103 protein-coding genes, 4 tRNA genes and 8 pseudogenes (1 of these 115 only partly in view) are annotated in these 112,823 nt (G+C 59.6%); 63 read left to right on the forward strand and 52 right to left on the reverse strand.

Features of this window, described 5'->3' with window-relative positions:
- Nucleotides 1-240 precede the first annotated feature (240 nt).
- The 3 genes from paaY to feaR all read left to right on the forward strand — a co-directional run bounded on the left by paaY (nt 241) and on the right by feaR (nt 2,832).
- The gene (paaY, locus tag ACNYC6_RS23145; protein ID WP_419709323.1) at nt 241-837 is read left to right on the forward strand and encodes a phenylacetic acid degradation protein PaaY; all 597 of its coding nucleotides are present in this window, start codon (nt 241-243) and stop codon (nt 835-837) included.
- A gap of 71 nt (nt 838-908) precedes the next feature.
- On the forward strand, nt 909-1,832 hold the full coding sequence (gene paaX / locus ACNYC6_RS23150) for a phenylacetic acid degradation operon negative regulatory protein PaaX (protein WP_419709324.1): 924 nt from the start codon (nt 909-911) through the stop codon (nt 1,830-1,832).
- 85 nt (nt 1,833-1,917) lie between these two features.
- Entirely contained in the window at nt 1,918-2,832 is a 915-nt protein-coding gene (feaR, locus tag ACNYC6_RS23155) for a transcriptional regulator FeaR (RefSeq protein ID WP_419709325.1), read from the forward strand.
- Between the two features lie 57 nt (nt 2,833-2,889).
- Here feaR and tynA read toward each other — a convergent pair whose 3' ends face one another.
- The 3 genes from tynA to ACNYC6_RS23170 form a co-directional block, all read right to left on the reverse strand.
- Entirely contained in the window at nt 2,890-5,178 is a 2,289-nt protein-coding gene (gene tynA / locus ACNYC6_RS23160) for a primary-amine oxidase (protein ID WP_419709326.1), read from the reverse strand.
- A gap of 143 nt (nt 5,179-5,321) precedes the next feature.
- Nucleotides 5,322-5,990, reverse strand: a complete 669-nt coding sequence (locus ACNYC6_RS23165) for a DUF3313 domain-containing protein (protein ID WP_419709327.1) — start codon at nt 5,988-5,990, stop codon at nt 5,322-5,324.
- A 23-nt stretch (nt 5,991-6,013) separates the two neighbouring features.
- Nucleotides 6,014-6,328 (reverse strand): hypothetical protein, encoded by a 315-nt coding sequence (locus ACNYC6_RS23170; protein WP_419709328.1) that lies wholly within the window; start codon nt 6,326-6,328, stop codon nt 6,014-6,016.
- A gap of 164 nt (nt 6,329-6,492) precedes the next feature.
- On the opposite strand from ACNYC6_RS23170, the gene ACNYC6_RS23175 reads away from it, so the two are divergent.
- From ACNYC6_RS23175 to ACNYC6_RS23195, 5 genes are all read left to right on the forward strand, one after another.
- A complete protein-coding gene (locus ACNYC6_RS23175; RefSeq protein WP_419709329.1) occupies nt 6,493-7,200 on the forward strand; it encodes a response regulator in 708 nt (235 codons plus the stop codon).
- On the forward strand, nt 7,197-8,549 hold the full coding sequence (locus ACNYC6_RS23180; RefSeq protein ID WP_419709330.1) for an ATP-binding protein: 1,353 nt from the start codon (nt 7,197-7,199) through the stop codon (nt 8,547-8,549). Before ACNYC6_RS23175 ends, ACNYC6_RS23180 begins: the two co-directional genes overlap by 4 nt.
- A 98-nt stretch (nt 8,550-8,647) precedes the next feature.
- Nucleotides 8,648-9,148, forward strand: a complete 501-nt coding sequence (locus ACNYC6_RS23185) for a sigma-70 family RNA polymerase sigma factor (RefSeq protein WP_419709331.1) — start codon at nt 8,648-8,650, stop codon at nt 9,146-9,148.
- Nucleotides 9,149-9,188: 40 nt separating this feature from the next.
- A complete protein-coding gene (locus tag ACNYC6_RS23190; protein ID WP_419709332.1) occupies nt 9,189-10,172 on the forward strand; it encodes a FecR family protein in 984 nt (327 codons plus the stop codon).
- Between the two features lie 98 nt (nt 10,173-10,270).
- The gene (locus ACNYC6_RS23195; RefSeq protein WP_419709333.1) at nt 10,271-12,697 is read left to right on the forward strand and encodes a TonB-dependent siderophore receptor; all 2,427 of its coding nucleotides are present in this window, start codon (nt 10,271-10,273) and stop codon (nt 12,695-12,697) included.
- Nucleotides 12,698-12,793: 96 nt separating this feature from the next.
- Here the strand turns inward: ACNYC6_RS23195 and ACNYC6_RS23200 are convergent, their stop codons facing one another.
- Both ACNYC6_RS23200 and ACNYC6_RS23205 read right to left on the reverse strand, forming a co-directional pair.
- Nucleotides 12,794-13,945, reverse strand: coding sequence for an MFS transporter (locus ACNYC6_RS23200; RefSeq protein ID WP_419709334.1), 1,152 nt, complete (start codon nt 13,943-13,945; stop codon nt 12,794-12,796).
- A gap of 109 nt (nt 13,946-14,054) precedes the next feature.
- The gene (locus tag ACNYC6_RS23205) at nt 14,055-15,626 is read right to left on the reverse strand and encodes a glucan 1,4-alpha-maltotetraohydrolase domain-containing protein (protein ID WP_419709335.1); all 1,572 of its coding nucleotides are present in this window, start codon (nt 15,624-15,626) and stop codon (nt 14,055-14,057) included.
- Between the two features lie 205 nt (nt 15,627-15,831).
- On the opposite strand from ACNYC6_RS23205, the gene ACNYC6_RS23210 reads away from it, so the two are divergent.
- Complete coding sequence (locus ACNYC6_RS23210; RefSeq protein ID WP_419709336.1) at nt 15,832-16,824, forward strand: diaminopimelate epimerase; 993 nt, start codon at nt 15,832-15,834, stop codon at nt 16,822-16,824.
- 111 nt (nt 16,825-16,935) lie between these two features.
- Here ACNYC6_RS23210 and codA read toward each other — a convergent pair whose 3' ends face one another.
- The 4 genes from codA to ACNYC6_RS23230 all read right to left on the reverse strand — a co-directional run bounded on the left by codA (nt 16,936) and on the right by ACNYC6_RS23230 (nt 20,827).
- The gene (gene codA, locus ACNYC6_RS23215; protein ID WP_419709337.1) at nt 16,936-18,180 is read right to left on the reverse strand and encodes a cytosine deaminase; all 1,245 of its coding nucleotides are present in this window, start codon (nt 18,178-18,180) and stop codon (nt 16,936-16,938) included.
- Between the two features lie 83 nt (nt 18,181-18,263).
- Nucleotides 18,264-19,094, reverse strand: a complete 831-nt coding sequence (locus ACNYC6_RS23220; protein WP_419709338.1) for an alpha/beta fold hydrolase — start codon at nt 19,092-19,094, stop codon at nt 18,264-18,266.
- Between the two features lie 221 nt (nt 19,095-19,315).
- Nucleotides 19,316-19,672: a 6-carboxytetrahydropterin synthase QueD gene (gene queD, locus ACNYC6_RS23225; protein ID WP_008056290.1), complete on the reverse strand. Its 357-nt coding sequence runs from the start codon at nt 19,670-19,672 to the stop codon at nt 19,316-19,318.
- A 75-nt stretch (nt 19,673-19,747) separates the two neighbouring features.
- Nucleotides 19,748-20,827, reverse strand: coding sequence for a patatin-like phospholipase family protein (locus tag ACNYC6_RS23230; protein WP_419709339.1), 1,080 nt, complete (start codon nt 20,825-20,827; stop codon nt 19,748-19,750).
- Nucleotides 20,828-21,003: 176 nt separating this feature from the next.
- On the opposite strand from ACNYC6_RS23230, the gene ACNYC6_RS23235 reads away from it, so the two are divergent.
- From ACNYC6_RS23235 to ACNYC6_RS23250, 4 genes are all read left to right on the forward strand, one after another.
- Nucleotides 21,004-21,312: a PepSY domain-containing protein gene (locus ACNYC6_RS23235; RefSeq protein WP_419709340.1), complete on the forward strand. Its 309-nt coding sequence runs from the start codon at nt 21,004-21,006 to the stop codon at nt 21,310-21,312.
- A 77-nt stretch (nt 21,313-21,389) separates the two neighbouring features.
- The gene (locus tag ACNYC6_RS23240; RefSeq protein ID WP_416129231.1) at nt 21,390-21,635 is read left to right on the forward strand and encodes a PepSY domain-containing protein; all 246 of its coding nucleotides are present in this window, start codon (nt 21,390-21,392) and stop codon (nt 21,633-21,635) included.
- 3 nt (nt 21,636-21,638) lie between these two features.
- A complete protein-coding gene (locus tag ACNYC6_RS23245; RefSeq protein ID WP_419709341.1) occupies nt 21,639-22,307 on the forward strand; it encodes a response regulator transcription factor in 669 nt (222 codons plus the stop codon).
- Nucleotides 22,304-23,620 (forward strand): sensor histidine kinase, encoded by a 1,317-nt coding sequence (locus ACNYC6_RS23250; RefSeq protein WP_419709342.1) that lies wholly within the window; start codon nt 22,304-22,306, stop codon nt 23,618-23,620. Before ACNYC6_RS23245 ends, ACNYC6_RS23250 begins: the two co-directional genes overlap by 4 nt.
- Before the next feature lie 128 nt (nt 23,621-23,748).
- Here the strand turns inward: ACNYC6_RS23250 and ACNYC6_RS23255 are convergent, their stop codons facing one another.
- From ACNYC6_RS23255 to ACNYC6_RS23265, 3 genes and pseudogenes are all read right to left on the reverse strand, one after another.
- Nucleotides 23,749-25,425, reverse strand: a complete 1,677-nt coding sequence (locus tag ACNYC6_RS23255; RefSeq protein ID WP_419709343.1) for an MFS transporter — start codon at nt 25,423-25,425, stop codon at nt 23,749-23,751.
- A gap of 296 nt (nt 25,426-25,721) precedes the next feature.
- Entirely contained in the window at nt 25,722-26,477 is a 756-nt protein-coding gene (locus ACNYC6_RS23260) for a methyl-accepting chemotaxis protein (protein ID WP_419713002.1), read from the reverse strand.
- Between the two features lie 150 nt (nt 26,478-26,627).
- Nucleotides 26,628-27,869, reverse strand: a pseudogene (locus ACNYC6_RS23265) (chemotaxis protein); the annotation flags it as partial.
- Between the two features lie 217 nt (nt 27,870-28,086).
- Here ACNYC6_RS23265 and ACNYC6_RS23270 point away from each other — a divergent pair.
- The 3 genes and pseudogenes from ACNYC6_RS23270 to ACNYC6_RS23280 form a co-directional block, all read left to right on the forward strand.
- Nucleotides 28,087-29,403 (forward strand): Na+/H+ antiporter family protein, encoded by a 1,317-nt coding sequence (locus ACNYC6_RS23270; protein ID WP_419709344.1) that lies wholly within the window; start codon nt 28,087-28,089, stop codon nt 29,401-29,403.
- Nucleotides 29,404-29,607: 204 nt separating this feature from the next.
- Nucleotides 29,608-30,378: pseudogene (locus tag ACNYC6_RS23275) on the forward strand (cache domain-containing protein); the annotation flags it as partial.
- A 318-nt stretch (nt 30,379-30,696) separates the two neighbouring features.
- Nucleotides 30,697-31,284: pseudogene (locus ACNYC6_RS23280) on the forward strand (methyl-accepting chemotaxis protein); the annotation flags it as partial.
- Nucleotides 31,285-31,390: 106 nt separating this feature from the next.
- On the opposite strand, the gene ACNYC6_RS23285 reads toward ACNYC6_RS23280, so the two are convergent.
- Complete coding sequence (locus tag ACNYC6_RS23285; protein ID WP_419709345.1) at nt 31,391-32,326, reverse strand: LysR family transcriptional regulator; 936 nt, start codon at nt 32,324-32,326, stop codon at nt 31,391-31,393.
- A gap of 143 nt (nt 32,327-32,469) precedes the next feature.
- Between ACNYC6_RS23285 and ACNYC6_RS23290 the strand changes: the two genes are divergently transcribed.
- The 3 genes from ACNYC6_RS23290 to ACNYC6_RS23300 all read left to right on the forward strand — a co-directional run bounded on the left by ACNYC6_RS23290 (nt 32,470) and on the right by ACNYC6_RS23300 (nt 33,828).
- The gene (locus tag ACNYC6_RS23290; RefSeq protein ID WP_419709346.1) at nt 32,470-32,964 is read left to right on the forward strand and encodes a DMT family transporter; all 495 of its coding nucleotides are present in this window, start codon (nt 32,470-32,472) and stop codon (nt 32,962-32,964) included.
- Entirely contained in the window at nt 32,964-33,419 is a 456-nt protein-coding gene (locus ACNYC6_RS23295; RefSeq protein ID WP_419709347.1) for a DMT family transporter, read from the forward strand. Before ACNYC6_RS23290 ends, ACNYC6_RS23295 begins: the two co-directional genes overlap by 1 nt.
- Nucleotides 33,420-33,669: 250 nt before the next feature.
- Complete coding sequence (locus tag ACNYC6_RS23300) at nt 33,670-33,828, forward strand: metallothionein (protein ID WP_419709348.1); 159 nt, start codon at nt 33,670-33,672, stop codon at nt 33,826-33,828.
- 66 nt (nt 33,829-33,894) lie between these two features.
- On the opposite strand, the gene ACNYC6_RS23305 is transcribed toward ACNYC6_RS23300, so the two are convergent.
- A complete protein-coding gene (locus tag ACNYC6_RS23305; RefSeq protein WP_338582022.1) occupies nt 33,895-34,122 on the reverse strand; it encodes a DUF6555 family protein in 228 nt (75 codons plus the stop codon).
- Nucleotides 34,123-34,269: 147 nt separating this feature from the next.
- On the opposite strand from ACNYC6_RS23305, the gene ACNYC6_RS23310 reads away from it, so the two are divergent.
- From ACNYC6_RS23310 to mnmH, 5 genes are all read left to right on the forward strand, one after another.
- Nucleotides 34,270-35,049 (forward strand): AraC family transcriptional regulator, encoded by a 780-nt coding sequence (locus tag ACNYC6_RS23310; protein ID WP_419709349.1) that lies wholly within the window; start codon nt 34,270-34,272, stop codon nt 35,047-35,049.
- 101 nt (nt 35,050-35,150) lie between these two features.
- Complete coding sequence (locus tag ACNYC6_RS23315; protein WP_192304656.1) at nt 35,151-35,324, forward strand: DUF1427 family protein; 174 nt, start codon at nt 35,151-35,153, stop codon at nt 35,322-35,324.
- Between the two features lie 31 nt (nt 35,325-35,355).
- A complete protein-coding gene (locus ACNYC6_RS23320; RefSeq protein ID WP_419709350.1) occupies nt 35,356-36,312 on the forward strand; it encodes a quinone oxidoreductase family protein in 957 nt (318 codons plus the stop codon).
- Between the two features lie 61 nt (nt 36,313-36,373).
- Nucleotides 36,374-37,408, forward strand: a complete 1,035-nt coding sequence (gene selD / locus ACNYC6_RS23325) for a selenide, water dikinase SelD (protein WP_419709351.1) — start codon at nt 36,374-36,376, stop codon at nt 37,406-37,408.
- Nucleotides 37,408-38,511 (forward strand): tRNA 2-selenouridine(34) synthase MnmH, encoded by a 1,104-nt coding sequence (mnmH, locus tag ACNYC6_RS23330; RefSeq protein WP_419709352.1) that lies wholly within the window; start codon nt 37,408-37,410, stop codon nt 38,509-38,511. Before selD ends, mnmH begins: the two co-directional genes overlap by 1 nt.
- 124 nt (nt 38,512-38,635) lie before the next feature.
- Here the strand turns inward: mnmH and ACNYC6_RS23335 are convergent, their stop codons facing one another.
- Nucleotides 38,636-39,310, reverse strand: coding sequence for a histidine phosphatase family protein (locus ACNYC6_RS23335; protein WP_419709353.1), 675 nt, complete (start codon nt 39,308-39,310; stop codon nt 38,636-38,638).
- A gap of 367 nt (nt 39,311-39,677) precedes the next feature.
- Between ACNYC6_RS23335 and ACNYC6_RS23340 the strand changes: the two genes are divergently transcribed.
- Nucleotides 39,678-40,388 carry a glutathione binding-like protein gene (locus ACNYC6_RS23340; protein ID WP_419709354.1) on the forward strand — a complete coding sequence of 237 codons (711 nt, stop codon included), beginning with the start codon at nt 39,678-39,680 and terminating at the stop codon, nt 40,386-40,388.
- 117 nt (nt 40,389-40,505) lie between these two features.
- Here the strand turns inward: ACNYC6_RS23340 and ACNYC6_RS23345 are convergent, their stop codons facing one another.
- Both ACNYC6_RS23345 and ACNYC6_RS23350 read right to left on the reverse strand, forming a co-directional pair.
- Nucleotides 40,506-42,041, reverse strand: a complete 1,536-nt coding sequence (locus tag ACNYC6_RS23345; protein ID WP_419709355.1) for an FAD-dependent monooxygenase — start codon at nt 42,039-42,041, stop codon at nt 40,506-40,508.
- A 102-nt stretch (nt 42,042-42,143) separates the two neighbouring features.
- Nucleotides 42,144-44,348 carry a TonB-dependent receptor gene (locus tag ACNYC6_RS23350; protein ID WP_419709356.1) on the reverse strand — a complete coding sequence of 735 codons (2,205 nt, stop codon included), beginning with the start codon at nt 44,346-44,348 and terminating at the stop codon, nt 42,144-42,146.
- A 274-nt stretch (nt 44,349-44,622) separates the two neighbouring features.
- On the opposite strand from ACNYC6_RS23350, the gene ACNYC6_RS23355 reads away from it, so the two are divergent.
- Complete coding sequence (locus ACNYC6_RS23355; protein ID WP_419709357.1) at nt 44,623-45,708, forward strand: DUF1615 domain-containing protein; 1,086 nt, start codon at nt 44,623-44,625, stop codon at nt 45,706-45,708.
- A 79-nt stretch (nt 45,709-45,787) separates the two neighbouring features.
- Here the strand turns inward: ACNYC6_RS23355 and ACNYC6_RS23360 are convergent, their stop codons facing one another.
- From ACNYC6_RS23360 to ACNYC6_RS23375, 4 genes are all read right to left on the reverse strand, one after another.
- The gene (locus tag ACNYC6_RS23360; protein WP_419709358.1) at nt 45,788-46,189 is read right to left on the reverse strand and encodes a hypothetical protein; all 402 of its coding nucleotides are present in this window, start codon (nt 46,187-46,189) and stop codon (nt 45,788-45,790) included.
- Between the two features lie 145 nt (nt 46,190-46,334).
- Nucleotides 46,335-47,039: an anti-sigma factor gene (locus ACNYC6_RS23365; RefSeq protein ID WP_419709359.1), complete on the reverse strand. Its 705-nt coding sequence runs from the start codon at nt 47,037-47,039 to the stop codon at nt 46,335-46,337.
- Nucleotides 47,036-47,563: a sigma-70 family RNA polymerase sigma factor gene (locus ACNYC6_RS23370; protein WP_419709360.1), complete on the reverse strand. Its 528-nt coding sequence runs from the start codon at nt 47,561-47,563 to the stop codon at nt 47,036-47,038. Before ACNYC6_RS23370 ends, ACNYC6_RS23365 begins: the two co-directional genes overlap by 4 nt.
- A gap of 108 nt (nt 47,564-47,671) precedes the next feature.
- A complete protein-coding gene (locus ACNYC6_RS23375) occupies nt 47,672-48,193 on the reverse strand; it encodes a DUF3455 domain-containing protein (protein WP_419709361.1) in 522 nt (173 codons plus the stop codon).
- Nucleotides 48,194-48,344: 151 nt separating this feature from the next.
- Between ACNYC6_RS23375 and ACNYC6_RS23380 the strand changes: the two genes are divergently transcribed.
- Nucleotides 48,345-48,968, forward strand: coding sequence for a glutathione S-transferase N-terminal domain-containing protein (locus ACNYC6_RS23380; protein WP_419709362.1), 624 nt, complete (start codon nt 48,345-48,347; stop codon nt 48,966-48,968).
- A 67-nt stretch (nt 48,969-49,035) separates the two neighbouring features.
- Here the strand turns inward: ACNYC6_RS23380 and ACNYC6_RS23385 are convergent, their stop codons facing one another.
- Entirely contained in the window at nt 49,036-49,476 is a 441-nt protein-coding gene (locus ACNYC6_RS23385) for a CBS domain-containing protein (protein WP_084323695.1), read from the reverse strand.
- Nucleotides 49,477-49,708: 232 nt separating this feature from the next.
- Here ACNYC6_RS23385 and ACNYC6_RS23390 point away from each other — a divergent pair, with 232 nt between their 5' ends.
- Nucleotides 49,709-52,069 (forward strand): DNA polymerase II, encoded by a 2,361-nt coding sequence (locus tag ACNYC6_RS23390; RefSeq protein WP_419709363.1) that lies wholly within the window; start codon nt 49,709-49,711, stop codon nt 52,067-52,069.
- Here ACNYC6_RS23390 and ACNYC6_RS23395 read toward each other — a convergent pair.
- Nucleotides 52,034-52,504 carry a DUF1810 domain-containing protein gene (locus ACNYC6_RS23395; protein WP_419709364.1) on the reverse strand — a complete coding sequence of 157 codons (471 nt, stop codon included), beginning with the start codon at nt 52,502-52,504 and terminating at the stop codon, nt 52,034-52,036. The genes ACNYC6_RS23390 and ACNYC6_RS23395 overlap by 36 nt on opposite strands.
- A 27-nt stretch (nt 52,505-52,531) precedes the next feature.
- Complete coding sequence (locus tag ACNYC6_RS23400) at nt 52,532-53,353, reverse strand: aldo/keto reductase (protein WP_419709365.1); 822 nt, start codon at nt 53,351-53,353, stop codon at nt 52,532-52,534.
- A gap of 219 nt (nt 53,354-53,572) precedes the next feature.
- On the opposite strand from ACNYC6_RS23400, the gene ACNYC6_RS23405 reads away from it, so the two are divergent.
- The 3 genes from ACNYC6_RS23405 (at nt 53,573) to ACNYC6_RS23415 (ending at nt 56,054) form a co-directional block, all read left to right on the forward strand.
- Entirely contained in the window at nt 53,573-54,310 is a 738-nt protein-coding gene (locus ACNYC6_RS23405) for a hypothetical protein (protein ID WP_338581996.1), read from the forward strand.
- 123 nt (nt 54,311-54,433) lie between these two features.
- Nucleotides 54,434-55,219: a sulfite exporter TauE/SafE family protein gene (locus tag ACNYC6_RS23410; protein ID WP_419709366.1), complete on the forward strand. Its 786-nt coding sequence runs from the start codon at nt 54,434-54,436 to the stop codon at nt 55,217-55,219.
- A gap of 280 nt (nt 55,220-55,499) precedes the next feature.
- Entirely contained in the window at nt 55,500-56,054 is a 555-nt protein-coding gene (locus ACNYC6_RS23415; RefSeq protein WP_419709367.1) for a DUF4174 domain-containing protein, read from the forward strand.
- A 191-nt stretch (nt 56,055-56,245) separates the two neighbouring features.
- Here the strand turns inward: ACNYC6_RS23415 and ACNYC6_RS23420 are convergent, their stop codons facing one another.
- Both ACNYC6_RS23420 and ACNYC6_RS23425 read right to left on the reverse strand, forming a co-directional pair.
- Nucleotides 56,246-56,881, reverse strand: coding sequence for a TIGR02646 family protein (locus tag ACNYC6_RS23420; RefSeq protein WP_419709368.1), 636 nt, complete (start codon nt 56,879-56,881; stop codon nt 56,246-56,248).
- Nucleotides 56,874-58,240 (reverse strand): annotated as a pseudogene (locus ACNYC6_RS23425) (AAA family ATPase). Before ACNYC6_RS23425 ends, ACNYC6_RS23420 begins: the two are co-directional and overlap by 8 nt.
- A gap of 515 nt (nt 58,241-58,755) precedes the next feature.
- On the opposite strand from ACNYC6_RS23425, the gene ACNYC6_RS23430 reads away from it, so the two are divergent.
- Entirely contained in the window at nt 58,756-59,091 is a 336-nt protein-coding gene (locus tag ACNYC6_RS23430; protein WP_419709369.1) for a DUF6124 family protein, read from the forward strand.
- 89 nt (nt 59,092-59,180) lie between these two features.
- Here the strand turns inward: ACNYC6_RS23430 and ampC are convergent, their stop codons facing one another.
- From ampC to ACNYC6_RS23445, 3 genes are all read right to left on the reverse strand, one after another.
- Nucleotides 59,181-60,323: a class C beta-lactamase gene (gene ampC / locus ACNYC6_RS23435; protein WP_419709370.1), complete on the reverse strand. Its 1,143-nt coding sequence runs from the start codon at nt 60,321-60,323 to the stop codon at nt 59,181-59,183.
- Nucleotides 60,324-60,443: 120 nt separating this feature from the next.
- Nucleotides 60,444-61,787: a glucarate dehydratase gene (gene gudD, locus ACNYC6_RS23440; protein ID WP_419709371.1), complete on the reverse strand. Its 1,344-nt coding sequence runs from the start codon at nt 61,785-61,787 to the stop codon at nt 60,444-60,446.
- A gap of 12 nt (nt 61,788-61,799) precedes the next feature.
- Nucleotides 61,800-63,146 carry an MFS transporter gene (locus tag ACNYC6_RS23445; RefSeq protein ID WP_419709372.1) on the reverse strand — a complete coding sequence of 449 codons (1,347 nt, stop codon included), beginning with the start codon at nt 63,144-63,146 and terminating at the stop codon, nt 61,800-61,802.
- A gap of 280 nt (nt 63,147-63,426) precedes the next feature.
- Between ACNYC6_RS23445 and ACNYC6_RS23450 the strand changes: the two genes are divergently transcribed.
- Entirely contained in the window at nt 63,427-64,137 is a 711-nt protein-coding gene (locus tag ACNYC6_RS23450; RefSeq protein ID WP_419709373.1) for a FadR/GntR family transcriptional regulator, read from the forward strand.
- 32 nt (nt 64,138-64,169) lie between these two features.
- Here the strand turns inward: ACNYC6_RS23450 and ACNYC6_RS23455 are convergent, their stop codons facing one another.
- Nucleotides 64,170-65,069: a DMT family transporter gene (locus ACNYC6_RS23455; RefSeq protein WP_419709374.1), complete on the reverse strand. Its 900-nt coding sequence runs from the start codon at nt 65,067-65,069 to the stop codon at nt 64,170-64,172.
- 95 nt (nt 65,070-65,164) lie between these two features.
- Between ACNYC6_RS23455 and ACNYC6_RS23460 the strand changes: the two genes are divergently transcribed.
- Nucleotides 65,165-66,028: a LysR family transcriptional regulator gene (locus tag ACNYC6_RS23460; RefSeq protein ID WP_419709375.1), complete on the forward strand. Its 864-nt coding sequence runs from the start codon at nt 65,165-65,167 to the stop codon at nt 66,026-66,028.
- Nucleotides 66,029-66,048: 20 nt separating this feature from the next.
- On the opposite strand, the pseudogene ACNYC6_RS23465 reads toward ACNYC6_RS23460, so the two are convergent.
- A pseudogene (locus tag ACNYC6_RS23465) lies at nt 66,049-66,216 on the reverse strand (U32 family peptidase C-terminal domain-containing protein); the annotation flags it as partial.
- A gap of 141 nt (nt 66,217-66,357) precedes the next feature.
- Between ACNYC6_RS23465 and ACNYC6_RS23470 the strand changes: the two are divergent.
- Entirely contained in the window at nt 66,358-67,419 is a 1,062-nt protein-coding gene (locus ACNYC6_RS23470) for an AI-2E family transporter (RefSeq protein WP_419709376.1), read from the forward strand.
- On the opposite strand, the gene ACNYC6_RS23475 is transcribed toward ACNYC6_RS23470, so the two are convergent.
- The 3 genes from ACNYC6_RS23475 to ACNYC6_RS23485 all read right to left on the reverse strand — a co-directional run bounded on the left by ACNYC6_RS23475 (nt 67,416) and on the right by ACNYC6_RS23485 (nt 68,510).
- Complete coding sequence (locus ACNYC6_RS23475) at nt 67,416-67,607, reverse strand: hypothetical protein (RefSeq protein ID WP_419713003.1); 192 nt, start codon at nt 67,605-67,607, stop codon at nt 67,416-67,418. The genes ACNYC6_RS23470 and ACNYC6_RS23475 overlap by 4 nt on opposite strands.
- Before the next feature lie 115 nt (nt 67,608-67,722).
- Nucleotides 67,723-67,917, reverse strand: a complete 195-nt coding sequence (locus ACNYC6_RS23480) for a hypothetical protein (RefSeq protein ID WP_034149937.1) — start codon at nt 67,915-67,917, stop codon at nt 67,723-67,725.
- Between the two features lie 227 nt (nt 67,918-68,144).
- A complete protein-coding gene (locus tag ACNYC6_RS23485; protein ID WP_338581984.1) occupies nt 68,145-68,510 on the reverse strand; it encodes a hypothetical protein in 366 nt (121 codons plus the stop codon).
- 245 nt (nt 68,511-68,755) lie between these two features.
- Between ACNYC6_RS23485 and ACNYC6_RS23490 the strand changes: the two genes are divergently transcribed.
- Both ACNYC6_RS23490 and ACNYC6_RS23495 read left to right on the forward strand, forming a co-directional pair.
- Nucleotides 68,756-69,574 (forward strand): shikimate 5-dehydrogenase, encoded by an 819-nt coding sequence (locus tag ACNYC6_RS23490; protein WP_419709377.1) that lies wholly within the window; start codon nt 68,756-68,758, stop codon nt 69,572-69,574.
- 50 nt (nt 69,575-69,624) lie between these two features.
- Nucleotides 69,625-69,801 (forward strand): annotated as a pseudogene (locus ACNYC6_RS23495) (cupin); the annotation flags it as partial.
- 49 nt (nt 69,802-69,850) lie between these two features.
- Here ACNYC6_RS23495 and ACNYC6_RS23500 read toward each other — a convergent pair.
- A complete protein-coding gene (locus tag ACNYC6_RS23500) occupies nt 69,851-70,498 on the reverse strand; it encodes a YceH family protein (RefSeq protein WP_419709378.1) in 648 nt (215 codons plus the stop codon).
- Between the two features lie 469 nt (nt 70,499-70,967).
- Between ACNYC6_RS23500 and ACNYC6_RS23505 the strand changes: the two genes are divergently transcribed.
- Entirely contained in the window at nt 70,968-71,477 is a 510-nt protein-coding gene (locus tag ACNYC6_RS23505) for a DUF1993 domain-containing protein (protein WP_416129287.1), read from the forward strand.
- 106 nt (nt 71,478-71,583) lie between these two features.
- Here the strand turns inward: ACNYC6_RS23505 and sstT are convergent, their stop codons facing one another.
- Nucleotides 71,584-72,816 carry a serine/threonine transporter SstT gene (gene sstT, locus ACNYC6_RS23510; protein WP_419709379.1) on the reverse strand — a complete coding sequence of 411 codons (1,233 nt, stop codon included), beginning with the start codon at nt 72,814-72,816 and terminating at the stop codon, nt 71,584-71,586.
- 333 nt (nt 72,817-73,149) lie between these two features.
- Between sstT and ACNYC6_RS23515 the strand changes: the two genes are divergently transcribed.
- Entirely contained in the window at nt 73,150-74,310 is a 1,161-nt protein-coding gene (locus ACNYC6_RS23515) for an MFS transporter (protein WP_419709380.1), read from the forward strand.
- Here the strand turns inward: ACNYC6_RS23515 and nhaR are convergent.
- Complete coding sequence (nhaR, locus tag ACNYC6_RS23520; RefSeq protein WP_419709381.1) at nt 74,297-75,196, reverse strand: transcriptional activator NhaR; 900 nt, start codon at nt 75,194-75,196, stop codon at nt 74,297-74,299. The two genes, ACNYC6_RS23515 and nhaR, sit on opposite strands and share 14 nt — an antisense overlap.
- A gap of 135 nt (nt 75,197-75,331) precedes the next feature.
- Here nhaR and ACNYC6_RS23525 point away from each other — a divergent pair, with 135 nt between their 5' ends.
- Together ACNYC6_RS23525 and ACNYC6_RS23530 are read left to right on the forward strand one after the other, a co-directional pair.
- Complete coding sequence (locus ACNYC6_RS23525) at nt 75,332-75,574, forward strand: hypothetical protein (protein WP_419709382.1); 243 nt, start codon at nt 75,332-75,334, stop codon at nt 75,572-75,574.
- Between the two features lie 29 nt (nt 75,575-75,603).
- The gene (locus tag ACNYC6_RS23530; RefSeq protein ID WP_419709383.1) at nt 75,604-76,353 is read left to right on the forward strand and encodes a TerC family protein; all 750 of its coding nucleotides are present in this window, start codon (nt 75,604-75,606) and stop codon (nt 76,351-76,353) included.
- Between the two features lie 74 nt (nt 76,354-76,427).
- Here the strand turns inward: ACNYC6_RS23530 and ACNYC6_RS23535 are convergent, their stop codons facing one another.
- The gene (locus tag ACNYC6_RS23535; protein WP_419709384.1) at nt 76,428-76,598 is read right to left on the reverse strand and encodes a hypothetical protein; all 171 of its coding nucleotides are present in this window, start codon (nt 76,596-76,598) and stop codon (nt 76,428-76,430) included.
- Between the two features lie 167 nt (nt 76,599-76,765).
- Here ACNYC6_RS23535 and ACNYC6_RS23540 point away from each other — a divergent pair.
- The 3 genes and pseudogenes from ACNYC6_RS23540 (at nt 76,766) to ACNYC6_RS23550 (ending at nt 78,025) form a co-directional block, all read left to right on the forward strand.
- Nucleotides 76,766-77,493, forward strand: a pseudogene (locus tag ACNYC6_RS23540) (peptidase C39 family protein).
- Nucleotides 77,494-77,585: 92 nt separating this feature from the next.
- On the forward strand, nt 77,586-77,792 hold the full coding sequence (locus tag ACNYC6_RS23545; protein ID WP_015094297.1) for a DUF6021 family protein: 207 nt from the start codon (nt 77,586-77,588) through the stop codon (nt 77,790-77,792).
- 17 nt (nt 77,793-77,809) lie between these two features.
- Complete coding sequence (locus ACNYC6_RS23550; protein ID WP_338581969.1) at nt 77,810-78,025, forward strand: hypothetical protein; 216 nt, start codon at nt 77,810-77,812, stop codon at nt 78,023-78,025.
- A gap of 70 nt (nt 78,026-78,095) precedes the next feature.
- On the opposite strand, the pseudogene ACNYC6_RS23555 reads toward ACNYC6_RS23550, so the two are convergent.
- The 3 genes and pseudogenes from ACNYC6_RS23555 to folD all read right to left on the reverse strand — a co-directional run.
- Nucleotides 78,096-78,191 (reverse strand): annotated as a pseudogene (locus tag ACNYC6_RS23555) (N-acetyltransferase); the annotation flags it as partial.
- Between the two features lie 70 nt (nt 78,192-78,261).
- Nucleotides 78,262-79,200, reverse strand: coding sequence for a D-alanyl-D-alanine endopeptidase (gene pbpG, locus ACNYC6_RS23560; protein WP_419709385.1), 939 nt, complete (start codon nt 79,198-79,200; stop codon nt 78,262-78,264).
- A gap of 239 nt (nt 79,201-79,439) precedes the next feature.
- Nucleotides 79,440-80,294, reverse strand: coding sequence for a bifunctional methylenetetrahydrofolate dehydrogenase/methenyltetrahydrofolate cyclohydrolase FolD (gene folD, locus ACNYC6_RS23565; RefSeq protein WP_056854741.1), 855 nt, complete (start codon nt 80,292-80,294; stop codon nt 79,440-79,442).
- 274 nt (nt 80,295-80,568) lie between these two features.
- Between folD and ACNYC6_RS23570 the strand changes: the two genes are divergently transcribed.
- The 11 genes from ACNYC6_RS23570 to ACNYC6_RS23620 all read left to right on the forward strand — a co-directional run bounded on the left by ACNYC6_RS23570 (nt 80,569) and on the right by ACNYC6_RS23620 (nt 91,002).
- Nucleotides 80,569-80,645 (forward strand) — tRNA-Arg (locus tag ACNYC6_RS23570).
- Between the two features lie 32 nt (nt 80,646-80,677).
- Nucleotides 80,678-80,753 (forward strand) — tRNA-His (locus ACNYC6_RS23575).
- Nucleotides 80,754-80,812: 59 nt separating this feature from the next.
- A tRNA-Leu gene (locus ACNYC6_RS23580) sits at nt 80,813-80,897 on the forward strand.
- Between the two features lie 78 nt (nt 80,898-80,975).
- A tRNA-His gene (locus ACNYC6_RS23585) sits at nt 80,976-81,051 on the forward strand.
- Between the two features lie 386 nt (nt 81,052-81,437).
- Nucleotides 81,438-82,748 carry a trigger factor gene (tig, locus tag ACNYC6_RS23590; RefSeq protein ID WP_419709386.1) on the forward strand — a complete coding sequence of 437 codons (1,311 nt, stop codon included), beginning with the start codon at nt 81,438-81,440 and terminating at the stop codon, nt 82,746-82,748.
- Nucleotides 82,749-82,841: 93 nt separating this feature from the next.
- Nucleotides 82,842-83,477, forward strand: a complete 636-nt coding sequence (gene clpP / locus ACNYC6_RS23595; protein WP_011062274.1) for an ATP-dependent Clp endopeptidase proteolytic subunit ClpP — start codon at nt 82,842-82,844, stop codon at nt 83,475-83,477.
- A gap of 112 nt (nt 83,478-83,589) precedes the next feature.
- Complete coding sequence (gene clpX, locus ACNYC6_RS23600) at nt 83,590-84,873, forward strand: ATP-dependent Clp protease ATP-binding subunit ClpX (RefSeq protein ID WP_149417943.1); 1,284 nt, start codon at nt 83,590-83,592, stop codon at nt 84,871-84,873.
- A 161-nt stretch (nt 84,874-85,034) separates the two neighbouring features.
- Nucleotides 85,035-87,431, forward strand: a complete 2,397-nt coding sequence (gene lon, locus ACNYC6_RS23605; protein WP_056854739.1) for an endopeptidase La — start codon at nt 85,035-85,037, stop codon at nt 87,429-87,431.
- A gap of 150 nt (nt 87,432-87,581) precedes the next feature.
- Nucleotides 87,582-87,854, forward strand: coding sequence for an HU family DNA-binding protein (locus ACNYC6_RS23610; RefSeq protein ID WP_002552737.1), 273 nt, complete (start codon nt 87,582-87,584; stop codon nt 87,852-87,854).
- 232 nt (nt 87,855-88,086) lie between these two features.
- Entirely contained in the window at nt 88,087-89,958 is a 1,872-nt protein-coding gene (locus tag ACNYC6_RS23615; protein WP_419709387.1) for a SurA N-terminal domain-containing protein, read from the forward strand.
- Between the two features lie 201 nt (nt 89,959-90,159).
- On the forward strand, nt 90,160-91,002 hold the full coding sequence (locus ACNYC6_RS23620) for a DUF2242 domain-containing protein (protein ID WP_419709388.1): 843 nt from the start codon (nt 90,160-90,162) through the stop codon (nt 91,000-91,002).
- 294 nt (nt 91,003-91,296) lie between these two features.
- On the opposite strand, the gene ACNYC6_RS23625 is transcribed toward ACNYC6_RS23620, so the two are convergent.
- A complete protein-coding gene (locus tag ACNYC6_RS23625) occupies nt 91,297-92,337 on the reverse strand; it encodes an AraC family transcriptional regulator (protein WP_419709389.1) in 1,041 nt (346 codons plus the stop codon).
- Nucleotides 92,338-92,340: 3 nt separating this feature from the next.
- Nucleotides 92,341-93,471 carry a carbon-nitrogen hydrolase family protein gene (locus tag ACNYC6_RS23630; protein ID WP_419709390.1) on the reverse strand — a complete coding sequence of 377 codons (1,131 nt, stop codon included), beginning with the start codon at nt 93,469-93,471 and terminating at the stop codon, nt 92,341-92,343.
- A gap of 210 nt (nt 93,472-93,681) precedes the next feature.
- On the opposite strand from ACNYC6_RS23630, the gene ACNYC6_RS23635 reads away from it, so the two are divergent.
- Both ACNYC6_RS23635 and ACNYC6_RS23640 read left to right on the forward strand, forming a co-directional pair.
- Nucleotides 93,682-95,721 (forward strand): FAD-dependent oxidoreductase, encoded by a 2,040-nt coding sequence (locus tag ACNYC6_RS23635; protein ID WP_419709391.1) that lies wholly within the window; start codon nt 93,682-93,684, stop codon nt 95,719-95,721.
- A gap of 134 nt (nt 95,722-95,855) precedes the next feature.
- Nucleotides 95,856-96,767: a 1-aminocyclopropane-1-carboxylate deaminase/D-cysteine desulfhydrase gene (locus ACNYC6_RS23640; RefSeq protein ID WP_419709392.1), complete on the forward strand. Its 912-nt coding sequence runs from the start codon at nt 95,856-95,858 to the stop codon at nt 96,765-96,767.
- A 10-nt stretch (nt 96,768-96,777) separates the two neighbouring features.
- Here the strand turns inward: ACNYC6_RS23640 and ACNYC6_RS23645 are convergent, their stop codons facing one another.
- Entirely contained in the window at nt 96,778-97,326 is a 549-nt protein-coding gene (locus ACNYC6_RS23645) for a cytochrome b (RefSeq protein ID WP_419709393.1), read from the reverse strand.
- Between the two features lie 320 nt (nt 97,327-97,646).
- Between ACNYC6_RS23645 and ACNYC6_RS23650 the strand changes: the two genes are divergently transcribed.
- Nucleotides 97,647-98,015 carry a hypothetical protein gene (locus tag ACNYC6_RS23650; protein ID WP_419709394.1) on the forward strand — a complete coding sequence of 123 codons (369 nt, stop codon included), beginning with the start codon at nt 97,647-97,649 and terminating at the stop codon, nt 98,013-98,015.
- Between the two features lie 67 nt (nt 98,016-98,082).
- Here ACNYC6_RS23650 and phnX read toward each other — a convergent pair whose 3' ends face one another.
- Entirely contained in the window at nt 98,083-98,910 is an 828-nt protein-coding gene (phnX, locus tag ACNYC6_RS23655; RefSeq protein ID WP_338581956.1) for a phosphonoacetaldehyde hydrolase, read from the reverse strand.
- Between the two features lie 149 nt (nt 98,911-99,059).
- Nucleotides 99,060-100,169 (reverse strand): 2-aminoethylphosphonate--pyruvate transaminase, encoded by a 1,110-nt coding sequence (locus ACNYC6_RS23660; RefSeq protein ID WP_419709395.1) that lies wholly within the window; start codon nt 100,167-100,169, stop codon nt 99,060-99,062.
- A gap of 109 nt (nt 100,170-100,278) precedes the next feature.
- Between ACNYC6_RS23660 and ACNYC6_RS23665 the strand changes: the two genes are divergently transcribed.
- Complete coding sequence (locus ACNYC6_RS23665; protein WP_419709396.1) at nt 100,279-101,142, forward strand: LysR substrate-binding domain-containing protein; 864 nt, start codon at nt 100,279-100,281, stop codon at nt 101,140-101,142.
- 47 nt (nt 101,143-101,189) lie between these two features.
- Here the strand turns inward: ACNYC6_RS23665 and ACNYC6_RS23670 are convergent, their stop codons facing one another.
- The gene (locus ACNYC6_RS23670; RefSeq protein ID WP_419709397.1) at nt 101,190-102,062 is read right to left on the reverse strand and encodes a LysR family transcriptional regulator; all 873 of its coding nucleotides are present in this window, start codon (nt 102,060-102,062) and stop codon (nt 101,190-101,192) included.
- A 269-nt stretch (nt 102,063-102,331) separates the two neighbouring features.
- Between ACNYC6_RS23670 and ACNYC6_RS23675 the strand changes: the two genes are divergently transcribed.
- The gene (locus ACNYC6_RS23675) at nt 102,332-103,657 is read left to right on the forward strand and encodes an MFS transporter (RefSeq protein ID WP_419709398.1); all 1,326 of its coding nucleotides are present in this window, start codon (nt 102,332-102,334) and stop codon (nt 103,655-103,657) included.
- Nucleotides 103,658-103,727: 70 nt separating this feature from the next.
- Nucleotides 103,728-105,119: an FAD-dependent oxidoreductase gene (locus tag ACNYC6_RS23680; protein ID WP_419709399.1), complete on the forward strand. Its 1,392-nt coding sequence runs from the start codon at nt 103,728-103,730 to the stop codon at nt 105,117-105,119.
- Between the two features lie 3 nt (nt 105,120-105,122).
- On the opposite strand, the gene ACNYC6_RS23685 is transcribed toward ACNYC6_RS23680, so the two are convergent.
- Complete coding sequence (locus ACNYC6_RS23685; RefSeq protein WP_419709400.1) at nt 105,123-106,553, reverse strand: type VI secretion system Vgr family protein; 1,431 nt, start codon at nt 106,551-106,553, stop codon at nt 105,123-105,125.
- Between the two features lie 216 nt (nt 106,554-106,769).
- Between ACNYC6_RS23685 and ACNYC6_RS23690 the strand changes: the two genes are divergently transcribed.
- Entirely contained in the window at nt 106,770-107,474 is a 705-nt protein-coding gene (locus tag ACNYC6_RS23690) for a YebC/PmpR family DNA-binding transcriptional regulator (protein ID WP_419709401.1), read from the forward strand.
- Nucleotides 107,475-107,543: 69 nt separating this feature from the next.
- Here ACNYC6_RS23690 and ACNYC6_RS23695 read toward each other — a convergent pair whose 3' ends face one another.
- The 4 genes from ACNYC6_RS23695 to ACNYC6_RS23710 form a co-directional block, all read right to left on the reverse strand.
- On the reverse strand, nt 107,544-108,869 hold the full coding sequence (locus tag ACNYC6_RS23695) for a leucine-rich repeat-containing protein kinase family protein (RefSeq protein WP_419709402.1): 1,326 nt from the start codon (nt 108,867-108,869) through the stop codon (nt 107,544-107,546).
- Nucleotides 108,870-108,994: 125 nt separating this feature from the next.
- Nucleotides 108,995-110,113 carry a cell division protein ZapE gene (zapE, locus tag ACNYC6_RS23700; protein WP_419709403.1) on the reverse strand — a complete coding sequence of 373 codons (1,119 nt, stop codon included), beginning with the start codon at nt 110,111-110,113 and terminating at the stop codon, nt 108,995-108,997.
- A gap of 321 nt (nt 110,114-110,434) precedes the next feature.
- Nucleotides 110,435-111,187 carry an anti-sigma factor family protein gene (locus tag ACNYC6_RS23705; protein WP_419709404.1) on the reverse strand — a complete coding sequence of 251 codons (753 nt, stop codon included), beginning with the start codon at nt 111,185-111,187 and terminating at the stop codon, nt 110,435-110,437.
- Complete coding sequence (locus tag ACNYC6_RS23710; protein ID WP_419709405.1) at nt 111,184-111,690, reverse strand: sigma-70 family RNA polymerase sigma factor; 507 nt, start codon at nt 111,688-111,690, stop codon at nt 111,184-111,186. Before ACNYC6_RS23710 ends, ACNYC6_RS23705 begins: the two co-directional genes overlap by 4 nt.
- A 158-nt stretch (nt 111,691-111,848) precedes the next feature.
- On the opposite strand from ACNYC6_RS23710, the gene ACNYC6_RS23715 reads away from it, so the two are divergent.
- Nucleotides 111,849-112,823: the 5' portion of a catalase family peroxidase gene (locus tag ACNYC6_RS23715; protein WP_419709406.1), read on the forward strand. The gene runs 111 nt beyond the window's last position; the window shows 975 of its 1,086 coding nt (coding positions 1-975); the start codon lies at nt 111,849-111,851; its stop codon lies beyond the right edge, outside the window.

Consider the following 112,823-nt stretch of genomic DNA (forward strand, 5'->3'; position numbering starts at 1 on the left):
TACTGAAATTGATTTAATGTGTCCTTATTGTCGGTTGGTGGTTGTGGAGTGGTCATTTGAAACGGCAGCTGATAGCGGGTTGTTCCCTTATTTCATTGGGTTTTGTACAAGGTTTTGCGTGATCAGGCAGATCGTCGAAAAGCCGCTTGTCAAGTGATACGCTTTTTTGTCTTTGTTAATGTAAAAGCGATGTGATACAAAATAAGTCATTATCGGCATCGCTTTGTGAAGGAACCTTCCATGACCTGCTACAGCCTCGATGGCCTGACCCCGGTGGTCGACCCGACTGCTTATGTGCATCCGTCCGCCGTGCTGATCGGTGACGTGATCATCGGGCCGCATTGCTACGTCGGGCCGCTGGCCAGCCTGCGCGGGGATTTCGGCCGGATCGTGTTGGAGGAGGGCGCCAACCTGCAGGACACCTGCGTGATGCACGGCTTCCCGGACAGCGACACCGTGGTCGAGCGCAACGGCCACATCGGCCACGGTGCGGTGCTGCACGGTTGCCGCATCGGCGCCGACGCGTTGGTGGGGATGAATGCGGTGGTGATGGACAACGCCCGGATCGGCCCGCGTTCATTTGTTTCGGCGGCGGCGTTCGTCAAGGCGGGTTTCGAGTGCGCCGAGCAGTCGCTGATCATGGGCGCACCGGCCAGTGTCAAGCGCACCCTCAGCGATCAGGAAGTGGCGTGGAAACAGGCGGGGACCCGCGAGTATCAGCAACTGGCCCAGCGTTGCCTGGAACAGATGCAGGTGTGCGAACCGTTGAGCGAACCGGAGCCAGACCGCCCACGGATCAGCGACAGCGGGTTGCGGCCCAAAGGCAGTAACCTGTGAACACTGTCCTTATGTGGGATTAACCCAATGGCTTTCGGTATATTCCTTTTCTTTTTTTGCTCGGTACGCCCATGTCGTCCCTGACACCCCTGAACCACCTGATTAGCCGCTTCCAGGAGCAGACGCCGATTCGCGCCAGTTCCTTGATCATCACTTTGTACGGTGATGCCATCGAACCCCACGGCGGGACGGTATGGCTTGGCAGCCTGATTCAATTGCTCGAACCGATCGGCATCAACGAACGCCTGATCCGCACCTCGATTTTCCGCCTGACCAAAGAAGGCTGGCTGACCGCCGAGAAAGTCGGCCGTCGTAGCTACTACAGCCTGACCGGCACTGGTCGCCGGCGTTTCGACAAGGCCTTCAAGCGGGTCTACAGCACCAGCATGCCGGCCTGGGATGGTTCGTGGTGCCTGGTGATGCTTTCGCAACTGACCCAGGACAAACGCAAACAAGTGCGCGAAGAACTGGAGTGGCAAGGTTTTGGTGCGATTTCGCCAGTGGTCCTGGCCTGCCCGCGCAGCGATCGCACCGACGTCAACGCAACTTTGCTCGACCTCGGCGCCCAGGAAGACACCATCGTCTTCGAAACCACCGCCCAGGACGTACTGGCCTCCAAGGCCCTGCGCCTGCAAGTGCGCGAGAGTTGGAACATCGAGGAACTGGCGAACCATTACAGCGAGTTCATCCAGTTGTTCCGACCGCTCTGGCAGGCGCTTCGCGAGCAGGAAAACCTGCAGCCATCTGACTGCTTCCTGGCACGGATCCTGCTTATTCATGAATACCGCAAACTGCTGCTGCGCGACCCGCAACTGCCGGACGAGTTGTTGCCCGGCGATTGGGAAGGCCGCGCGGCCCGGCAGTTGTGCCGCAATATTTATCGTTTGATCTACGCCAAGGCTGAGGAATGGCTGAACAGTGCCCTGGAAACCGCCGACGGACCGTTGCCGGATGTAGGCGAGAGTTTTTATCGACGGTTTGGCGGGTTGAAGTAACCCGTCGCCGTTCAGGGAGAATCGCTGTTCAGGAGAACCTGTGTTTTGACGTAGACAATAAAAATAAGCCTGCGTGAGGCCAGCCATGATTTCTACAAACGCACAGCGCCAGGATGGGTTCGATCAATGGATTCATCAGATCAACCAGATCTGTGGCGCCTTCAACGCACAACCCCTGGGCGCCGGTTTCTCCGGTCAGATCCGGGAGTACCGCAGCGATGCCCTCAAACTCAGCTTCGTCGATGCCTGCCAGGCGCGGTTGTACCGCACGCCGCATGAAGTCGCGGCGGGCGAGGGCGGCAAATACTTCGCGGTGTTCCAGCTCGATGGCACGGCAGGTATGGCGCAAGGCGACGACAAGGTGCTGTTGTCCGCCGGTGACATCACGCTGATCGATGCTTCGCGGCCCAGCGATTTCACCTACAGCGAAAACTCCCGGCAATTGTCGTTGATCCTGCCGTATCAACTGGTGGAGCACACCCTGCGCTTCAATCAGGTCAAGTGCGGCCACCGGATCGCGGCGACATCGCCCGTCGCCATGCTTTCGCATCGCTTGATCCTCGACGCCACGCGCCAACAGAACCTCAGTCGCCAGGAAAGCGAAGCAACCCTGGAAGCGATAGTCAGCCTGCTGCGTCCGGCGATCAGTCAAACCGACGATTGCGCGGACCCGCACGAGCGCATCTTCCGCAAGACCCTGAGCTTTATCGACGCGAACATCCGCTCCGAGGAACTGTGCCCGGAATGGCTGGCGCGGGAAGTCGGCATGTCCACCCGTGGCCTGTACCGGATGTTTGCCAAGAAGGGCCTGGTGGTGGCGCGCTACATCAAGAACCGGCGGCTGGATTTGTGCGCCGAGTCCCTGCGCCAATCGGGCAAGGAGCAGAAGTTGTCGGTGCTGGGGTATTCGTGGGGGTTTTCCGATTCGAGCTATTTCTCGACGGCGTTCAAGTCACGCTTCGGCATTGCGCCGGGGGAGTATCGCAAGCAACACGCCTGAAGACTGAGTAACCCTGTAGGAGCGAGCAGGCTCGCTCCTACAGGTATTTTGTGTGTGTTACTTCGGTGAATTGAGATTCAACGTCGGCGTTTCATCGAAGAAGTTCCACGGTTTCAACAGCACATGCACCCACTCGGTCGGCATGATCGGCCACTCTTCCGCGCGGGCGATGTGGGTGGTGCCGGTCGTCAGCCAGACCACGTCATCGGTATTCTCGATGGACTGGTTATCCTGAGTGAACTGCCCCAGCCCCGAGTCTTTGTCCGAGCGGTTCGGGTACTTGCCTTCCGGGTATTTTTCTTCCGGGTTGTACTGTGTCACCCACAGCTGTTTGTCCATGAAATTCAGGCGGTGATACAGCCATTCGTCTTTGCCGAAGTTGGCGCCCTTGGCCACCGGGTGTGTGCCGCCGGCATACGGAATCAGCTGATAGGAAACCGGGTTGCCGACCTTGTTTTCCTTGCTGAAGTTGGTCAGCAGGCGCACGGTCGACGGGTCGAATTTCTGCGCCGCTTGTTGTTCGGTGCTGACCACTTTGGTTTCAGTCTGCATGGTGCTGGTGCGGGGGCCGCCACGGTCGTTCGGCAGTACCACCGGGTTCACTTCCACCAGCGAGTTCTGCTCGCCATCCACGTCCATGTCGAGGCGGAAGTTATAGATGTGCTGGTGCGTGGTGCCGACGATGTTGTGGTCGAGCAGGGTGCCGTAGCGCGTGTCTTCCTTGGCGGTGTCCTCGTGCATGGTCTTGGACTTCACGCCCTTGACCGCTTCGATGCCGGTGGCGCCGGCGTCGATGCCGATGGTGCCGTTTTGCTGGAAGACCCAGTCGAAAATGTAGTCGTAGTTGCCGACGGTGCTGATCCAGCGCACCACCAGTTCACGGCGCTCGGTGCTGAGGTTGGGCTGGCCCATTTCCTGGTGTTTGTACTCCGGACCGGCGTAGCGCTCGAACACCGCCATGGCACGCGGAATCGCGGTCGGCGCGCCGGTGTAATCGGCGATGGTCGCGTCTAGCAGCACGGCGTTTTCCGGGGCGTCTTTGCCACGGGCGATCGGCGATGTGAGCGTGCCCATGCCGTAGTCGCCGGAGTCGAGGTAAGCCTTGAAGTACCAGCCGACGTCCGGATCGCCGTAAGGCACGATCATGCCGCCCAGCGAGCCTTCGTACATGATTTTGCGTTTCTTGCCCTTGTCGTCGTAGGTGACAGTGGACAGGATCGGCCCGACCCGCGAATCGAGGCGAACGTGGAAGTCCCAGTTCTGCCAGTGAATGCTGTTGCCGGTGATGGTGTAGTTCTTACCTTCCGGCTCGATGATTTCCAGCGGCTTGACCGTCACGCCCTTGCGCCCGCGCCCGTCATACGGCGTCGGCTTCATCGGCACCGGAATCAGCGCTTCGTCTTCGATCTTGATCAGCTTCTTCTGCTCCAGATCGACGATCGCCACCAGGCCTTCGATCGGATGCGCCCAGTAGTTGCCGTCATCGACATTCAGGTAGCTGACGATTTTCAGCAGGCGTTTGTCCTGAGCCAGTCCGTCCTTGCCGTCGAAATAGCCGACGGTCAGCGGTGTGGCCACGACTTTTTTCACATCGTTGATGCCTCGTTTGGCCAAGGCTTGCGCGTATTCCGGGCTGGTTTCGACGGCAGTTTGCACGGTCGCGAAGTCATCCAGCAGCACCATGCCATGGGCGCCTTGCACCGGTTTCCAGGACGTGAGTTGCTTGCTGTCGAGATCCACCAGCGCCTCGATCACATGCTTGCCGTCCAGCACCACGATGTTCGCCTGGCGCGGCTGGGTGACGTTTTGCCCGGTGTAGACGAAGTTCCACACCTGGTCCTTCGGCGGTTCCTTGACCGAGACTTCGGTGAAGCGGAAGCCTGGTTTGTAATTTTCCGATTTCTTGACGATGTCCACCGCCGCGGTGATTTCGTCAGCGCTCAACGGGTTGAGCGGGTTGGGGCGGGTTTCCACGACAAACGTCGTGTCCAGCCCGGACTGGAACACCTGGTTGATGAAGTCCTTGGACATGTAGGCGGTCTTGTCCTTGAACACCACCGGCACCGTCAACTCCATGCGTTTGCCGTTGAGCATCGCCACTTTGCTGTTCGGCTTGACCTTGAGGTAGACCCCATCCTTGGCGATGGTGAACAGGTTGGCGTAGTCGTCCCACTTGACCGTGGCGCCAAACGCCTCAAGGCCCGCTTGCAGCGGCACCATTTCGGCGTGGCCGCCGTGGGCCTGGGCAGTGCTCGCCCAGAAAGGCAGGCCGAGGGCACTCAGGGAGATAGCCAGGGCGAGCCGGGCGAGCGGTGATCTTTTTGGCGACGCTTTGGCGCTGAACATGGGTGCATTCCTGAAGAAAAGCCGGTGACTGGCATTCTTGCACTTTGCTACAGCCAGTCGATGGTTGCATTTGAATGGCTGCCAGATTGCTTTGGTTGCGTGCCTGAATCAACGTTCCTGCGCGGCTCGATGGCCTACGACACTTATTTGCGCATTGCTACGTACGAATTGCGCAGATCACTGGCCCAGCCATCAAGCACGCTCTTGACGTTTGCCGTGGTGATGACTTGTTTATCGTTTTCCAGCGGTATTCCCGTGCCCTTGCGAACCACTTCGGCGACAACCGTTCGGGTCTCGCCATCGAGAAAGACGACTTCGGTGGCGATCTCGCTGTCCTGATCCCGAATCCCGGTGGCCGTGCTGACACCCGCTGCAACCAGGGTGATCGGCAACCATTCATAATAGCGCAGGCTCTGGGGGCTGGCCGTCACGCCAGTAATTGCCGGCCGGACGATCAGGGTTTTGGGACCTGGGGTCGTCACCACGGTCAAGACCTTGCCCAACTCATGCTTGAGCGCGGCATCGTAGTACCAGGTCGTGTCGGACAGTGTGGTTTGCGGTATGCGCTGCGTCGGCAGCACCTTTGGGAAGAACTGGCTCGGTTCGAAATACACCTGTGTGTAGCGGTCAACCTTGAACGTCGGGCTCACCCAGCTCAGCACGGTTTGACCCGAGGGCGACGGGTGCTCCGTCAAGACGCTGTAGTCCGGCAAAAAACCGGAGTAGGCCTCAGGTGCGACTCTTTTGTTGCTGCATGCCGAGAGGGCTATGGTTGCGGCGGCCAGCAGCGGCAGCGAGAAGTGTTTTCTCATCAGGGATTTCCGGGGTGGATTGATTAAAGAACGCAGGGGCGGCTGTCCGGCAACTCGTCCGGGCATTCGATTCGCAAATCGCCATTGGCCATGATCCACCGGGTGAATTCGGCGATGGGGACGCGGTGGATGTATTCCACCCAGGTACTGGACGTCGGGCTGTAACGCTCGTAGTAGCGGCGCAGCACGATGTGGGTCCGATCATCGGTCAGTCCCAGGCACGACTGCTGGAATAGAATCGGCTCGTTGTGTCCCGGCGCACTGGTGCGTTGGTTGAGGATCACGGTGTGAGCGCTGTCGGCCGCTTCGGTCGGGTAGATGCTGTTCGATCCCTGCATGGAAGACCTCATGAATTGGAATTCGCGCAGGGTGCCGCAGGGGGATTGCGGCCGTATGTCCTATTGATGTCTGGCAGGCAGGAATGTTGCTCGATTGAAATATATGACCCTGGCAACGGAATGGTTTTAGATACGCTCCTTTTTGACCCTTGGACCCCTTGACCGTGAGCAGACTGCTGATCGTCGACGACGATGTGGAAATCCTGGCCTTGCTGAAGCAGTTCTTTGTTCAGCATGCCTACGAGGTGGATCTGGCCACCCATGGCGCTGCCATGTGGGTGGTGATAGAAAACAACCGGCCGGACATCATCATCCTTGACCTGATGCTGCCCGGCGAAGGTGGCCTGAGCCTGTGCCAGAAATTACGCGCTCAAACGTCTATTCCGATTGTCATGTTGACCGCCATGGGTGAGCTGAGCGATCGCATCGTCGGTCTGGAACTGGGCGCCGACGATTACCTGACCAAGCCGTTCGACCCTCGCGAGCTGCTCGCCCGATTGCGCGCCGTGCAGCGTCGCGCCGGCGAGCAAAGCCCGGTTCACGAACCGGTGCGGCCGGTCATCACCTTCGCCAATTGGCACCTGGATATCACTTGTCGAGAATTGCGCTCGCCCCAGGGCGTGATGATTCCGTTGTCCGCCGGCGAGTTCGATTTGCTGCTGGTGTTTCTCGAACATCCACAACGCATTCTCACCCGCGAGCAACTGATCGATCTGGCGCGCGGTCAGGGCCACGACGCCTACGACCGCAGTATCGATGTGCAGGTCAGTCGCCTGCGACGCAAGATCGAGCCGGACAACAAGCGCCCGGACCTCATTCGTACGGTGCGAAACGGCGGGTACATGTTCTCGGCCAAGGTGGCCCGTTCGTGATCCGTCGTTTTGCTCCACTCGATACCCTGCGCAGCCGGATTGCGCTGACCATCGTCGCGGCGATGCTCGCTTCGCTGGCGCTCAATGGCCTATTCGTTCAGGTGGCGGGCACCTGGGGGCGCCCGCCCATTGAGCGCACCGGCCTGCTGGAGCAGATCGCTGCGAATGTCCGGGTGATCGAGGCCGCGCCTGTCGAATTGCGTTCGCAGTTGGCCGTTGCGGCGAGCAATCCGATGCTTGAGGTGATCTGGAACAAACAGCGGGCTGACTTCCATCTGCCCCCGGGCGGGACGCGGGTGACGCCTGAAAATTCGCCGTTGCAGCAATTGCTGGGTGACAGCCCCCGCGACATTGAAGCCTTCAACCCCAACGACTGGCCGGACGACAGCCCTTACGCGCACTACGTCGCACTGGTTCAGTTACGCGATGGCAGCTGGTTATCGTTCACGCCCCCGGAACGAAGCTGGGGGCTGAACTCAAACGTGCGGATCGCGATCATCATCGCCCTGGGGCTGGTGGCTGCCGTGCTGGTCGCCTGGATTGCCACTCGGCAACTGGCCAACCCGCTGCAACGTTTTGCCAGCGCGGCCCGGCGCTTTGGCGGTGACTTGCGCGCGCCGCCGATCAAAGTCGAAGGCCCGCATGAAATACGCCAGGCGATCATCGCCTTCAACGCGATGCAGGCACAGATTCGGCACTTTCTCAGCGAGCGCACGCAAATGCTCGCGGCCATCTCCCACGACTTGCGCGCCCCGCTGACGAGGATGCGCCTGCGCAGCGAGTTCATGGACGATCTGGAGCAACAGCGCAAAATGGTTCGCGACATCGAAGAGATGCAAACGATGATCAACGCGGCGCTGGGTTTTTTCCGTGAAGAAACCCACAGGGAGCAAACCACCGCATTTGACCTCTCGGAACTGCTGCAAACGATCGTCGATGATTTCCGCGACCAAGGGATCGCTGTCGACTTCACCGGTCCTGCGCACCTGGTATACGACGGCCGTCCGCTGGGGATAAAGCGTGTGATCGTCAATCTGCTGGATAACGCCGTGAAATATGCCCGCACGCCGGGCATCGATCTGACCGGTGACGGCCGCTTGGTCTGCATTGACGTCAGTGACGAGGGGCCTGGTATTCCCGAATCCGCCCTCGATCAGGTGTTCGATCCGTTCTACCGTCTTGAGACTTCACGCAATCGCGATACCGGTGGCGTGGGCCTGGGGCTGTCCGCTGCGCGAGCGATTGTGCGTGAACAAGGTGGGGAATTGTCGTTGCGGAATCGCAGCGGCGCGGGACTGGTAGCGCGTGTGGAACTGCCGGGCACGCGCCGTGCAAACGCTGCCGAGTGATAGCGGGGATCTACCGTTCGGCGGCTCAGCCGCAAATCATTGCCTTGAGTTAATAGGAAGCATTACTATTCACGCCCCCGTCTCCACAGCACACCGAAATGACCCCCAAGCTGCCCCGCAGACACGGCTTTTTCGAGCATTACGAAGAGTTGGTTGGCACCTGGACCCGTCGCCTGAGAAATCGCTCGCAGGCCGAGGATCTGGCCCACGATACCTTTGTGCGGGTGCTTGAGTCCGATTCGGCGGCGGTGCAGCAACCGCGCGCGTACCTGCACCAGACTGCACGCAATATTGCGGTGGACGGTTATCGGCGTGAGGATCGGCGGGGCGCCATGGAGTCAGAGGCGATTGATGTCAGTGAGTCGCCCAACGGCGACCCGGAGCATTACATGCACGCAATCCAGTTGGCTGATTCCATTGAGCGGGCGCTCACCGAGCTGCCGGTCAACTGCCGCAAGGTGTTTGTCTGGCAGAAAATCGAAGGTTTGACCCAGGCGGAAATCGCCGAACGCCTTGGACTGTCCAAGAACATGGTGGAAAAGTATATGATCCGCACGCTGCGGCATCTGCGCGACCGCCTTGAAGGAATGAATCCATGAGCGGCCGCGATTTCTCATCCCCAGCCAAACAGGAACTTCCATGATGGATACTCGTGATTGTGCGTGCGGGCAAACAACAGTTCGCGATGAAGCGGCGCGGTGGTTTGTGCGTTTGCAGGAACCCGCGGTCGATGTCGAAGCGCATCGCCAGTTCGAAACCTGGCTGGACGAACACCCTCAACACCGAAACGAATTCGAATTGCTCCAGGGCCTGTGGAAAGCCGCCGACCTGGTGCCGTCGGCGCGTCTTCGGGCGCTGTGCGAAGAAGCGCCGGCCCGCAGCAAACGTCGCCCGATACTGCGTTATGCAGTGGCCGCCAGTGTGGTGGCAGTCGCCCTCGGCTTGGGCCTGTTCAGCGGCCTGAATCAACCGTCGCCTTACACGGCGGAGTTTTCCACAGCCCTGGGCGAACGTCGTCACGTGGCATTGCCGGATGGTTCGGTGGTCGACCTCGACAGCCGCAGCCGAATTCAGGTGCGCTTTGAAAAGAATCGACGCGGCGTCGAACTGACCGAAGGCGAGGCGATGTTCAGCGTGCAGCACGACACCAGTCGGCCGTTCGTGGTCGAGTCCGGCAGCGGCAAGGTCACGGTCACCGGCACCCGGTTCGATGTGCGCCACGGCAGCAGCGACACCCGGGTCGTGGTGGAGCAGGGCACGGTCAAGGTTCAAGGACGCTCGGCGGCCGAAAACGATTTTGTCAGCCTCACCGCCGGCATGGGCACCCATGTCGATGCCCTGGGCAAGGTCGTGCCCGCCTACGCGGTTAATCCCGCCGAACTGACGGCCTGGCGCAGCGGCAAACTGGTGTTCAACAACGCCAGCCTGACCGATGTCGCCGAGCAGGTTTCGCGTTATCGGGACAAACCACTCAAGGTCGGCAGCGCGGCGGTGGGTAATCTGCGCCTGACCAGCGTGTTCAAATCCGACAACACCGATGCGTTGCTCAAGGCCTTGCCGAGCATCCTTCCGGTGGCCGTGCGCACCCTCGATGACGGCAGCCAGGAAATAATTTCAAAATAAAATTCAGGTTTTTTTCGAGTTCATCGTCTTCCTGTTCAACTGCAACTGGTTTGCATTAACAAGCGCACACTCTTGCGATCCACAGGAATACGTTCGACGTGAATAAATCCACCGCTAATAACAAAACCTTCCCTTGGTTGCCGCTGGCGCTCGCGCTGGCGGTCAACGTGGCGATGCCTCAGGCATTCGCCGCCGACGCCATCCATATCCAGGCGCAACCCTTGGGCCAGGCCTTGACTCAGCTCGGCCAGCAGACTTCGTTGCAGGTTTTTTTCAGCCCTGAACTGGTTGCGGGCAAGCAGGCCCCGGCGGTGGACGGCAATATCTCGCCGGAAGAAGCGTTGCGTCAGTTGCTGCAAGGCAGCGGCTTGCGATACCAGATCGATGAAGGTTCGGTGACTTTGATGCCGGCGCCGACTTCAGCGTCGACCGGCCCGTTGGAACTGAGCGCGACCGACATCAAAGTGGTTGGTGACTGGCTCGGTGACGCCGACGCCGCCGTGGTGCAGAACCACCCCGGCGCGCGTACCGTGATCCGCCGTGAAGCCATGGTCGAGCAGGGCGCGATGAACGTTGGCGACGTGCTCAAGCGCGTACCCGGCGTGCAAGTGCAGGACGCCAACGGCACCGGTGGCAGCGACATCTCCCTCAACGTCGGCGTGCGCGGCCTGACTTCGCGTCTGTCGCCACGCTCCACCGTGTTGATCGACGGTGTGCCGGCGGCCTTCGCCCCTTACGGCCAGCCTCAGTTGTCGATGGCGCCGATTTCCTCCGGCAACCTCGACAGCATCGACGTGGTGCGCGGCGCCGGTTCCGTGCGCTACGGACCACAGAACGTGGGCGGCGTGATCAACTTCGTGACCCGTGCGATTCCGGAAAAGGCGTCTGCTGAAATCGGCACCACCCTGGAAACCTCCCAGCACGGCGGCTGGAAGCACATCGACACGGCATTTGTCGGCGGCACCGCGGACAACGGCATCGGTGTGGCGCTGCTGTACTCCGGCGTGAACGGCAACGGTTACCGCGAGCGCAACAACGGCAACGACATCGACGACGTGATCCTCAAGACGCATTGGGCGCCTACCGATTACGACGATTTCAGCCTCAACTTCCACTACTACGACGCCAGCGCCGACATGCCCGGTGGCCTGACGCAGAAGCAGTACGACGCCGACCCGTTCCAGTCCGACCGTAACAACGACAACTTCAGCGGCCGCCGCAAGGATGTGTCGTTCAAGTGGGCACGGCAGATCGACGACCGTACCCAGGCCGAAGTGCTGACCTACTATTCCGACAGCTTTCGTGGCAGCAACATCGCCGCCCGCGATCAGAAGACCCTCGGCTCGTTCCCGCGCACCTACTACACCTTCGGCATCGAGCCACGGGTGTCCCGTGTGTTCGACGTCGGCCCGACCACCCAGGAAGTCAGCGTCGGTTATCGCTACCTGAAAGAAGGCATGCACGAACAGGCCAGCCGACTGGCGCTGAACAGCAGCAACGAACCGGTGGTACGTCCGGGTTCCGACGGGCACGTCTATCAGGACCGTACCGGTGGCACTGAAGCGAACTCGGTGTATGTCGACAACAAAATCGATGTCGGCAACTGGACCGTGACGCCGGGCATCCGTTTTGAACACATCAGCACCGACTGGCACGACCGCCCGGTGCTCGACACCGCGGGCAAGCCTGTGCCGGAGAAGAACCGCAGCATCGAAAGCAACGAGCCGCTGCCGGCCCTGAGCGTGATGTATCACATCTCCGATGCCTGGAAACTGTTCGCCAACTACGAAACGTCGTTCGGCAGCCTGCAATACTTCCAGCTCGGCCAGGGTGGCTCCGGTGATGAACCGGCCAACGGTCTGGAGCCGGAAAAAGCCAAGACTTACGAGGTCGGCACGCGCTACAACGATGATGTGTGGGGCGGTGAAGTGACGCTGTTCTACATCGACTTCGACAAAGAGTTGCAGTACATCAGCAATGACGCAGGCTGGACCAACCTCGGCGCGACCACGCACCGCGGGATCGAAGCGTCGGTGCACTACAACATGGCCGCACTGGACCCTCGCCTGGATGGCCTGACCGCCAACGCCGGTTTCACTTACACGCGTGCCGTGTATGAAGGGGAAATTCCGGACTTCAAGGGCCGTGACTTGCCGTTCTACTCGCGTCAGGTGGCAACGGCCGGCCTGCGTTACGACATTAACCGCTGGACTTACAACATCGATGCGTTTGCCCAGTCCAAGCAGCGCTCGCCTGGCGTCGCGGTAAACGCCGACGGCAGCTTCACCAACAACTACATCACCGAAGGCACCGCCGATGGGCAATACGGTGACATTCCGGGGTATGTCACCTGGAACGTGCGAAGCGGCTATGACTTCGGTCCGCAGGTGTCGAACCTGAAAGTCGGCGCCGGGGTGAAAAACATCTTCGACAAGCAGTACTTCACCCGCTCCAGCGACAACAACTCGGGCATGTACGTCGGCGCACCGCGCACGTTCTTCGTGCAGGCCAGCGTCGGTTTCTGATAAACCGACCGAGTTGACCCCATCGCTAGCAGGCTAGCTAGCTCCCACAGTGGTTTATGTTGTCCACAAACCCTGTGGGAGCTGCTAGCGATGCTCTTAGACCTTCAATACCTTCCCGCCAATCGCCACTGCAACCAGCAACAGCGCCATCAGCCCAAAGGCAAAACTCAAACTGGCGGCATGGGCGACGAATCCGATCAGCGCCGGCCCCGCAAGTATTCCCGCGTAGCCCAACGTGGTAATGGCCGGCACGGCGATGCTTTCCGGCATGACCGTCTGCTTGCCCACCGCGGTGTACAGCACCGGCACAATGTTCGAACAACCGGCACCCAGCAGCGCATAACCCGCCAGCGCCGCTTCCCAGGCCGGGGCAAATGTGGCCAGAAACAATCCAGCCGCCGCCGTCAGCCCACCGAACACAATCACCCGCGTCGCGCCCAGCTGTCGCACGATTGAGTCACCCGTCAAGCGACCCACTGTCATGGTCAGCGCAAATGCTGCATAACCCAGTCCGGCATAGGCCGTGTCGATCCCGCGTTCTTGCGCCAGGAACACCGCGCTCCAGTCCAGCGCCGCACCTTCGGCGAGGAACACGATGAAGCACATGCCGCCGATAAACAGCACGATGCCGTGGGGAACCGCGAATGCCGGTCCGGAACTCTCGCTGCCATACGGCAACATGTGCGGCACAGCTTTCAGCAGTGTGACCAGCAACAAGGCAATCACCACCAGCATCGCGCCCAGCGGCGAAAGCCCAAGGCCAAGCAGCGCACTGACGCCTGCTGCGCCGACAATCCCGCCCAGGCTGAACAACCCGTGGAATCCCGACATCATGTTTTTGCCGCTGGCGCGCTCGACGATCACCGCTTGCAGGTTCACCGTCGAATCCACCGTGCCCAGGCCCGCGCCGAACATGAACAAGGCGCCGATCAAGGCCGGAATCGACGACACCGTCGCCAGCAACGGCAGTGCCGCACAGATCAGCAAGGTCCCGCCGGTCGCCACCTTGCGGCAACCGAAGCGTGCGGCGAGGATGCCGGCCAACGGCATCGCCAGTATCGAGCCCACGCCAAGGCACAGCAGCAACAAACCCAACGTGCCTTCGTCCAGCCCGGCCCGTGCCTTGGCATACGGCACCAGCGGCGCCCATGCGGCGATGCCCAAGCCGGCGATGAAAAAGGCGAGGCGCGTGGACCTCTGTTCCAAGCGCCCGGGTACGAAGAGCGGTGGCGTGTGGATGGCGGTCATGAAAAATCCTTGGTAACGCAGGTGACTGACGGTGTGCAGACCGCCATCCTTGCACATCAGTTCACCTGTCGCGACCTCAAAGACTGCTCACAGCGGCTGATCCAGCGGACTAAAAGGTTCCCCGGGTGACGCTGGCTTCACCGCTGGTGAAGCTGACGTTCGGCCCTGGTTGCCAGCGCACGGCGTCAGGCGGCTCCTTGTTGCGCAGGATGCATTTCCATTCGATGACTTGTTTCGCTGGAAGGTCGATAACCCTGGTCCAGCGGTTCTCTTGTGGATTGTGCGTCAGGGCGACGGCATGGCGCGGGTCCCACGCGCCCAGTTCAATGGACGAGCCCACCGCGTAAACGGTTTGACCGAAGCGGGTGTCGGCGTAGTCGCAATTGAAATGAACGCCGATGAGCGATTGTTCGGCAGGCGTACTCCAAACGCGGATTTTATCGCCGTCCGCTGCCAGCGCCGGTTGACCCAGGCTTTGCGGCAGTTTGGTCAAATCCGAATCCAGCGCGATTACCAGGCTTTTCAGAGTGCCTGTGGTCGTGGCGACCATTCCGTAATACTGCGGATGAAAACGGATCTGCGAGTCTGCCTTGATGCCAGCCTCCTTGCGTAGCCTGATCAGCTGGCGAATCAAGTCGCCCCGTTGCCAGTCGTACATGTCCGGCCAGTACACAGCGGGTGTGCCGGGGCTGCTGAGGATATAGGCGTAGGCTTGATTACGCCGCTCTTCCGGCAACGGCCAGTGATGTTGTCCTTGATTCGGTCCCGGTGAGTAGCCGGTGTCATGGTTATCGACAAAGGTTACGGCGATTGCGCGCCAGGCCGGATCAGGGTTGCCATTGAGCCCGTGCCGCCATTCGGCGAGCGAGCCGTTTTGCATGCGTTCCTTGAGGGCAAAGTCGAAGACCGTACAGTGTGAGCGGTCCGACCAGTCCTTGAGTGCATCCTGCCAACTGGCCTTATGGCGCCAGTCACCTTCAGGGTACTCATTGGGGCCTTTCCACATTTCACCGATGCAGAACTGGTTGTTGCCAAAAGCCTGCATCCAGCGGTCAACCGTTTCCGCGGCATAGCCCCGGACGAAGTCGAAACGCAGGCCCTTGGCGCCGTAGTGGTCACGCAGGTTGATAAGTTCTTTTTCGAAGGCGGCGAATACTGCTGTGTTGGCGGTATTCAGATCCGCGGCGCCGTCCATGAAGGCATCGCCTTCGTCGCATTGCGTACAGTCGTGGCGCCACTCGTTTCGCCCTCTGGGAAATTGCGAATAGACGTCTTTATCGTTCATGTGATTGGGCACGATGTCGTACACCACTTTCACGCTGGCCTGACTCAGCGCACTGGCCGCCTGCTGCAATTGAGCATCGCTGCCGTAGTGGCTGCTCTTGTCGAAGCTGTGCCAGAAGTAACCTTCTCCGCCGCCTTCTGCCGAAGTGGTTTGCCACTGGGAAACATCGTTCCAGGGGGGAGGCATCCACAGGGCGGTGAAGCCATCGTTGCCAATTTGACCGGCCATGCGCGTCAGCACCGCGTACCATTTTTCTGTTGGGTTGCGGCTGGAATTCCAGTGGAACCCTTGCAACAGGATTTCCTCGCCACCGCCATTGCGCAGCGGCTCATTGGCGACTGTTACACCACTTAAAGCCAGTGCTATCAGGAGAGAGGGCAGGGAAATCCATTTCATGGTGTCACCGGGCGGTAGTGGCCAGGATTCAACTCTGAGCTGGTGAAGCGAGGTTGTCTGCTGTCATTAATGACAGGCATCGGCAATAGTTCGCGATAAAAACCGGGCGTTTAGTAACCGGAATCTTGACGCGGCAATATTTGCTGGCGTCTTGCGCGAGGCCCTAAAGTACAGGCTCTTTTCTGGCTGATCTCAGGACCGGTACATGACGCGGCTCTACGATGCACGAGGCAACATCTATAGGGTTGTGGCGCCCGAGGCGCTGCGCCAACTGGGTATCGCCGTACCCGATCAGGCCGGTCACGCCGCGCAAACCCGTGAAGCGTGGGCGTTGGCGGCCATCGAGGCGTGTTGTTCCTGGGCTCCGGGCACGCAACCAACGGGGAGCAAGGACCATTGCAGTGACGGTCTTCTGGTGGGCCCGTTCCAGTCCTCGCCGCCCTTCGATTTGTTGATCGTCAACACCGACGGCACCCTGGCCGAACGCAGTGGCAATGGACTGACGATTTTCTCCCAGGCGCTCAGCGACCAGGGGCTTTTGCCAACCGATGAAGTCTGCGAACTCAGGGTTCACCACGACAAATCCGACACCCCTTCACCGGGGCAGACATCGGTGAAAGCCGCACAAGTCGAGGGCGTGCAAGGTTTCTGGCTTGACCTGGGCCGGCCAGGGTTCGGGCCGGCGGCGGTTAGTGCCGTTGGCGTCGAAACGGTTTTGTTGAACGGCCGCGAACTCAGCCACATTCACCCCTTGTCAGCCCTCAATGGCGCTTGGTCGTGCAGCCAGTTCGCGCGGGTCGGCAATCCCCATTGCGTGACGCTGGTGGACAGCGCCGAGCACTTGCCGAGCAACGAGCAGATGCGCGAGCCGGTGTTGGGCGAAGGGCTGACGCGTATCGCCTATGCCATGCCGACCGGGGCAGGGCGGCCATGTCCGGCAGGGATCAACCTGCAATGGGCAATGCATGGGGCTGGGCAGCAGGTGGTTGCACGAGTATTTGAACGAGGCGAAGGGCCGACGGCGTCGTCGGGGACCAGCGCCAGTGCGGTGGCGTGTGCGGCGTGGCGCGTGGGTTGGGTCTGTGCCGGCGAGGTGAAAGTGACCATGCCCGGTGGTACTGCGCCGATTTTGCTGGAGGAAGAGCAGGGGGAGTTGAGTCGGGTCAGCTTGTTTGGGACGGCTCGATTGATTGGTTGAGTCGCAAATCGCTATCGCTAGCAGGCGAGCTCCCACAGGTTTTGTGAACGACATAAAACCACTGTAGGAGCGAGCCTGCTCGCGATGGAGTCAGGTCAGTCAAAGCAACCCTCAGCTCAGACCGCCGAACTCCACCACCGGCATCGTCCGCTTCATCAACACCTTGCCACCGCGCACCGAATACAGCGGCAACCCCTGGCTGCGGATCACCTCGTAGTCACTCTCGGCAGAAAGAATCAGCAAGTTCGCCGGCCGCCCCGGTTCCAGTCCGTAGCGATCACCCAGGGCCAGGGCTTTGGCGCTGTTGTCGGTGACTAGGTCCAGCGCGTTTTGCAGGTTGCGGTAACCGAGCATGTGACAGATATGCAGCCCCGCCTCGAGTACCCGCAAGATGTTGCCATTGCCCAGCGGATACCACGGGTCGACGATTGAATCCTGGCCGAAACACACGTTCATGCCCGCTTCCAGCAACTCGTTGACCCGGGTCACGCCCCGGCGTTTCGGGAAGTTGTCGAAGCGACCTTGCAGGTGAATACTTTCGGTAGGACAGGAGACAAAACTGATGCCGGAATGCCCGAGCAGGCGAAACAGTTTGGCGCAGTAGGCGTTGTCGTAAGAACCCATGGCCGTGGTGTGGCTGGCGGTGACCCGCGAGCCCATGTCGCGACTGCGCGCTTCTTCGGCCAGCACTTCAAGAAAGCGCGAGTGCGGGTCGTCGGTTTCATCGCAATGCACGTCCACCAGACAACCGGTGCGCTCGGCCAGGTCCATCAGGAACTTCACCGAACTGACGCCCTGATCGCGGGTGTATTCGAAATGTGGAATGCCGCCGACCACGTCGGCGCCCATGTGAATCGCTTCTTCCATCAAGTCCCGGCCGTTGCGGTACGACTCGATGCCTTCCTGAGGGAACGCGACGATTTGCATGTCCACCAGGTGACGGCTTTCCTCGCGCACTTCGAGCATGGCCTTCAGCGCAGTCAGTTGCGGGTCGGTAACGTCAACGTGGGTCCGTACATGCTGGATGCCATGGGCGGCGAGGCTTTCAAGGGTCTTTTTGGCTCGGGTCTTGGTGTCTTCCAGGGTGATGGTCGCCTTGCGCTCGCCCCAGCATTCGATGCCTTCGAACAGCGTGCCGCTCATGTTCCAGCGTGGTTCGCCGGCGGTCAGGGTCGCGTCGAGGTGAATGTGCGGCTCGACGAAGGGCGGCACCACCAGATTGCCGCCGGCGTCTAGATCCTCTGGCCCCAGGGTGGGCGCCTCGGTCTGGCGGGCGATGTTGCTGATCAGGCCGTTTTCCAGGTGCAACTCATGCAGGCCATCCTGGTTGCGCAGCCGGGCGTTGATGATGTGCATCAGGAGAGTCCTTTTAGAGGTCCGGTCATTGTCCTTACGTTAGCTCGGTTGTTCACAGCAGATCAAATGTGGGAGCGAGGTGGTCAGGAAGATTTTTGCCGGGGTAGAAACCGCAGCAGCGCAGCGACAATGGCTTCAGGCGCATCTTCCTGCACCAGATGCCCGGCGTTCGGGACCGGATGGAATTGCGCGCCGGGAATCATTTGCTGCAAGGCACGCCCACGTTCGATGGGAATCCACTGATCGTCTTCGCCCCAGAGAATCTGCACCGGGCAACGAACCGTCGGGTACAGGCCCTCGGCCTCGCGGGTGTAGCGCTCGTCCATCTGGGCGATCTGCCGATAGAACGCCGCTTGCCCCGGATCACCCAGCCACGGTTGCACATAGGGTGCGAGTTCATCGTCGGGGATTTCGCGCTTGATCGCCCCGCGAATGTAGGTCGGCACGATGGCTCGCTGAATGTAGTCGGGCAACCCACTGAACGCCGCTTCATGCTGACGTACATGCTGCACGAACGGCGAGCCCCAGGGTGTCAGCGCCACCGGGTCGATCAGCGTCAGGCTGCGGTAGTCCTTGCCGTTGAGCAGGTGCGCGCGCAGGACGGTCGCACCACCAAAGTCATGGGCCACCACGTCGGGATTATCCAGGCCCCAGTGTTCCAGCAGTTGCGCCAATAACTCGTTCTGCACGCCCAATGAAACGTCACCCTCGACTTTCTCGGATTGCCCATAGCCGAGCAGGTCGAAGTAGTGAATGCGGTGCGTGGTGATGAAATGCGGCGCAATCCTGTGCCATACATAAGAAGAGAAGGGCGTGCCGTGCACGAACACCAGCGGCGGGCCATCACCGCGTACGGCATAGCGAACGGAGTGCCCGTTGAAGCGATAGGTCTGAGGTAATGGCCAATCAGTCATGCGCGTGTCCTCTTGGCGGGTGCGAGCCAAAAAGCATAGGCATAAAAAAACAGCCTTTGAAGGCTGTTTTTTGTATCACTGACGAAGCGCATACCCACTGTAGGAGCGAGCCTGCTCGCGAAAGACGTTAACGATAACGCGATGTATCTGGAAAACCGCGGTGTCTTCACGTCCATCGCGAGCAGGCTCGCTCCTACAGGGTTTTGCATTTGTTGGCAGGTTTACTCGCCGCGATAGATGCAACCGCTGGTGCAGGTCTCATGGATGCGAATCGCGCTGAGTTCCGGCAGCAGCGGCTTGAGTTCCGCCCAGATGAATTTGGCCAGCACTTCACTGGTCGGGTTTTCCAGACCAGGAATGTCGTTCAGGTAGTTGTGATCCAGACGCTCGTACAGCGGCTTGAAGATCGCCTTGATTTCCGAGAAATCGCGGATCCAGCCGGTGTGCGGATCAAGATCGCCGCTCAGGTGAATCGCCACTTTGAACGAGTGACCGTGCAGGCGTCCGCACTTGTGGCCGTCCGGGACGTGAGGCAGGCGGTGGGCGGATTCGAAAGTAAACTCTTTGAAAATTTCCACAGTGTTTTTAGCTCTGTTCAGGTGACGTTCGCCGCAGCGATTCGGGCAGGCGGCGAGTTTAACAGCTTGTCCTGACTAAAGGGTCAGCAAGCGTTCGCCAAGGCGACCGTTGGCGGCCAGTTCGAGAAACTCATCGCCCATGCGGCGGCTTTCATCCATCGCTGCGCGCCAGTATTTCTGCCGGCTCGGCGCATCACCCATGAAGCGCTTGAAGTCGTTTCGGTCCGGCAGTTTGCCGTAAGGCAGGCGCGCCAGGTATTCCTTCGACGGTGCCAGCAACAGCACATTTTGCAGGCGTTGCGGACACGCACGGCGCCAAGGCAGGGACTTGTCGAACCAGCCGGGAATGACTCGGTCGGTGAAATGCGGATAGAGCACGATGTCATCGCCGCTGTAGGGCAGGTCGAGGTGATAGTCCAGCAAACCGCCGTCGCGGAACGTGCCGGCACCAGCGCCCGGCAGGTCGCGTACGCCTTCCATCACCATCGGGATCGACCCCGAGGCGAGCAAGGCCTGGCGCAGATTGTTGGCATCGAGTGCGACGAAGCGCGACGGGAAGTCGTTCAACGCGTTGACCGGTGGCGCCAGGCGCGGGTCGTGGATGATCAGTCGCTCGAAGTGCCGCGACAGCCGGGCGCGACTGCGCAAGTTGTCGGCGATCACCGATGACAGGCCCAGGCCCAATCGACCGCGATGATCGTCGGCAAGCAGGCCGTGGCTTTTGACCACCATGATGTTCAAGCGGTAATGGGCGTTGTCGAGGAGGGTGGCATCGCGACCGTCGAGCAAGTCATCGAGCATGCGCCGCGAACTCTGGCTGATCTGCGCCATGGTCACGCCCTTGGCGAAATTCTGCTCGGTGTAGAGGTGGCCGAGACGGCGTATGCCTTCGGCGGCGTCCGGCAGGCAGGCACTGGCGAAGCGCCAGGAGCCCACCGAGGCACCGATCAACGAGCGCTCCCGTGGCGCCGCCGGCAGCCATTCGCCGAACAGCGCCAAATCCAGCCCCTGAATCCCCAGTGCCTTCGGGCCACCCGCAGCGCCCGGCAGTGTGCCGACATCGGCGGCGTTCAAACCGTTTTCACGAATGCGCGCCAAGGCACGTGGCCCGGCCTTGAGCGTCAGGGAAGGGAACTTGATGTGGATGGCGGTCATACCGGTCTCGAATGTTGGCAAGCGGGGAATTATAAACACCACACACCCTGTAGGCGTGAGCAGGCTCGCGCCTACAGGGTGTGTGGTTTGGCCAATGATGGCAATTCAGTTTCAATTAAGTTCATATCGCTAAGGTGCACCCCGTAGGCAACACATAAAAGATTACGGAGACACCCATGAAAACCCTGACTGCCCTGTTCACCGCGTCCATCATCGGCCTCACCGCCAGCATCGCCCACGCCCGTGATTTGGGGCCGGATGAAGCCTTGAGGCTGCGCGACGCTGGTACCATTGTCTCGTTCGAAAAACTCAACGCCACCGCACTGGCCAAACACCCGGGCTCCACCGTCACCGAAACCGAGCTGGAAGAAGAGTACGGCAAGTACATCTACCAGATTGAACTGCGCGACCCGCAGGGCGTCGAGTGGGATCTGGAATTAGACGCGGTCAGTGGGCAGGTACTCAAGGATCATCAGGATTCGTAATGACGCTGTTTTCATTTACACACTGGCGCGCCGGCAGCCGATGGGCACTGGCGCTGCTGGCTTTCTGCTCGGTGGTCATGGCCCGTGACCTGGACCAGGACGAAGCCCTGCGCCTGCGCCAGCAAGGTGTGATCCTGCCGCTCGAGCAGTTATTGCAGCAGGCGCTGGACCGCTATCCCGGCGCCAAACTGCTGGAAGCCGAGCTTGAAGAGAAGCACGACGTCTACATTTATGAAGTCGAGTTGCTGACCACCGAAGGCGTGGTCCGTGAGCTCGACCTCGATGCCGCCACCGGCCGTTTACTGAAAGACAAGGAAGATTGACCGATGCGTTTGCTCCTGGTGGAAGACCACGTGCCCCTGGCCGACGAACTGATGGCCGGCCTCAATCGCCAGGGATACGCCGTGGATTGGCTGGCCGACGGTCGTGACGCAGTGCATCAGGGCAGCACCGAACCTTATGACCTGATCATCCTCGACCTCGGTCTACCAGGCGTTCCGGGGCTTGAAGTGCTGGAGCAGTGGCGGTCCGGTGGACTGGCCACGCCGGTGCTGATCCTCACCGCCCGTGGTTCCTGGGCCGAGCGAATAGAAGGGCTCAAGGCCGGCGCTGACGATTACCTGACCAAACCTTTTCATCCTGAAGAACTGCACCTGCGCATCCAGGCGCTGTTGCGCCGTTCCCATGGCCAGGTCAATCAACCGACGCTCAAGTCTGCCGGGCTGCAACTGGATGAAGGGCGGCAATGCGTGACCCGCGACGGTGCGGAGGTCCAGCTGACCGCCGCCGAGTTCCGGTTACTGCGTTATTTCATGCTGCACCCCGAGCAGATCCTCTCCAAAAGCCACCTCGCCGAACATCTCTACGACGGTGAAACCGAGCGCGATTCCAACGTACTGGAAGTCCACGTCAATCACCTGCGGCGCAAGCTCGGCAAGAGCGTGATCGAAACCCGTCGCGGCCAGGGTTACCTGTTCGGCGGGCAAGCGCGGTGAGGTCAATCCAGCGGCGCTTGAGCCTGGGCCTGATCAGCGTGATGGTGGTGGTCGGCCTGATCCTGGCGCAAACTAGTTTGTGGTTGTTCGAAATGGGCCTGCAACGCTACCTCGAAGCCGGATTGCGCAATGACAGCGAGAGCCTGTTATTGGCCCTGGTGCGTGGCCCGCAGGGATTGCAGCTGGATGAGCGACGCCTGTCACCGGCCTATCAACGACCGTTTTCCGGGCATTACTTCCGTATCGATTTTGCCGACAGCCATTGGCGCTCCCGTTCGTTGTGGGACCAGGAACTGCCGCGCCTCGACCATCCCGGCCTGCACAGCAACCTGCAATTGGGCCCGGAAGGGCAGCAGCTGCTGGTACTGCGTTCGGACTATCGTCGCCTCGGCCAGTCGATCTCGATCAGCGTGGCACAGGATTACACGCCAGTGCGCGAGAGCTTCCAGCGGATGCAACAGGTCGGCCTCGCACTTGGGCTGGCGGGGTTGCTGCTGATTCTGGTGTTGCAGCGAATCACCGTGCGCCGTGCCTTGCGACCACTGGAAAAGGCCCGCGAGCAAATCGCCCAGTTGCAACAGGGCCAGCGCTCGCAACTCGACGATCAGGTGCCAGTGGAACTGGAGCCGCTCGTAGCGCAGATCAACCATTTGCTGACCCACACCGAAGACAGTCTCAAGCGTTCACGCAATGCCTTGGGCAATCTCGGTCACGCCTTGAAAACCCCGTTGGCGGTGCTGTTGAGCCTGGCGTCGAGCGAACAACTCGACGCGCATCCGCAACTGCGCAAGATCCTCAAGGATCAGTTAGAGCAGGTGCAGCAGCGGCTCAACCGCGAACTCAACCGCGCTCGCTTGTCCGGCGATGCACTGCCGGGCGCACTGTTTGACTGCGACGCCGAGCTGCCGGGATTACTGGCGACACTGAACATGATTCACGGCGAGCACCTGGACCTGAGCTATCGCGCCCCGACGGGGCTGCAACTGCCGTGGGATCGCGAGGACCTGCTGGAACTGCTGGGCAATCTGCTGGACAACGCCTGCAAATGGGCGGACGCCGAGGTTCGCTTGAGTGTGGTCGAGACCGCGGATGGCTTTGAGCTGAGCGTCGAAGATGACGGGCCGGGCATCCCCGAGGACCGGCGCGATCAGGTGTTCAGTCGTGGCACACGGCTGGATGAGCAGACTGACGGGCATGGTTTGGGGCTGGGTATCGTGCGCGATATCGTCGACACCTGGGGCGGGGTGCTGCGTTTGCAGGAGAGCGAGTGGGGCGGATTGAAAGTGCTGATCGAACTGCCAAAACGCATCTGAAGCCACACCGCAAACCCTGTAGGCGTGAGCCTGCTCGCGATGGCGGCGTGTCAGCCAACATGTTCATCAACTGACACGGCGCTATCGCGGGCAGGCTCGCTCCTGCATTGGTTTATGTGGTGTCAGGCTCAGGTGTGATGAATCTCCCTATCCTTGGTTTCCGGCATGAAGAAAATACCCAGGACCGCCGTCATCACCGCGATCACGATCGGATACCACAGCCCGTAGTAGATATCACCGGTCGCCGCAACCATGGCGAACGCCACCGTCGGCAGAAAGCCGCCGAACCAGCCGTTACCGATGTGGTAGGGCAGCGACATCGAGGTGTAGCGGATGCGCGCCGGGAACAGTTCAACCAGCCAGGCGGCAATCGGGCCGTACACCATGGTCACGTAGATCACCAGGATCGTCAGCAGCAACAACACCATCGGGTAGTTGGTCTTGGCCGGGTCGGCCTTCTCGGGGTAACCAGCCTCTTTGAGGGCGGTAACGAGCGTGGCAGTGAAGGCGTCGTTCTGGGTCTTGAAGTCGGCGGCCGGCACACCGGTGCCCTCGAAACTCTGGATCACTTTCTCACCAATGTGCACCTGCGCAACGGTGCCGGGCTCTGCCTTCACGTTTTCATAGGGGATGGCCCGTTTGGCCAACACAGTCTTGGCCAGGTCGCAGGAGCTGGTGAATTTGGCCTTGCCCACCGGGTCGAACTGGAACGAACACTGGTCGGGATTGGCGATCACCGTCACCGGGTTTTTCTCCTGCGCGATGAACACGTCAGGGTTACCGTACTGGGTCAGCGCGTGGAAGATCGGGAAGTACGTGAGCGCAGCGAGGATGCAGCCGGCCATGATGATGCCTTTGCGGCCGATGCGGTCGGACAGGCTGCCGAAGATCACGAAGAATGGCGTGCCGATCAGCAGCGAGCCGGCGATCAGCAGGTTGGCGGTCTGCGGATCGATCTTCAGCGTCTGCAACAGAAAGAACAGCGCATAGAACTGCCCGGTGTACCAGACCACGGCCTGGCCGGCAGTACCACCGAGCAGGGCCATGATCACGATCTTCAGGTTATCCCAGCGGGCGAATGACTCGGTCAGCGGTGCCTTGGACGACTTGCCTTCAGCCTTCATTTTCATGAACACCGGCGACTCGCTGAGTTGCAGGCGGATATACACTGAGATGATCAGCAGCAGGATCGACAGCAGGAAAGGAATCCGCCAGCCCCAGGCTTCGAAGGCTTCAGTGCCCAGGAGGGTGCGGCAAGCAAGGATCACCAGCAGCGAAAGAAACAGGCCGAGGGTCGCGGTGGTCTGAATCCACGACGTGAAGAAGCCGCGCCTGCCTTTCGGCGCATGTTCGGCGACGTAGGTCGCCGCACCGCCGTATTCACCGCCAAGGGCCAGGCCTTGCAGCAGGCGCAAGGTGATGAGGATGATCGGCGCTGCCACGCCAATGGTCGCGTAACCGGGCAGGAAACCCACCACCGCTGTGGAAATACCCATGATCACAATGGTGATGAGGAAGGTGTGTTTGCGCCCGATCATGTCGCCCAGCCGACCGAACACAATCGCCCCGAATGGCCGCACGGCAAAGCCTGCGGCAAAGGCGAGCAAGGCAAAAATGAAGGAAGTGGTCTCGTTGACGCCGGCGAAGAAGTGCTTGGCGATGATCGCGGCGAGGGAGCCATAAAGGTAAAAGTCGTACCACTCGAACACGGTGCCAAGGGACGAGGCAAAGATGACCTTGCGTTCCTCCTTGGTAATCCCGCGATTGGGCGCACTGCCTGTCGTTGTGTTGTCGATTGCCGCCATGAGTTTTCTCCGTTGTTCTTGTTTTAGGCCGGAGCACCTCTCAATTTTTTGCCGTACCCGGGCCATTGGACACAGACTGACGGCCTCGCATCGCTGCAAGGTTTCATGAAGCATAATCGGCTTTGGGTAGATATCCACTCGCCATCATGAATGAGAAATCGACATGTGCGCAAAATCTGTAGGCGCCGAGCTTGCTCCGGGCAGCGTTCCGACGATGGCGCTGTTTCTGACACATTGATACTGAATGTGTCGGCGCCATCGCCAGCAGGTGGGAGCCCACAGGGGATCAGTGGGACTTAGACCCGGAACTGATCCATCAAACCTTGCTGATGATTGGCCAGGCAGTTAAGCGACTGGCTCACCCGCGCCGATTCATTGGCCTGCCCCGACAGCGACTCGGTCACGTCGCGAATGGTCGCTACGTTGTTGTTGATCTCCTCGGCCACTGCGCTTTGCTCTTCGGCGGCGCTGGCGATTTGCAGGTTCATGTCGCTGATCACGGTCACTGCGTCGCCGATCTGCCGCAGCGCCGTCACGGCCTGCCCAACCTGTTCGACGCTGCCCTGGGCCTGGCGATGACTGTTGCCCATCGAGCCGACCACATCCTGAGTGCCGCTTTGCAGTTGCTCGATCACCAGGCGGGTTTCTTCGACCGACTCCTGGGTGCGCCGCGCCAGGTTGCGCACTTCATCGGCGACCACCGCAAAACCACGCCCGGCCTCACCGGCACGCGCCGCTTCGATCGCCGCGTTGAGCGCCAACAGGTTGGTCTGTTCGGCGATGGCGCGGATGACTTCCAGCACCGAACCGATTTTCTCGCTGTTGGCCGCCAGGCCTTCGACCTGAACCATGGCCGCGCTCATGTCGGCGGCGAGGGTGTCGATGCTGGTGGTCGTGCGGTCAATCACGGACAGACCCTGACGGGTTGCCTGATCAGCATCCTTTGCAGCCTGTGCCGCTTGGGCAGCGCTGCGGGCGACGTCCTGGGCGGTGGCGCTCATTTCGTGGGACGCGGTGGCGACCTGATCCACCTGACGGTATTGCTGCTCCATGCCGGCGCTGGTTTGGGTGGCGATGGCGGACGACTGGTCCGCCGTGCTGCGGGCGTCCTGCACCGAGCGTTTCACTTCGGCAATGATCGGTTGCAGCTTGTCGAGGAAACGGTTGAACCCGCCGGCCAACTGCCCCAGTTCGTCCTGTTTGTCGTAGGCCAGGCGGCGGGTCAGATCGCCTTCACCGCTGGCAATGTCTTCAAGCATGTGCGCCACGCCGAGGATCGGTTTGGTCACGCTGCGCGCCATCAGCCACACCAGCAACAGGCCGATCAATGCGGCCAGCACGCCCAGGCCGAGTTCGGTCAGGGTGCCGGCGGTGTTGCTGTCATCGAGTTGTTTTTTCAGGCGTTCGGCAGGGCCGACCAGCACTTTCTCCGGCACGTCGAGCAACACGCCCCAGGCTTTGCCGTCCGGAATCGGCTGGAACGGCGCCAGCACTTTCAGTTGTTGGTCGCTGTGCAGGGTGCTGGTCTTGCTGCTGGTGGCGAGCAGGCGCATCAGCTCGGCGCCGCTGGTCTTGTCCACGGTTTCCAGGCGCTGGTTGAGCTTGCTCGCGTCCGTGCTGTAACCGGCCAGCAAACCGGCCGGGCTGACGATGCTGACGCTGGTCTGGCCGTCATAGAGTTTCTTGCTCGCGCTCTGGCTGAGGGTTTGCAGGCTATTGAGGTTGATATCCACCGACAGCGAAGCGATGACCTTGCCGTTGACCATCAGCGGGAACACGATGCTGGTCATCAGCACGTTCTGGCCGTCGATCACATAAAAGTAGGGTTCGATCACGCAGGGCTTGAGGCTGGTACGCGGGCAGGTGAACCAGGCGTTGGCCGCCTCGCCGCTGGGACCGGTGCGGGTGTCGGCGATGTCGCTTTCCGGCAAGGGCATGGAAGACAGCTTGCCCGGCGTCGGTTGCGACCAGTACAAGGCGAAGCGACCCTTTTCGTTACTGCCGACCTCGCTCTGATCGGCGAACAGTTCATCCTTGCCGTCCAGCCCGTTGGGTTCGAACACCAACGACAAACCGAGCAATTGCGGATTGGCTTGCAGCGCCGACTTGACCTGACGGGTCAGGTCTTCGCGCAGGTCGAAGGCATCGAGAAAGCGTTTCTCGGCCTGGTCGCGCAGAAACAGCACCTGCCGCGAAAAGCCGTGGCCATATTGATAGGCGTCCATGAACTGCTGGCGAATGACCAGCGCCTGGTTTTCACCCTGGGATTCGATCCGCGCCTGAGCCGCTTCAGTCAGCATCTCCATGCTCGAGGCTTTCACCAACTCGGAGCTGTGCTCCATGCGATACAGCGAAAGACCCACCAGCAGGGTCACGATGCCTGCCAGGCACAGCCCGGCCAGCAGGGTGATTTTCCATTGGATGGAAAGTTGTCTGAGCGACATGGAGACGTCCTTATTCGATAAATATCTGAGACTTTGCACTGTAACGGCCAGAACTCAGCTTTCTTTACGCCAAAACGTACACAGGCTTGTCCTGGCTTTGACAAGGCGGCAGCGGTCCGGCAAAGTGCGCGCCCTTCTAATAAGACCCATTCTTTAACCCGCTGGTGACTCATGCAGACGCCCGGCCGGACTCTTTTCGCTTGTCTGGAGTAACGAAATGAATGCAGTAATTGCCGCTGTCGGCATCATGCTGATACTCAGCCTGTCCCGCGTGCATGTGGTGATCGCGCTGATCGTCGGTGCTTTGGTGGGCGGTTTGACCGGTGGTCTGGGGATCGATGCGACGCTGAAAGCCTTCAACAGTGGCCTCGGCGGCGGGGCGACGGTGGCGTTGTCCTATGCGTTGCTCGGTGCTTTCGCGGTGGCCATTGCCAAGTCCGGCATGGCCCATGCCCTGGCCGACAAGGCCTTGGCCATGGTCGATCGCCAGCACGCCACAGGCGGTGGTCAGGTCAAGTGGTTGTTGATCGGCCTGCTGTGGGTGGTGGCCATTGCCTCGCAGAACATCTTGCCGATACATATCGCCTTCATTCCCTTGCTGGTGCCGCCGCTTCTGTATGTCCTGACCAAGTTGCAACTGGATCGCCGGTTGATCGCCTGCGTCATTACCTTCGGCCTGATCACTCCGTACATGTTCCTGCCGGTGGGTTTCGGCAACATCTTTCTCAATGAAATCCTGCTGGCCAACGTTGCGCGCAGCGGCGTTGACATCAGCGGCATCAACGTCACCCACGCCATGGGTATTCCGGCGCTGGGCATGGTCACGGGCTTGTTGATCGCGTTTTTCAGCTACCGCAAGAAGCGTGTCTACGACCTGAAGAAAATCGAGCAAGTCGAGCAGGTGGCGGTGCAGTACAACCCGTTGAGCCTGCTGGTGGCCGGTGTGGCGATTGCGGCAGCCTTCATTATCCAGTTGCTGCTGGACTCGATGATCATTGGGGCGCTGGCGGGTTTCCTGATCTTCTCGGTCTCGGGCATCGTCAAATGGCGCGACACCGACGATCTGTTCACCGAAGGCATGAAGATGATGGCAATGATCGGCTTCATCATGATTGCAGCCTCCGGGTTTGCCGAAGTGATGAAGGCCACCGGTGAAGTGCAAACGCTGGTCGAATCGTCGGCGGCGTACATCAATCACAGCAAGGGTGTGGGCGCCTTGTTGATGTTGCTGGTAGGTTTGCTGGTGACCATGGGAATCGGTTCGTCGTTCTCCACCGTGCCGATCCTGGCGGCGATCTTCGTGCCGCTGTGCGTGCAACTGGGCTTCAGCCCTTTGGCGATCGTGTGCATCGTCGGCACCGCCGGCGCCCTTGGTGACGCCGGGTCGCCAGCCTCGGACTCGACCCTCGGCCCGACCTCCGGCCTGAACATCGACGGCCAGCATCACCACATCTGGGACACCGTGGTCCCGACCTTCCTGCACTACAACCTGCCGCTGCTGGCGTTTGGCTGGGTGGCCGCGATGGTGCTGTAACCCCGATACCCCTGTAGGAGCGAGCCTGCTCGCGATAGCGGTACATCAGACACATTAATGTTGAATGTGCTGACGCCATCGCGAGCAGGCTCGCTCCTACAGGGGATCTCCAGTGTTTCCAATGATCGCGTTCAACTTTTGACCCGGCGTGCCGTTAAAGCCTTTACCCACGCCAACAAAATCAAAAGAGTGAACGTCATGCGCATGAGCCTGAAGGCTAAAGTCCTGTCCCTTGCCGTCCTCCCGGTGTTGCTCTTCGCGCTGGTCATCAGCCTGACCACGTTGTTCATCCTGCAGGGCCAGGCCCGCCATGAAGTCGAGGAAACCCGCGAGCGCCTGCTCAGCGATGCCAAGGCGACCCTGCAAAGCTATGTTGCCGTGGCCATGACCACCATCAAGCCGCTGTACGACGCTGCCGCTCAAGGCGACGACGCCGCACGGGCCCAGGCGATCAAGTTGCTGTCGAACATCAGCTACGGCAAGGACGGTTACTTCTTCGGCTACGACTCCAACACCGTGCGCCTGTTCAAGGCCAAGGATCCGGAAGGCGTGGGCAAGAGCTTCAAGGACAATCGCGACCCGAACGGTGTCTACGTCAACCGCGATCTGGTGAAAGTCGCCAAGGAAGGTACGCATTACCTGCAATACAGCTCGCCGCTGCCGGGCAACAACCAGGTGCTGGTGCCCAAACTCGGCTACACCGAATACCTGCCCAAGTGGGACATGGCGGTGGGTACGTCGGTCAACCTCGACGGCATCGAAGCGCAAGTCGCGGTGGTCGAGGCCAAGGTTCAGGAGCGCGTGCAAGGCGTGGTGCTGAGCATTGTCGGCGTGGCGGTGGTGGTGCTGTTGCTGATCGCTGCGGCCGGGATGCTGTTGGCCAACACCATTCTGCGTCCGCTGAATCTGATGAAAGCCAACCTCGACGACATCGCGGCGGGCGAGGGCGACCTGACCCGTCGCCTGACCATCACCAGCCAGGACGAACTGGGCGAACTGGCCGGCTCGTTCAACCGTTTTGTCGACAAGATCCATGGCTTGGTGCGCCAGATCACCGAAATGACCTCGCAACTGACCGGGCTGGTGACTCAGGTGTCCGACCAGGCCAACCGTTCGGACCAGGCCATGGAGCGCCAGCGTCACGAAACCGATCAGGTCGCCACGGCGATCAATGAAATGTCCGCCGCCGCCCAGGAAGTGGCCAAGAGTGCGCAAAACGCGGCGGTGGCCGCCCAGCAGACCGACGAAGAGGGCCAGGCCGCCAAGCGTGTGGTGGCCGGCAGCATCGTCAAGATTCATGCGCTGGTGGATGACATTCGCAGCAGCGGCGTATCGCTCGACAGCCTGCAAAAAGACGTATCGTCGATCGTCAGCGTGCTCGGGGTGATCCGCTCGATTGCCGAGCAGACCAACCTGCTGGCGCTCAATGCCGCCATCGAAGCGGCCCGCGCTGGTGAGGCGGGGCGCGGGTTTGCGGTGGTCGCCGATGAAGTACGGGCACTGGCCAGTCGTACGCAAATCAGCACCCAGGAAATCCAGGGCATGATCGACCGTTTGCAGGCTGGCACCCAGTCGGCGGTGGAAGCCATGCGCCGCTCCAGCGAGGCCGGTGACGGTACGTCGGCGCAGGCCAACGAGGCGGGCGCCTCGCTCGACACCATGGCGCAGTTGATCGCCACCATCAATTCGATGAACGCCCAGATCGCCAGCGCCGCCGAAGAGCAGACCGCCGTGGCCGAAGAGATCAACCGCAGCGTGCATCAGATTGCGGTGGCGGTGGATAACGTTGCCGATGAAACCCAGCTGGGTGCGCAGACCTCGCGCAGCCTGGCGGACCTGGGCCAGCGGTTGGGCAGTCTGGTCGGACAGTTCCGGATCTGACGGTACAGACACCAAACCTGTGGGAGCCTGCTCGCGATAGCGGTACATCAGACACATCAATGTTGAATGTGCTGACGCCATCGCGAGCAGGCTCGCTCCTACAGGGTCAGGGCCTATCCCAGTAAGGCACTTCGCCAAAGCACTCAACAAAGTAATCAATCACCGTCCTGACCTTCACCGACAAGCGTCGGCTGCCCGGCCAAAGCACAGCGATTTGTTGTGGTTCAAAGCTGTTGGATACCTGATAGTTCCTCAGCACCGGCACCAGCGTGCCGTTGCGCATCGCCTCACCGATCAACCACGACGGAAACATCACCAGCCCCAAGCCCTGTTCGGCGGCTTGCGTCAGGGTGTCGGCGTGGTTGCCGGTGATCGGCCCTTTCACCGAGTACGGCGTCCACTGTTGCTGGCCCTTGCGGAAAAACCAGCGTTGCAGCCCGGACACGCCTTTGTAGGCCAGGCACTGATGTTTGGCGAGGTCGTCAGGATGCTGCGGCGTGCCGTGGCGTTCCAGGTAAGCGCGACTTGCCGCGACCTGAAAGCGCTGGGGCGCCAGAACCCGCGCCTGCATGCTGGAGTCGTGCAGCGGGCCGATGCGAAACAGCAGGTCTGCGCCTTCCTGCAAGGGTGCGACGTAGCTGTCGGTCTGCTGGATATCCAGTTGCAGTTTCGGATAGCGCGCACACAACTGCCCCAGCCACGGCGTCAGATGCCGCTGGCCGAACACCACCGGCGCATTGATCCGCACCAGCCCGCTTGGTTCGCTTTGCTGTTCCTGCAACGCCTGTTCGGCTTCCTCCAGTTGCACCAGCACCAATCGCGCGTGATCACCCAGCACTCGCCCGGCCTCGGTGGGCGTCACGGCGCGGGTGTGACGGTAGAGCAATTGCTGGCTGAGGGCCTGCTCCATCAGTTGGATCTGTCGGGAAATTGAAGAGGGCGCCAGGCCCTCACGGCGGGCGACTTCGGAAAAACTACCATGGTCGAGTACCGCGACAAACAGCCGAAGTGCCTTGAATCCCAGTTCGTTCAGGCCGTGCATGGTGAGTCCTGCTGTGCGATTTACGCAAAAGTGTTGTCTGGATGCTGCCATTTATCGCACACCAACGCCAACCGATAATTGTGGGTGCGGGCAAGCCCGCTCCCACAAGGGTTCCGTGTTTCTCCGATGATAGGTGTTCCTCTATGCAATCTTCTTTAATCGACGACGTCAGCGTTGTCACCACGCCCACAAGCAAACCCGGGTTGCGGCTGTTGCTGCTGCCGCTGGTGATTCTGGCCGGTATGGGCCTGTCCGTGGAGGCCGGTGTGCTGGGGCCGTTGGGCGTACAGGTCGGTCACTTGTGGGCGACCTTGAGCATTTTCGGTGTCGGCTCGGCGATCCTGTTTTTCCTGTTGCTGCTCAGCGGCCCTCAAAAGGGGCCGGTCCTGAGCGAGCTGCCGCGCTGGCAATTGATTGGCGGTTTTCTCGGGCCGATCTATGTGGTTGTGCTGACGCTGGCTACGCCGCATATCGGTATTGCGATGACCATGATCGCGATTCTTTCCGGGCAGGTTGGCAAAAGTGTGCTGATTGACCATTTCGGCTGGTTCGGCGCCACCCCTAAAAAGGTCAACGCTGAACGCTGGCTGGCCTTGCTGCTGATTGTTGTGGCGCTTGTTCTGATTGCTCGGGGGTGATGATGAATCTGATTATTTTGTTGGCGGTGGTCGTGGCGGCTGGCGCGGTTTTGAGTGTGCAAGCGGCGATTAATGGGCGTTTGGGAGAGACGGTCGGTGTGTTGCGCAGCAGTTTGCTGACCTTCGTGGTGGGCGCGGTGCTGACCGGGTTGCTGATTGTGTTTTTCGAACCGGCTCATGCGGTGAGCCTGCTCGAGGTGCCGAAGTGGCAGCTCGGCGGGGCGCTGTTTGGGGTGGTCTACATGATGGTCATGGTCGGCGCGGTGCCGCGGGTGGGGACTGCGGTGGCGACAGTGGCGGTGATTGTCGGGCAGTTGGGGATGGGGATGTTGATCGATAATTTTGGCTGGTTGGGGAATCCAGCTATCGAGTTGTCGGGGGGGCGGGTGTTGGCCATGGTGTTTTTGGGCTTGGCGCTTGTGTTCATGTATCGCAGTAGTCGGCGTGCGGTTTGACCTTGGCGGCCTCTGGGCCGACCAGGCTCTTGGTTGATTGTCTACATATCCGTTGCTGCGGTGACGGCGGCTGGCCTGTTGAGTGCTGAAAGCCTGGGTGTACGCCGTTTCCCTATAGGGAGCCTGCCTGCTGGCGATAGCGGCCTCCCGGCCAGCCAATCTCTTCCAGCTTTACCCCTGCCAACTCCTACACTGGTAAAACGGGCCATCAACCCAACCCACGACGACCACCACAAAAGGAGTCAGCTCCATGACCGATGAACGTAAATGCGACTGCCCAAAATGCAACTGCAAGCTCGGTGAGCATCCGATCGTGCGGCACGGCAAGCACTATTGCTGTGAAGCCTGCGCCAAGCATCACGAGCACGGCGAAGAGTGCAGCCATCAAGGCTGCAAGTGCGCCCACTGACCACTGCGACACTCAGGAAAAGTGGAGCTTGATCAGGCTCCACTTCCAGTTGATCGCCGCCAGCCGCTAATTCGCCGGCCGCCATTTGACGTTTTCCACGCCGAATTTTTCAGCCATCGGTTTGCTGGTCTTCTGTACCTTTTCACGGCCAAAACGCGGGATTCTTCCGATCCCTGCGTCACAACTCGCCCAATGCCAGGCCTCGGCGTTGTCCATTTTCTCCAGACGGATGATGAACGACTTGGGGGCGCCATGAAGGGTGTACTCAATGACGAAAAGTTTTGCGTTGTTCATAAAGCCCTACTTCCTCCCTGTTGTACTTAGAAGGATCGCGGGCCACCGGGAAAATTCAGTCGGATTGTCAGGCGGTTGCCGTCACTGGCGGCATCTGCGTCGCATCGTTACCATGGTATGTCCCCCCAACCCCAATGATCATTGACCATGGCCCTTGCCGCCCCGCCCGATCTGAGTGATACCGATGTGCCGGTGCAACCGTTGGCGCGCACTTACCCGCGCGGGTTGTTCATCGAACCGCATGAGCATGTCTGGGGGCAATTGCTGTACGCGATGAGCGGGGTGATGTGGGTCGAAACGCCGCATGAAGCGCTTGTGGTGCCGCCGCAACGCGCCGTGTGGTTGCCGCCGGGCGTACCTCACGGGATTCGTGTGGTGTCGGACCTGCAAATGCGCAATATCTATCTGCGCCCATCCCTGGCCGCGACGCTGGATGACAGCGTGCAGGTGATCGAGGTGGGCGGGTTATTGCGCGAATTGATCGTGGGCCTGGTGGAGGAGGGCCACGACGGTGCTCCCGAGTATTATGAAGCGTTGGTGGGCCTGGCGTTGCTGGAGCTCAAGCGGGCCAGGCGCTCGCTGCTGAAGATACCGCTGCCGGACGATTCCGACCGGCGTTTGATGAATCTCTGTCAGGTCGTCATGGCCCAGCCATCACTGGATATTCCTTTCGAACAACACGCCGAAAACGCCGGTGCCAGCGTGCGTACCCTGGCGCGGTTGTTCAAGGATGGCCTGGGCATGGGTTTCGCCGAGTGGCGGCGGCAGGTGCAACTGGCGATGGCGGCGGCGGAGTTGATCCAGGGTGTGCCGGTCAGTGCGATTGCCCGGGAACTGGGCTATTCGCCCAGCAGTTTCAGCGACATGTTCCGTCGGGCGCTGGGCGTCGCGCCTTCGCAGTATTCAGCCAGCCAACGCCAAGGTTGAGTCGAGCCGGGGTTTGGCCGAAATTCAGAAGCACTTGGCCGGCGTTCGCGGTCCTCCCTCTTTAGACTCCAGGCATACCTCAATCGCCCACGGAGTCTGCCATGAGCTACTTCATTTCATTGGTTATCGGGCTGGGTGTCGGCCTGCTCTACGGCGCCCTGGATTTTCGTTCGCCCGCGCCACCGGCCATTGCGCTGATAGGCCTGCTCGGCATGCTCGCCGGTGAAAAACTCTGGCCGATGGGCCGGCAGTTGGTCGCTGGCTGGATCTCCTGAAAACCGCTTCGCCTACTCGATGGATACATTCATGAAAGCATTACAGTTCGACAAAACCGGCGACCTCGCGGCCCTGCGCTACGTCGACGTGCCGACGCCCGTTGCCGGTGCGGGTGACGTCCTGGTGGAGATCAAGGCCGCCGGCCTCAATCCCAGCGACGTGAAGAACGTTTTGGGACGCTTTCCGTACACCACGCTGCCGAGGATTCCCGGCCGTGATTTTGCCGGCGTCGTGGTGCAAGGCCCGCAAGCGCTGCTTGGGCAGGAGGTTTGGGGAACGGGACGTGAATTGGGCTTCTTCGCCGATGGCTCCCATGCGCAGTTCGTCAAACTGCCGGCCAATGGAGTCGCCCTCAAACCGACGCATTTGAGCTTCGCTCAAGCCGCCAGCCTGGGCGTGCCCTACACCACGGCGTGGGATGCACTGGAGCGCAGCCTGGTGAGTGCCGAAACCCGTTTGCTGGTGATCGGTGGCGGGGCGGTGGGCAGTGCCGCGCTGGCACTGGCGAAAGTCCGGGGTGCAAAGCTGCTGGCGGCGGCGCGTCGGCCGGAGCAGGTCAAGGACTTGCAGGCCCAGGGTTATCAAACGCTGCAACTGGATAAACCCGAGGATCTGGGTGCGCAAGTGAACGCTGTGTTCACGGGTGGCGCCGATGTGATCTTCGACACCACCGGTTTCTGGCTGCCAGCCTCCGTTTCGGCGTTGGCCACGTTCGGGCACATTGCAATCATCGCCGCGCCAGTCGATGGCATGGTGCAGTTGCCGGCGCTGGCGCTGTATCGCAAGGGCGGTTCGGTGGTGGGGATCAACTCGTTGTTGTATGGCGTGCAGGCCTGTGCGGCGATGCTCGATCAGTTCGGCAAGTTCTTCGATCAGGACTTGTTGCCGTTGCCTCAGGGGCTGTTCGAATCGCCATTGGCAGAAGGACTGGAGCGTTACGCGGAGGTGAATCAGGGCAGTGGCGACAAGGTGATTCTGTTGCCGTAAGTCGATCCTTCAAAATGGGGTTGGTATAAACTCCTCGCATTATTTTGCGAGGTGCCCCCTGATGAGCGAGCCGATCCGCCTGACCCAATACAGCCACGGCGCTGGCTGTGGCTGTAAGATTTCCCCCCAGGTACTGGAAGTGATTCTGGCCGGCAGCGGCGCGCAGAACCTGGACCCGAAACTGTGGGTCGGCAATGCCTCGCGCGATGATGCGGCGGTGTACGCCATCGATGAAGAACGTGGCGTGGTGTCGACCACGGATTTTTTCATGCCGATCGTCGACGATCCGTTCGATTTCGGCCGCATTGCCGCCACCAATGCCATCAGCGATATCTACGCCATGGGCGGCGATCCGTTGATGGCGATTGCGATCCTCGGCTGGCCGGTCAACGTACTGGCGCCGGAAGTTGCCAGGGAAGTGATTCGTGGTGGTCGTTCGGTGTGTGACGAGGCGGGTATTGCACTGGCCGGCGGCCACTCCATCGACGCGCCGGAACCCATCTTCGGCCTGGCCGTCACCGGCCTCGTGGAAAAGCGCCACATGAAGCGCAACGACACCGCCACCGCCGGTTGCCTGCTGTACCTGACCAAACCCTTGGGCATCGGCATCCTCACCACTGCCGAGAAGAAGGGCAAGTTGCGCACCGCCGATATCGGCCTGGCACGCGACTGGATGTGCACCCTGAACAAACCCGGCAGCCGCTTCGGCAAACTCGAAGGCGTGACCGCGATGACTGACGTCACCGGTTTCGGCCTGCTCGGGCATCTGGTGGAAATGGCCGACGGCAGCCACCTGACCGCGCGCATCGTATACGACCGGGTGCCACGTTTGCCGGGCGTCGAGTATTACCTCGAACAAGGCTGCGTTCCCGGCGGCACCTTGCGCAATTTCGACAGCTACGCCAGCAAACTCGGGCGCCTGCAGGAACTGCACAAACGCGTGCTGTGCGATCCGCAAACCAGCGGTGGCCTGTTGATCGCAGTCACCCCCGAAGGCAATGGCGAATTCCTCAAGGTCGCCGCCGAGTTGGGCCTGAACCTGGCGCCGATCGGCGAACTGGTTGAGCGACAGAGCAACGCGGTCGAGGTGTCTTGATGTCTGTCGACTACACCGATTACCGCGACATCTTCCTCAACGACCGGCCGATGATGGATGCCCGTGCGCCCGTCGAATTTGCCAAGGGCGCGTTTCCCGGTGTGATCAACCTGCCGCTGATGAACGATCACGAGCGGCAGCGGATTGGCACCTGCTACAAGCAACACGGCCAGCAAGCCGCCATCGAACTGGGTCATCAATGGGTGTCCGGCGCCATCAAGGCCGAACGCATCCAGGCCTGGGCGGATTTCGCCCGGGCGCATCCCGATGGGTATTTGTATTGTTTTCGTGGCGGTTTGCGTTCGCAGATCGTCCAGCGCTGGCTCAAGGACGAGGCGGGTATCGATTATCCGCGCGTCGGGGGCGGCTACAAGGCCATGCGTACGTTCCTGCTGGACACCGTCGACCAGGCCGTCACCCATTGCGATTTCGTTTTACTGGGCGGCATGACCGGCACCGGCAAAACCGAAGTGCTGACGCAATTGAACAACGGGCTGGACCTTGAGGGTTACGCCAACCATCGCGGCTCAAGCTTCGGCAAACGCGCCACCGGCCAACCGTCGAATATCGATTTCGAGAATCGCCTGGCCGTGGATCTGCTGAAAAAACGCGCCCATGGCCACGAACAATTCGTCCTGGAGGACGAGAGTCGCGCTATAGGCAGTTGTGCGCTGCCGCTGCCGCTGTATCAGGGCATGCAGCAATTTCCGATGGTCTGGCTCGAAGACAGCCTGCAAGGGCGAGTCGAGCGGATCCTGCGCGATTACGTGGTGGACTTGTGTGCCGAGTTCATCGCTGTGCATGGCGACGAAGGTTTTGCGCTGTTTTCCGAACGTTTGCTGGCGAGCCTGAACAATGTGCAGAAGCGTCTTGGCGGTGAGCGGCACCGGCGGATGCTGCTCTTGATGGAAGATGCATTGGCCGAGCAGGGGCGCAGCGGCGCGGTGGATTCGCACCGGGGCTGGATCGAAGGGTTGCTGGTCGAGTATTACGATCCGATGTACGTTTTTCAGCGGGAGAAGAAGGGCGCGCGGATCGAGTTTGTCGGGGAGCGGGGGGCAGTTATCGAGTACTTGCAGGAGCGGGTGAGTCAGCGAGGGTAAGGATGCTCATTCCGGCTTCATCGCTAGCAGCTAGCTGCTCCAACAGGGGATTTGTGTCTTTCACTGAACCTGTGTGGGAGCTAGCTGCCTGCTAGCGATGAAGCCAGCGCAGACACTGCAAAACTCAAGTCGGGCAAGTCTCCTGCCCGTTATCCAGCCCCTGCTTGTAGACATGGCTTTGCAGGCTGGCCTTGCCGTTGTGCCAGGTCAACGTCAGCACGTACAGCGAATCAAAGTCACTGGATTCCCAATCTTCGGTGATCTTCTGCTTCTTGCCGACAGCTTCCCCGGCGACCTTGTTGATCAGCTCCGGCAGATAGCCGTGGGACCAGGCGGTGTAGATCACCGAGTTGTGGTACTTGTCGTGGAGCAGTTCATCGGCCAGGTCGCTGGTGTCGTTGGCCGAGTATTTGATGTTCACCGGCAACCCGAGCTTGATCGCGCTGGGGCTGATGGTCATCAACGGGCGGATGTAGCTGTAGGAGTTGTCCAGCTCACCTTCCTCGACATTGCGCGTCGGGTTGGCGGCAAACACATAGTCGGCCTTGCCGAATTTATCCGGAAGCAACGTCGCCAGATCGATCGCCCGGTTCAGGCCCTGGCAGTTGAGCTGGCCCAGGCCACCGGCGGGTTTTTCGGCGTGGCGCAGGAACACCAGCGTCTGAGTGCCGTCCGCCGATTGGGCGCGGCTTTCGCGGGACTCGAGCAACATGAACAACGCGCCAGCTGCCAGCAGGGCGGGCAGGAATATATAGGCGCGATGTTTGACGCGATTGGCGAGTTTCAGAAAATTCTTCATTGAAAAAAGGGTTCTTCAGCGTATTGGGTTAAGGCTGACAAACCTTTACACCGCGACGTTTCCTGAGTCGGGTGTTTTCCATGTCGTGAAGCCGGTCCGTTTCAAAGGGGCAGTGCTCAGAGTCCTCTGAAGCCCATTGGTTCGATTCCGGCCGAGAGCGCAGCAATCTACCGGTAACCTTCAGCGAGTTGGAGTGAAGGTTATCGACAGGATGTTGCGGATTTATGGACACCCTACACGGAAGGCCCGAAAGCACACTGTGATCTGCATCGATCTCTACCATCAGCGTTATTGATGGCGCTAACGGTCTCAATCCGTGTGATCTCCATTATGATCGGCATTCTCAATTTTCTCGTGGATCCAACCCATGACCGATTTGTCTGCGTTCCCCATCACTCAAAAATGGCCGGCCCAGTATCCGGAGTGGATTCAGCTGTACTCCTTGCCGACCCCCAACGGCGTCAAGGTCTCGATCATGCTCGAAGAAATCGGCCTGCCTTATGAGCCGCATCGCGTTGGCTTCGACACCAATGATCAGATGTCCCCGGAGTTCCTGTCGTTGAACCCCAACAACAAGATCCCGGCCATCCTTGATCCCCACGGACCAAACGGCCAGCCGTTGGCGCTGTTCGAGTCTGGGGCGATCCTGATTTACCTGGCGGACAAGAGTGGGCAACTGCTGGCCCAGGAAGGGGCGACTCGCTACGAAACCCTCCAGTGGCTGATGTTCCAGATGGGCGGGATCGGTCCGATGTTCGGTCAACTCGGTTTCTTCAACAAATTCGCCGGCAAGGACTACGAAGACAAGCGTCCGCGTGACCGTTATGTCGAGGAAAGCCGGCGCCTGCTCAGTGTCCTCGATAAACGTCTGGAAGGGCGTGACTGGATCATGGGCGAACGCTACACCATCGCCGATATCGCGACGTTCCCGTGGATACGCAACCTGATCGGCTTTTATGAGGCCGGTGATCTGGTCGGCATCCAGAATTTCCCGAACGTCACCCGCGTACTTGAGAAATTCCTGGCGCGGCCAGCGGTGAAGCGCGGGTTGGAAATCCCGAAACCCGTCACCAACTGATCCCTGTAGGAGCGTGCCTCGCGAAAAACCTGAAAGCACCGCGAGCTGTCAGGCTGACAGCGTTATCGTTAACGATCATCGCGAGCAGGCTCGCTCCTACAATGGATTTTCAGTGAGTCAGGGACAGTTAAAAAACGGCCGAATCCCGTGATGACTGAAATACCGCTCAATCACCTTCGGATCGGAACTCGTCTCGGCAATCGCCACATAGGTATCGGGCCGCAACAGATAAAAGCCGTTGCGCCCCAGGCCTGCCGTTTCAAATGCCGGTCGCCAGTCGAATAGGTGGAGCGGCAAATGATGCTCGTTGCACCAGGCGATCATCTCGTCGCTGGTGTCGCCATACACATGCACCTGCCAGCCCGGACACTTCAGCGATTCGAAATTGTCGCCCTCGCCATCGTGCGCCCAGGGCAGGCGGTCGCCACCGTGGACGTGTCCGGCAACGCCCGTGCTCAATGGCATACCCCGGTAGTTCAGGGTGATTTGCGACACGGTGCGAAAGAGGAATTCGCGGGAGGTTTCAAACAAAGCCATTTTCGGAATCAGGAACGGCGCCAGGCGCGTGCGCAGCAGGTCGGCGATGCGGCCTTCGGCGGTGGCGAACGTGAAGACCCGGTCGGTGGTGACCACCAGCTTGCGGGCAAAGGCGATGCGCTCGGTTTCGTAGGTGGCGAGCAATTTGGCGTCGGCACCACCGCTCAATACGGCCGCGAGTTTCCAGGCCAGGTTAATTGCATCGCCAATCCCGGTATTCATGCCCTGGCCCCCGGCGGGGCTGTGCACATGGGCGGCGTCGCCCAGCAAAAACGCGCGACCGGTGCGGAAGTGATCCGCCACCCGATGATGCACGCGATAAGTCGAGAACCAGTTCACTTGCTCGACCTTCACCTTCATGTGCTCGATGGCCTGGCGGCTGACGTCTTCGAATCGCAGGGTTTCGGCGTGCTCGGCGCGTTCGTCTCGCACCGTGCCAATCAAGCGCGCACGGCCATGACCGTCTAACGGGAACACGGCGAGGAAATCCGCTTCATCGAGATCCAGGTGCAGTTCGCCGTTGGCCGTCGGCCCGCGGGTCTGCACGTCGGCAACATAGAAAATCTGCTGATAAGTGCCGCCGGGAAACCCGGTGTCGAGGGTTTTGCGCACGATTGAACGAGCGCCGTCGCAACCGGCCAGATAACAGGCCTGACAGGTTTCATGCTGGCCGTCGGGCAGGCGCAACGTGGCGGTGATGTCATCGCCGGTTTCCTCGAAACCGAGCAGCTCAGTGTCGCGCTCGACGGTGATGCCGAAGGTAGCGAGGCGTTCGATCAGCAGCCGTTCGTGTTCATCCTGGGGGAATATTTCGAGGAACGCGTAGGGCGTGAGGCCTTCGCCGATGTGGCTCAGCGGCAGGCGCGCGACAGCGTTGCCCTTGACCCAGAAATTGGCCGCCGCTACGCGGTGGCCTCTTTCGACGATCGCGTCGGCAAGGCCGAGCTGGCGATACAACTCCAGCGTCCGCGCCTGCACGGCCAACGCTCGGGACGTGGTTCCGGGTGTCGAGGTTTTGTCGAGAATCCGCACGCGGATTCCCAGTGTGCTCAGCCACAGTGCCAGTACCAGCCCGGTCGGCCCGGCGCCGATGATCAACACGTCGCTACGCTGCATGAGCCTGTCCTCCTTTCCGTGTGCAGCAAGTATGGTCCAGCCTTGCGGGGCGGCCAGATTGGCCGCCAAACGGAAATGAGCGACAGGCAATGCATTCAGCGATCAGAAGTCGATCGTGCCCGACAACTTCGCTGTCCGTGGTTCACCTTGGGTCAGGAAGCCGCCCTGGGCCGATTCCCAGTACGCCTTGTTGGCCACGTTCTCGACGTTGAAGCGCAAGGTCACGTCTTTTTCCTGGACCTTGAAGGCGTAACGCGCGCCGGCGTCGAAGCGGTTCCAGGTCGGCAGGCTGAGGTTGTTCGCCGCATCGGCGTACTGGCCGCCGGTACGCAACATCCGCCCGTTGAGGGCAACGCCTTGCAGGCCGGGGACATCCCAATCGACGCTGGCGTTGAACTGGAAGGTCGGTACGCCGATGGCGTGGTTGCCGTCGTTGAGGCCGTCCTGGGTTTTCTTCAGTTCGGTGTCCATGACCGTCACACCACTGAGCAAGCGCAGGCCTTCGAGCGGCTCACCGAAGATGTTGAGCTCCACACCTTTGTTCACCTGCTCACCGTCGTGAATGAACGCTGCCGTGGTGTCGTCGATGGCCTGGGTGTAGCCATCGGCCGGTTGCTCGATGCGATACACGCCGAGCGTGGCGCCATAGGTGCCCATGTCGACTTTCACGCCGGCTTCGATCTGTTTGGAACGCGCCGGTGAAAAGGCTTCGTTGCCGTTGACCACCACACGCGAGCCGGCAGTGGTCGGTGCAATCGGACCCTCAGCCAGGCCTTCGATGCGGTTGGCATAGAACGACACGTGTTCCCACGGCTTGAACACGATGCCGTAGACCGGGGTGGTGATCGACTTGTCATAGTTGGAGGTGCGCGGCCCGGAACCATAGGCGTAGTTCTGCACCACCAGTTGCTGGCGCCGCACGCCGACGGTCACCAATAACCGGTCATCCATGAAGCCCAGGGTGTCGGAAGCTGCGCCACTGCGGGCGAAGGTTTTGCCGGTGATGCCGGGATCATGCAAGTCGCCGCCGGAGAAGCCGGGCTGGGGCGCCGGCACGTCCACCGGGTGATAGATGTTGTTCGGGTATTGAGTCAGGTCAAAATCGAAGGCGTTGCGCTGTTGGGTCCAGACACCGGCCAGGCCAATGTTGAGTTGGTGGGTGACCGGGCCGGTGGCGAACCTGCCACGCAGGCCACCCATGGCGCTGGAGTTGTCCTCATCGTGGGGAATGAACGAGCCGGAGGTGGTGGAGCTGCCATCGTTACCGACCAGGGTGGTGCCGTCGTAGTTGCCGACCTCGCGGGTGTGCTTGGCGCCGGCAGCGACATAGGCCGTCCAGCTCTCGTTCAGGTCGTACTCGGCGCGCAGCATGCCGAAGGTGTCTTCGATCTGGCTGAAGCCCCACTTCTGCGCGTAGTTGGTGTCGGCCGATGGCGCATCCGGGATGTGCGTGGTGTTGCCCAGGTTCACCGAGCTGCGGCCCGCGTTGATGCGTTCCTTGGAATAGATGAAGTCGCCGGAAATGCGCAGGGCATCGCCGCGGTAGTCCAGGCCGATGGCGAACAGCTTGGAGCGCTGGTTTTCATCGTCGATGGCGGTGTCGCCTTCGCGCTGGGACAGGTTGATTCGTGCGCCAAAGCGGTTGTCTTCGCCAAAGCGCTGACCGACATCGATGTGCTCGCCGATGCGGCCGTCATCGCTGATGTCCATGGTGAAGCGTCGCAAGGGCGTGTCCGTGGCGCGCTTGGGTTGCACGTTGACGCCGCCGCCGATGCCGGAGCCGGACGGGGTCACGCCGTTGATGAAGGCGTTCGGGCCTTTGAACACTTCCACGCGCTCCAGGGCATCGGTGGAAATGATCTGCCGCGGCAGAATGCCGTACAGGCCATTGAAGGAAATATCGTCGCCGTTGAGCGGCAGGCCGCGGATCATGAAGGTCTGCGCCTGGTTGGAAAACCCGGAGGCCTGGCGCACCGACGAATCGTTGAGCAGCACATCACCGACGTTTTCCGCTTGCTGGTCGCGGATGAGTTCTTCGGTGTAGGCGGTCACGCTGAAGGGCACGTCCATGATGTCCTGGTTGCCCAGCACGCCCAGTTGCCCGCCCCGTGCGACTTGACCCCCGGCGTACACGGGAGGCAGATCCGGTGGCACCGGGGCGTCGGCATTGACGTTGACATCGCCCAGCACCAGCGGTTTTCCGTTGGTGGGTTCGGGCGTTGCCGCAAAGGCCGTCATGGACATTGAGCAGAGCAGGGCGAGTAGGGTCGGGCGAAAAGGAACGCAGGGGAGGGCTGGAGAAGTCATGGTCCGGTCCTGGGCGGCGCGCCGCCGATAGGTAAGTTGGAACGGCGCGGGTACTCCTTGCGCAAATGCGACTCCAGACACAAATGGTAGTCGTTACCAAATGTGTTGCACAAGCCGTTTGTCATTACCGATACGGTCTGTAGCAGCTGCCGAACGCAGCCTCGCAAGCTCGGCAGCTGCTACAAATGAACGGAGCCTCGCAAGCCATGGTCATAGCCAGCACCATGCGATCGGCCTTATCGTCGACCCGGCGCATCCAATAACCAGGAGCCACATGCACGCCCATCGATTGATCATGAGTCTCGCCGCGTTGCTGGTGCTCGCCGGTTGCAGCAGTCAACGGCCCCAGGAGCCACTGGCGCGCAAACCCGCCGAGGTCAAGGCCGAAATCGTGCGCCTGCTACCGGCGAAAACCGTCGATCGTCAGGGCTGGGCCACGGATATCTATGCGGCGTTTGCCGCGCAGAACATCGCGCCAACCACGCAAAACCTCTGCGCGGTACTGGCCGTCACCGAGCAGGAATCGACTTTTCAGGTTGATCCGACAGTGCCCGGCCTGGGCAAGATCGCCCGTGACGAAATCGACCGCCGGGCAGCCTCGGCGCACATTCCCGGCCTGTTGGTCAGCGGTGCACTGCGAGTCAGTTCGCCCAATGGCAAAACCTATAGCGACCGCTTGAATGCGGCGCGCAGTGAAAAGGATCTGAGCGCGATTTTTGATGATTTCATCGGCATGGTGCCCATGGGCAAGACGTTGTTCGCAGGCTTCAACCCGGTGCACACCGGCGGGCCGATGCAAGTCAGCATCGAGTTTGCCGAGCAACAGGCCAAGGATTATCCCTACCCGGTGGACGGTTCGATCCGCCGTGAAGTCTTTACCCGTCGCGGCGGCATGTACTTCGGCATCGCCCATTTGCTCGGGTATCAGGTGAGTTATCCGCAGCCGCTGTATCGCTTCGCCGATTTCAACGCCGGCTGGTACGCCAGCCGCAATGCCGCGTTCCAGAATGCCGTGAGTCGGGCTTCGGGCATCCCTCTGGCGCTGGATGGCGATCTGGTCCGCTACGGTTCGATCATGCCCGGCGCCACGGAACTGGCGGTCCGCACCCTCGGCAAGCAACTGGACATGCGTAATCCGACGATCAGGGATCAACTGGAGGAGGGCAACTCGCTGGCGTTCGAGAACAGCAAGCTCTATCAGCGGGTCTTTGCATTGGCGGAAAAGGCTGAAGGGCGGCCATTGCCCCGCGCGGTGCTGCCGGGGATCGTGCTGAAAAGCCCGAAAATAACCCGCAAACTCACCACGGCATGGTTTGCCAAACGGGTCGATGAGCGTTATCAGCGCTGCATGGCGCGCTGAACGGACCTGAAAAACAAGCATGAAAAACCCGGCTGATCAGGCCGGGCTTTTTGTTGGGTGTTGCGGTGAAGTAATTTTCTTAGGCGACGGCGTTGCCTTGCAGGCGGTCGGAGCCATCGGCAGCCACTTCGTTACCTTTCAAGCGATCCGAGCCATCGGCGGCGACGGTGTTGCCTTGCAGACGGTCCGAGCCATCAGCGGCGACTTCGTTACCTTTCAGACGATCCGAACCATCGGCAGCCACTTCGTTACCTTTCAGACGATCCGAACCATCGGCAGCGACGCGGTTTTCGATCAGGCGATCAGAACCGCCTTCAGCGACACGATTCTGGATCAGGCGATCCGAACCACCTTCCGCAACACGGCTTTCGATCAGACGATCCGCACCGCCTTCAGCGATGACAGGTTGAGCAGAAGTAGCGGCAAAAGCGTTAACTGCGAAAACCGAGAAAACGATGCTGAGGATGGTTTGGCGTTTCATGATCGTGTGCTCCGGGGTGTTATGGGTTGGTATGGAGCAGATGTTACGCCGCGGAATTTTTAAGAGAACTTCATTGACGTGATTGTGAACATCGACGGCATTGATAGAGCGAGCGACATACCTGTCGTGAGGCTGATGATGCCGCTCAGAGCACTTTCACCGCGCGACCGATGAACTGAATAGGCCCGGTCGGTTTGCCGATTGGCGAGCCATTGGGGTTTTCCAGGGTCAGTTCGAATAACTGGTTCGGTTCCAGCGGCGGCAACTTATCCAGCGGCACTGACAGTGTCTGGCCCGGTTTCACCAAACCGAGTGACACCGGCCCTTGCCAGCCTTCGCCTTTGGTCCAGAATTCCAGCGCCTTGTCTGCGGGTACTTCCACAATGCCCAACGGGATCAACTGGATTTCCCTCGGGTTGCTGGCCTGGATCACCCAGCCCGGCGCCTTGTCCTGCGGAGCGACCAGCACCACGAGGTACGTCGGTTTGACCGTGGTTTGCGTGATCAGCATCGTACCCAGCAACAGTGTCGCGGCCAGCCCGGCACCGGTAAGCCCGCGCCACAATGGCAAGCGGTTCCACCAGGACGACGCCGTTGGCTGGCGATTGAAGGCATTCAGGCTGCGTTCGATGCGCCGCCACAAATGTGTCGATGGGGTGTACGGCTCGGCCAGTTCGGTCAGGCCCAGCAACCGGCGCTCCCAAGTGTCTATCGCGGTGCGCAGCCCGATATCGCTGTGCAGGCGTCGATGAACTTCCGTTCGCCGTTCGGCCGACAGCGTACCCAGCACATATTCACTGGCCAGTTCATCGAGCGCTTCCGGGGTTTCGTCGGTGGGTCTGGTGATCATCCCATGCACTCCCGCAATGCCGTCAGGCTCCGCTTGATCCAGGCTTTGACGGTGCCCAGCGGCGTGCCAAGTTTGTGTGAGATCTGCGCGTGGGAATAACCGTCGACGTAGGCGTGCACAATGCAGCTGCGCCGCGCCGGTTCCAGTTGTTCCAGGCACAGATGGATGCGTGCCGAGTGTTCCTGTATTTCGAAGCTCTCTACATCGTCCGGCAGATCGACATCGCCTTGCACCTCGCGGCTGTGATCGCGCAGGTGGTTGAGTGCCAGATGCCGGGTCACGCTGAACATCCAGCCTCGAGCGGTACCCCGCGTCGGGTCAAAACGCCCGGAGCCGCTCCAGATCTTCAGGAACGCATCGTGGACGATGTCCTCGGCCAGTGCCGTATCGCGCACCAGACGCTTGGCGACCCCCAGCAGACGCGGGCTCTCTTGCACATACAAATCGTGCAGGGCCTGACGCTCGCCGCGAGCGCAGCGAGCCAGGTGCTGTTCGTAATCAAAAAACGGTTCGGGCAGGGACACTGTTCTCGGCCGGCAATGGGGTGAAATGTCGAATGCAATCTAGCAAACAAACGGCACTCCTGTAGGAGCCACTCGGCTCCCCCAGGAGGTCCAGTCGGATTCCGGGCCTCAACTGGCCGCCCAGAAAATGTAATCCGCCTGATACTTCACCACTTCCTGCTTGCCTTTATTGGCCGTCGTGCACTCGGTGCCCGGCGCGACGCCACCCTTGAGGGCAACACGCTGGATGTAACTGACGCCGCTCATGGCGCCTTTGCCTTCGGCCGGATTGACCTTGACCAATTGGTAGGGCAGGTTGCCCGGACTCGACGGTGCGACAGCCAATTGGGTGCCAGTGACTTTCGACCCGTCCTTGGCCTGCCAGGTGGCCGGTGGTCCGAAATAGGTGCCGACCTGCTTGCCGCTGCGATCATTGAGCACGGCTTTGGGGCCGACGAAGGTCCATTCGGTCTGGCCGGCTGCATTGGCCTTGTCACGGCATTCGTAGGTGATTTCGCCGACCCCGGTGGTTTCCATGGCGACCTTGTGCCCGTCCGGCACCTTGATGCTGTCGGGCAGGTCGGTCTGGGCGTAGGCCGCAGGGATGGCGGTGAACAATCCGACAAGGCAAATCAGCTGTTTGGCGTTCATCAAAAGCTCTCCGAAAGTGGGTACTGCGCTCGACAGCAACAGGGGCTGCTACAGGTACTACCCTTGGCAAAGCGTTTTGGATGCAGTGCGCCGAAGAATTTTTTCAACCGGGTCAGAGTCAGCTGCTAGAGAGCAACCCAAGGAGGTGTGTATGTACCAGCTCTATGGTCATCAGAATTCGGGCGCGGCGGCGATCGAGGCCGCACTGGAGCTGTGTGAGATTCCCTACCGTTTCATCGATGTCAAGTCGTCCCCGGAGGCCGCCCAGGCCCTGGAAAAGCTCAACCCGCTCAAGCAGATCCCCACGCTGCAACTGCCCGATGGCGGCATCCTCACCGAGAGCGCCGCGATCCTGATTCATCTCGGGATGACGTTTCCCCGCTCGAAGCTGTTGCCGTATGAGGCCGCCGAACGAGACCAGGTCATTCGCGGGCTGGTGTACATCGTCAGCAATTGTTATGCGGCCATTGGCATCATCGATTACCCCGAGCGCTGGCTGGTCAGGGCGGATGAGGCGTCGCGAGAAAACCTCATGGCTGGCGCCCGGCAGCGTCTTCACTGGAGTTGGGAAGTGTTTGCCGACCAGTTTTCCGCAGAGCTGTATCTGGGGGACGAAAAACCAGGCGCGCTGGATGTGCTGGCTGCGGTGATTACGCGATGGGCGGGGAGCCGGGAGCATTTGCGCAAGACCCGACCGGGGTTCTCGGCGTGGTTGGAACGCATTGATCGGCATCCGACACTGGCACCGATCTTCGCCCGGCATTGGCCTGCCTGAAGCGCGCCGCCGAACAAATGTGGGAGCGAGCCTGCTCGCTCCCACAGGGTTTTATTGTGTGTGGGAGCTATTCCCCGCGAATGTATTGCTCCAGCTGCCGAATCAATTCAGCCTGTTCGGCAATGGCTTCCTTGACCAGGTCGCCGATCGACAGCAGGCCGATCAATTTGCCGTTTTCCACCACCGGCAGGTGACGCAGGCGTCTGTCGGACATGATGCCCAGGCAGGTGTCGACGGTCTGGTGGGTGTCCACGGTGATCACCGGCGACACCATGATGTCGCGCACCGGCGTACCGACCGAAGAACGGCCATGCAGCACCAGTTTGCGCGCGTAGTCCCGTTCGCTGATGATGCCCAGCACTTGGTCGTTTTCCACCACCAGCAAGGCACCGACGTTCTTTTCGGCCATTTTCATCAGCGCTTCGAGCACCATGTGATCCGGTTTGATCTGGTGCACTTCCTGGTTTTTCTGATCTTTCAGCTTGAGCAGTTGCGCGACGGTTTTCATGGCGGTTTCCCGGGTGTTGTCGTTGTTATTGAAGAATCGTAGACGCGAGCGTTCAGGGCAAGGGCGAAAGCGGCAGATAACACTCAAAAAACGTCATTCGACGGTTTTTTCCCAAAATTCTTTAGCAGCTGCCGAGTCTGCGGGGCGGTGGGCGGCAACGTGATGTTCGGGGGCTATCGTCGGCGATCACGCGTAGAATCATCACCCTGAATCAAATCTGAGGTTTGCAGTGGTGGATTTACCCCAGGGCTTCGTCCTGACCCGGCATTGGCGCGATACCCCGGCGGGTACGGAAGTCGAGTTCTGGCTGGCGACCGACAATGGTCCGCAGCGTATCCGCCTGCCTCATCAGCCGTCGGTGGCGTTCATTGCGGCCGCGCAGCGTGAGCAGGCCGAGGCGCTGTTGCACGACGAGAAAAACGTCGAGCTCAGACCCCTGGCCCTGCTGGATTTCGAACATCGCCCGGTGCTCGGTTTGTATTGCCGGCAACACGGACAGTTGATGCGTCTGGAAACCGCGCTGCGCCGGGCCGGCGTTGAGGTGTACGAAGCGGACGTGCGCCCGCCGGAGCGCTACATGATGGAACGGTTCATCACTGCGCCGGTACGTTTTGGCGGCACGCCGGGGGCCGATGGCCTGCTGCTCGATGCACAGATGAAACCCGATCCCGATTATCGACCGAGCCTGAAACTGGTCTCGCTGGACATCGAAACCACCGCTCAGGGCGATTTGTATTCCATCGCCCTTGAAGGCTGCGGCGAGCGTCAGGTGTACATGCTCGGCCCGGCCAACGGCGACGACAGCGAGGTGGATTTCCAGCTCGAATACTGCGAATCGCGAACCCTGTTGCTGAAAAAACTCAACGACTGGTTCGCCCGGCATGACCCCGACGCCATCATTGGCTGGAACGTCGTACAGTTCGACCTGCGGGTGCTGCACGAACACGCCCGGCGCCTGGCGGTGCCGCTGAAACTGGGGCGCGCCGGCGAGGAAATGCAGTGGCGCGAACACGGCAGCGGCAACCATTACTTTGCCTCCGCCGCCGGCCGGCTGATCATCGACGGTATCGAAGCCCTGCGTTCGGCGACGTGGAGTTTCCCGTCATTCAGCCTGGAAAACGTCGCGCAAACCCTGCTGGGCGAAGGCAAGTCCATCGACAATCCGTACCAGCGCATGGACGAAATCAATCGCATGTTCGCCGAGGACAAACCGGCGCTGGCCAAATACAACCTCAAGGACTGCGAACTGGTCACGCGGATTTTCGCCAAGACCGAGTTGCTGACGTTCCTGCTGGAACGCGCCAGCGTCACCGGTTTGCCGGTGGACCGCATGGGCGGTTCGGTGGCGGCGTTCACCCATCTCTACATGCCGTTGATGCATCGCCAGGGCTTTGTCGCGCCGAACCTGGGCAGTAAGCCAGCGCAAGCCAGCCCCGGTGGTTTTGTCATGGACTCGCAACCGGGCCTGTACGAATCGGTGCTGGTGTTCGACTACAAAAGTCTCTATCCGTCGATCATCCGCACGTTCCTCATCGACCCGGTGGGGCTGATCGAAGGGCTCAAGCACCCTGACGATGCCGACTCGGTGCCGGGCTTTCGCGGAGCGCGGTTTTCCCGCACGCGGCATTGTTTGCCGGCCATCGTCTCGCGGGTCGCCGAGGGCCGGGAAACCGCCAAGCGCGAACACAATGCGCCGCTGTCGCAGGCGCTGAAGATCATCATGAACGCCTTCTACGGCGTGCTGGGTTCCAGCGGTTGCCGCTTTTTCGATACGCGCCTGGCGTCATCCATTACCTTGCGCGGTCACGAGATCATGCTGCGCACCCGCCAGTTGATCGAAGCCCAGGGCCACACGGTGATTTACGGCGACACTGACTCGACCTTCGTCTGGCTGCGCCGCGCCCACGGCCAACAGGAAGCCGCGCAGATCGGCCAAGCGCTGGTGGATCACGTCAATCAGTGGTGGCGGGAGCATGTGCGGGAGAAGTACGGCCTGGAGAGTGCGCTGGAATTGCAGTACGAAACACACTACAAGCGCTTCCTGATGCCGACCATTCGTGGGGCGGAGGAGGGCAGCAAGAAGCGTTATGCCGGACTGGTCACCCGTGCTGATGGCACCGACGAGATGGTCTACAAAGGCCTGGAAACCGTGCGCACCGACTGGTCGCTGCTGGCCCGGCAGTTCCAGCAAGAGCTGTATTCAATGATCTTCCACCGCAAGCCGTATCAGGACTACGTGCGCGATTACGTGCGCAAGACCCTGGCCGGCGAGTTCGACGATCGCCTGATCTACCGCAAGCGCCTGCGTCGCACCCTCGACGACTATCAGCGCAACGTGCCGCCGCATGTACGGGCAGCGCGCATCGCCGACGAATACAACGACCGGCAGGGCCGCCCAAGGCAGTACCAGAACGGTGGCTGGATCAGTTACGTGATCACCGTCGCCGGCCCCGAGCCGCTGGAAATCCGCAGCGCGCCCATCGATTACGATCACTACATCAGCAAACAGCTGCAACCGGTGGCGGACGCGATCCTGCCGTTTGTCGATGACGATTTCTCAACCCTGATTGGTGGGCAACTGGGCTTGTTTTGAGTCCATCAGCGACAACGTCCAATCATCGAGGATGCCGTGGAAGTACTGGTTCAAGGCCTGGTGGAAGGGACTGTCGGCGGCGGCGACCTGGGCGAACAGGGTCATCGATGAATGAAATTTCAGGTCATCGGGATGGCCGAAAATGGCCGCCACCGAACGTTGTTCGATGTTCAGCACTTCCTGGGTGCACGTGCGCAACCGGGCACCCAGCAGGGGGTGATCGAGGTAGGCCTGCGCTTCTTCCCGGGAGCGGATTGCGTAGTGTCGGGACATTTCGCTGCCGCCCAGCCCGGAAAATTGCGGAAAGACGAACCACATCCAGTGGCTGCGTTTGTGGCCGGCATTCAATTCGGCCTGGACCCGGTCGAACACTGGGTCTTGCGCCTGGATAAAGCGTTGCAGGTTGAAGTCGTCCGGTTGATCGGTGCTTCTCATGTCGAAGCCCTCTGACAGCGCAATGGCTCAGACCATGGCCAGTCGCTGCTTGCGTTTGGGCGCGTGAAACGCTTGGTCCAGCGCCTCCAGATCCCCAGTCTCCAGTTTCAACTGCGCTGCTTGCGCATTGAGTCGTACGTGTTCGGGGCGGACCGCCTTGGGGATGGCGATCACTCCGTCCTGGCGCAGCAGCCATGCCAGCGATACCTGGGCGGGCGTCACGCCGTGGCGAGCCGCCACTTGTTTGAGCGTAGCGTTGCCGAGCATCTTGCCACCCTGGCCGATCGGGCAGTAGGCCATGACCGGCATCTGGTGCTGCTGGCACCAGGGTAATAGATCAAATTCTATGCCACGTTCTGCCAGGTTGTAGAGCACCTGATTGGTGGCGCAGGAAGGGGCGTTCAGTTCCTGCAGATCATCGACATCGAAATTGGACACGCCCCAGCGGCCGATCTTGCCGGTTTCGCGCAGGCGTTCGAAGGCTTCGACGGTTTCTTCTAATGGATACTGGCCGCGCCAGTGCAGTAGATACAGGTCAATGTGGTCGGTCTTGAGCCTTTCCAGACTGCGCTCGCAGGCTTGGGGTATGCCTTGGCGGCTGGCGTTGTGTGGGTAGACCTTGCTGACGAGGAAGACGTTGTCGCGCTGACCGGCGATGGCTTGCGCCACGATTTGCTCGGCGCCGCCTTCGGCGTACATTTCGGCGGTGTCGATCAGGGTCATGCCCAGTTCGATGCCCTGACGCAGGGCGGCGACTTCTTCTTTTTGGCGGGAGTGGTCTTCGCCCATCTGCCAGGTGCCCTGGCCAATGACCGGGACTTGGGTGCCGGCCAGTTGTAGCGTACGCATACCTGTTTCCTTTTTTGCTGCTTTACTGTGGTTGGCATCAGGATAGCGGGTGGGTTCCTTTGGTCGAGGACGTATCCGTTATTGCTTGCGTACGCAAGCAGCCGGAATGCCGGTGATCGATTGTTCACCCCCGCCACTGCACTTTTTCAACTTGACCGGCTCTATCCATTGCCGTTGCGGCGAATCCCGCCGCACAGGAATGTGCCAGTCCAATCCCTTATGGTTCGAGTGTTGCCCTTTAACCTTGTCCGCGTTCGCCTGTTGGCCGGTCTGTTGCTGCTCTGCGCCAGCGGCTGCAGCCATCAGCCAGGCAATGACCTTTTCACCCAGATCCGCGAAGGAAAACCCCAGGAATTCCTGCAAACGAGCGTCGACCGCATGGCCACGCTGACCATGCGTGACAACCTCGACAGCCTTTATCTGCTGATGAGCAAGCTCTACCTGCGCAACCCCGATGAATTGAAAAAATCCGGCTTCCTCGACGCCCGCACCGCTGGCAAGCAAGTACGTATGGCGATTGAACAGCAACAGCCATTGCCCACCCTGGGCGGAAAAAAAGACCTGGCAGCGTTGCGTTTCGCCATGAGTCCGGAGTTTCTCGGCGACCGGGTCGGGGCGTTTATTTATGCCATCGGCAGCATGCTGGTCACCGCCCACGGCAATCGCCTGGAGTTCTACATGACGGACGCGATCAACCCGACGTTCGTCAGCAACGCCGCGCGCAACATCGAAATCGCCACCTGGATCTTGAGCCAGCGTCAGAACAAGGACGGCCAGCCGATGCTGTTCTCCAACGAAATTTCGGAGGAGGGGAGCAACCTGAGTTTTGCCGTGGAGTTCGGCAAGATCGTTGCGCGGCTGGACCTGCTGACCCAGATGCTCGATGAGCGCTACCGGCGAATCGGTTTGAATTATGCGCAGAGCCTGCTGTTTCTGAATTTCCTCCCCGTACAGTGAAAGCACCATTACAGGTGGGAAATGCGCTAGGGCATAAAGATAGATCGTAACGATATAACTGGTTATAAGAAAAATCGCTATGCTGCGGGCCAGATTTTCCCTGCGGTCTATGTGGACGTATCAATGGATTTAGTGAACATCGGGTTGGTCGTAGCCGGGCTGGTCGTCGGCTTCATCGTCGGCATGACGGGCGTGGGTGGCGGGTCGTTGATGACGCCGATCCTGCTGTGGTTCGGCATCAACCCGGCGACGGCAGTCGGCACCGATTTGCTGTACGCGGCCATCACCAAATCCAGTGGCGTGCTGGTTCACAGGAAGAACAACAACATCGACTGGAAGATCACCGGGTGGCTGACCCTCGGCAGTGTGCCGGCGGTGATGCTGACACTGTGGTTCCTCAGCACTTTGCATTCCAGCCCCGACGCGATGAACGCGATCATCAAGCAAGCCCTGGGCTTCGTGTTGTTTGCCACGGCGCTGGCCATTCTGTTCAAGAAGCGTCTGCTCGATTTCGCCCACAAACGCGCAGGCGGCAATTACAACCCAAGCGGCCCACGCCTCAATGCCCTGACCGTCGTCACCGGTCTGGTCCTGGGCGCCATGGTTGCGTTGACGTCCATCGGCGCTGGTGCCCTGGGCACTGTCGCGTTGTTCATCCTTTATCCGCTATTGCCGACCCGCCGCCTGGTCGGCACGGAAATCGCGCACGCCGTGCCGCTGACGCTGGTCGCCGGTCTGGGTCATGCGAGCATGGGCAACATGGATTGGCACGTGCTGGGTTACTTGCTGGTCGGTTCGCTGCCGGGGATTTACCTGGGCAGTCACCTGACCGGACGCATCTCCGATGAAGTGCTGCGTCCTTGCCTGGCGACGATGCTGGTACTGATCGGCTACAAACTGGCGTTCTGATTCAACCTGGCGCCAGCCTCATTCGCGGGTGAGTATTTCCAGCAGATGCCCGTCCAGGTCATCGAAATACACCCGCCGTCCCCTCGCATGAGCATTGATTCCATTGGCCGCTATCCCTTTTCAGGTAGCGCTTTGTAATGGTTTCAGATCCATTCGGCCTGTTGCGCATTGACCGCGCTGACCTAAGCTTGGGGCAAGGCGAACCACATTTGCGAAGCGTCACCGGAACGAACGCCGCAATGCGCAATCATTAGAGCGTGGATATCAAAAGGAGATGCGCATGCTCATCAGGTCACTGACCCTGGCTACCCTGCTGGCGATTGCCGGCCCCCTGTTCGCCGCCGATGGCGACTCACCGCTGGACATGGACAAGGGCAGGTCCCGGCCACTGATTGTCATCGCTCCAAGCACCGTTGACCCAACCTGGTTGGGTCTGAAAAAGTCGCTGGATGAGCCGGCCAATCGCAAGGGCTTCACCGATCGCAACATGGTGCTGTACACCGTGCTCAACCTGATGGGCCAACGCGACGGCAAGGACTTGGGGCCGCAAGACACGGCGGCATTGATCCGCTCGCTGAAGATGGGCGCCGGCGCCAAGACCAAAGTGATTCTGGTCGGCAAGGACGGCGAAAAGAAATTCGAACAAGCGGATACCGTCAAGCTGGAAGAGATTTTCGCTGCCGTCGACCAGTTGCCAGCGGCTGAGAAAGAAACCCCGCCGCCTACTATAGCAACGCCTGCCGCCGAGCCAGAACCTGCCGCCAAAGGCGCCAAAACCACCAAAAACAGCAAGCCGGCCAAACCCACCAAACCCCCTGAAATGCCGGACGACTGATCTTGTAGCAGCTGCCGAGCCTGCGAGGCTGCGTCCGGCTGCGCAGCAGTCGTAAAACCTGCAACCGCGTTCTTTCAGGTGCACTGCATTCGCCGGATAACGACTGCTGTGCAGCCGAACGCGGGCTGCGCCAGCTGCTAAAGGATTGGGTTACCAGTTGTAGCGACTGCCCTCAATGCTGAAAGTGATTTTTAGGGTTGAGCCAGGAAGTGATGAATGACGTTGGCGAGGACCGGGGCAAAAGGCTGAAGGCTTTGGCCTGCAACCGGTGCTTTCAGGTCCTCCAGCAACAGGTCCAGAAACTCTTCGTCTTCAAACTGCAAGTCTTCGGGAGCAGTGTTCAGGCTGTAAATCAGTGCCTCGACCAACTGTTTGCGCGAACCAATCAGGCCTCTATTGCTGTCCTCGGAATGACCCAGGTTCAATGTCTCGATGGAAACCCTGGCCCGCTCGGTTTTTCCCGTTACCAACCCGGACAAATAAAACCTCAATTCGGTTTCGCATTCGACCATCAACGGCGTAAGTGGCAGGTGTCGTGTATTTCGGCCATGACCGCATTGATGGATACGCTGGCAACTGGCGACGATGTTGGAAAAATCCAGGGTTCGATTCGGCGCGAGATCCTGGGCCTCAAGATGTTCGTTATGGGCGCTATCAACCGTGATCGACTGACAGCAATACGCGCATAAGCCAAATTGTTCAGAGATGCACGAAGAGCGAATCGAGCTTCTCTCTGCAGGAGGCAAATCCCTGTAACGCGACGTCCTGTTTGAGCTTCTGAAACGAGTCAACGAAGTCGGCTCCGTGCCCTTGTCGATTTTACGCACGACGCAACTCCAGTTTACGGATCAACAATGCAGCCTTCGCTAGCTCCAGATGACCTTCGGGAAGCTCATTTGAAAGCGCGGCGAAGAGCCCTTTGGCGTTTTCCAGATCACCATCCTGCAAATGCTTGATCAACTGGTTCAGGCGTTTTTGCACTTCGCTGTTGCGCACATCGGTGTCCATGACTTCAAGCAGCACCTGATTGGCATCCAGCCCATACAAACCATTGTGTTCGCGCAGCTCGCCATCATCGAGCACGTAACACAACACACCTTTTGCGTCGCTGATGACCAATGGTGAATGGGTGGTCAGGACAAACTGGCAATTGGGGAAAGTCTCGCTCAATTGCCGAATCAGACTGCGCTGCCATTTGGGGGGCAGGTGCAGATCGACCTCGTCGATCAGGACGATGCCGTCTCCTTCCAACGGGTTGTCCAGCGACTGATTCATCATCGCCAATCGGCGCGCGATGTCGCCGACCAACGCCATCAGCGACTTTTCCCCCTGCGAGAGTTGCGAGACGTTGAGCGTAACGCCGTCCTTGTCGATGGCCATGTGCAGGCGGGGTTTGCGTTGCACGCGCAGGTTGCTGAACCCGGGCATGAAAGCAGCGATGGCGGAACGGACGGCTGTTAGCTGACGATCACGGGAAGATGCCTTCAGCTGGGAAAGGGTTTTCCAGATATCACTGTCATTGCCGAACCTCGCGGAAATTTCGGCCAATGCGGTATCGGAAACGCCGGTTTCGTTTTCGCTGTCTTCGCGTTCGCGAAACCATTCGAAGAAACGGCGGAAGTCGACGCCGCGGTTTAATGCGTTGTCGTAGCCGTCGAGTTGATCGAAGGTGTGTTTGGTGCGGATTTTTAGAGGTATTTCCAGAACTGAGCGTTCTACAGGGTAGTAGGCGATCAGGGGGAGTGAGGCTTTATCGTCTGCTGCCAGCTTGTTGCGATAGTGGTCAGCCAGGCGCGTGGCATCCACTAACCCGCTATGTACAGCGGTCTTTCTCCCTCTTTTACCGCGGGCAGTGGTCCAAACGAACAAAACATCTTCAGGGTAAATTCAGGAAAATTTGAACGTGACGGTGCGCGGTCTATCACAGCAATCGCAACAACGGCGACTGAACCCCCGTTTCGAATGTCTTCATTTGTAAGGTAGCTACCATTGCCTTTTTCAGAGCGAATCCTGGCAACCAACCAGCTCAAAGCGGTGGCTAGTGATTTTAAAAGGGTAGTTTTCCCGGCACCGTTGTTCCCCACCAGTACCGTCACGTTCGAGGAGTGTTCTGGGGTGGGGGCCAAGTGAACGTCCACCTCGGTGAATCGACCGACATCCGTGAGCTTGAAACTGTTGATTTCCATTACAACGCCCTTTAACGGTCAGTCGGTTTGAATACTTGATCGTGCATTATGTCATTCCCGACCACGGATTGATCCGACGGCGTTCGCAGGCTTGGGGGCAATAAATACAACGGTTTCACCCGCATCACAACCGGCATGAGTAAAAAGGTATTTGTAACGAGATGCTCATGGACATGAGTGTAGGCAAGAGCTCTCATCTACTTCGGAAGTTTCCTGCAAGGCACGGCGGCGTTGGTGAACTGGTGCGATTTGGGTCGCATCGATACCCTTTTTCAGCCGCTGCAAAATCAGCGGCCGGACGTGGAAGTCTGTTATTTTGCTGCTGGCGCGCAATCGCTCGTAAACACTTGTTGGCGTTTTTTATGTCAACATTGTCGTGTTATGGCGGCTGTGCGCGGGGCACTCGCGAGTGCGCCGGGTTCCAGTAGCCCCGGTCTTCCACACCGCGCATAGCTGCCACCCTCATGTGGAAATGGGGATGGTTAGCTCCCATAACTTGCTACTGGAGCTTCACAATGAAAAAAGTAACTCCCAGTCCTCCCGAATCCCCTTCCGATCCACTCGAACCCGCACCACTCTGTGACACCACCGAACCCGCCATCAGCGCCCGCCTGCGCAACCCCAGACAATCCGACCCTGTCAGCCACATCTTCACCATCATCCCCGGCGTCGACACTCCAACCCTGTTATGCCACGCCAGCGAAACCCTTGCCTCCCTCAACGTTCTGATCACCGATCTGGCCTGCGATCTGGAAAGTTCCAAGCGCAATGTGGCGCTGTCGATTCAGCAATTGGCAGTGGTGGGGGAGTTGTTGGTGAACAAGGCGCTGGACAATATCGATCCGCCATAAGGCGCATCGGGTGCTGAACTGATCCGAAGGAAAATGGGCGACCTCAAGAGGTCGCCCATTTCTATCGCCACAAAAATCCGTAGCAGCTGCTACAGCGAGGGCAGGGCACTCAGTATTTGATGCGCAATCCTGACCCGCTGCGCATTCGGATAATTCTTGTTCGCCAGAATCACAATCCCCATGTCCTTCGACGGCACGAACGCAACGTAAGCCCCAAACCCGCCAGTCGAACCGGTCTTGTTGATCAGCAAGTCGTGCGCTGGCGCTTGTGGTGGATTCAACCATTGGACTTTGTGCGGCTCCATTGCCATCGGCGTCGAGTTGCCCGCCAGCAGTTGGTCGAGGGTAATGGGGTAGCGATACAGCTCCCACCCCAGGCCTTGGGTCATGTTGTCGACGGTGTAATAGCCGGTGTGCGTCAACGCAATCGCCTGCTGCAACGTTTTTTCCAGGTGCGACGGTTTCAGGTTCGCTTCAACGTATGCCAGCAAATCCACAGCGCTAGTTTTTACCCCGTACGCTTCGGAATCCAGCGCCCCCGGCCCGACCCGCACCGGTTTGTCGTCCTTGTTGTATCCCTGGGCATAAAGCCCCATCTGGTCCTGCGGCACTTTCAGGTAGGTGTGTTTCAGGCCGAGTTTCGGTAGCAGGGTGTCTGCCATCACCTCATCGAACGGCTGACCCAGGCTGTGCGCGGCCAGGTAGCCGAACAAGCCGATGCTGGGGTTCGAATACAGTCGGTGGCTGCCGGGGGCGTAAGCCGATTTCCACTGTTGGTAGTAGCCGAGCATGTTGTCGGGTGAATCGAATTCAGCAGGGAATTGCAGCGGCAAGCCGCCGGCGCTGTAGGTGCCCAGTTGCAATACGCTGATGTTGTCGAAGGCGCTGCCGCGCAAGGCTGGCAGGATCTGGCCGGCCTTGTCGTTCAGGGATAATTTGCCATTGGCTATGGCATAGGCGGCGAGAGTGGCGGTGTAGGTCTTGCTGACCGAGCCGATCTCGAACAGGGTGTTTTCAGTGACCGGTTTGGCGGTTTCTTTCGATGCCACGCCGTAGTTGAAGAAGTGCTGCTGGCCGTTGACGGTAACAGCCACGGCGATTCCGGCAATGCCTTCTTTCTGCATGACCGGTTTAACAGCGGCATTCACCACCGACTCGATGGGGTCCTGTGCGACGCATTGGCCTGCGGTCAGCAGTCCCAGGCAAACCGCGAGCGTTTTCAGGCGATCCATGTTGATGTTGTCCGTTGTTGATTCAGATGCGCGCCATTCTAGGCGGTAAAACCTCGATCTTTAAACCCGGGCCGTTGATGGGCGGCTCGGGTTTATGGCGATGGGCACACTAACGGTGTATCAACGCACCAGGCACGGCCGCTTGTTATCGAACTTCCAGCCCGGAATCAAAAACTGCATGGCCACGCTGTCATCCCGCGCACCGAGGCCCATGCCTTTGTACAGCTCATGGGCCTTGGCCACTTGGTCCATGTCCAGTTCCACGCCGAGTCCAGGTTTGTGCGGCACCTGCACGCAACCGTCGACAATTTGCAGCGGGGCCTTGGTCAGGCGCTGGCCGTCCTGCCAGATCCAGTGGGTATCGATGGCGGTGATCTCACCCGGTGCGGCGGCTGCAACGTGGGTGAACATCGCCAGGGAAATGTCGAAGTGATTGTTGGAATGCGAGCCCCAGGTCAGGCCCCATTCGTGGCACATCTGCGCCACGCGAACCGAACCTTGCATGGTCCAGAAGTGCGGGTCGGCCAACGGGATGTCGACCGATTGCAGCTGGATCGCGTGGCCCATTTCCCGCCAGTCGGTGGCGATCATGTTGGTCGCGGTTTTCAGGCCCGTGGCGCGACGGAACTCGGCCATGACTTCGCGGCCCGAGTAACCATTCTCCGCGCCGCAGGGGTCTTCGGCGTAAGCCAGAACGTTGTGCTGATCGCGGCACAAACGGATGGCTTCCTTCAGGGACCAGGCGCCATTCGGATCGAGGGTGATGCGTGCATCGGGGAAGCGTTCGGCGAGGGCGGTGACCGCTTCGATTTCGGCATCGCCGCTGAGCACGCCGCCCTTGAGCTTGAAGTCCTTGAAGCCATATTTCGCGTGGGCGGCGACTGCCAGTTGCACCACGGCATCGGCAGTCATGGCTTTTTCGTGACGTACGCGGAACCAGTCGTTGTCGGCCTCAGGCTCACTGCGGTAGGCGAGGTCGGTTTCGTTGCGGTCGCCGACATAAAACAGGTAACCGAGCATCTTCACTTCGTCACGTTGCTGGCCTTCGCCGAGCAGGGCCGCGACCGGTACGTCCAGATGCTGGCCGAGCAAATCGAGCAGCGCGGCTTCAAGTCCGGTCACCGCGTGAATGGTGATGCGCAGGTCGAAGGTCTGCAAACCACGACCACCGGCATCACGGTCGGCAAAGGTCTGGCGCACTTGATTGAGGATTTTCTGGTAAGTGCCGATCGGGCTGCCGACCACCAGGCTGCGCGCGTCTTCGAGTGTCTGGCGGATGCGCTCGCCGCCCGGTACTTCGCCAACACCGGTGTGGCCGGCATTGTCTTTGAGGATCACGATGTTGCGGGTGAAAAACGGGCCGTGGGCGCCGCTCAGGTTGAGCAGCATGCCGTCATGACCGGCCACCGGAACAACCTGCATGCTGGTGATGATCGGGGCTTTGGCGGTGTCTTGTGCGATCATTTTTCTATCCTCTCAAGCGTGACGGGGCGCGGCGTCAACCGACGGGACGGCGGGCGCGGATTTGGGTTTGTTGCGTGCGGCGAAGACGATGATTGCGGCGATGATCGAGGTCGCGGCCAGGCCGTAGAGTCCGCCCTGAATCGAGCCGGTGCGTTCTTCCAGCAGGCCGAACGTGGTCGGCGCGACGAAGCCGCCGAGGTTGCCCACCGAGTTGATCAATGCGATGACGCCTGCGGCGATTCGTGCGTCCAGATACGCTTGGGGAATTGGCCAGAACAGCGACGACGCCGATTTGAAACCCAGCGCCGCAAAGCAGATCGCAACGAATGCGAAGATCGGCCCGCCCGTGGTGGACATGAACATCCCGGCAGCAGCAATCAACAATGCGACGGCAACCCAGGCTTGCTGGTGCTTCCACTTGGACGACAGCGAAGCGAAGGCGTACATGCCGATGATCGACAGCAGCCATGGAATCGAGTTGAACATGCCGACCTGGAAGTCGCTGAGGTCACCCATCTTCTTGATGATGCTCGGCAGCCAGAACGTCGCGGCGTAGATGGTCAACTGGATGAAGAAGTAGATCACGCAAAACAGGATGATCTGCCGGTCCTTGAGCAGCTTGCCCAGCGACGGCTTGATCGGCGTCGCGGCTTCGCGGGCCAGTTGTTCGTCGTCAATGGCCTTGACCAGCGCATCTTGCTCGTCGCGGGTCAGCCATTTGGCGTCGTGGGGTTTGGAGTCCAGCCAGAACCAGACGAAGGCACACAAGCCCACCGAGAACATGCCCTCGATGAAGTACATCCATTGCCAGCCGTGCATGCCGAATCCGCTGATTTGCAGGAGCAGACCGGACAGGGGGCCTGAGATCAGCGAAGCAATCGCCGAGCCGCTGAGGAAAATCGCGATCGCCTTGCCGCGCTCTACGCCGGGCAACCAGCGGGTGAAGTAGTAGATCACCCCGGGAAAGAATCCGGCCTCGGCTACACCCAGCAGGAATCGCAGGATGTAGAAGTGGGTTTCGTTCTGGATGAATGCCATGCCTGCAGCGACAAGGCCCCAGGTCAGCATGATGCGGGTCAGCCAGATGCGTGCGCCGACTTTTTGTAGAAGGATGTTGGAGGGCACTTCGAACAGCGCGTAACCGATGAAGAACAGACCGGCACCCAGACCGTAGGCGGCAGCGCCGATGCCCAGGTCGTGTTCCATGTGGGCGCGGACGAAGCCGATGTTCACCCGGTCAATGTAATTGACGATGAACATGATGACGAACAGCGGCAGGACATGACGTTTGACTTTGGAGATGGCGGACTTCAGCACGGAATCGGCGTCGTCGTTCATCCCGGAAATGGATGTATTCACTGCGTTTTCTCCCACTCGTTATTTTTATGCGGGGTGTAACGGGTGTTGCGTTGTTGCTAGACATCATACAACTGGTTTTTTTTGTTCTGCAATAGGATTTGTCTAACAAAATGGCGGTGTTTCGAAGGTTGTTGATCTTTTTAGGCGCTGAAGAATTCTTGCTTGTACTTGGAAAAGTCCATTTTGTTGAGTGTTGTCATACAAGTTTGGGTGAGTTTTCATGAGAATCTGGCCGTGCGCGGTGCTACGATTCCGCTAGCTCTGCTTTTGGATGACCGCCATGCAAGAAGACCTCGACGCACCTGCCCGCAAGCGCAGCCACAATCTGGCCCACGATCTGGTGGCCAAGCTGACCCAGAGCATCCTGCTTGGGCAAATGTCACCCGGCGACAAGCTGCCGTCTGAGAACTCGATAGTTCAGGAGCACGGTGTCAGTCGCACGGTCGTGCGCGAGGCGATCTCGAAATTGCAGGCGTCGGGACTGGTGGAAACCCGTCACGGCATCGGCACGTTTGTGCTGGAGAGGGCACCGGAGCAGGGGTTACGGCTGAATGTCGATACCGCGCTGGGCGTGCGCAGCATTCTGGAGTTGCGCATGGGCCTGGAAACCCAGGCGGCGGCGCTGGCGGCGATTCGCCGAACGGATCAACAACTGGCGCAGATGCGCGAATCCCTCGACGACTATCAAAACCTGCTGGCCAACAACGACAGCTGTGTCGAGGCCGACCGGCGCTTTCACCTGCTGATCGCCGAGGCCACCGGCAACGTGTGCTTCACCGAAATCATGCAGCACCTGGGCAGCGCCATGATCCCGCGAACCCGGGTCAACGCGGCCGAACGCGGCGCGGTGGACCTGAGTAAATTAGGGCAACTGGCCAACCTTGAACACGAGGCGATTCTCAACGCCATCAAACGCCAGGACCCTGACGCGGCGCGGGCGGCGATGTGGCTGCATTTGACCAACAGCCGGGACCGGTTTTCGCCTGGCTGATTTGCGGGTAAACCCACAGGGATCTATATCGTTCAGGCATTGGCCACTTGAACCACCACTCGCCGCTCCAGATTCAACGCCAACACACTGATCAACACCACCACCGCACCCACCCCAACCATCAGCGTCGGTCTCTCGCCAAGCGCAAAAGAAGCAATGAGCATCGCCATCGGCGGTACCAGATACAGCGTCATCGTCGCCCGGCTCAGGTCCACATGGGCCAGCACATAGGCCCAGGCCAGATACGCCAGTGCGCTCGGGAAAATCCCCAGGGCAAACACCGCCAACTGCACACGCTGCGGCGCATTCACCACCTGATCCACCAGCCCCGGCAGGAAAACCAACAGCAGCGCGGTGCCGGACCAGACCGTGTAGCACACCAGCGTCAACCCGTCGTAACGCCCGGTGTGATGCTTTTGCAGGCCGAAATAGAGACTCCACGACAGCGCCGCCAGCAGGATCAGCAAACCATGGGCATCGATGCTGCCGAAGCCATGATCCCCCGCCACCACAATCACCACGCCGACCAATCCCAGTATCACGCAGCCCCACCGCCAGAGGCTCACCCGATCCTTGAACACGAAACGCGCGAGCAAGGTACTGAACAGCGGCGTCGTCTGCGCCAGCACACTCGACGCACCGGCGCTGACACCTTGTTGACCGAAATTGATCGCCACGTGATGCAGGCTCACCGCGAAGAACCCCAACCCGAACAGCAGCGGCAGATCACACAGTTTCGGCAGGTGAATACCTCGCCAAATCGCGACCACGGCCATGAACACCGAAGCGATCAGAAAACGCAGCAACGCCAGGTGCACGGGGTCGTAGGCCAGCAATCCGATGTGAATGCCGGTCGGGGAGTAACCCCAGCAGGCCACGACAAAAGCCATGGCCAGGATGATTTTCAGAGGGGAGGGCGTGAGTGGATTCATGGTCGTTCATCGGTGGGGTATGCACCGAGTATCGGAATCCTGATAGTTCGCCACAACTGACTTATACTGTGCGAATCGTTCACTTTTGGTGATGTATGGAGCTGGCACAGATTCGCATGTTCAAGACCGTGGCCGAGGTGGGTAGCATTGCCCGTGCCGCCGAGGTGCTGCATTGCGTACCGTCGAATATCACGGCGCGCATCAAGTCGCTGGAAGCCGAGTTGGGTGTCGCGCTGTTTCTGCGCGAGGGGCGCGGGTTGCGCATCAGTCCGTCGGGCCAGACCTTTCTGGCCTACGCCTCGAAAATTCTGGCCCTCACCGCCGAGGCCAAACGCGCAGTGGACCCTTCGGCCGAACCGTCCGGACCATTGCGCATCGGTGCCATCGAGTCTTCGGCCACCGGGCGCTTGCCGCGTTTGCTGGCGAAATTCCACAAGCGTTTCCCGCAGGTGGCGCTGGAGCTGACCACCGGCACTTGGGCCCAGTTGCTCGACGACACGTTCAATCACAAACTCGACGGTGCAATCGTCGCGGTTGACGTCGAGCGCTCGCAGCTCAAGCGCACGCCGATGTACCGCGAAGAGTTGCTGGTGATTGCCTCAACCTCCCTAGGACCGCTGCACGATGTGGCGGACCTGCACGACAAGACCATGTTCCTTTGGCCCCAGGGCTGCCCCTACCGGGCGGCGATGGAGCATTGGTTATTGCGCAACGGGTTGTCGTTGCCGATTGTCAGCCTGGCCAGCTACGGCGCGATTGTCGGTTGCGTCAGCGCCGGGGCCGGCGTGGCGCTGGTCACAAAAGGGGTTTTCGATCAATACGCCAAGGGTGCCGGGTGCGTGGCATTCGAGTTTCCTGAACTGACGGCAATCGAAAGCCTGTTTTACTGGCATGAAAACGCCGGGGTACACCCGGCGCGGGAAGCGTTTGTGGCGATGTTGCGCGAGGAATTCGCTTAGGCGGTCCACCTGCTGGGGGCTTACGTTGCGCTGATATCGGGCATCAACAAGCCAAAATTCAGATCCACCGCATCCGGAGTCGGCAAAGACACCGTGTGCCCATCACCGGGCGCCACTTCGATGGGCTCACCTTTGACATTCTGCAACTGATGCAAATCAAAGTGAACGTTGCCCTTGGGCGTCATCAGGCCGCGGTCGAACGACTGTCTCAAAGGGTTTAATAATCTGGATCTATGCTTGATGAATAAACCGATGGCACTCGCGCGGGCCGTCGTGGCCTAAGCATCAGGGCGTACTTTTGCGACCCGGTGGATTGGCATGGATCGGACATGAACGAAGAGACGCTCAAAGACAAATCGCTGGCCGTTTTGCTGTTGCTGGTGAGCATCGCTTTCGTCTGGATTCTGTTGCCGTTTTACGGCGCGGTATTCTGGGCCGTGATCCTCGGAATCCTGTTTGCCCCCTTGCAGCGTCGTCTGCAATTGAAGTTTGGCTGGCAGCGCAACCTTACGTCGCTGCTCACACTGGGCATCTGCCTGTTGATCGCGATCCTGCCAGTGATCGTCTTGAGTATCTTTCTGGTCCAGGAAGGGACAGCGCTTTACAAAAGCATCGAAAGCGGCGAGCTGGACATCGCCGGTTATGTGGCGCAGTTCAAGCACAGCCTGCCGCCATACTTTCAGCATCTGCTTGACCGCTTCGGCATGGGTGAGCTGAACGGCTTGCGCGAGAAAATCATCAAGAGCGCGATGACCGGCAACGAATTCTTTGCCACCCAGGCCTTCAGTTTCGGTCAGGGCACATTCGAATTCATCGTCAGTTTTTTCATCATGCTGTACCTGCTGTTTTTCTTCCTGCGCGACGGTGCAGAGCTCGCGCGCAAAGTGCGCATGGCCGTGCCACTGGAGGAAAACCAGAAACGCCGCTTGCAACTCAAGTTCAATCGCGTAGTGCGGGCCACCGTGAAGGGCAACCTGCTGGTGGCGATCACGCAGGGCGCATTGGGCGGTTTGATTTTCTGGTTTCTGGACATCCCCAGCGCATTGCTCTGGGCGGTGTTGATGGCGTTTCTGTCGCTGTTGCCGGCGGTGGGTGCGGGGATTGTGTGGGCGCCGGTGGCGGCGTTTTTCCTGTTTACCGGGGCGATCTGGCAAGGCGTAGTGCTGGGTTTGTTCGGCGTATTCGTGATCGGTCTGGTAGACAACGTGCTACGTCCGATCCTGGTGGGCAAGGATACGAAAATGCCGGACTACATGATCCTGATTTCTACCCTCGGCGGCCTGGCGATTTTCGGCCTCAACGGCTTTGTCATCGGCCCGTTGATTGCGGCCCTGTTCATGTCGAGCTGGGCCATTTTCATCGAAACCAAACCGCGGGTTCAGCTGCCTTAAGCGCTGAGTTTGCCTTGCAGGCCGGCGCTGATTTGCTGCGATAACGCCTGGGCGTCGGGCAGTGAGGTGAGTGGGCCGCTGATTTGTTCGCCGTCCTGGACCAGATACCAGCAGGCAAGCATTCCGAGCGCTCTGAGCGGTGCGGGAACGGCGCTGCCAATAACGGACATAATCTGAACCTGAGACATCATAAGTACCTCCATCAATCTATGGAGCTACCTTACGGGTCGAGCGAAATTTGCGACAATCACCGTTTTCGATAGTGGTCATTGACGCCGTTGTGGCTAACCGACCGTCTGTCGGTCAGTCGACCACCTGATCGAGCATATGCACCACTTCCTGCTCGTTGAGCAGGCCCTTACGCACCAGGTTTTGCGTCAGCAGCGAGAGGAACTTGGCGCTGCGGTGACCTTCCAGGTGCTTGAGTTCGGTCAGGGCGTTGTACACCTTGCTGGAAGTGCACAGACCGACAATGCGGTGCGGGTTCTGCGTTGGCATGAGGGCGTCCTTGTTGTTATCAACCTGTTGTTGGCGGACAGGTCCAAGCTTGCGGATCTGACATGACATATATATGGCGGTTTCCCCCAAATGAAGGGGGCGAGTCAATCTTGCCTGCTTGAACAGCCGATACTGTCCCGATAACGACATTGACGCGATTTATCCAGACGGTTGCCGACGAACGGCCACAAAAAAGCCCCGCGCCCTTGGGCGGGGCCTTGAGTCTGTCACCAGCGGCCATAACCGTGGGGAGGGCCGTAGTAACCGCGTGGCGGGCCGTAATAGCCACGGGGTGGTCCGTAGTAGACCGGCGCCGGACGGTAATAGATCGGCTGTTGCACGTACACCGGTGCCGGCTGGTAGTAAACCGGTGGTGGCGGTGGCGCGTAATAAACCGGTGCCGGCTGCGCGTAGACCGGTTGCGGTGCGACATAGACTGGCCGGTTGGCGTTGATCAGAGCCGAGCCAACGATGGCAGTACCGACGATCGCTCCAAATACCGCCGCGTCATTACCACCACCATGGGCTTGCGCCTGTCCTGCGATAGCGAGCGCGCCGATCAGCAAGGCAACTGTGGGGATTTTACGGATCATGATAGTTCCTCGGTTCTTCGCCCCGGCGCTTGTGTCTGCAATAGACCCAAGGATTGTCGCGGGGATACTTCTAAGACAGCGTTTTTTTGAAAATCAGCACAGCCGCTGGGTAAATTTTGTGTAAGGTCTGTATCGGCTTGCTTACGGTGGTTTGCAACTGTATGCCGCCACGCGAACATGATCGAACAGAACACGATGGGCTGGCTAATCCCGTCCATCCGAAAGTGCATTGCAAGGAGATCCGCATGCAGATGAACCCGAATAAAGACACCCAACTGTGCATGTCCCTGTCGGGGCGCCCCGGGAACTTTGGCCTGCGATTTCACAATCATCTGTATGAACAACTGGGGCTGAATTTCTACTACAAGGCGTTCAGCAGCCAGGATTTGACTGGTGCAGTGGGCGGCATTCGTGCCCTGGGCATTCGTGGCTGCGGCGTGTCGATGCCGTTCAAGGAGGCCTGCATTGCCTTGGTCGACGAGATGGATCCGTCTGCGGCCGCCATCCAGTCGATCAACACCATCGTCAACACCGACGGCCATCTCAAGGCCTACAACACCGATTACATTGCCATTGCCCAATTGTTGCAAACCCATGAGGTGCCCAAGCAGACAACCTTTGCCCTGCGCGGCAGCGGCGGCATGGCCAAGGCTGTGGCCAGTGCCTTGCGCGATGGCGGTTACAAAAGCGGCCTGATCGTGGCACGTAACGAGCGCGCCGGCCGGGCGTTGGCCGACTCCCTGGGTTATGAATGGCAGGCAGAACTGGGTGCCCGGCGCCCGCAGATGCTGGTCAACGTGACTCCGGTGGGTATGGAGGGTGGCGCCGAGGCGGGTCAACTGGCGTTCGAGGCTGATGTTATCCAGGCTGCAGACATCGTCTTCGATGTGGTGGCGATTCCTTCAGAAACCCCGCTGATCGTGCGGGGTCGTGCCGAAAGCAAGAAAGTGATCACCGGGCTGGAAGTGATTGCAATCCAGGCGCTGGAGCAGTTTGTGTTGTACACCGGCGTGCGGCCGACTGAGGAGCAGTTTCAGAAAGCGGTGGCATTTGCCCGCAGTTAGGAGGACTTCATGTATCCACCTATCCTCAACGTGAACCAGGTCGCTTTGGAGCCGAGCTGCGCTACCTCGCCGTCAGAACGCAGCAGTCACCGGAGATCTGCGAGTACCCGGATTCGGGCAAGTATGCGGTGATGGATGATTTCAAGGTGGATGCCGAGGGCAATGCTTCGGGATTTGTTGCGGTGGCCCGGCAGGAGGATGGCATCGATTGCTGGGACGGTGAATAGCTTGTAGCAGCTGCCTCGCAGGCTCGGCAGCTGCTACAGACCGCGTGTTTTATTCCAGCCGCGCCAACCGCTCTTCCAGCGCCGCAATCCGCGCTTCCAGCTCTTCAATCCGTTCAACCGAAACACCACTGCCGGCACCGCGCTCGCTCGGATTCTGCCGCGCCGCAAGGATCGCCTCGATATCCGCCGGATCGCCCATTGCATGGGTATATCGGTCTTCACGCTGCCCGGCCTGACGCGGAATCAACACCGCCAGTCCTCGCGCAATCAACCGCTCCAGCTGATGCACCACCTGTTCGGCATCTTCAAACTCATGCATGCGGCCACTGCGGGTCAGCAGTTCATTGACCGTCTGCGGGCCGCGCAAAAACATCAGCCCGGTCAGAATCACTTGCGCTGGCACCAGTTCCAGCGCCTTGTCGACCTTGTGCTCCCAGCGGTCGGCACGACTGCCCATCACCAGTTTGGTGAAACCACGTCCCTCAAGCGCACGCAGGCTCTGGCCGACCTGACCGGGGGTGAGGTTCATCACCGGCTCGCGGCTGGTTTTCTGGTTGCAGGCAATCACCAGGGCATTGAGCGTCAGCGGATAGGTTTCCGGGCTGGTGGCCTGTTTCTCGATCAACGAACCCAGAATGCGGATTTCCGTGCTGTTGAGCCGTGGTTCGTCGAACGTCGTTTCTTGCTCAGTGCTCATGTTCTGCATCCTTAGCCGATTCATGTTTTTCACTTGCGTGGGCGCACTTTGACATCGCCCGTTCGGACTAAGCAAGGCTAACGATTCTGCCGGACCCGGACGGCGCCGCGATGGAGTTTGCATTCAGCGACGAACAGGAAATGATCCGCGCATCGGCCGAGGGTTTCCTCGCCGATGTTTCGGACTTGGCCGCTGTACGCGCGGCGATGGTCAGTGAACGAGGCTTCGACGAGGCCCTCTGTAAGCCAAAGTGTACGGCAGCTGAAAAAGACCCGTCTCGGGAGGGGCGTGCATGGCTATAATCGACCCACGTTCCAAAGCCGATCACCTGTAGGCGCGAGCTTGCTCGTGAAGAACTCAAACGCAACGCGTTCAACCAGACAGGACGCGTTATCGTTAACGTCCTTCGCGAGCAGTCTCGCGCCTACAGGTGTCCGGCGTTTTCCTCAGTCACTACACGAGACCTGCCATGACCATTTCCCTGTACGACGCTTCCATCCCTGTTCTCCAGCAAATGCTCAACGCCCTTAGCGGTGTGCTGAAAAAGGCCGAAGCCCACGCCACCGAGAAAAACATCGATCCGAACGCGTTCCTGCAAGCGCGCCTGTTCCCGGACATGTTCCCACTGGTGCGTCAGGTTCAGATCGCCGTTGATTTCGCCAAAGGCATTTCTTCGCGTCTGGCCGAAGTCGAACTGCCGAAGTACGACGACACTGAAACCACCTTCGCCGAGCTGCAAGCGTTGATCGCCAAGGTTCTGGCCTACATCGGCGAGTTCACGCCGGAGCAGATCAACGGCAAGGAAAACATCGAGATCGTGACCCGTCCGGGCACGCCTAAAGAGAAGCGCTTCAGCGGCCAGTCCTACCTGCTGACCTACGGCCTGCCGCAGTTCTTCTTCCACGTCACCACCACTTACGCACTGCTGCGCCACAACGGCGTGGAAGTGGGCAAGCGCGATTACATGGGCGCGTTCTAAATCGTCCAGCTACAAAAAGCCCCCGGAGCCTTAGGCTGCGGGGGCTTTTTCATGTGTGCGCGGTCTCCTGTGGGAGCGAGCAGGCTAGCTCCCACAGGGATTTGTATCATGCCAGGCGTTCTGCTTTGGCCTCTTCACCCAGGCAAGCCGCCGCGGTGAACAGCACATCGGTGGAGGAATTCAGCGCGGTTTCCGCCGAGTCCTGTAATACGCCGATGATGAAACCAACCGCCACCACCTGCATGGCGATTTCGCTCGGGATGCCGAACAGGCTGCACGCCAGTGGAATCAGCAACAGCGAACCACCGGCGACACCTGAAGCTCCGCAAGCGCAGATTGCCGCAACAACGCTGAGCAGGATCGCCGTCGGAATGTCCACGGCGATGCCCAATGTGTGCACGGCCGCCAAGGCCAGCACGGTGATGGTGATCGCTGCGCCGGCCATGTTGATGGTCGCGCCCAGCGGGATCGATACCGAATAAGTGTCTTCGTGCAGGCCCAGGCGCTTGCTCAACTCCAGGTTGACCGGAATGTTCGCCGCCGAGCTGCGGGTGAAGAAGGCGGTGATGCCACTTTCGCGCAGGCACATCAGCACCAGCGGATACGGGTTGCGACGCAGCTTCCAGAACACGATGAGCGGGTTCATCACCAGTGCCACGAACAACATGCAGCCCAGCAGCACGGCCAGCAGGTGCGCATAGCCGATCAGGGCGCCGAAACCGGAAGTGGCCAGGGTTGAAGCCACCAGGCCGAAGATGCCCAGCGGGGCGAAGCGAATCACCACCCGCACGATCACAGTCACGCCGTTGGACAGATCACCCAGCACTTCACGGGTGGTGTTGCCGGCATGGCGAATGGCGATGCCCATGCCGATGGCCCACGCCAGAATGCCAATGAAATTGGCGTTCATCAGGGCACTGACCGGATTGTCGACCACGCTCAGCAACAAGCTTTGCAACACTTCGCCGATACCGCCAGGCGCAGACACAGCAACATCCTGAGTCGACAGCACCAGGCTCGACGGGAACATCATGCTGGCAACCACCGCAACCACAGCGGCGGAAAAAGTGCCCAGCAGATACAGGAACAGAATCGGGCGGATGTGAGTTTCCTGACCGTGTTTGTGGTTGGCAATCGACGCCATGACCAGCACGAACACCAGAATCGGCGCGACGGCCTTCAGGGCGGAAACAAACACTTTGCCAATGAACGCGGTGGACTTCGCCGCTTCAGGCGCAACCAGGGCCAAGGCAATACCGGCGATCAGGCCAATCACGATTTGCGTGACCAGGCTCAGGCGTTTAAGGCGCTGCAATAGAGAAGGGGATGAAGCAGTCATAAAACGGCATCTCAGATTTTTTATAAGTGCGAGGTTTCACCGCTCTGCGGGGCAGACCACAGGCAGGAAACCGAGAGTGAAACACGGGGCTAATGCCAGCGCTGATTTTTGTGGCGAGGGAGCAAGCGACCTCGCCACAACGAGGCGCGGACTTTATCACAGCGCAGGTGCGATCTTTCAGGCCTGTGACGAACTGCCACCCCGGTATTCAACGCGAATTGCAGGTTCGTGCAACCGCATCCGGAAACACTCTGTTAAGATTCGCCATCCTCATTTTCATCTGCCAGTGAGCCTTCGGGCGATCGCTGGTGTTGTCGTTTTTTGGAGTTTTGCATGCTGTTTCCCATTCTTCTGTTGTCTGCCGCCGGGTTCACGGTGCTGACCACGGAATTCGTCATCGTCGGCCTGTTGCCGGCCATCGCCCGTGACCTCGACGTCAGCATCCCGCAGGCCGGTTTGCTGGTGACGCTGTTTGCCTTCACCGTGGCCGCGTTCGGGCCGTTCCTCACCGCGTACTTCGCCCGCTTCGAGCGTCGCAAGCTGTTTATTTCGATACTGATCATGTTTGGCCTGGCCAACACGCTCGCGGCGCTGGCGCCGAATATCTGGGTGATGGCCTTTGCCCGCTTGATCCCGGCGCTGGGGTTGCCGGTGTTCTGGGCCTTGGCCAGCGAAACGGCGGTGGACATCGTCGGGCCGGATTACGCAGGTCGCGCCATCGCCAAGATCGGCTTTGGCATCGTCTGCGCCACGGTGTTCGGCATTCCGGTGGGCACGCTGATTTCCGATGCATTTGGCTGGCGCAGTGCCTTCGCGATTCTGGCGGTCATCGCCTTTGCCAAGGCGTTGCTGCTGTTTATCTACCTGCCGAAAACCAGCCTGCACCAGCATCAAGTCAGCTTTCGTTCGCAGTTCAAGATCCTGCGCAGCCCGCTGATGCTCGGTCATGTGCTGCTGTCGGTGATCGTGTTCAGCGGCATGTTCACCGCGTATACCTACCTGGCGGACATTCTTGAGCGACTGGCCGGCTTCAACGGCACTGTGGTTGGCTGGTGCCTGATGGGCTTCGGTGCGGTCGGGCTGATCGGCAACTCTTTGGGCGGTCGTGCGGTGGATCGTCACCCGCTGATGGCGTCGATGATGTTCTGCGCGTTCATGATTGCTGGCCTGGTGGCGCTGGTGCCGAACATTCATTCGCCCCTCGGTCTGGCGGCGGCGATGGGTATCTGGGGCGTGACCCAGGCGGCGTTGTTTTTGGTCAGTCATGTGCGCCTGATGAAAGCCGCACCTGAGGCACCGGCGTTTGCCGCGTCGCTGAACATTGCCGGGGCCAACCTCGGTATCGGTCTGGGTGCGATGATCGGTGGTCGGGTGATCGACAGCGTCGGCCTGCAAGGCCTTGGCTTTGCCGCCGCGGCGTTTATTCTGGCTTCGATTCTGTTGGCCATCGCGTTGATGACGTTCAAACCGCGCGAAGAAATCACAGCGCTGTAAACAACTCGCGTCGGGCACCTTCAGTAATGGCGACAATGCCGGGGTGCTTGACCTTGCGCTCCACGGAGATGGCGTAAAACGACTCACTCACCGCGTCGGTCTGGCCAATCACCTCCACGCCGCATTGGCGTTTCACTTCGTCGGCGATCACGCTCGGGCCGATAAAAATCCCGCTGCCGGATTGACCGAAGGCCTGCATCAGGGCGCTGTCGTCGAACTCGCCGACAATCTGCGGCTGGATCTGTTGTTCGGCGAACCAGCGTTGCAAGCGGCTGCGCACTACGGTTTCCGGTCCCGGAATCAGCAACGGTGCGCCGTGCAGGTTACGCGGGAAGTCCTGGCCGAATCGTACCGCCAACTCAGGGGTCGCGAAGAAACTGATCCCGCATTCACCGAGCTTCTGGCTGTAACCCTTGATGTCCAGGTGCGACGGCATCGGGCTGTCGGAAATCACCAGGTCCAGGCGCTGGATCGCCAGGTCGGCGAGCAGGCGTTCCAGTTTGTCTTCGCGGCAGGTGATGCGCAGCGGCTCACTCAGTTCCATGGTCGGCGCGATCAGGCGATAGACGATGGACTTGGGCACCACGTCAGCTACGCCGACCCTGAACAGGATCTGCTGTTCATTGGGTTGCGCCCGCAACATCAACTCCAGTTCACCACCCAACTGAAACATTTGCTCGGCGTAGGGCAGGGTCTGCCGGCCGGCCTCGGTCAGTTCAAGTTGCCTTCCTACGCGTCGAAACAACTCGATGCCATAGGTTTGTTCAAGCAGTGAAATCTGCCCGCTGATGGTCTGCGGCGTGAGGTTCAGCTGTTCACAGGCGCGCACGATGCTGCCGGTTTTGGCCACCACCCAGAAGTAATGCAATTGCCGATAGTTGAGCATGTTCTTCTACAGTTCGTAAAAACCGAAGTATAACCGCTAAAAATACGAATTTTCCTGAAGTATCTGCTTCCCTAGAATGCCTCGCTATCAACGGGCCGTCGTTTCGGTCTCGTTCGTTATATCGAGGGAAGCATCATGAAACTTAAAGCCACGGCGCTGTTGGTCACCTCTTTACTGGTATTGGCCGGTTGCGACCAAGCCGAAAAAAGTGCCCAGCAATTGATGGGCAAGGCCGCCGAAAGCGCGAAACAGGCCATCGACGATACCCATAAAGCCGCCGAGCAAGCGCTCAGTGATGCCACCGGCGGGCTGATCAGCAAAAAAGAATCATCGGAAAAAGACTCGGAAAAAACCGAATCTTCCTCCCAGGAAATCTAAACCGTCTTACAACGAGTCAGGACTGACCCATGGAATACCTTTTACAGTTAGCCGCCAGCCCAACAGCCTGGGTCGCCTTGGCCACCCTGGTGGTGATGGAAATCGTGCTTGGCATCGATAACCTGATCTTCATCTCGATCCTGACCAACAAACTGCCCGAGCAGCATCGGCAGAAGGCGCGGCGCATCGGTATCGGCATGGCGTTGATCCTGCGACTGGGCTTGCTGAGCACCATCGCCTTCATCGTCCAGTTGACAGCACCGGTAATCGAAATTTTCGGTCATGCGTTCTCGTGGAAAGACATGATCCTGATCGCCGGTGGCCTGTTCCTGTTGTGGAAAGCTACGACCGAAATCCATCACAGCATGGACCCGGCGCCGGAAGATCCTACGTCGAAGACCTCGACCGTGACCCTGGGCTTTGCCGCTGCGATCGGTCAGATCCTGATGCTGGACATGGTGTTTTCCATCGACAGTATCATTACCGCTGTCGGCATGACCGAGCACTTGCCGATCATGATCATCGCAGTCGTGGTGTCGGTACTGGTAATGCTGTTCGCGGCTGATCCGCTGGCCAAGTTCATCAACGACAACCCGACGGTGGTGATGCTGGCCCTGGGCTTCCTGATCATGATCGGCATGACGCTGATCGCCGAAGGCTTCGGTGCCCACGTACCGAAAGGCTATGTGTATGCCGCCATGGCATTCTCGGCTGCGATTGAAGTGCTGAACATGATGTCCCGCCGGGCGAAGCACAAGCGCGTTGCCACGGAAGCGTAATCGCCGCTAAACGAAACGGCCGCCTGAACTCGACAGAGTCCAGGCGGCCGTTTTTTATGTGGGGCCGGAAAACGTCAGTGCGCGGTTGCGTGACGTGCAGGCGGTTTTTCGGCTTTTGCCATGGGCGTCGTTTGAACAGGGTGGTGATGGTGTCGACGAGTGACACGCAAAACTCCCCACAACATGGCAGCGGCGACGGCCAGCCAGCCGGAAATCAACATTACGATTGTCATTGTCAGGCTCATCGATGCCTCCTCTTTGCCCTGCAGCGGGCACACACGCTATGCAAGTGACAGTCTAGTCGCTGCCGTGTTTCAGGCTATTGACCGAAAGTCGCCTGGCACCAACCAGTTCGCTCTATCGAAAGCAATCAACTACCGGTTAAGGCTATACCGCTGCCGCGCGGCGTCCTATGATCGATGCACAAGCCAGAAGCGGATTGCCTGGCGTTTGAACAAGAGAGTGATGATGGTGCGGGTAATTTCTCGAATTCTTTCGGTGGCGGTGATCGTGGGTTGTGTCGCCAGTCTTTCTGGTTGCGCGGGGAGCGTTGCGCCGCAGATCAAGCGGCTGCCGGAGCGGGTCGAACTCACTGGCCGGTTCTATAAGGGCGTAGCGAATCAAAGCGGGCCGCAGGTGCTGGCGAGCATGTTGTCCCAGCAAGGCATTGTGATCACCCCGGGGTTGCTCGACAAACCGCTGCGTTTGCCGGGCGCCGAAGCCCAGTTGCAACAGAACATGCAGAACCTCGCCCGTGAATACGGGATGATGGTTTATCCGCTGGACAGCAATTTGCCAGCCTTGCTGACTCAGGTGGCCGCCGGATATCCAGTGATGGTGCGGTTCACCGAGGGTTCGGCGCTCTGGGCTGAGCCGCGTTATGCGATCCTGTCGGGTTATAACCGCCAGAAACAGACCGTGCTGCTGCGCGCCGGGATGGACCAGCGCTTGCTGATGAGCTTCGGTTCGTTCGAATCAGCTTTCAAGGATGCCGGTGGATGGGCGGTGCTGATTCAGTCGCCGACGCAGATTCCGGCGGAAGTCGATCAGCAGCGCTGGCTCAAGGCGGCGAACGATCTGGCCCAGGCCGGCCAGGAGCAGGCGGCGGCGAAGGCCAAAAAGGCGCTGAACGCGCAGTAAGCCCGTTCGTCATTTGCCTGGCACCCCGGCGTGTTGGCGCCCTCTGAACCAGTAAGGCCCGGATCTTTTCGGGCCGTGATCAGGAGGCGTCCATGGCACATTCCACTACCCCTGTCGGCCCGCATTCGTCCGAGCATTCGTCCGGCGATGAGCTCGGATTCGATCCCGACTCTCCTGACCTTGCCGATCCTCAGGTCGATCCCATCGGACCGGCCAAGGCGCCCAGGGATGTTAAGCCGGGTGACAATCCCAAGGCTCCGGCAAAGCCCTATGATCCACTTGGCGATCTGAAACCTTAGGTCTCATGGAGGTGCTTATGTCTACCGATTCGAGTTTCAACGACAAACGTCCGGAAACGGTCCCGACCACTCCTGAAGAGAGTATCGATCCGGTGCTGGATCCGGACAGTCCGATGCGAGATCCGCTGGCTCGTCCCACCGTGGCACCCACTGAGCATCCGCAAGGCTGGCGAGACCCGAGCAAAGGGGATGGCATTCCGGATGACGACCAGATGCCGCTGCCCAACGATTAATTCGAGACGAAAAAAAGCCCCGACTGTCGGTAATGCTGTTCACTTAACCGATGGAGCAAACAACCGAAAACCTGTGGCGAGGGAGCTTGCTCCCGCTGGACTGCGCAGCAGTCCCATTTTTCAGGGCCGCTTCGCGCCCCAACGGGAGCAAGCTCCCTCGCCACAGATTCAGTGTTCGTCCTTAAGTGAACAGCATTGCCGACTGTTCGGGGCTTTTTCATGCGCTTTCAGAAAAATTACTTTGAAGCCTCAACCACACCGCTCTGGCGCTGCTTGAGGTTCTTGTCTGCCTTGTACTGCAGGGCTACGGAAGGCACGTTTGCGCTTTTGCCGCTCTCTACCCAATTGCGCATGCGCGTGGCATCGGCAAAGTGGGTGTACTTGCCGTAGGCGTCAAGGATCACCAAGGCAACCGGGCGGTTACCCATTCGGGTCACCAGTACCAGGCAGTGACCTGCTTCGTTGGTGAAACCGGTTTTGGTCAGCTGGATGTCCCAGTCCGGCTTGCGGACCAAGTGGTCGGTGTTGCGAAAACCCAGGCTGTAGTTGGGTTTTCGGAACGTAACGGTTTTTTCCTTGGTCGTGCTTAACTCGGTCAGCAGCGGGTACTTGTGTGCGGCGATCAACAGTTTGCTCAAATCGCGAGCGGTCGAAACGTTGCGCGGGGAGAGGCCCGTTGGTTCGACAAAATGGGTATTGGTCATGCCCAGGGCGCGAGCCTTGGCGTTCATTGCAGCAATGAACGCGGCATAGCCACCCGGATAGTGATGGGCCAGGCTCGCAGCGGCGCGGTTTTCGGAGGACATCAGGGCGATCAGCAGCATCTCGCGGCGCGGCAGTTCGCTCTTGAGCTTGACCCGCGAGTACACGCCTTTCATTTCCGGCGTGTCGCTGATGTTGATGTTGATGTATTCGTCCATGTTTTGCCGGGCTTCAACCACGACCAGGCCGGTCATCAGTTTGCTGACGGAAGCGATGGGGACAACTACGTCGGGATTGCTGGCATAGATGACTTTGTTGGTCTGCATATCCAGCAGCAAAGAGCTGCCGGAAGCGAGCTTGAGTTGCGAGGTATCTCGAGGCGCTGCGGTGGTTTCGCCAGCGCTGGCGATTGGCGTGATGAAAGTCCCTGTAACTGCAAAAACTAGGCTCAGGATGGAAAGACGGATTTTCACGCTGGCAGACTCATAAAGTGTTGATACGCCGTTTATGTAACGGGCTATTTCGTAAAAAGCGCGACATTCTGGAGTATGGCTGAATAACTGTCGATGGTTGTTCAAGTAACAGGTGAAACTCCCGGAAAACATGAAAAAAATGTTATTTTCCGGCGGATGGTCGAAGCTGTCCCGCGGGCAAAAAAGAACCCCGCCATGGGCGGGGTTCCTTGTGTCGCGGACTACCTCTGCAACCGGACTTAACTGTGCAGGGTTTCGGCGGCGTACAGCGTGTTTTCCAGCAGGCAGGCACGAGTCATCGGGCCGACGCCGCCCGGTACCGGAGTGATCCAGCCAGCGCGGGGCAGAGCGGTTTCGTAGATCACATCACCGACCAGTTTGCCGTCTTCCTGGCGGTTGATGCCGACGTCGATCACGATCGCGCCTTCCTTGATCCATTCACCCTTGACCAGGCCCGGTTTGCCGGCGGCCACTACCACCAGGTCAGCGCGACCGACGTGGCCGGCCAGATCCTTGGTGAAGCGGTGAGTGACGGTCACGGTGCAACCGGCCAGCAACAATTCCATCGCCATCGGGCGGCCAACAATGTTGGACGCGCCGACGACCACGGCATTCATTCCATACAGGTCGGCACCGGTGCTTTCCAGCAGGGTCATGATGCCTTTGGGCGTGCACGGACGCAGCAGTGGAATGCGCTGGGCCAGACGACCGACGTTATAAGGATGGAAGCCGTCGACGTCCTTGTCCGGGCGAATGCGCTCCAGTAATTTGGACGCGTCCAGGTGTTCCGGAAGGGGAAGCTGCAACAGAACGCCGTCAATCGCCGGATCGTCATTCAGGCGATCGATCAGATCGGCCAGCGCTTCTTGAGTGGTTTCGGAAGGCAGGTCATAGGCTTGGGAAAGGAAGCCGACCTCTTCACAGTCTTTACGCTTGTGCGAGACATAAACCTGAGAGGCAGGATCGCTGCCGACCAGGATCACCGCGAGGCCGGGCGTGCGCAGGCCTTGCTGGCGACGCTCGGTAACCCGTTGGGCGATCTGCTGGCGCAGGCTGGCGGCGATCGATTTGCCGTCGATTAGTTGTGCAGTCATTGCGCGTGATTAACCATCGAGAGGGGAAAAAAAGAGAACGCATTCTCGCATGTCATGCGGTGAGGGCAAAGGCGCTTGGTCTGCAAATTCCCCTAACTCCTTTAATTAAATGAATTTTTTTTAAAAAGGATTTGACGACCTCAGGGGGGCTCTATACTATTCGTCGCACTTGTCGGGCACAGCCTAGCACTGGTTAAGAAGGTCGAACGGAATTACAGTTCTGCAAGACTGACAAGCACTTAGTTTGTAGTCCTTCAAGGGTACAGCTAATAAGGCGCCCGTAGCTCAGCTGGATAGAGCATCCGCCTTCTAAGCGGATGGTCGCAGGTTCGAGTCCTGCCGGGTGCGCCATTAGGCAGCTTTGGCACAAGTAACGCAATATGGTGGGCGTAGCTCAGTTGGTAGAGCACGGGATTGTGACTCCCGTTGTCGTGGGTTCGATCCCCATCGTCCACCCCATATTTCGAAAAGGCGCCAGATTAACAGTCTGGCGCCTTTGCTTTAAAAAGCTTCACTCCGCGGATGTGGTGGAATTGGTAGACACACTGGATTTAGGTTCCAGCGCCGCGAGGCGTAAGAGTTCGAGTCTCTTCATCCGCACCAAATAAAGCTTCGCTCGCACCGGTCGGTGTGAATGGGGTTCAGCAATGAAGCTGTTTGGCTTCCTTGTTACGCAATATGGTGGGCGTAGCTCAGTTGGTAGAGCACGGGATTGTGACTCCCGTTGTCGTGGGTTCGATCCCCATCGTCCACCCCATATTTCGAAAGGCGCCAGATTGAAAAGTCTGGCGCCTTTTTTGTTTCAGCGGCCGCAGGTACCGGGCCGCAGGGGCGGGGCGTTTCGTCGTATTTATGTTTCTCGATGATGCCGCTCTGTCCGCCGGCCTTGCTCGCGAGGTCGGCTGCCAGGGAGATCGCAGGCGACCTCTTCTATATATAGAAGGGTTGGCGCAGAGCCCTGGCGTGATTGGTTGTATTTGCCATCGGGGCGAGGTGCATTCGTGCATTCGCACCTATAAATTGCCTGCTGCGTTTTTACCCGTTTTCAGTAGGGTGACTTCTTGAGTTTGACCCACTAGAATGCATGCCCTTGATTCTGGGGTCGGAAACGGCCGGCTAACGTCTGTGCAACGAGGAATATCCATGCAAGTTTCTGTTGAAAATACTACTGCTCTTGAGCGCCGCATGAGCGTCACCGTGCCGGCTGAGCGCATCGAGAGCCAGGTCAACAAGCGTCTGCAGCAGACCGCCCAAAAGGCCAAAATTGCTGGCTTCCGTCCAGGCAAAGTGCCAATGAGCGAAATCAAGCGCCGTTTCGGTGCCGATGCTCGCCAGGAAGCTGTGGGTGACGTGATCCAGTCTTCCTTCTACGAAGCTGTGGTTGAGCAGAAGCTGAACCCGGCTGGTTCGCCTTCGATCGAGCCTAAGTCGCTGGAAGCAGGCAAGGACCTGGAATACGTAGCCGTATTCGAAGTGTTCCCTGAGTTCACCGTTGCCGGTTTCGAAGGTATCACCGTAGAGCGCCTGAGCGCTGACGTATCTGATGCCGATCTGGACAAGATGCTGGACATCCTGCGCAAGCAGAACACCCGTTTCGAAGTGACCGATCGCGCTGCCCAGAACGAAGACCAGTTGAACATCGATTTCGTTGGTAAGGTCGACGGTGAAGTGTTCGCTGGCGGTTCCGCCAAAGGTACTCAGTTGGTTCTGGGTTCCGGCCGCATGATCCCTGGTTTCGAAGACGGTCTGGTTGGCGCTAAAGCCGGTGAAGAACGCGTTCTGAACCTGACTTTCCCAGAGGACTACCAGAACCTCGACCTGGCGGGCAAAACCGCCGAGTTCACCGTGACCGTGAACACTGTTTCCGAGCCAAAACTGCCAGAACTGACCGAAGAATTCTTCGCTCAATTCGGCATCAAGGAAACCGGTCTGGAAGGCTTCCGCACCGAAGTTCGCAAGAACATGGAGCGCGAGCTGCGTCAGGCGATCAAATCCAAGGTCAAGAATCAGGTAATGGACGGTCTGCTGGCCACCAACCCGATCGAAGTGCCTAAGGCTCTGCTGTCCAACGAAGTTGACCGTCTGCGCGTGCAGGCTGTTCAGCAGTTCGGTGGCAACATCAAGCCTGACCAACTGCCGGCCGAGCTGTTCGAAGAGCAAGCCAAGCGCCGCGTAGTGCTGGGTCTGATCGTGGCTGAAGTGGTCAAGCAATTCGACCTCAAGCCTGACGAAACCCGCGTTCGCGAGATGATTCAGGAAATGGCTTCGGCCTACCAGGAGCCTGAGCAAGTTGTGTCCTGGTACTACAAGAACGACCAGCAACTGAACGAAGTTCGTTCGGTTGTGCTGGAAGAGCAAGTTGTGGATACTGTTCTGCAGAAAGCTAGCGTGACCGACAAATCGGTCTCTTACGAAGAAGCAGTCAAGCCGGTAGAAGCTCCACAAGCCGACTGATCGTTTTTGCGGTAAGAAGCAAACACCATAAGCCAGCTCTCGAGCTGGCTTATGCGTATTCAAGACATAACTATTTGGGAGTGACTGCAGAGCATGTTCCGTAATTCGTATATTCAGCAGAACTCTGATATCCAGGCCGCAGGCGGCCTGGTCCCGATGGTTGTCGAGCAGTCCGCTCGTGGCGAGCGCGCCTACGACATCTACTCGCGTCTCCTCAAGGAGCGAGTGATCTTTCTGGTTGGCCCCGTAGAGGACTACATGGCCAACCTGATCTGTGCGCAACTGCTGTTCCTTGAAGCGGAAAACCCGGACAAGGACATCCATCTCTATATCAACTCCCCGGGCGGTTCGGTAACGGCTGGCATGTCGATCTACGACACCATGCAGTTCATCAAACCCAACGTGTCGACCACCTGTATCGGCCAGGCGTGCAGCATGGGCGCTTTCCTGCTGACGGCCGGTGCTCCAGGCAAGCGTTTCTGCCTGCCGAACTCGCGTGTAATGATTCACCAGCCATTGGGTGGTTTCCAGGGTCAGGCATCGGACATCGAAATCCATGCCAAGGAAATCCTCTTTATCCGTGAGCGTCTCAACACGTTGATGGCCAAGCACAGCGGGCGCACCCTTGAAGAAATCGAGCGCGACACCAATCGCGACAATTTCATGAGTGCAGAAGCCGCGCGTGAGTACGGGCTGATCGACGAAGTGATCAACCAGCGCCCCGCTTAAAATAAGCAGCTCAAAATAAGGTGGGTCGGCAGGTCCGATCACCAGCGGGCTTGAAAAAGCCCGCAATAGCCTTCATCTTGTGTTGCAAGCCTATCGGATTTGGATCGAACGAATGACTGACACCCGCAACGGCGAGGACAACGGCAAGCTGCTCTATTGCTCCTTCTGTGGCAAAAGCCAGCATGAAGTGCGCAAATTGATTGCCGGCCCCTCGGTCTTTATCTGCGACGAGTGCGTCGACCTGTGCAATGACATCATCCGCGAGGAGGTGCAGGAAGCACAGGCTGAGAGCAGCGCGCATAAATTGCCTTCGCCTAAAGAAATCAGCGGCATCCTTGATCAGTATGTAATCGGTCAGGAACGTGCGAAAAAGGTTCTGGCCGTAGCGGTGTACAACCACTACAAACGCCTGAACCAGCGTGACAAAAAGAGTGACGACGTCGAGCTCGGCAAAAGCAACATCTTGCTGATCGGCCCGACAGGCTCGGGTAAGACCCTGCTTGCGGAAACCCTGGCCCGCTTGCTGAACGTTCCGTTCACCATCGCTGACGCAACCACCCTCACCGAGGCGGGTTACGTGGGTGAAGATGTCGAGAACATCATTCAGAAGCTGTTGCAGAAGTGCGATTACGACGTGGAAAAGGCCCAGATGGGCATTGTCTACATCGATGAAATCGACAAGATTTCGCGCAAGTCTGACAACCCGTCGATCACCCGGGACGTTTCCGGTGAAGGCGTGCAGCAGGCCCTGCTCAAGTTGATCGAAGGCACGGTCGCTTCCGTTCCGCCTCAAGGTGGTCGCAAGCATCCGCAGCAGGAATTCCTGCAAGTCGATACCCGTAACATCCTGTTCATCTGCGGTGGTGCGTTCTCCGGCCTGGAAAAGGTTATTCAAAACCGTTCCACCAAGGGCGGCATCGGTTTCAACGCGGAAGTTCGCAGCAAGGAAGAAGGCAAGAAAGTCGGTGAATCCCTGCGTGAAGTCGAGCCTGACGATCTGGTTAAGTTCGGTCTGATCCCGGAATTCGTCGGTCGTCTGCCGGTTCTTGCGACGCTGGACGAGCTTGATGAAGCTGCTTTGATGCAGATTCTCACCGAGCCGAAAAATGCACTGACCAAGCAGTATGCCAAGCTGTTCGAGATGGAAGGCGTGGACCTGGAATTCCGGGCTGACGCATTGAAATCGGTCGCCAAGCGCGCACTGGAACGTAAAACCGGTGCACGTGGTCTGCGTTCGATTCTCGAAGGTGTATTGCTCGACACTATGTATGAAATCCCCTCGCAGTCCGAGGTGAGTAAAGTAGTGATCGATGAAAGCGTTATAGAAGGCAAGTCCAAGCCACTGTATATCTACGAAAACAGTGAGCCTGCTGCCAAGGCCGCGCCAGACGCCTAAGCGTCACGCAGTCGGTACAAAGAAGGGGCCTTCGGGCCCCTTTGCTTTTTCTGGTTTTTTACACAGTCTTTGTGCTTGTTTTTTTTGAAGGCTGCCCCCATCTTGGTTTCAAGCTTACTTCCATCTGTTTCCGGCCTTATGGCCGCCGTAGAGGCGAAATCATGAAGACAACCATCGAATTGCCTCTCCTGCCATTGCGTGATGTCGTGGTTTATCCGCACATGGTTATCCCGCTGTTCGTGGGGCGCGAGAAATCCATCGAAGCTCTCGAGGCAGCGATGACGGGCGACAAGCAGATCCTTCTGCTGGCTCAGAGAAACCCCGCTGACGACGATCCCGGTGAAGATGCACTTTATCGCGTAGGTACGATTGCGACCGTTCTGCAGCTGCTGAAGCTGCCTGACGGCACGGTCAAGGTTCTGGTCGAAGGCGAGCAGCGGGGCGCCGTGGAGCGCTTCAGCGAAGTGGACGGCCATTGCCGCGCCGAAGTCTCGTTGATCGACGAAGTCGACGCGCCAGAGCGCGAGTCGGAAGTGTTTGTCCGCAGCCTGCTGTCGCAGTTCGAACAATATGTGCAGTTGGGCAAGAAAGTCCCGGCTGAAGTCCTGTCGTCGCTCAACAGCATCGACGAGCCTGGGCGCCTGGTCGACACCATGGCCGCGCACATGGCCCTGAAGATCGAGCAGAAGCAGGAAATCCTCGAAATCATCGATTTGTCGGCCCGGGTCGAGCACGTCCTCGCGTTGCTGGATGCCGAGATCGATCTGCTGCAAGTCGAAAAACGCATTCGCGGTCGCGTCAAAAAGCAAATGGAGCGCAGTCAGCGCGAGTACTACCTGAACGAGCAGATGAAGGCCATTCAGAAAGAACTCGGCGACAGCGACGAAGGACATAACGAAGTCGAAGAGCTGAAAAAGCGCATTGATGCCGCTGGCCTGCCAAAAGACGCGCTCGCCAAGGCTACGGCCGAATTGAACAAGCTCAAGCAAATGTCGCCAATGTCCGCGGAAGCGACCGTGGTGCGTTCGTACATCGACTGGCTGGTTCAGGTGCCGTGGAAGGCTCAGAGCAAGGTGCGCCTGGACCTGGCGCGCGCAGAAGACATTCTCGACGCCGACCACTATGGCCTGGAAGAAGTCAAAGAGCGGATTCTCGAATACCTCGCCGTGCAAAAGCGCGTGAAGAAGATTCGTGGTCCGGTGTTGTGCCTGGTAGGTCCTCCGGGGGTGGGTAAAACCTCTCTGGCGGAGTCGATCGCGCACGCCACCAACCGCAAATTCGTGCGCATGGCCTTGGGCGGTGTGCGTGATGAAGCGGAAATTCGTGGACATCGCCGTACATACATCGGTTCGATGCCAGGAAGATTGATTCAAAAGATGACAAAAGTGGGCGTCCGTAACCCGCTGTTCCTGCTCGATGAAATCGACAAAATGGGCAGCGACATGCGTGGCGATCCGGCGTCGGCGCTGCTGGAAGTGCTCGATCCTGAGCAGAACCACAACTTCAACGATCACTATCTGGAAGTCGACTACGACCTGTCCGATGTGATGTTCCTGTGCACCTCTAACTCCATGAACATTCCTCCGGCGCTGCTGGACCGGATGGAAGTGATTCGTCTTCCGGGCTACACCGAAGACGAGAAGATCAACATCGCCGTCAAATACCTTTCGCCGAAGCAGATCACTGCCAACGGCTTGAAGAAAGGCGAGCTGGAATTCGACGCCGAAGCGATCCGCGACATCATCCGCTACTACACCCGCGAAGCCGGTGTGCGTGGGCTGGAGCGCCAGATTGCCAAGGTTTGCCGCAAGGCGGTCAAAGAGCATGCGCTGGAAAAACGCTTCTCGGTGAAGGTCACTGCGGACGATCTGGAACACTTCCTGGGCGTGCGTAAATTCCGCTACGGGCTGGCTGAGCAGCAGGATCAGATCGGTCAGGTGACCGGGTTGGCGTGGACTCAGGTGGGCGGCGAATTGCTGACCATCGAAGCCGCTGTCGTGCCGGGCAAAGGCCAGTTGATCAAGACCGGTTCCCTGGGCGACGTGATGGTCGAGTCGATCACCGCAGCCTTGACGGTTGTGCGCAGCCGCGCGAAGAGCCTGGGCATTCCCCTGGACTTCCACGAGAAGCGCGACACCCACATCCACATGCCGGAAGGGGCGACGCCGAAAGACGGTCCTAGCGCCGGTGTGGGCATGTGCACGGCATTGGTATCGGCATTGACCGGCATTCCGGTGCGTGCGGACGTGGCCATGACCGGTGAGATCACCTTGCGTGGTCAAGTGCTGGCGATCGGTGGCTTGAAAGAAAAACTGCTCGCTGCTCACCGCGGTGGAATCAAGACCGTGATCATTCCTGAAGAGAATGTTCGCGATCTGAAGGAAATTCCCGACAATATCAAGCAAGATCTCCAGATTAAACCGGTTAAATGGATTGACGAGGTCCTGCAAATTGCGCTGCAATACGCGCCGGAGCCCTTGCCGGATGTGGCTCCGGAGATTGTCGCGAAGGATGAAAAGCGCGAGTCCGATTCTAAGGAAAGAATTAGCACGCATTAGTACGTATTTGCCTGGGGGGCTTCCTTGACAGATTTTTAGAGCCCTTGTTATAAAGCGGCTCTTAAGTGTCTGTTGGCCATTCAGCACTCGTTTTTGCTTTCACCAAAAAAAACTTAGAATCATACTCAAATAGATATAAGGGGACTTAGAGTGAACAAGTCGGAACTGATTGATGCTATCGCTGCATCCGCTGATATCCCGAAAGCTGCTGCTGGCCGTGCGCTGGACGCTGTAATCGAATCCGTCACTGGCGCTCTCAAGGCTGGCGACTCCGTTGTTCTGGTTGGTTTCGGTACTTTCTCCGTTACTGATCGTCCAGCTCGCATTGGTCGTAACCCACAGACCGGTAAGACGCTGGAAATCGCAGCAGCCAAAAAACCAGGTTTCAAAGCCGGTAAAGCACTGAAAGAAGCTGTCAACTAAGTTCGATTCAGGTTTTTGCCTATCCGGGTCGGGGTCAAGCCTGACCTGGCAGCGGAGCGGTAGTCCAGTCGGCAGTTGTCGGTCCGTGACGCCGAGGCTCGCAAGTTCGAGTTATCGGTCCGCTCCGCCAGTTACGAGAAGGCGCATCCTCGGATGCGCCTTTCTTCTATCCGGATTCTACCCACGCTCCACGGTTGCCTAATTTTGAAGTTCAACCGTTTATGGGGGACGCATGCTGCAGAATATCAGGGACAATTCACAAGGCTGGATTGCCAAGACCATTATCGGGGTCATCGTTGCACTGATGGCTTTGACCGGTTTCGACGCCATTTTTCAGGCCACGACGCACAAAAACGAGGCGGCGAAGGTCAATGGTGAAGAAATCAGCCAGAACGAGCTGAGCCAGGCGGTCGATATGCAACGCCGTCAACTCATGCAACAGCTGGGCAAGGATTTCGATGCGTCCTTGCTCGACGAAAAGATGCTGCGCGAATCGGCCCTCAAAGGCCTGATCGATCGCAAACTGCTGCTGCAAGGCGCAGAAAGCTCCAAGTTCGCCTTCTCCGAAGCGGCGCTGGATCAGGTCATCCTGCAAACCCCTGAATTTCAGGTCGATGGCAAGTTCAGTCCTGAGCGCTTCGACCAGGTAATTCGTCAACTCGGCTACAGCCGCATGCAGTTCCGCCAGATGCTGGCCCAGGAAATGCTGATCGGTCAGTTGCGCGCCGGTCTGGCGGGTAGCGGTTTCGTCACCGACGCACAGGTTCTGGCGTTCGCCCGTCTGGAAAAACAGACTCGCGATTTCGCCTCCCTGAATATCAAGGTAGACCCGGCAGCGGTGAAGCTGACCGATGACGAAGTCAAAGCCTATTACGACGAACACGCCAAGGAATTCATGACGCCGGATCAGGTGGTCATCGATTATCTGGAGTTGAAGAAGGCTTCCTTCTTTGACCAGGTCAGCGTCAAGGACGAAGACCTGCAAGCGGCGTATCAGAAAGAAATCGCGAACCTGTCCGAGCAACGCCGGGCTGCGCACATTCTGATCGAAGTGAACGACAAGACCACCGAAGCACAGGCCAAGGCCAAGATCGAAGAGATCCAGGCGCGTCTGGCCAAAGGCGAGAAGTTCGAGGCCCTGGCCAAGGAGTTCTCCCAGGATCCGGGTTCGGCAAACAATGGCGGCGATCTCGGCTACGCAGGTCCTGGTGTCTATGACCCGGTATTCGAGAAGTCCCTGTATTCGCTGGCCAAGGATCAGGTTTCCGAACCGGTTCGCACCGACTTCGGTTTCCACCTGATCAAGCTGCTGGGCGTGGAAGCGCCTGAAGTACCGACATTCGCCAGCCTGAAAGACAAGCTGACCCGCGACTTGAAGGCTGCGCAGGTTGAGCAGCGTTTCGTCGAGGCGACCAAGCAACTGGAAGACGCTTCGTTCGAAGCGTCCGATCTGGCCCAGCCAGCCCAGGACTTGAAGTTGACCGTTCACACCTCCGCGCCGTTCGGCCGTGAAGGTGGCGAAGGCATTGCGGCCAACCGTGCCGTGATCACCGCAGCGTTCAGCCCGGAAGTGTTGGATGAGGGTGCCAACAGCACCGCCATCGAGCTCGATCCGGAAACCGTGATCGTGTTGCGTGCCAAGGAACACCTCAAGCCTACGCAACTGCCGCTGGAAAGCGTAGCGGGCCCGATCCGCGCGCAATTGGCCAAGGAACACGCCATCGCTGCCGCCAAGACCCATGCGGATGAGCTGATTGCCAGCCTGCGCGATGGCAAGTCGCCGCTGGACAAGCCGATTGACGGCCAGAGCTGGAAGGTTACCGAAGCCGCGACTCGCGCTCAGGAAGGGGTAGACCCGACTGTGCTGCAAGCGCTGTTCCGCATGCCCAAGCCTGCCGCCAAGGACAAGCCGACGTTCATTAGCGTGACGCTGGCCGACGGCAACCTGGTGATCGTGCGCCTGAACGGTGTCAACGAAGCCGCAACGCCGACTGAAGAAGAGAAGGCTCAATACCGTCGCTTCCTTGCTTCGCGCGTCGGCCAGCAAGACTTCGCGGCTTACCGCAAGCAGTTGGAAAGCCAGGCTGAGATCAAGCGTTTCTGATCTCGGACTGATTGATGCGCTACACAAGAACCCCGGCCAAAAGGCCGGGGTTTTTTGTTACAGGTGAACAGACAAGCGTGCGGGACATTTGCTGAATCTCGGAGTCAACACTCCTGTAACTGTTTTAAGACACAATCGTTGCGCCGCTAAGCATCGATCTGTTGCACAATACGCCCCGAACCGTTTTCCTCAGGATGTTCAATGTTTAAATCATTTCCCATGCGTGTTGCCGGGCTGGCGCTGGTGCTGGCCGTTGCGGCCGGGTGCTCGTCGAAGAAAGCCGCCATCTATGAGCATGAGAACTTCGATGACTCCGGGACATTTTCCCGTAACTACCCGGTGGCTGACACCGCTTCATGCGAAGCCGCTCGTCGGGCCTTGCTGAGTCAGGGGTACATCATCACCAGCAGTGATCCAAAACTGATCAGCGGGCACAAAAGCTTCCAGCAGACCGGCGAGACCCACATGGAAATCAGTTTCAGTGTGGTCTGCGCCGAAGACGGCAGTGCCGGGCATCATGCCACGGTGTTCGCCAATGCCCTGCAAGACAAGTATGCGCTGAAGAAAACCAACAACTCCGCCAGTCTCGGTGTAGGAGTGCTGGGCTCGGTATCGATGCCGATCGGTTCGTCGGATGACTCGATGGTCAAGGTCGCCAGCGAAACCGTGACCTCCGCCAAGTTCTACGAGCGATTCTTCGCGCTGGTCGAATTGTTCCTGCCCAAGGAAGTGAAAGAAGCGGCGCATATCACCGAGAAGCCAAAAGCCGATCTGGGCGTGCCCGAGCCCAAGGCCACACCGGCTCCATTGGCCCCGCAAACCGCGGCTGAGCCTGTCCCGGCGGCAGAAGCGGCACAGGCACCCGTCGAGGCGACTCCAGCCGCTTCCGAGCCGGTAGCGCCGCCGCCTGAAGCCGCACCCATCACCGCGACTCCAAGTGCTGAGCCAACACCTTCCCCGGAAGTGATCACGCCACCGGCCAACCCAAGCGACATGGCGCCACCTTCGGAGCCGATTCAGGCCATGCCGATCACTGGTCAGTGATCCTCCGATACCCCCTGCAGGAGCGAGCAGGCTCTCTCCTGTAACGAAAAAATTCTGTGATAAATCCCTGACCGCCTGCTACGTTTTATCTATTGGCGACGAAGTGTCGTGTCCGCGTCATTTTTCTTTCATGCGGGCACTTTAGGCTCAAGGCGCTGGTCATTTATTCAGACGTTTTTTCAATGAGCTTTGGGGGATTCGAAAATGGACGACTATCAAGAAGAGCTGCTTGAGTATCAGGCGTTTGAACTGGATCCGCTGGAACCCGCTGAAGACGCTACCGAGCTGTAAGTGTCAGGCGGATTGGCGATGACTGCGGCGAAACTCGCCGGGTGTCTGGCCGGTCCAGCGTTTGAAGGCGCGTTGAAACGCTTCGGCTGAGGCGAAGCCCAGCAGGTAGGCGATTTCTCCGAATGCCAGTTCGGTATCGCGAATGTAGGTCATGGCCAAGTCGCGACGGGTGTCGTTGAGGATTGCGCGAAATTGCGTGCCTTCTTCGGCAAGTTTGCGGCGCAAGGTCCAGGTGGGCAGCTTCAGGCGTGCCGCCACTTCTTCCAGGTCGGGTTCCCGGCCACCATTGAGCAACGGCCCCAGTAACTGAGTGATGCGTTCACGCAGGCTGCGGGTGCGTGTCAGTTGCTCCAATTCCCGTTCACATAAACTCAGCAGCTGGCGCCAGGTGCTCGGGCAGTGTTCCGGGTTGCGCTGGGCGAGGCTGGCCAGGCTCAGGCGCAGTTGATTGTGTTCGGCAGCAAACTGTATCGGGCAGTCGCCCAACGCGTCGTAGGCGGCGCGGTAGTCGGGTTCTTCGAATTCGATCTCGATGCGTTCGGCGCGCAGCGGGGCAGGGCTCACGCTGGATATTTGCTGCAACCAGCCCGCGATGATCGAATCCACCACGAAGCGGTTATAGCTGTTGTAAGGGCTGATGGAGTAAAAGCGCAGCCACGCCCCTTGAGGATCTTCGTGAAAGCTCGATTGACCGCGATAGTTGGAGCCATACAAGGCTTCGAAGCGAATCAGGCAGCGCGCCGCTTCGCGCACCGTCGGTGCCTGGGCCGCCGTGACACCGGCCAGACCGGCCTGGCTCAAGCGGCTGAGCTGACCCATGCGCAAGCCGAGCGCCGGGTTGCCGGTCAACTGAATGGCGCCGTGGCCCAGACGCATGTAACGCGGAATGGAGAGGCGGGCGCCTGCTTCGCTGAGGCGGGCGGCATCCAGACCGTATTGTTCCAGCAGGGGCTGTGGATCTGCACCGTGGCTGCGCACGGCGTCGGCCAGACTATGAACGAAGCCGACCGACAAATCGCCGAGACGCATCGGCTGCGGTTTCATGGCTTACAACCAAAGGTTCAGCAGACGCGCACCGCGGGCGTTACCGTCGGCGAAATGCTGACCGTTGCTGCTCAGAAAACTCTGGCCGGCGCTGGACTGGTCCCAGAATTGCCCGCGCAGAAATACGCTCATGCCAGCGAGCGCCTGACTTGAAGGGGGTTGAGTGGTCAGGGTCAGGCGATGCCAGGCCTGACCCTCACTGAGTTCTCCGGCCTTGAGACTGACGGAGCCCGGTGTCGATGAACCCTGATAGCCGCGCCACGGTTGATCCCAGGTGCCACGACCGGAAACAAACGCCGGTACCGCGACGATTCGTGCCTGCTGAGCGTCGAGTTTGCGGTAGTTGTCCGGGTACCAACTGTCGCTGCCGATCAGCACGCCCAGGCGTCCCGCCGGAGTATCGACGACGTTGAGGGTGTGCTCGCCGTTGGCCTTGATCGCATCCTGCTGCTCGAAAACCGGATGCATCTGACGCTGCGGCTGGCCGATGGGCAATCCATCGCGGCCGAACACTACGCTGCTGTTATACAGCGCGCCGCGACCGATTTTCAGGGTGCCGTCGATGATGCTCGGCTCCGGCAACACGATGGAACCCGCCACCAGGGTCACGTGGAATTCTTTTGCCAGCCCGCCGAACAACGCCTGGTAATCCTTGGCCATGCCTTTGGCTTTCATGCGCAAGTGCGCGTCGTCCAGGCGACTGCCGCCCTCGGCGCCAATCAGCGCGCGAACGAACTTCAACGGATTGCTCACGGCCAGCCAGTTCATGGCTTCCTTGAGGGTGGTGGCTTGGTACAGTTCGTCCTTTTCACCGCTGACCATCAGCCACGTGCCGACATGCTCCGGCAACACGACGATGGTTTTTTCATTCAACAGGCCTTGCTCCTGCGCTTTTTGCAGGTAGGCCGCGAGTTTGCGGTGCAGGCGTCCAGGGCTTTGATAGTCGGTGGGAAACAACTCGGGTTGAATGCCCAGCAGGTTGCCCCGATCAGAGGGTTGGCCTTGGTCGACCGCGAGATCGATTCGCAAATCCGAGAGGTAATGGCCCACCGGGCGATCCGCGGCCCACATGGCGTAGGTCGTCAGAGCGGCGATCAACGCCATGGAGAAAGTCAGGTACAGAAGTTTACGCATGAGAAAACAGTCAACGGCCGTGTGCAGGGTTCGACGACTAGGGTATGACCCATGTTCACGCTTGCCAAGGGCCGCTGCGCATTTTGATCAATAAGTTGTCAGTTACGGTCATTGAGCGGCCAGTGGACTGCTCATAGTCTGTAACACATGACAGAGGGGCGCCAAAGAGCGTCCTCACTTTTTCCGTGATCGCTCGTTGTGGAGTTACCGATGACCGCCGCTCATTACCCGCACCTGTTGGCCCCGCTGGACCTGGGTTTTACCACGTTGCGCAACCGCACCTTGATGGGCTCGATGCACACCGGTCTGGAGGAAAAGCCGGGTGGCTTCGAGCGCATGGCGGCGTACTTCGCCGAGCGTGCCCGTGGTGGTGTCGGCCTGATGGTCACCGGCGGTATCGGGCCGAACGACGAGGGTGGCGTTTACTCTGGCGCAGCCAAGCTGACCACCGAGGAAGAAGCGCTCAAGCATCAGATCGTCACTCGCGCAGTGCACGAGGCGGGTGGCAAGATCTGCATGCAGATCCTCCACGCCGGTCGTTATGCCTATAGCCCGAAGCAGGTTGCGCCAAGTGCCATCCAGGCACCGATCAATCCGTTCAAACCGAAAGAACTGGACGAGGAAGGCATCGAGAAACAGATCCGCGACTTCGTCACCTGCTCGACCCTGGCGCAGCAGGCCGAGTACGACGGTGTCGAGATCATGGGTTCCGAAGGTTATTTCATTAACCAGTTCCTCGCCGCCCACACCAACCACCGCACCGACCGCTGGGGCGGCAGCTACGAAAACCGCATGCGCCTGCCGGTGGAAATCGTTCGTCGCGTACGTGAAGCGGTCGGTCTGAATTTCATCATCATTTTCCGCCTGTCGATGCTCGATCTGGTCGAAGGCGGCAGCACCTGGGAAGAAATCGTGCTGTTGGCCAAGGCCATCGAGCAAGCCGGTGCGACGATCATCAACACCGGTATCGGCTGGCACGAAGCGCGGATTCCGACCATCGCCACCAAAGTGCCGCGTGCGGCGTTCAGCAAAGTCACGGCCAAGTTGCGTGGCTCGGTGAGCATTCCGCTGATCACCACCAACCGCATCAACACCCCGGAAGTGGCCGAGCAGATTTTGGCCGAGGGCGATGCCGACATGGTGTCCATGGCACGGCCGTTCCTGGCTGACCCGGATTTCGTCAACAAGGCGGCTGAAGGCCGCGCCGATGAAATCAACACCTGCATCGGTTGTAACCAGGCGTGCCTGGACCACACCTTCGGCGGCAAATTGACCAGTTGCCTGGTCAACCCGCGCGCCTGCCACGAAACCGAACTCAACTACTTGCCGGTGCAGCAGATCAAGAAGATCGCCGTGGTCGGTGCCGGTCCTGCCGGTTTGTCCGCTGCAACTGTGGCGGCAGAGCGTGGTCACGAGGTGACGCTGTTTGATTCGGCCAGTGAAATCGGCGGCCAGTTCAATGTCGCCAAACGCGTGCCGGGCAAGGAGGAGTTCTTTGAGACCCTGCGTTATTTCGGCCGTAAATTGCAGACCAGCAACGTCGAGGTGTGCCTGAACACTCGCGTCGATGTGACGAAACTGGTCGAGGGCGGTTACGACGAGATCATCCTTGCTACCGGCATCGCCCCAAGAACCCCTGCGATTCCGGGTGTGGAAAATGCCAAGGTGTTGAGCTATCTGGACGTGCTGCTGCAGCGCAAACCGGTGGGTAAACGCGTTGCGGTGATTGGCGCCGGCGGTATCGGTTTTGACGTCTCCGAATTCCTGGTTCACCAGGGCGAGGCCACCAGCCTGAACCGTGATGAGTTCTGGAAAGAGTGGGGCATCGACACGCACCTCGAAGCGCGCGGCGGCGTCGCCGGGATCAAGGCTGCCCCCCATGCGCCGGCTCGCGAAGTGTTCCTGCTGCAACGCAAGAAATCCAAGGTCGGCGACGGGCTGGGCAAGACCACAGGCTGGATTCACCGTACCGGGCTGAAGAACAAGCAGGTGCAAATGCTCAACAGCGTCGAATACCTGAAGATCGACGACGAAGGCCTGCACATCCGCATTGGCGAAACCGGTGAGCCGCAGGTGCTGCCGGTGGACAATATCGTGATTTGCGCCGGTCAGGATCCACTGCGCGAGTTGCAGGATGGTTTGGTGGCGGCAGGGCAGAATGTGCATCTGATCGGCGGCGCGGATGTCGCGGCGGAGCTGGATGCCAAGCGGGCAATCAATCAGGGTTCGCGGTTGGCTGCGCAGTTGTAATCCACCGGTCTAGCGTACCAATGGTCATCGCGAGCAGGCTCGCTCCCACATAGATCCACTGTGGGGGCGAGCCTGCTCGCGATGGCTGCTTATGAGCGACTAGAATGCTGGCTCTTCATCCAGAGCCGGCATCGATGCTTTTCTCTCCAAACGACTGGCTCCCCCAAGCCCCCCTCGAACCCCTCCCTCTCGACTGGCTCACCACGGCCGGCATCGAAGTCGCGATCCTGCGTCTGGATCAGATTGACCCGCTGATCAGCGGCAACAAATGGTTCAAGCTGATCGAGCACCTCAAAGTCGCTGAACAGTCCGGCGCTCAAGGCATCATCAGCCTCGGCGGAGCTCACTCCAATCATTTGCATGCACTGGCCGCGGCCGGAAAGCGGTTCGGGTTTTCCACGGTCGGTCTGTTGCGCGGGCATCTGCAAGAAACGCCAACGGTTAAAGATCTGCAGGCATTCGGCATGCAGTTGCACTGGCTGGGTTATGGCGGTTATCGAGCACGGCACGAACCGGGTTTCTGGTTGCCATGGAGAGCGCAGTATCCCGATCTGCAACCTGTGCCCGAAGGTGGCGGCGGGGGGCCGGGTGCGCGAGGCTGTATGCAACTCAAGGATCAGATCCGCCAGCAATTGCCACGTCTGGGATGGAGCGATTACGACGGTTGGTGGCTGGCCTGTGGAACCGGGACAACCCTGGCCGGCCTGGTGCTTGCCGAAGCGGGGGAACATCCGGTTTATGGTGCACTGGCAGTACCCGATGACCATGGTGTGGCGCAGCAGGTCGAGAAGATTATCGAGCAAACGGGTGATGCGGCCTATGAACTGATCGATGCCAGCCGTGGCGGCTTCGCCAAAGTTGATCCGCCGCTGATTGAGTTCATCGAACTGACCGAGCAGGCCAGCGGTGTTCCTCTTGAGCCGCTGTACACCGGCAAGGCCTTGCTGGCGCTCAGGCAGCAGGTCGTAGCAGGGCGGTTCAAAGAGGGCACACGCCTGATCTTCGTTCATACCGGTGGCTTGCAAGGCCGCCGGGGATTTCAATGAAGTCGCGCACTCAAGTGCGCTTGGGCATCATCCGCAACAAGGTGTTATCGCCTACCACATAATGGTGATACAGCCCGGCCACGGCATGCAGGCCGATCAGCCAATAGCCGATGGTGCCGCCCAGGACGTGCCAGCCCTGAAGCTGTTTGGCCAGTTCCTTGTTCTCGGCCATCAGCAGCGGCAGGTCGAGGCCGTAGAACATCACTTGATTGCCTTTGGCGCTGGTGACCAGCCAACCCAGCAACGGCATGGCGATCATGAAAATGTACAGCGCCCAGTGCATCAGTCTGGCCAGGGCTATCTGCCAGTGCGGCGAGGCAGGGAAGATCTGCGGTGCCGGGCCGAGGCTGCGAGCGAACAGCCGCACCCAGACCAATACGAATACGGTCAGGCCGAGCATGAAGTGCGATTCTACGATCAGCGTTCGCCCACCGCTGCCCTTGGGAAAGATCCCGCGGAACTCGATGCAGGCGTAAACCAGCGCCAGCAAGACCAGCATCAACCAATGCAACGCGATCGATACGGTGCTGTAGCGCGAAGCGGAATTTTTCCACGGCATACGGCGTTCCTCACGGGGCGGATCAAACCACCGTTCTTGGTCGACGGTGTGCTTTAACTGTAATCCTGTTTTTATGGAATTGCCTGGCGCACACAGGCTTTTCTGTTGCATGCGAACATGAAAAAAGTTTCACGTAAATGAAGTAACCGCATGCTGTTTGAAAGTGGTTGATCAGGTGTAGGGCGATTCTGTTTGTGCCGTATTTTCAGTTTTAGGCTTGAGTGACGAAGGTGGTTGATTAATATGCTTCTGGCGTGGCGGCTGATTAAAGGGTTTGCCATGTTTCTGATATTTATTAATTTGCGATCAAAGGAATGAGCATGAATGACAATGTGAATGGAGTCCGTGGCAAAGTGAGCGAGTACACCTGGGGACGCGTGTGGTCTGACGGAACAAAAGAGTTTAACAACGGCGCCATTCAATATGCCGATGGCTCGCTAGAGTTTGAGGGTTTGACGTTCTACCCTGATGGGGTTGTCATCGATGCGACGGGGCAGCAGGTCGGCCTGACTGCGCCGGCTGACGAGGTGCAAGACGATGCACAGTCAGCGATTGACGAAGAGGCCGAGTCTGTTGAGCAAGAGAAAGTAGAGGGCACCACGAATCAAACGGATGAAGTTCAAGCATTGATTATTGAAGATGAGGATGATGCCGAGCATTACATTCCTCTCGGAAGCGATGAGCGATAATCGCTGTCTCTATAAATCGAGGGCATAAAAAAGCCGTAGTACTCACTTGGGTACTACGGCTTTTTGTTTATTGGTTTTGCGGCATCTCGCCATTGGCCAAACGTTTGTTGATATCAGCAATGACTTCCGGCAAGTCGGTAATCGTGTCGATCATGTAGTGCGGGCGCGAGCCTTCGAACATCGCATGAATGCGCTTGCGTTCGCTGTCCAGGGTGTCGCTGGCCAGTGCGCGATAACCTTCATAGTCCAGCCCCAGCGCGTTACCCGAGCAGATCAGCGCCACGGTCCACATGCCGGCACGACGACCTTCGAGAATGCCCGGCACGGTGTCGTCGATCTTTACGCAAGCCGCGACATCGTCGATGCCCAACGCGATCACGTTGGCCAGTGCCTGGGCTGGCCATGGGCGGCCGTTGGGGACTTCGTCGGTGGCGACCACGTGGTCGGCGATGTAGCCGTTGGTGGCGGCCAGTTCGACGACTTTGTCCATGACCTGTTTCGGGTAGCCCGAGCAGGAGCCGATCTTGATCCCTTGCTGGCGCAGGTTGGCAATGGTGTCCAGGGCACCCGGAATCAGCGCGGAGTGTTCGGCGATTTTTTCGATCTGCAACGGCATGAAGCGTTGGTAGATGGCGGTGACGTCATCGTCGGTCGGCGTGCGGCCGAACACTTTGCGATAACGCTCGGCAACTTCCGGTTGATCGCACAGCGTGCGGATGTGGTCCCACTTGCCCATGCCCATCGGGCCGCGGGCTTCTTCAATGGAGACCTGGACGTCGAACTCGGCGAAGGCTTCGACAAAAATCTGCGTCGGGGCGAAGGAACCGAAGTCGACGACGGTGCCGGCCCAGTCGAGGATGGCGGCCTGGAGTTTGGTTGGGTTGGTGTAGTTCATGTCTGGAAATCCTTTGACAACTGGCTAATGGGGGCTGCTTTTACTGTGAGAGCCAGCCTGCTGGCGATGAGTGCCTGACCTTCAGCGAATGTGTTGGCTGACAGTCCGCTATCGCGAGCAGGCTCGCTCCTACAGGGGATCGTGGTGAATTAGATTTCGAGCACTTCCATCTCGCGCAACACTTCAGCGATGGCCGCTACGGCTTCGCGCATCTCCGCCGGTTGGACGTGACCGATGCAGCCCACGCGGAAGGTTTCGACCTGAGTCAGTTTGCCGGGGTAGAGGATGTAACCTTTGGCCTTGACCCGTTCGTAGAACTCCTTGAACTGGTAGCGCGGGTCTTTCGGGGCGTGGAAGGTGGCGATGATCGGTGCCTGAATCGCGGCAGGCAGGAAGCTGCGCAAGCCCAGTTGGCCCATCTCTTCCATCAATGCCTGGCAGTTGGCGGCGTAGCGTTCGTGCCGGGCCGGCAGGCCGCCTTCTTCGTTGTATTGCAGCAGGGCTTCATGCAGTGCCGCGACCACGTGGGTCGGCGGGGTGAAGCGCCATTGACCGGTCTTGGCCATGTAGGTGTGCTGGTCATAAAGGTCCATCGCCAGCGAATGCGAGTTGCCGGCGGCGCTGGCTAGGGACTCTTTGCGGGCAAAGACGAAGCCCATGCCCGGTACGCCTTCCAGGCATTTGCCCGACGCGGCTATCAGTGCGTCGAACGGAATTTGTTGCGCGTCCACCGGCAGGGCGCCGAACGAACTCATGGCGTCGATGATCAGGCGTTTGCCGTGTTGCGCAATGACGTGGGCAATTTCCGGCAGCGGGTTGAGGATGCCGGTACTGGTTTCGCAGTGGATCAGAGCAACGTGAGTGATGCCGGCATCAGCGCGTAGCAGACGATCGACGTCTTCGGCGGTGGTCGGTTCGTCTTCGGCGGTTTCGAAGGTGCTGAACGAGCGCCCCAGCACTTCGCAGATTTTCGCCAGGCGTTTGCCGTAGGCGCCGTTGATCAGCACCAGCACCTTGCCATCGCGAGGCACCAGTGTGCCGATTGCCGCCTCGACAGCGAAGGTGCCGCTGCCTTGCAACGGCACGCAGTGGTGAGTGGCGGCGCCGTTGAGGATCGCCAGCAGTTGTTCGCAGAGGCTGGCGGTCAGTTGGTTGAAGCGGTCATCCCATGAACCCCAGTCGACCATCATCGCCTGGCGGGTGCGGGCCGAAGTGGTCAACGGGCCGGGGGTGAGCAGGATGGGTGCGGCAGTACTCATTCTCGTGTCCTCGCAATCGATGGGATGAAGCTACGGGGCTTAAATTGCAATTTGCCGAGTTATCAATCAAATTGTTTGTTGTTATGCCAGCCATCAGTGAGGGTGATTCATGAACCTGTTTCAGCTCCGCGCCTTTGATGCCGTGGCCCGGGAAGGCAGCTTTACCCGGGCGGCTGCGCGGTTGTTCATCAGCCAACCGGCGGTCACCGGGCACATCAAGGCACTGGAGGAGCACTACCAGATCACCTTGTTGCGCCGCACCGCGCGACGGGTGGAGTTGACGGAAGAGGGCACCAAACTGGCGGCGATCACCCGGGCGATGTTCGGCCTGGCCGAAGAGGCGCAGGTGATGCTCGAAGCCAACCGACAGTTGCTGACCGGGCGCCTGGAAGTGGCGGCGGATGGACCGCACATGGTCATGCCGATGCTCGCGAGCCTGCGCGCACGTTATCCGGGCATCACTGTGAACCTGCGTCTGGGCAATGCCCAGGAAACGTTGGCGGCGTTGTTGTCCGAGCATGCCGACGTGGCGGTGCTCACCGAAGTCGAGCCGCGCAAGGGCCTGCATCTGCAAGCCCTGAGCGAGTCACGCATTTGTGCGTTGGTGCCTGATGGGCATCCGTGGGCGCAGCGCAGCAAAGGCATTCCGCTCAAAGAGCTGGACCAGGTGATCATGGTGTTGCGCGAACCGAGTTCGATTACCCGGCGTACGTTCGATGACGCGTGTGCCCAGGCCAAAGTCAATCCACGGGTGTTGCTGGAACTGGACAGTCGCGAAGCGGTGACCGAAGCCGTTGCCGCCGAGTTGGGCGTGGGCGTGGTGTCGTCGGTGGAGGTCAGCCATGATCCGCGAGTCGCGGCGGTGCCGATCATTGGCGAAGGATTGGTGAACCGACACATGATGGGGTGCATGGAGCGGCGGCGGGATTTGCGGCTGATTCAGGCTTTTTTTGGATTGGCGCCGGTCGGGTAGACCGAGTTGCCTGCATCGCTAGCTGCTAGCGATAGGGCCGGCCCTGCTTAAACAAGACTCTCGCGAACCATCTCCAGAAAAGTCGCCACGATCCGCCGCGAACTCTGCTCGCGCAGGCACACCAGCGTCTCGGTCAACCGCCGCTTGCAATCGGTAATCGGCAACGCGCACACCCGCGAATCCGCACCAAACTCGGCAGCCGAGACAACGCCCACACCAATCCCCACCACCACCGCCTCACGCGCCGCTTCGCGGCCTTCGACCTGAATCGCCGGACGGATGCGGAACCCGGCGCCGGTCATTTCTTCTTCCAGGGTCTGGCGAGTCACCGAGCCGGTTTCCCGCAGCACCAGCGGCGTGTCGTCGAGGTCCGCGAGGGTGATGGATTCGCGGTCAGCCCATGGATGATTGCGTGACACGAACGCCACCATCGGATCATTGCGCAGCGGCAGGGAGATGAGTCTTTCGTCGCTGACGTCGCGACCCAGCAGCGCCAGGTCAGCCTGGTAGTTGAAGAGCCGGAACAGCGATTCATCCGTGTTGCCGGTTTCGATCTTCACGCTGATGCCGGGGTAACGCTCGCAGAAGCGGGCGATCTGCGGCAGCACATGCACCGGTGCATCCACCGCCAGAATCAGGCTGCCGGTCTGCAACGCCTGGGAGTCCTGCAACAGCTCCTGGGCTTCGGCTTCGATCACGAACAGTTTCTGCGTGACGCCCAGCAATCGCTCGCCCAGATCGGTCAGGCGCACCGAGCGTTTGTTACGGTGAAACAGCAAAACGCCGTAGCGCTCTTCCAGTTTGCGCACCTGGTCGGAAATCGCCGGTTGCGTGAGAAATAGTCGCTCAGCGGCTTTGGTGAAGCTTCCGTATACGGCCACGGCATGGAAGGCTTTGAGCTGGGCGTGGGAAACCGACATGCGAAACTCCAGTAACAAGCTGAGCTTATTTTTGAAATACGATAAATCGATTTCACTTATTAATCAGTAATTGTTTTTATCCACCTCAGCCCCGGTGACTGCTCAGTCGAACAGTAGCGGGTGCCATGAGCCTGTGCGTGCATTTGCAGGACTCATCTGACCGGTATCCGCCGTAGGGACAGGGCGATATCGCAGTGCTCAACAATAAAAAACAAAGGCGTTTTCTTCCAATTCTGCCGGCACACTCACACCCTGAGGTCAGAACCACAATGAACAAGCACATCGGCACCATCAAGCGTTGGCGCGTGCAGATCTTCGCGATCACCTGGCTCGCCTACGCCGCTTTCTATTTCACCCGCAAAGCGTTTTCCGTTGCCAAACTCGGCATCGGCGAAGACCCGACGTTCATGCTCGACAAAATGGCCATGGCCAACCTCGATGCCATCTACCTGACCGCTTACGCCATCGGCCAATTCACTTGGGGCATCCTTGCCGACCGCTTTGGCCCGCGGGTGGTGGTGCTTGGTGGCCTGGTGATTTCCGCCGCCGCGGCGCTGGTGATGGGCAACTTTGCAACGCTACCGATTTTCGCTACCTGCATGCTGATTCAAGGCCTGGCGCAGTCCACCGGTTGGTCGGGGCTGTGCAAGAACCTCGGCAGTTTCTTTCCCTCCGAGCAACGCGGACGGGTGCTGGGGTTGTGGAGTTCCTGCTACGCCTTTGGTGGTCTGGTGGCCTCGCCGTTTGCCGGCTGGTGGGCGTATACGCTCGTCGGCAGCTGGCATGCGGCGTTCATTTCCAGTGCGGCGGTAGTTGGGCTGGTCGCCGTGCTGTTTTTTATTTTCCAACGCAACAAACCGGAAGACGTCGGCTTGCCGGCGGTGGAACCGGAACCTGTGCTGACCGCTGAACAAGCCGAGGCGCAAAGCAAAATCAGCATGTGGGAGCCGTTGAAGGAAATCCTGCGTAACCGCACCGTGCTGGTGCTGGGTTTGGCGTACTTCATGCTCAAGCCGGCGCGCTACGCGATTCTGCTGTGGGGGCCGGTGATCGTTTTCGAACAGATGCCCTCGGTGGGCAAGGTCGGTGCGGCGATCATTCCCACTGCGTTTGAACTGGCCGGGTTGCTCGGGCCGATCCTGATCGGCCTGGCTTCGGACAAACTGTTCGGCGCCCGACGCATGCCGGCCTGCGTGATCAGCCTGCTGGCGCTGACCGTGTCCCTGGCGTTTTTCATGGGCGCCCTGCATACCGGCAGCGTAGTGCTGGTGGTCGCGCTGTTGTTCGTCATGGGTCTGACGCTCTACGGACCGGACTCGATGATCAGCGGCGCGGCCGCCATCGATTTCGGCACCGCCAAGGCCGGCGCCACGGCAGCCGGTTTCGTCAACGGCTGCGGCTCGGTCGGGGCGATTCTCGGCGGGCTGCTGCCGGGTTACTTCGACACCGTCACCGTGTTCATTGTCTTTGCCGGTTGCGCGATGTTCTCCGCGCTGGTGCTGATCCCGCACTGGAACAGCCGCCCCGGTGGCCTGGGTACTCACTTTGCCTATGTGCCCAATCAAGCGATGACCATCAAACCCCTGCGTACCTGAATCCCGTCCCTCGTCGCCTGCTGCACCTGCGGCAGGCTGGCGTGTGGACCACTGACCGGAGATTGATCCCATGAGACCCTTTTGGCTGGACCAGGCCCTGAAGGCTGATGCATCCGAAACCTGTCCGCCACTGGAAGGCGACGCCCGCGCCGACGTGTGTATCGTCGGCGGCGGTTACACCGGGTTGTGGACTGCAATCATGCTCAAGGAGCAGAACCCCGAGCTGGATGTGTTGCTGATTGAGGCGGACATCTGCGGTGCCGGGGCCAGTGGTCGCAACGGTGGTTGCGCGTTGTCGTGGTCGGCCAAGTATTTCACCCTTGAGCGGTTGTTCGGCGTCGAAGAGGCCGTGCGACTGGTCAAGGAATCCGAGCGCAGCATCCACGCCATCGGCGCCTTCTGCGAGCAATACGCGGTGGACGCGGACTATCGCCTCGATGGCACCCTCTACACCGCGACCAACCGCGCTCAGGTCGGCTCGACCGACGCAGTAGTCGCGGCGCTGGAGCGCAACGACATCAACTCGTTCACCCAGCGGCCAGTGGCCGATGTGCAGCGCATGGCGGGTTCAGCCAGGCACCTGGAAGGCTGGTTTTCTCCGGCGGCGGCCAGTGTGCAGCCGGGCAAACTGGTGCGCGGTTTGCGTCGGGTGGCCTTGCAGTTGGGTGTAAGGATTCACGAAAACACCGCCATGATCGGGCTGGAGGAGGGCAAGCCGGCCGGGATCCAGACCCGCAACGGCACAGTCCGCGCCGATCGCGTGGTGCTGGCGATGAATGCCTGGATGGCTCGCGCATTCCCGCAGTTCGAGCGCAGCGTAGCGATCGTTTCCAGCGACATGGCGATCACCGAGCCACGGCCCGATTTGCTCAATGAGATCGGTTTGACCAGCGGCGTCACGGTGCTTGATTCGCGGATTTTCGTGCATTACTACCACAACACCCCGGACGGCCGAATCATGCTCGGCAAGGGCGGTAACACCTTCGCCTACGGTGGGCGCATGCTGCCGGTGTTCGATCAGCCGTCGCCTTATGCCGGCCTGTTGCAGAGCAGCCTGGCGGATTTCTTCCCGGCGTTTGCCGACGTCAAGGTCGAAGCAACGTGGAACGGCCCGTCCGATCGTTCGGTCACCGGTTTACCGTTCTTCGGTCAGATGAGCGCCAGCGGTAACGTGTTCTATGGTTTCGGCTACTCCGGCAGTGGCGTCGGGCCGTGTCATATGGGCGGGCAGATTCTCGCTTCGATGGTCCAGGGGCTCGACAATGCCTGGACCCGTTCGCCGTTGGTGAACGGGCCGCTGGGCTTCTTCCCGCCGGAGCCGATTCGCTACCTCGGCTCGCTGATGGTGCGCAACGCCATCCGCCGCAAAGAGCGCGCCGAGGATCACGGGCGTCGGCCACGGCATCTGGACGTGCGTCTGGCGAAGTTCGCTGCCGCGGCCGGCAAGGCTGACAAGGGCTGAAGGTCAGGGCCCTGGATTCGTCGGATTGATCAGCCAGTCCAGCAGCAGTCGGGTATCGCTGCGCGGCGCCGGGGAGCGAGCGGGCCGAGGCGTGGGGCGATGCCCCAGGCTTGCGCAAAACACCGGTCGGTCGGGGTCGCCGTCGAGGAAACTGACCAGCCCGTCGCTGCCGGCCAATGGCAGTGCGCACGGTTCGCTACGGTTGTCCCAAACAGCAAGGGCAACCGGTAGCCAGAGATCGCCGGATGCCTGGGGATCAGCGTCCGACGCGGGCCATAAACTGACCTGTATCCGGCCTCGATCATCCACCGTCGCCGGTTGCCCGGCCATTCCACACACGCGCGCCGGCTGATGAGCTGGGATGTTCAGTCTCGGCTGTTCAAGCATCGGGCGGAACACCTTCGACCAGGGAACGGCAGTGAACTGGTTACGGTAACGCGGCGGCAGGTCCGGTGTGTCCGGCGCCAGAATCGAGCCCTGTTGCCCCTGATGCCGCACTTGGGTCACCAGCCATTGATCGTTGAAGCCTGACAGCGGATGTTCCGCCACTTGCACGATGCGGGCACTGCGCAATTCGCCGTGATTGCTTTGGCCGTGGATCAGCACTTGCTGACAACGCAGGCGTTCCAGATGTCGACGGGCAAGTTGATCGCGATGGCGCTGTTCAATGGCGGGGCGTGTCAGGGGTGGCATTGCCTGGGTCATGGGGTGGTTGGCCGCACCGTCGTCTAGGCCTGCGGCGCCGCGATTTCTGCTATGGAGTCGCGGGGACAGGGGCGGCGCGTCATGGCGCTGGAACAATTCACTGATTGTCGGTGCGTTGCCGGCGTCGGGCGCATCGCTGTTGAACGTCATCAACAGCGGTTCCTGCGGGAAACTCAGGCTGTCTTCGGCGAACACCAGCACATGTGCGTCGTGATGGTGTTCGAAGTGATAGTGAATGCCTTCCTCTTCGCACAGCCTTTGTAGCAGGGCCAGGTCGGTTTCGTCGTATTGAATGCAAAACGGCCGCAGCGGATAGTGCCCGGTCGTCAGTTCAAAGCGATAACTGCTGTCTGGCAGGTGATGTTCCTCCAGCAGCTGGCGCAGGATCATCGGCACGCTGAGGTGGGCAAAGATGCGCCGGGATCGGGACTGCTCCAACACTTGCAACGCGGGCACCAGCACCAGTTTGTAACCGACGCAGTGCGGCCCGTGATATTCGCGATTGACGCTGTGCAGCACGCCATGAATACCCGCACCTCGCCCGAAACCGAGGTGTGCCGGTTGTTGCAACAAATGTTCGGGGGGCATGGCCGGAGCCAGGCCGAGCACTTCGATATCGAACCGATAGGGTTGGTTGAGGGCCTCTCGACCGTTGAACCGTACCACTTGAAAGCTCAGGTCGTCGTCGAGAAGTGTCAGGGTGTAGGGACTTTCCTTGTCGTTGTGCATCGAGCGCGCTTCTGCCATGGAGACGGGTGAAGAGGGTACGAAACCTCGGCGGTATCTGGACATCGCAAACCGAAGTTTCAGAATTGCCCTACAGCCGTCGGAGAAGATGTCGATTCGTGGTCAGATTTTTTGGTCGATTGCCAACTTTAGGCCGGGTAAACTTGCGCAAAGCGTCGGCCAATAGATGTCTCGGCGCCATCGACAAGAGAGTGAGTAATGGGCGCACAGTGGAAGGTTAAACACAAAGAAGCGGCAGCCAACGCCAAGGGCAAGATCTTCGGCAAACTGGTGAAGGAAATCACCATTGCTGCGCGCAACGGTGCCGATACCAGCACCAACGCACACCTGCGTCTGGTGGTTGAACAGGCCAAGAAAGCTTCGATGCCCAAGGAAACACTGGACCGCGCCATCAAGAAGGGTGCAGGCCTGTTGGGCGAAACCGTGCAATACCATCGCGTGACCTATGAGGGCTTCGCCCCGCATCAGGTGCCGCTGATCGTTGAATGCGTGACTGACAACATCAACCGCACCGTGGCTGAGATCCGCGTCGCGTTCCGCAAGGGCCAGTTGGGCGCTTCCGGTTCGGTGGCCTGGGACTTCAACCACGTCGGCATGATCGAAGCCTCGCCGGACACCCCGGACGCCGATCCGGAAATGGCCGCCATCGAAGCCGGTGCACAGGATTTCGAGCCGGGTGAAGAGGGTGCAACCCTGTTCCTGACCGAACCGACCGACCTCGACGCGGTACAAAAAGCTTTGCCCGAGCAAGGCTTCACCGTGCTGTCGGCCAAGTTGGGTTACCAGCCGAAAAACCCGGTCAGCGGCCTGAGCGATGAGCAGATGGCGGAAGTCGAAGCGTTCCTCGAAGGCCTCGATAACCATGACGACGTGCAGGATATGTTTGTCGGCTTGGCGGGTTGATCGAACTGGCGTTGATCTGACTTGTGGCGAGGGAGCAAGCTCCCTCGCCACAGGGTTTTGTACTGGCCGCTAGTTTATTGAGTTAAATGCGGCCAGCGTCTGAATAACTTCACTAAACCCCGGCCGCTCCAGCACCTGCGGCTGACAGCAACGCCGCTGCAGATCTTCCAGCACCCCACGCAGTTCATCGCTCAACCCCGAATCAACCCGCTCCAGCAGTTCGCCCAGCAACACTCCGAACGCCCGCACCTCGATCCGCTGCAAGGCACGGCTTTCCAGACTGTCGGAAATCCCGTGAAACGACGCTGCGCCAAAGTCCCCCAGCAAGCAGTCACCCTGTTCATTCCACAGAATATTGTGGCCGTAGAGGTCGCCATGGGTGATGCCGTGGTTGTGCAGGTGTTCGGCCGCCGAGGCAATGCCCGAAGCAATGCGCAGCGCCACCGCTGCACTGAAGCGCTGGTCGTCGGGGTAGATGTCGCGGCTGCACGACGCAAGGCTCGGCAGGCCGGCCAAGTTGCGATAACTCGGTGCGATCAGTTGCATCACCAGCCCGGCGGTGTGTTGCGGGTGATCGACAATCCGCCCTTCGACGCGAATCAGGTTCGGGTGCAACCCGGCAGTGATGCAGGCGTTCATCTCGTGCAGCGGTGAGCCATCGCTGGTCATTTCGCCTTTGTAGAGCTTCACCGCAACGTGCGTGGCCGGTTGGTCAGCCGATTGCCAGACGGCCTGATGAATCACCCCGGATGCCCCTTCGCCGAGTTTTTTCTCCAGATGCAATGCCGGCCAGTCAATACGCGGTGTGGCGTCGAGGGCGGCGGCATCGGCTTCGGTTTCCAGCGGATTACCGGCATAGGCCAGCCAGGTCAGGCTCGGCAGCGTCAGCAGCCATTGTGGCAAGTCGGTGAGCTGGTTGGCGGCGATGCGGATCAGCTCCAGCCGATGACAATTGCGCAGCGACTCCGGCAACGCCTGCAGGCGGTTACCGGCAAGCATGAGCTTTTGCAGGTATGGCCGCTCTCCCAACTCGCTCGGCAGCGTCTCGATGCAATTGTCGGTCAGGATCAGCCAGCGCAGCAGCGCTGGCAGTGCCGCAGGGGGCACGTGGGTGATGCGGTTGGCCTTGAAGCCGATCATCGTCAGTGCGGCGCATTGGCCAACACAGGCCGGTAACTCGGTGAAGCGGTTATCGGAGCAGAACAGCACACGCAAACGGGTCAGGCGATGCAAATCCTCTGGCAGAGCGCTCAGAGCATTGCCGCTGAGGTTGAGCACTTCCAGCGAATCCACCAGGTCGAAGATCTCCCGGGGAAACTCGGTCAGACCTTCGGCCAGGTCCAGCCGCGTGATGCCCGACAACTCGCCGGCGCGCAATTGGGTAAGGGTATGCATGAACAGATTCGCCAGTCACCAAGGGGAGGGCGCTGGGCCCTGGAAATGGGCAACATGATACCGGGAAAGAGGTGGGGGCGAGCCTGTTCGCAAACAGGCCTTTCAATACTGTAAAAATATATCGATCAGACCGGGTCGCTGACTTCGACCAGTTGCCCCAATCGGCTACGCGTGCGCGCCAGATCAATGGCATCGCCACCCAGGCTTTCGCACAATGAGTGCTGCCCGAGCAACGTCAGGTGCTTGTCCTGGTCGTACAGCACGTCGATGAGATTGATAAAGCGCTGCTGGGCGGCAATCGTGCAATCGCCCAGCAAGGGCAGTTCATCGATGATCCAGTGATCGAAGCGTCGGCACAATTCCAGATAATCCATCACCGCCGTGGGCTGGTCGCACAGGTCGCTGAACGTGAAGGCGATGGTGCGTCCTTCACTGAAGCGTGCGGGTAAGTGGCGCGTGCCAACCGGCAGGGCAATGGCCGGTGCACCGGCGCCTGGCAGGTTGGAGGCCTGACGCTGCGCCTGCGTGGCGGGCCAGATGTATCGGCCCTGAGTGAACAGTTGCTGCGCGTGGGTCCTGGCCTGGCTGCGGTAGTCGTGCGGGCCGCCGACTTCCATCACTTGCATGCGCGCATTGATCAGATCGATCACCGGTTTGAAACGCGCATGGTACAGCGGGTTGGGCAGCAGGCCTTGCGGCGGATAATTGGAGGTCACCAGCAGCAGGATGCCTCGGCGGAACAATGCTTTGAACAGGCGCGTGATCAACATCGCATCGCCGATGTCATGGACGTGGAACTCGTCGAAACACAGCACCCGGCAATCGCGCAGTAATTCATCGAGGGTAGTCGCCAGCGCATCCGGCTGATCGCGATGGCGGAACATCCCTTGATGCAGGCAGGCAAAAAATTCGTGGAAGTGCAGGCGTTGTTTTTCCGCCAGGGGAATGGCCTGGAAGAAACCATCCAGCAGCCAGCTCTTGCCCCGACCCACGGCGCCGTGCAGATAAAGCCCCGGCAGGGTTTTCGCCGCAGCACCCGTCAGCGTCGTGGCATGTTGCGCCATGCAGTCGATCACGCGTTGCTGGCTATGACTGAGGGTATAGCCCTGGGCATGGGCCTTGTGGTGAAAGTAGTCGTGGATGACCCGACCGGTCGCCGGCGCGGCCGAGGCTTTGCCGAACAGGCGGCGCAGTGACGGCCAGCGTGGTGTGAGACGTGAGCGGTTGGGCGGTCGAACGGCCACTGGATGTCACCCCGTGATTTTCAGGCAGACTCTCCGAGCTGCGGCGGCGTAGTGTAACCAGAGCGGGTATTTTGCTTCCAGTTGTGTCGATGGATTGCAGGTGTCATTGGACAAGATTCTGCGGTGTGTAGAGCTTATTTTGCGTTGCTATAAGGCTGATCTGCGTTCATGACGTTACAAAATTCACCTTTTAGTGGATCCAATTATCGTTAGCTGACTGGAGATTTCCGTGGCGGTACGGGTCGATGTGCAGCGTGGGTGTACGTCGTTCCCCTTGTGGCAGCCAGCAGGCTGACTCCCACAGGGGGATTGTTGGTGTGTTCAGAATTGAGTGGTCTGCCTCAGCATCTGCGCCGCCGGCGTATCCGTCGGGCTGACCATCGCATAGTTATAACCGCCCCCGGACCAATACTCGGCCTGCAAGCCGCCATCACGGCGGCTTCCTCTCGGCAGCAGATAGTTTTTCGGCCCCGGCGGACGCACGTAGAAGCTGATCTTCTGCCCGCCCTGATTCTCGTAGACCACCATCGCCGCCGGCCCTTGTTCGGTGCTGAGCAAGCGCCCGCTCACCGGTTTGAACCCGGCGCCGGCAAGGTCGGGCAGGCGATTGGCCTGGGTGAAATAACGGTCTAGCCAACCCTGCATGTCGCCGTCGTCGCTGGCCTTGTAGTCGGCCGGCAATATTTCTTGCTGGGCAATCAGGCGATAGGCTTGCAGGGCATCGGTCATCGGTAGCTGAGTGCTGATGAAAGTCATTTGCCGAGCTTGCCAGCCGCCGAAGCCGCCGACGCTGACCGCAATCAGCAGCACCGCGGCGCTGGCCAGGTGTCGCCGCGATTGGCGTTTGAGGCGCTGACGAATCATCGCCGGATCAAGCGCCGGGTTGGCCGGTTGCTGCAACGCGCCGCTGAGGGCCGCGCGCAGTTGCTGGGCGTCCTGCTGCCAGGCGCGTACTTGTGCGGCAGTTTCCGGATTACTTGCAAGAAAAGTCTCCACCAGACGTCGGTCGTCTTCGCTGAGTTGATGGTCGACGTAAGCGTGCAGGTCACGCTCGCTTGGGGGCATGCTGATCATTTGAGTCTCCGCAGAGCTGGGCGGGTGATTTCGCCATCGCTGAGTTGGCGCAGGGCCTGGCGGGCCCGGGACAGGCGGGACATCACGGTGCCGGTGGGTACGTCGAGAATCTCGGCGACCTCTTTATAACTCAGGCCTTCGACTGTTACCCAAAGCAGCAGCGCGCGCTGTTCGGTGGGCAGTTGATCGAAAGCGTTGAGAGTCGATTGCGCGATGACGGTGCGTTCCACCGATGGCTGCGCATCGTCGCGCCCGGTGAAAAAATCGAGCATGCGCGCATAGCGCCGGGAACGTCGATGAGCATCGAGAAACTGTCGATAGAGAATCGAAAACAGCCAGGCGCGCAAATCACCGTCGGCACGTTTGGCGCCCCAACTCGACAGCGCACGTTCCAGGCTGGCTTGAACCAGGTCGTCGGCGCTGCTGGGATTGCGCGTCAACGACACGGCAAATCGCCGCAATCTGGGAATGATTTCTCTCAGTTGTTCGTCGATATCGTTCATGAAGTACTGACTAGTCACTACGCTGTGGACTAGGAAGACGCCCGGGATTCGAGGTTATTCCACGCCCGAAAAAATAAATACCGCGCGAGGGAATAAACCGGTGCGCGGTTCGTCTGCCTGATTCTTCTCACTCGCGGCCGATGGCCCTGGAGACTTTCATGGTAGATCGATCATCACCGCCAACCCGGCCACCGTTGAGTGCCGCTAGCCTGACATTGCGTCTGGCCGGCATTGCCGTGGTCGTCGCCGCCGTGGCCGGGGCGTTTGCCTACGTCAACGGCACCCTTGACCCACAGCGCTTGACGCCGAAAAAGCTGATCAATGTGCTGGAAACCAACAACGGCGTGCATCCCGGATTCCGTCGCAATCACTCCAAAGGCGTGTGCGTGATCGGCCATTTCGAGAGCAGCGGCGAGGCGCGCAGTTATTCCACGGCGCAAGTGTTCAATGAGGCACGCACTCCGGTGGTCGGACGTTTGGCCCTGCCGGCGGGAAATCCCTACGCGCCGGACAACGCGGTGCCGATCCGCAGCATGGCGTTGCGTTTCACCCAGGCCAACGGCCAGCAATGGCGCACCGGGATGAACAGCATGCCGGTGTTCCCGGTGGGCACGCCTGAGGCGTTCTATCAATTCCAGCAGGCGCAATCACCGGACCCGGCTACCGGCAAGCCGGACCCCAAGGCTGTGCCGGCATTCTTCGCCGCGCACCCGGAAGCCGTGCCGTTTCTGGCGTGGGTCAAAACGGCCAAGCCTTCGGCCAGTTACGCGACCGAAACCTACAACAGCGTTAACGCGTTCTATCTGGTCAATGCTGCCGGGCAGCGGCAAGCGGTGCGCTGGAACATGGTGCCGGTGGCTCAGGACGCACCGGGTGCCACGGTGCCGCAAGGCAGTGATTTTTTGGAGAAGGACTTGGTGCAACGGATCGCCGCTGGGCCATTGCGTTGGCAATTGAACATCACGTTGGCTAACCCCGGCGACCCCGTGAACGACGCCAGCAAAGCCTGGCCCGAAGGCCGCAAAGTGTTGAACGCCGGCACGCTGGTTCTTGAAAGCACCCAGCCACAACTCAGCGGCGAGTGCCGTGACATCAACTACGACCCCTTGGTCTTGCCCGCCGGTATCGAAGGT

Origin of the sequence: Pseudomonas sp. NFX224 (genome assembly GCF_048565165.1) — a bacterium.
Taxonomy (GTDB): Bacteria; Pseudomonadota; Gammaproteobacteria; order Pseudomonadales; family Pseudomonadaceae; genus Aquipseudomonas.

Coding starts and splice junctions, on each gene's coding strand:
- paaY (WP_419709323.1), top strand. CDS start 241: ATGACCTGCTACAGCCTCGATGGCCTGACCCCGGTGGTCGACCCGACT.
- paaX (WP_419709324.1), top strand. CDS start 909: ATGTCGTCCCTGACACCCCTGAACCACCTGATTAGCCGCTTCCAGGAG.
- feaR (WP_419709325.1), top strand. CDS start 1,918: ATGATTTCTACAAACGCACAGCGCCAGGATGGGTTCGATCAATGGATT.
- tynA (WP_419709326.1), bottom strand. CDS start 5,178: ATGTTCAGCGCCAAAGCGTCGCCAAAAAGATCACCGCTCGCCCGGCTC.
- ACNYC6_RS23165 (WP_419709327.1), bottom strand. CDS start 5,990: ATGAGAAAACACTTCTCGCTGCCGCTGCTGGCCGCCGCAACCATAGCC.
- ACNYC6_RS23170 (WP_419709328.1), bottom strand. CDS start 6,328: ATGCAGGGATCGAACAGCATCTACCCGACCGAAGCGGCCGACAGCGCT.
- ACNYC6_RS23185 (WP_419709331.1), top strand. CDS start 8,648: ATGACCCCCAAGCTGCCCCGCAGACACGGCTTTTTCGAGCATTACGAA.
- ACNYC6_RS23190 (WP_419709332.1), top strand. CDS start 9,189: ATGATGGATACTCGTGATTGTGCGTGCGGGCAAACAACAGTTCGCGAT.
- ACNYC6_RS23200 (WP_419709334.1), bottom strand. CDS start 13,945: ATGACCGCCATCCACACGCCACCGCTCTTCGTACCCGGGCGCTTGGAA.
- ACNYC6_RS23205 (WP_419709335.1), bottom strand. CDS start 15,626: ATGAAATGGATTTCCCTGCCCTCTCTCCTGATAGCACTGGCTTTAAGT.
- ACNYC6_RS23210 (WP_419709336.1), top strand. CDS start 15,832: ATGACGCGGCTCTACGATGCACGAGGCAACATCTATAGGGTTGTGGCG.
- codA (WP_419709337.1), bottom strand. CDS start 18,180: ATGCACATCATCAACGCCCGGCTGCGCAACCAGGATGGCCTGCATGAG.
- ACNYC6_RS23220 (WP_419709338.1), bottom strand. CDS start 19,094: ATGACTGATTGGCCATTACCTCAGACCTATCGCTTCAACGGGCACTCC.
- ACNYC6_RS23230 (WP_419709339.1), bottom strand. CDS start 20,827: ATGACCGCCATCCACATCAAGTTCCCTTCCCTGACGCTCAAGGCCGGG.
- ACNYC6_RS23235 (WP_419709340.1), top strand. CDS start 21,004: ATGAAAACCCTGACTGCCCTGTTCACCGCGTCCATCATCGGCCTCACC.
- ACNYC6_RS23240 (WP_416129231.1), top strand. CDS start 21,390: ATGGCCCGTGACCTGGACCAGGACGAAGCCCTGCGCCTGCGCCAGCAA.
- ACNYC6_RS23245 (WP_419709341.1), top strand. CDS start 21,639: ATGCGTTTGCTCCTGGTGGAAGACCACGTGCCCCTGGCCGACGAACTG.
- ACNYC6_RS23255 (WP_419709343.1), bottom strand. CDS start 25,425: ATGGCGGCAATCGACAACACAACGACAGGCAGTGCGCCCAATCGCGGG.
- ACNYC6_RS23260 (WP_419713002.1), bottom strand. CDS start 26,477: ATGGAGCAGCAATACCGTCAGGTGGATCAGGTCGCCACCGCGTCCCAC.
- ACNYC6_RS23270 (WP_419709344.1), top strand. CDS start 28,087: ATGAATGCAGTAATTGCCGCTGTCGGCATCATGCTGATACTCAGCCTG.
- ACNYC6_RS23285 (WP_419709345.1), bottom strand. CDS start 32,326: ATGCACGGCCTGAACGAACTGGGATTCAAGGCACTTCGGCTGTTTGTC.
- ACNYC6_RS23290 (WP_419709346.1), top strand. CDS start 32,470: ATGCAATCTTCTTTAATCGACGACGTCAGCGTTGTCACCACGCCCACA.
- ACNYC6_RS23295 (WP_419709347.1), top strand. CDS start 32,964: ATGATGAATCTGATTATTTTGTTGGCGGTGGTCGTGGCGGCTGGCGCG.
- ACNYC6_RS23300 (WP_419709348.1), top strand. CDS start 33,670: ATGACCGATGAACGTAAATGCGACTGCCCAAAATGCAACTGCAAGCTC.
- ACNYC6_RS23305 (WP_338582022.1), bottom strand. CDS start 34,122: ATGAACAACGCAAAACTTTTCGTCATTGAGTACACCCTTCATGGCGCC.
- ACNYC6_RS23310 (WP_419709349.1), top strand. CDS start 34,270: ATGGCCCTTGCCGCCCCGCCCGATCTGAGTGATACCGATGTGCCGGTG.
- ACNYC6_RS23315 (WP_192304656.1), top strand. CDS start 35,151: ATGAGCTACTTCATTTCATTGGTTATCGGGCTGGGTGTCGGCCTGCTC.
- ACNYC6_RS23320 (WP_419709350.1), top strand. CDS start 35,356: ATGAAAGCATTACAGTTCGACAAAACCGGCGACCTCGCGGCCCTGCGC.
- selD (WP_419709351.1), top strand. CDS start 36,374: ATGAGCGAGCCGATCCGCCTGACCCAATACAGCCACGGCGCTGGCTGT.
- mnmH (WP_419709352.1), top strand. CDS start 37,408: ATGTCTGTCGACTACACCGATTACCGCGACATCTTCCTCAACGACCGG.
- ACNYC6_RS23335 (WP_419709353.1), bottom strand. CDS start 39,310: ATGAAGAATTTTCTGAAACTCGCCAATCGCGTCAAACATCGCGCCTAT.
- ACNYC6_RS23340 (WP_419709354.1), top strand. CDS start 39,678: ATGACCGATTTGTCTGCGTTCCCCATCACTCAAAAATGGCCGGCCCAG.
- ACNYC6_RS23345 (WP_419709355.1), bottom strand. CDS start 42,041: ATGCAGCGTAGCGACGTGTTGATCATCGGCGCCGGGCCGACCGGGCTG.
- ACNYC6_RS23350 (WP_419709356.1), bottom strand. CDS start 44,348: ATGACTTCTCCAGCCCTCCCCTGCGTTCCTTTTCGCCCGACCCTACTC.
- ACNYC6_RS23355 (WP_419709357.1), top strand. CDS start 44,623: ATGCACGCCCATCGATTGATCATGAGTCTCGCCGCGTTGCTGGTGCTC.
- ACNYC6_RS23360 (WP_419709358.1), bottom strand. CDS start 46,189: ATGAAACGCCAAACCATCCTCAGCATCGTTTTCTCGGTTTTCGCAGTT.
- ACNYC6_RS23365 (WP_419709359.1), bottom strand. CDS start 47,039: ATGATCACCAGACCCACCGACGAAACCCCGGAAGCGCTCGATGAACTG.
- ACNYC6_RS23375 (WP_419709361.1), bottom strand. CDS start 48,193: ATGAACGCCAAACAGCTGATTTGCCTTGTCGGATTGTTCACCGCCATC.
- ACNYC6_RS23380 (WP_419709362.1), top strand. CDS start 48,345: ATGTACCAGCTCTATGGTCATCAGAATTCGGGCGCGGCGGCGATCGAG.
- ACNYC6_RS23385 (WP_084323695.1), bottom strand. CDS start 49,476: ATGAAAACCGTCGCGCAACTGCTCAAGCTGAAAGATCAGAAAAACCAG.
- ACNYC6_RS23395 (WP_419709364.1), bottom strand. CDS start 52,504: ATGAGAAGCACCGATCAACCGGACGACTTCAACCTGCAACGCTTTATC.
- ACNYC6_RS23400 (WP_419709365.1), bottom strand. CDS start 53,353: ATGCGTACGCTACAACTGGCCGGCACCCAAGTCCCGGTCATTGGCCAG.
- ACNYC6_RS23405 (WP_338581996.1), top strand. CDS start 53,573: ATGGTTCGAGTGTTGCCCTTTAACCTTGTCCGCGTTCGCCTGTTGGCC.
- ACNYC6_RS23410 (WP_419709366.1), top strand. CDS start 54,434: ATGGATTTAGTGAACATCGGGTTGGTCGTAGCCGGGCTGGTCGTCGGC.
- ACNYC6_RS23415 (WP_419709367.1), top strand. CDS start 55,500: ATGCTCATCAGGTCACTGACCCTGGCTACCCTGCTGGCGATTGCCGGC.
- ACNYC6_RS23430 (WP_419709369.1), top strand. CDS start 58,756: ATGAAAAAAGTAACTCCCAGTCCTCCCGAATCCCCTTCCGATCCACTC.
- ampC (WP_419709370.1), bottom strand. CDS start 60,323: ATGGATCGCCTGAAAACGCTCGCGGTTTGCCTGGGACTGCTGACCGCA.
- gudD (WP_419709371.1), bottom strand. CDS start 61,787: ATGATCGCACAAGACACCGCCAAAGCCCCGATCATCACCAGCATGCAG.
- ACNYC6_RS23450 (WP_419709373.1), top strand. CDS start 63,427: ATGCAAGAAGACCTCGACGCACCTGCCCGCAAGCGCAGCCACAATCTG.
- ACNYC6_RS23455 (WP_419709374.1), bottom strand. CDS start 65,069: ATGAATCCACTCACGCCCTCCCCTCTGAAAATCATCCTGGCCATGGCT.
- ACNYC6_RS23460 (WP_419709375.1), top strand. CDS start 65,165: ATGGAGCTGGCACAGATTCGCATGTTCAAGACCGTGGCCGAGGTGGGT.
- ACNYC6_RS23470 (WP_419709376.1), top strand. CDS start 66,358: ATGAACGAAGAGACGCTCAAAGACAAATCGCTGGCCGTTTTGCTGTTG.
- ACNYC6_RS23475 (WP_419713003.1), bottom strand. CDS start 67,607: ATGTCTCAGGTTCAGATTATGTCCGTTATTGGCAGCGCCGTTCCCGCA.
- ACNYC6_RS23480 (WP_034149937.1), bottom strand. CDS start 67,917: ATGCCAACGCAGAACCCGCACCGCATTGTCGGTCTGTGCACTTCCAGC.
- ACNYC6_RS23485 (WP_338581984.1), bottom strand. CDS start 68,510: ATGATCCGTAAAATCCCCACAGTTGCCTTGCTGATCGGCGCGCTCGCT.
- ACNYC6_RS23490 (WP_419709377.1), top strand. CDS start 68,756: ATGCAGATGAACCCGAATAAAGACACCCAACTGTGCATGTCCCTGTCG.
- ACNYC6_RS23500 (WP_419709378.1), bottom strand. CDS start 70,498: ATGAGCACTGAGCAAGAAACGACGTTCGACGAACCACGGCTCAACAGC.
- ACNYC6_RS23505 (WP_416129287.1), top strand. CDS start 70,968: ATGACCATTTCCCTGTACGACGCTTCCATCCCTGTTCTCCAGCAAATG.
- sstT (WP_419709379.1), bottom strand. CDS start 72,816: ATGACTGCTTCATCCCCTTCTCTATTGCAGCGCCTTAAACGCCTGAGC.
- ACNYC6_RS23515 (WP_419709380.1), top strand. CDS start 73,150: ATGCTGTTTCCCATTCTTCTGTTGTCTGCCGCCGGGTTCACGGTGCTG.
- nhaR (WP_419709381.1), bottom strand. CDS start 75,196: ATGCTCAACTATCGGCAATTGCATTACTTCTGGGTGGTGGCCAAAACC.
- ACNYC6_RS23525 (WP_419709382.1), top strand. CDS start 75,332: ATGAAACTTAAAGCCACGGCGCTGTTGGTCACCTCTTTACTGGTATTG.
- ACNYC6_RS23530 (WP_419709383.1), top strand. CDS start 75,604: ATGGAATACCTTTTACAGTTAGCCGCCAGCCCAACAGCCTGGGTCGCC.
- ACNYC6_RS23535 (WP_419709384.1), bottom strand. CDS start 76,598: ATGAGCCTGACAATGACAATCGTAATGTTGATTTCCGGCTGGCTGGCC.
- ACNYC6_RS23545 (WP_015094297.1), top strand. CDS start 77,586: ATGGCACATTCCACTACCCCTGTCGGCCCGCATTCGTCCGAGCATTCG.
- ACNYC6_RS23550 (WP_338581969.1), top strand. CDS start 77,810: ATGTCTACCGATTCGAGTTTCAACGACAAACGTCCGGAAACGGTCCCG.
- folD (WP_056854741.1), bottom strand. CDS start 80,294: ATGACTGCACAACTAATCGACGGCAAATCGATCGCCGCCAGCCTGCGC.
- tig (WP_419709386.1), top strand. CDS start 81,438: ATGCAAGTTTCTGTTGAAAATACTACTGCTCTTGAGCGCCGCATGAGC.
- clpP (WP_011062274.1), top strand. CDS start 82,842: ATGTTCCGTAATTCGTATATTCAGCAGAACTCTGATATCCAGGCCGCA.
- clpX (WP_149417943.1), top strand. CDS start 83,590: ATGACTGACACCCGCAACGGCGAGGACAACGGCAAGCTGCTCTATTGC.
- lon (WP_056854739.1), top strand. CDS start 85,035: ATGAAGACAACCATCGAATTGCCTCTCCTGCCATTGCGTGATGTCGTG.
- ACNYC6_RS23615 (WP_419709387.1), top strand. CDS start 88,087: ATGCTGCAGAATATCAGGGACAATTCACAAGGCTGGATTGCCAAGACC.
- ACNYC6_RS23620 (WP_419709388.1), top strand. CDS start 90,160: ATGTTTAAATCATTTCCCATGCGTGTTGCCGGGCTGGCGCTGGTGCTG.
- ACNYC6_RS23625 (WP_419709389.1), bottom strand. CDS start 92,337: ATGAAACCGCAGCCGATGCGTCTCGGCGATTTGTCGGTCGGCTTCGTT.
- ACNYC6_RS23630 (WP_419709390.1), bottom strand. CDS start 93,471: ATGCGTAAACTTCTGTACCTGACTTTCTCCATGGCGTTGATCGCCGCT.
- ACNYC6_RS23635 (WP_419709391.1), top strand. CDS start 93,682: ATGACCGCCGCTCATTACCCGCACCTGTTGGCCCCGCTGGACCTGGGT.
- ACNYC6_RS23640 (WP_419709392.1), top strand. CDS start 95,856: ATGCTTTTCTCTCCAAACGACTGGCTCCCCCAAGCCCCCCTCGAACCC.
- ACNYC6_RS23645 (WP_419709393.1), bottom strand. CDS start 97,326: ATGCCGTGGAAAAATTCCGCTTCGCGCTACAGCACCGTATCGATCGCG.
- ACNYC6_RS23650 (WP_419709394.1), top strand. CDS start 97,647: ATGAATGACAATGTGAATGGAGTCCGTGGCAAAGTGAGCGAGTACACC.
- phnX (WP_338581956.1), bottom strand. CDS start 98,910: ATGAACTACACCAACCCAACCAAACTCCAGGCCGCCATCCTCGACTGG.
- ACNYC6_RS23660 (WP_419709395.1), bottom strand. CDS start 100,169: ATGAGTACTGCCGCACCCATCCTGCTCACCCCCGGCCCGTTGACCACT.
- ACNYC6_RS23665 (WP_419709396.1), top strand. CDS start 100,279: ATGAACCTGTTTCAGCTCCGCGCCTTTGATGCCGTGGCCCGGGAAGGC.
- ACNYC6_RS23670 (WP_419709397.1), bottom strand. CDS start 102,062: ATGTCGGTTTCCCACGCCCAGCTCAAAGCCTTCCATGCCGTGGCCGTA.
- ACNYC6_RS23675 (WP_419709398.1), top strand. CDS start 102,332: ATGAACAAGCACATCGGCACCATCAAGCGTTGGCGCGTGCAGATCTTC.
- ACNYC6_RS23680 (WP_419709399.1), top strand. CDS start 103,728: ATGAGACCCTTTTGGCTGGACCAGGCCCTGAAGGCTGATGCATCCGAA.
- ACNYC6_RS23685 (WP_419709400.1), bottom strand. CDS start 106,553: ATGCACAACGACAAGGAAAGTCCCTACACCCTGACACTTCTCGACGAC.
- ACNYC6_RS23690 (WP_419709401.1), top strand. CDS start 106,770: ATGGGCGCACAGTGGAAGGTTAAACACAAAGAAGCGGCAGCCAACGCC.
- ACNYC6_RS23695 (WP_419709402.1), bottom strand. CDS start 108,869: ATGCATACCCTTACCCAATTGCGCGCCGGCGAGTTGTCGGGCATCACG.
- ACNYC6_RS23705 (WP_419709404.1), bottom strand. CDS start 111,187: ATGATCAGCATGCCCCCAAGCGAGCGTGACCTGCACGCTTACGTCGAC.
- ACNYC6_RS23710 (WP_419709405.1), bottom strand. CDS start 111,690: ATGAACGATATCGACGAACAACTGAGAGAAATCATTCCCAGATTGCGG.